The 115,343-nt window shown below is 43.4% G+C and carries 100 protein-coding genes, 2 tRNA genes and 1 pseudogene (2 of these 103 running past the window's edge); 50 read left to right on the forward strand and 53 right to left on the reverse strand.

The window, feature by feature from the left end:
* Positions 1 to 480 carry the 5' portion of a hypothetical protein gene (locus tag FTU90_RS00885; RefSeq protein ID WP_100355626.1) on the reverse strand. 249 nt of this gene lie to the left of the window's left edge, so only the first 480 of its 729 coding nucleotides appear in the window; its start codon is at positions 478 to 480; its stop codon lies beyond the left edge, outside the window.
* 174 nt (positions 481 to 654) lie between these two features.
* Between FTU90_RS00885 and FTU90_RS00890 the strand changes: the two genes are divergently transcribed.
* Positions 655 to 1,161, forward strand: a complete 507-nt coding sequence (locus FTU90_RS00890) for a hypothetical protein (RefSeq protein ID WP_005097708.1) — start codon at positions 655 to 657, stop codon at positions 1,159 to 1,161.
* A 52-nt stretch (positions 1,162 to 1,213) separates the two neighbouring features.
* On the opposite strand, the gene FTU90_RS00895 is transcribed toward FTU90_RS00890, so the two are convergent.
* The 3 genes from FTU90_RS00895 to FTU90_RS00905 form a co-directional block, all read right to left on the reverse strand.
* Complete coding sequence (locus FTU90_RS00895) at positions 1,214 to 1,495, reverse strand: hypothetical protein (protein WP_005097706.1); 282 nt, start codon at positions 1,493 to 1,495, stop codon at positions 1,214 to 1,216.
* 46 nt (positions 1,496 to 1,541) lie between these two features.
* A complete protein-coding gene (locus FTU90_RS00900) occupies positions 1,542 to 2,864 on the reverse strand; it encodes a hemolysin family protein (protein ID WP_005097704.1) in 1,323 nt (440 codons plus the stop codon).
* Positions 2,865 to 2,991: 127 nt separating this feature from the next.
* Entirely contained in the window at positions 2,992 to 3,981 is a 990-nt protein-coding gene (locus FTU90_RS00905) for a LysR family transcriptional regulator (RefSeq protein WP_005097703.1), read from the reverse strand.
* A 662-nt stretch (positions 3,982 to 4,643) separates the two neighbouring features.
* On the opposite strand from FTU90_RS00905, the gene FTU90_RS00910 reads away from it, so the two are divergent.
* The 4 genes from FTU90_RS00910 to FTU90_RS00925 all read left to right on the forward strand — a co-directional run bounded on the left by FTU90_RS00910 (position 4,644) and on the right by FTU90_RS00925 (position 11,735).
* Positions 4,644 to 6,245: an isocitrate lyase gene (locus FTU90_RS00910; RefSeq protein WP_005169883.1), complete on the forward strand. Its 1,602-nt coding sequence runs from the start codon at positions 4,644 to 4,646 to the stop codon at positions 6,243 to 6,245.
* Positions 6,246 to 6,503: 258 nt separating this feature from the next.
* The gene (locus FTU90_RS00915; protein WP_180071807.1) at positions 6,504 to 9,605 is read left to right on the forward strand and encodes a multidrug efflux RND transporter permease subunit; all 3,102 of its coding nucleotides are present in this window, start codon (positions 6,504 to 6,506) and stop codon (positions 9,603 to 9,605) included.
* Between the two features lie 133 nt (positions 9,606 to 9,738).
* Positions 9,739 to 11,079: a magnesium transporter gene (gene mgtE, locus FTU90_RS00920; RefSeq protein ID WP_100357860.1), complete on the forward strand. Its 1,341-nt coding sequence runs from the start codon at positions 9,739 to 9,741 to the stop codon at positions 11,077 to 11,079.
* A 74-nt stretch (positions 11,080 to 11,153) separates the two neighbouring features.
* Entirely contained in the window at positions 11,154 to 11,735 is a 582-nt protein-coding gene (locus tag FTU90_RS00925; protein WP_005169896.1) for a DUF4112 domain-containing protein, read from the forward strand.
* Between the two features lie 82 nt (positions 11,736 to 11,817).
* Here FTU90_RS00925 and htpX read toward each other — a convergent pair whose 3' ends face one another.
* Both htpX and FTU90_RS00935 read right to left on the reverse strand, forming a co-directional pair.
* Positions 11,818 to 12,723, reverse strand: a complete 906-nt coding sequence (gene htpX / locus FTU90_RS00930; RefSeq protein ID WP_005097694.1) for a protease HtpX — start codon at positions 12,721 to 12,723, stop codon at positions 11,818 to 11,820.
* Between the two features lie 175 nt (positions 12,724 to 12,898).
* Entirely contained in the window at positions 12,899 to 13,771 is an 873-nt protein-coding gene (locus FTU90_RS00935; RefSeq protein ID WP_005097692.1) for a lytic transglycosylase domain-containing protein, read from the reverse strand.
* 500 nt (positions 13,772 to 14,271) lie between these two features.
* Between FTU90_RS00935 and ttcA the strand changes: the two genes are divergently transcribed.
* Both ttcA and FTU90_RS00945 read left to right on the forward strand, forming a co-directional pair.
* Positions 14,272 to 15,198 (forward strand): tRNA 2-thiocytidine(32) synthetase TtcA, encoded by a 927-nt coding sequence (gene ttcA / locus FTU90_RS00940; protein WP_005097691.1) that lies wholly within the window; start codon positions 14,272 to 14,274, stop codon positions 15,196 to 15,198.
* 203 nt (positions 15,199 to 15,401) lie between these two features.
* Positions 15,402 to 15,788, forward strand: coding sequence for an SCP2 sterol-binding domain-containing protein (locus FTU90_RS00945; RefSeq protein WP_004280536.1), 387 nt, complete (start codon positions 15,402 to 15,404; stop codon positions 15,786 to 15,788).
* A 96-nt stretch (positions 15,789 to 15,884) separates the two neighbouring features.
* Here FTU90_RS00945 and FTU90_RS00950 read toward each other — a convergent pair whose 3' ends face one another.
* Positions 15,885 to 17,000: a transglycosylase SLT domain-containing protein gene (locus FTU90_RS00950; protein ID WP_005097690.1), complete on the reverse strand. Its 1,116-nt coding sequence runs from the start codon at positions 16,998 to 17,000 to the stop codon at positions 15,885 to 15,887.
* A gap of 361 nt (positions 17,001 to 17,361) precedes the next feature.
* On the opposite strand from FTU90_RS00950, the gene greB reads away from it, so the two are divergent.
* From greB to epmA, 5 genes are all read left to right on the forward strand, one after another.
* Positions 17,362 to 17,856 (forward strand): transcription elongation factor GreB, encoded by a 495-nt coding sequence (greB, locus tag FTU90_RS00955; RefSeq protein ID WP_005097688.1) that lies wholly within the window; start codon positions 17,362 to 17,364, stop codon positions 17,854 to 17,856.
* A gap of 88 nt (positions 17,857 to 17,944) precedes the next feature.
* A tRNA-Ser gene (locus FTU90_RS00960) sits at positions 17,945 to 18,034 on the forward strand.
* Positions 18,035 to 18,292: 258 nt separating this feature from the next.
* Positions 18,293 to 18,382, forward strand: a tRNA-Ser gene (locus FTU90_RS00965).
* A gap of 179 nt (positions 18,383 to 18,561) precedes the next feature.
* A complete protein-coding gene (locus FTU90_RS00970; protein WP_180071808.1) occupies positions 18,562 to 19,629 on the forward strand; it encodes a 4-phosphoerythronate dehydrogenase in 1,068 nt (355 codons plus the stop codon).
* Entirely contained in the window at positions 19,626 to 20,600 is a 975-nt protein-coding gene (gene epmA, locus FTU90_RS00975; protein ID WP_180071809.1) for an EF-P lysine aminoacylase EpmA, read from the forward strand. The genes FTU90_RS00970 and epmA overlap by 4 nt, the downstream gene beginning before the upstream one ends.
* A 92-nt stretch (positions 20,601 to 20,692) precedes the next feature.
* On the opposite strand, the gene FTU90_RS00980 is transcribed toward epmA, so the two are convergent.
* The 13 genes from FTU90_RS00980 to radA form a co-directional block, all read right to left on the reverse strand.
* Positions 20,693 to 21,928: a multifunctional CCA addition/repair protein gene (locus FTU90_RS00980; RefSeq protein WP_180071810.1), complete on the reverse strand. Its 1,236-nt coding sequence runs from the start codon at positions 21,926 to 21,928 to the stop codon at positions 20,693 to 20,695.
* Positions 21,929 to 22,022: 94 nt separating this feature from the next.
* A complete protein-coding gene (locus tag FTU90_RS00985) occupies positions 22,023 to 24,302 on the reverse strand; it encodes an NADP-dependent malic enzyme (protein WP_180071811.1) in 2,280 nt (759 codons plus the stop codon).
* Positions 24,303 to 24,441: 139 nt separating this feature from the next.
* Positions 24,442 to 27,318 (reverse strand): bifunctional diguanylate cyclase/phosphodiesterase, encoded by a 2,877-nt coding sequence (locus tag FTU90_RS00990; RefSeq protein ID WP_180071812.1) that lies wholly within the window; start codon positions 27,316 to 27,318, stop codon positions 24,442 to 24,444.
* A 176-nt stretch (positions 27,319 to 27,494) separates the two neighbouring features.
* Positions 27,495 to 28,205 carry a 16S rRNA (uracil(1498)-N(3))-methyltransferase gene (locus FTU90_RS00995; protein ID WP_180071813.1) on the reverse strand — a complete coding sequence of 237 codons (711 nt, stop codon included), beginning with the start codon at positions 28,203 to 28,205 and terminating at the stop codon, positions 27,495 to 27,497.
* Positions 28,206 to 28,313: 108 nt separating this feature from the next.
* On the reverse strand, positions 28,314 to 29,150 hold the full coding sequence (gene metF, locus FTU90_RS01000) for a methylenetetrahydrofolate reductase [NAD(P)H] (protein ID WP_005097677.1): 837 nt from the start codon (positions 29,148 to 29,150) through the stop codon (positions 28,314 to 28,316).
* A gap of 182 nt (positions 29,151 to 29,332) precedes the next feature.
* Positions 29,333 to 30,715 (reverse strand): adenosylhomocysteinase, encoded by a 1,383-nt coding sequence (gene ahcY / locus FTU90_RS01005; protein ID WP_100534859.1) that lies wholly within the window; start codon positions 30,713 to 30,715, stop codon positions 29,333 to 29,335.
* A gap of 191 nt (positions 30,716 to 30,906) precedes the next feature.
* Complete coding sequence (locus tag FTU90_RS01010) at positions 30,907 to 31,764, reverse strand: DUF4062 domain-containing protein (protein ID WP_159138231.1); 858 nt, start codon at positions 31,762 to 31,764, stop codon at positions 30,907 to 30,909.
* A 109-nt stretch (positions 31,765 to 31,873) separates the two neighbouring features.
* On the reverse strand, positions 31,874 to 32,392 hold the full coding sequence (locus FTU90_RS01015) for a tetratricopeptide repeat protein (RefSeq protein ID WP_005097675.1): 519 nt from the start codon (positions 32,390 to 32,392) through the stop codon (positions 31,874 to 31,876).
* Between the two features lie 99 nt (positions 32,393 to 32,491).
* The gene (locus FTU90_RS01020) at positions 32,492 to 32,830 is read right to left on the reverse strand and encodes a DUF3325 domain-containing protein (RefSeq protein ID WP_100329080.1); all 339 of its coding nucleotides are present in this window, start codon (positions 32,828 to 32,830) and stop codon (positions 32,492 to 32,494) included.
* The gene (locus FTU90_RS01025) at positions 32,827 to 34,548 is read right to left on the reverse strand and encodes a PepSY domain-containing protein (protein WP_180071814.1); all 1,722 of its coding nucleotides are present in this window, start codon (positions 34,546 to 34,548) and stop codon (positions 32,827 to 32,829) included. The genes FTU90_RS01020 and FTU90_RS01025 overlap by 4 nt, the downstream gene beginning before the upstream one ends.
* Position 34,549: 1 nt before the next feature.
* A complete protein-coding gene (locus FTU90_RS01030) occupies positions 34,550 to 34,906 on the reverse strand; it encodes a hypothetical protein (RefSeq protein ID WP_034608454.1) in 357 nt (118 codons plus the stop codon).
* A 206-nt stretch (positions 34,907 to 35,112) separates the two neighbouring features.
* Positions 35,113 to 36,117, reverse strand: coding sequence for a Tim44 domain-containing protein (locus FTU90_RS01035; protein WP_180071815.1), 1,005 nt, complete (start codon positions 36,115 to 36,117; stop codon positions 35,113 to 35,115).
* 118 nt (positions 36,118 to 36,235) lie between these two features.
* Complete coding sequence (gene radA / locus FTU90_RS01040) at positions 36,236 to 37,627, reverse strand: DNA repair protein RadA (protein ID WP_159138228.1); 1,392 nt, start codon at positions 37,625 to 37,627, stop codon at positions 36,236 to 36,238.
* A 174-nt stretch (positions 37,628 to 37,801) separates the two neighbouring features.
* Here radA and FTU90_RS01045 point away from each other — a divergent pair, with 174 nt between their 5' ends.
* On the forward strand, positions 37,802 to 38,206 hold the full coding sequence (locus FTU90_RS01045; protein WP_005169959.1) for a hypothetical protein: 405 nt from the start codon (positions 37,802 to 37,804) through the stop codon (positions 38,204 to 38,206).
* A 100-nt stretch (positions 38,207 to 38,306) separates the two neighbouring features.
* Here the strand turns inward: FTU90_RS01045 and FTU90_RS01050 are convergent, their stop codons facing one another.
* Positions 38,307 to 39,653 (reverse strand): sodium:alanine symporter family protein, encoded by a 1,347-nt coding sequence (locus tag FTU90_RS01050; protein ID WP_005169960.1) that lies wholly within the window; start codon positions 39,651 to 39,653, stop codon positions 38,307 to 38,309.
* A 320-nt stretch (positions 39,654 to 39,973) separates the two neighbouring features.
* Here FTU90_RS01050 and FTU90_RS01055 point away from each other — a divergent pair, with 320 nt between their 5' ends.
* The 7 genes from FTU90_RS01055 to FTU90_RS01085 all read left to right on the forward strand — a co-directional run bounded on the left by FTU90_RS01055 (position 39,974) and on the right by FTU90_RS01085 (position 46,122).
* Entirely contained in the window at positions 39,974 to 41,377 is a 1,404-nt protein-coding gene (locus tag FTU90_RS01055) for an amino acid permease (protein WP_005097664.1), read from the forward strand.
* Between the two features lie 133 nt (positions 41,378 to 41,510).
* Positions 41,511 to 41,744, forward strand: a complete 234-nt coding sequence (locus FTU90_RS01060) for a lipoprotein (protein ID WP_005169961.1) — start codon at positions 41,511 to 41,513, stop codon at positions 41,742 to 41,744.
* 24 nt (positions 41,745 to 41,768) lie between these two features.
* Positions 41,769 to 43,013, forward strand: a complete 1,245-nt coding sequence (gene lysA / locus FTU90_RS01065; RefSeq protein ID WP_159138227.1) for a diaminopimelate decarboxylase — start codon at positions 41,769 to 41,771, stop codon at positions 43,011 to 43,013.
* A 13-nt stretch (positions 43,014 to 43,026) separates the two neighbouring features.
* Positions 43,027 to 43,872 carry a diaminopimelate epimerase gene (gene dapF, locus FTU90_RS01070; protein WP_100534855.1) on the forward strand — a complete coding sequence of 282 codons (846 nt, stop codon included), beginning with the start codon at positions 43,027 to 43,029 and terminating at the stop codon, positions 43,870 to 43,872.
* Between the two features lie 93 nt (positions 43,873 to 43,965).
* Positions 43,966 to 44,571 carry an alpha/beta fold hydrolase gene (locus FTU90_RS01075; protein ID WP_227523632.1) on the forward strand — a complete coding sequence of 202 codons (606 nt, stop codon included), beginning with the start codon at positions 43,966 to 43,968 and terminating at the stop codon, positions 44,569 to 44,571.
* On the forward strand, positions 44,572 to 45,507 hold the full coding sequence (gene xerA, locus FTU90_RS01080) for a site-specific tyrosine recombinase/integron integrase (RefSeq protein ID WP_159138226.1): 936 nt from the start codon (positions 44,572 to 44,574) through the stop codon (positions 45,505 to 45,507).
* Between the two features lie 231 nt (positions 45,508 to 45,738).
* On the forward strand, positions 45,739 to 46,122 hold the full coding sequence (locus FTU90_RS01085; RefSeq protein WP_034608955.1) for a hypothetical protein: 384 nt from the start codon (positions 45,739 to 45,741) through the stop codon (positions 46,120 to 46,122).
* A 186-nt stretch (positions 46,123 to 46,308) separates the two neighbouring features.
* Here FTU90_RS01085 and FTU90_RS01090 read toward each other — a convergent pair whose 3' ends face one another.
* Positions 46,309 to 46,803, reverse strand: a complete 495-nt coding sequence (locus FTU90_RS01090; protein WP_005265834.1) for an Lrp/AsnC family transcriptional regulator — start codon at positions 46,801 to 46,803, stop codon at positions 46,309 to 46,311.
* Between the two features lie 112 nt (positions 46,804 to 46,915).
* Here FTU90_RS01090 and FTU90_RS01095 point away from each other — a divergent pair, with 112 nt between their 5' ends.
* The 6 genes from FTU90_RS01095 (at position 46,916) to FTU90_RS01120 (ending at position 54,359) form a co-directional block, all read left to right on the forward strand.
* On the forward strand, positions 46,916 to 47,521 hold the full coding sequence (locus FTU90_RS01095; RefSeq protein WP_100329074.1) for a LysE family translocator: 606 nt from the start codon (positions 46,916 to 46,918) through the stop codon (positions 47,519 to 47,521).
* 520 nt (positions 47,522 to 48,041) lie between these two features.
* On the forward strand, positions 48,042 to 48,794 hold the full coding sequence (locus FTU90_RS01100) for an electron transfer flavoprotein subunit beta/FixA family protein (RefSeq protein ID WP_005097655.1): 753 nt from the start codon (positions 48,042 to 48,044) through the stop codon (positions 48,792 to 48,794).
* Positions 48,795 to 48,812: 18 nt separating this feature from the next.
* Positions 48,813 to 49,745 carry an FAD-binding protein gene (locus FTU90_RS01105; RefSeq protein WP_159138225.1) on the forward strand — a complete coding sequence of 311 codons (933 nt, stop codon included), beginning with the start codon at positions 48,813 to 48,815 and terminating at the stop codon, positions 49,743 to 49,745.
* Between the two features lie 153 nt (positions 49,746 to 49,898).
* Positions 49,899 to 50,558 carry a hypothetical protein gene (locus FTU90_RS01110; protein ID WP_100355612.1) on the forward strand — a complete coding sequence of 220 codons (660 nt, stop codon included), beginning with the start codon at positions 49,899 to 49,901 and terminating at the stop codon, positions 50,556 to 50,558.
* Between the two features lie 319 nt (positions 50,559 to 50,877).
* Entirely contained in the window at positions 50,878 to 53,871 is a 2,994-nt protein-coding gene (gyrA, locus tag FTU90_RS01115) for a DNA gyrase subunit A (protein ID WP_180071816.1), read from the forward strand.
* A gap of 68 nt (positions 53,872 to 53,939) precedes the next feature.
* Entirely contained in the window at positions 53,940 to 54,359 is a 420-nt protein-coding gene (locus FTU90_RS01120) for a hypothetical protein (protein WP_005169984.1), read from the forward strand.
* A 33-nt stretch (positions 54,360 to 54,392) separates the two neighbouring features.
* Here the strand turns inward: FTU90_RS01120 and FTU90_RS01125 are convergent, their stop codons facing one another.
* From FTU90_RS01125 to FTU90_RS01145, 5 genes are all read right to left on the reverse strand, one after another.
* A complete protein-coding gene (locus FTU90_RS01125) occupies positions 54,393 to 55,493 on the reverse strand; it encodes an ABC transporter permease (protein ID WP_159138222.1) in 1,101 nt (366 codons plus the stop codon).
* Positions 55,493 to 56,620: an ABC transporter permease gene (locus tag FTU90_RS01130; protein WP_159138221.1), complete on the reverse strand. Its 1,128-nt coding sequence runs from the start codon at positions 56,618 to 56,620 to the stop codon at positions 55,493 to 55,495. Before FTU90_RS01130 ends, FTU90_RS01125 begins: the two co-directional genes overlap by 1 nt.
* Positions 56,620 to 57,747: an HlyD family secretion protein gene (locus FTU90_RS01135; RefSeq protein ID WP_005170000.1), complete on the reverse strand. Its 1,128-nt coding sequence runs from the start codon at positions 57,745 to 57,747 to the stop codon at positions 56,620 to 56,622. The genes FTU90_RS01130 and FTU90_RS01135 overlap by 1 nt, the downstream gene beginning before the upstream one ends.
* 11 nt (positions 57,748 to 57,758) lie before the next feature.
* Positions 57,759 to 59,225: a TolC family protein gene (locus FTU90_RS01140; protein ID WP_159138220.1), complete on the reverse strand. Its 1,467-nt coding sequence runs from the start codon at positions 59,223 to 59,225 to the stop codon at positions 57,759 to 57,761.
* 137 nt (positions 59,226 to 59,362) lie between these two features.
* Positions 59,363 to 60,544, reverse strand: a complete 1,182-nt coding sequence (locus FTU90_RS01145) for a type I restriction endonuclease (RefSeq protein ID WP_005170006.1) — start codon at positions 60,542 to 60,544, stop codon at positions 59,363 to 59,365.
* Between the two features lie 262 nt (positions 60,545 to 60,806).
* On the opposite strand from FTU90_RS01145, the gene serC reads away from it, so the two are divergent.
* Entirely contained in the window at positions 60,807 to 61,886 is a 1,080-nt protein-coding gene (serC, locus tag FTU90_RS01150) for a 3-phosphoserine/phosphohydroxythreonine transaminase (protein ID WP_159138219.1), read from the forward strand.
* Positions 61,887 to 62,479: 593 nt separating this feature from the next.
* On the opposite strand, the gene FTU90_RS01155 is transcribed toward serC, so the two are convergent.
* On the reverse strand, positions 62,480 to 63,412 hold the full coding sequence (locus FTU90_RS01155; protein WP_159138218.1) for a hypothetical protein: 933 nt from the start codon (positions 63,410 to 63,412) through the stop codon (positions 62,480 to 62,482).
* A 239-nt stretch (positions 63,413 to 63,651) separates the two neighbouring features.
* Between FTU90_RS01155 and FTU90_RS01160 the strand changes: the two genes are divergently transcribed.
* Positions 63,652 to 64,137: a YaiI/YqxD family protein gene (locus FTU90_RS01160; protein ID WP_005097638.1), complete on the forward strand. Its 486-nt coding sequence runs from the start codon at positions 63,652 to 63,654 to the stop codon at positions 64,135 to 64,137.
* Positions 64,138 to 64,149: 12 nt separating this feature from the next.
* Positions 64,150 to 65,064 (forward strand): DMT family transporter, encoded by a 915-nt coding sequence (locus FTU90_RS01165; RefSeq protein WP_074383367.1) that lies wholly within the window; start codon positions 64,150 to 64,152, stop codon positions 65,062 to 65,064.
* Between the two features lie 9 nt (positions 65,065 to 65,073).
* On the opposite strand, the gene FTU90_RS01170 is transcribed toward FTU90_RS01165, so the two are convergent.
* Entirely contained in the window at positions 65,074 to 65,637 is a 564-nt protein-coding gene (locus FTU90_RS01170) for a PilZ domain-containing protein (RefSeq protein WP_005097634.1), read from the reverse strand.
* 26 nt (positions 65,638 to 65,663) lie between these two features.
* Between FTU90_RS01170 and FTU90_RS01175 the strand changes: the two genes are divergently transcribed.
* From FTU90_RS01175 to FTU90_RS01185, 3 genes are all read left to right on the forward strand, one after another.
* On the forward strand, positions 65,664 to 66,899 hold the full coding sequence (locus FTU90_RS01175; RefSeq protein ID WP_005097633.1) for a lipoprotein-releasing ABC transporter permease subunit: 1,236 nt from the start codon (positions 65,664 to 65,666) through the stop codon (positions 66,897 to 66,899).
* Entirely contained in the window at positions 66,892 to 67,575 is a 684-nt protein-coding gene (gene lolD / locus FTU90_RS01180) for a lipoprotein-releasing ABC transporter ATP-binding protein LolD (RefSeq protein ID WP_005097632.1), read from the forward strand. The genes FTU90_RS01175 and lolD overlap by 8 nt, the downstream gene beginning before the upstream one ends.
* An 86-nt stretch (positions 67,576 to 67,661) precedes the next feature.
* Positions 67,662 to 70,127, forward strand: coding sequence for a DNA internalization-related competence protein ComEC/Rec2 (locus FTU90_RS01185; protein ID WP_180071817.1), 2,466 nt, complete (start codon positions 67,662 to 67,664; stop codon positions 70,125 to 70,127).
* Here the strand turns inward: FTU90_RS01185 and FTU90_RS01190 are convergent.
* Positions 70,116 to 71,090, reverse strand: coding sequence for a lysophospholipid acyltransferase family protein (locus tag FTU90_RS01190; RefSeq protein ID WP_074383365.1), 975 nt, complete (start codon positions 71,088 to 71,090; stop codon positions 70,116 to 70,118). The genes FTU90_RS01185 and FTU90_RS01190 overlap by 12 nt on opposite strands.
* Positions 71,091 to 71,216: 126 nt before the next feature.
* On the opposite strand from FTU90_RS01190, the gene sppA reads away from it, so the two are divergent.
* Both sppA and FTU90_RS01200 read left to right on the forward strand, forming a co-directional pair.
* The gene (gene sppA / locus FTU90_RS01195) at positions 71,217 to 72,239 is read left to right on the forward strand and encodes a signal peptide peptidase SppA (RefSeq protein WP_005170028.1); all 1,023 of its coding nucleotides are present in this window, start codon (positions 71,217 to 71,219) and stop codon (positions 72,237 to 72,239) included.
* Entirely contained in the window at positions 72,236 to 73,039 is an 804-nt protein-coding gene (locus FTU90_RS01200) for an alpha/beta fold hydrolase (RefSeq protein ID WP_159138216.1), read from the forward strand. Before sppA ends, FTU90_RS01200 begins: the two co-directional genes overlap by 4 nt.
* A 61-nt stretch (positions 73,040 to 73,100) precedes the next feature.
* Here FTU90_RS01200 and purN read toward each other — a convergent pair whose 3' ends face one another.
* Both purN and purM read right to left on the reverse strand, forming a co-directional pair.
* Positions 73,101 to 73,730 (reverse strand): phosphoribosylglycinamide formyltransferase, encoded by a 630-nt coding sequence (gene purN, locus FTU90_RS01205; protein ID WP_005170032.1) that lies wholly within the window; start codon positions 73,728 to 73,730, stop codon positions 73,101 to 73,103.
* 6 nt (positions 73,731 to 73,736) lie between these two features.
* The gene (purM, locus tag FTU90_RS01210; RefSeq protein WP_100357838.1) at positions 73,737 to 74,807 is read right to left on the reverse strand and encodes a phosphoribosylformylglycinamidine cyclo-ligase; all 1,071 of its coding nucleotides are present in this window, start codon (positions 74,805 to 74,807) and stop codon (positions 73,737 to 73,739) included.
* A 135-nt stretch (positions 74,808 to 74,942) separates the two neighbouring features.
* Here purM and cxpE point away from each other — a divergent pair, with 135 nt between their 5' ends.
* The 4 genes from cxpE (at position 74,943) to FTU90_RS01230 (ending at position 81,223) form a co-directional block, all read left to right on the forward strand.
* The gene (gene cxpE, locus FTU90_RS01215; protein ID WP_005097625.1) at positions 74,943 to 76,163 is read left to right on the forward strand and encodes a chloramphenicol efflux transporter CxpE; all 1,221 of its coding nucleotides are present in this window, start codon (positions 74,943 to 74,945) and stop codon (positions 76,161 to 76,163) included.
* A 14-nt stretch (positions 76,164 to 76,177) separates the two neighbouring features.
* Positions 76,178 to 76,882 (forward strand): DnaA regulatory inactivator Hda, encoded by a 705-nt coding sequence (hda, locus tag FTU90_RS01220; RefSeq protein WP_005097624.1) that lies wholly within the window; start codon positions 76,178 to 76,180, stop codon positions 76,880 to 76,882.
* Between the two features lie 120 nt (positions 76,883 to 77,002).
* A complete protein-coding gene (rbtA, locus tag FTU90_RS01225) occupies positions 77,003 to 78,802 on the forward strand; it encodes a rhombotarget A (RefSeq protein ID WP_180071818.1) in 1,800 nt (599 codons plus the stop codon).
* A 9-nt stretch (positions 78,803 to 78,811) separates the two neighbouring features.
* A complete protein-coding gene (locus tag FTU90_RS01230; protein ID WP_074383361.1) occupies positions 78,812 to 81,223 on the forward strand; it encodes a CSLREA domain-containing protein in 2,412 nt (803 codons plus the stop codon).
* Between the two features lie 333 nt (positions 81,224 to 81,556).
* Here the strand turns inward: FTU90_RS01230 and FTU90_RS01235 are convergent, their stop codons facing one another.
* The 5 genes from FTU90_RS01235 to FTU90_RS01255 all read right to left on the reverse strand — a co-directional run bounded on the left by FTU90_RS01235 (position 81,557) and on the right by FTU90_RS01255 (position 84,859).
* Positions 81,557 to 81,970, reverse strand: coding sequence for a DUF3106 domain-containing protein (locus tag FTU90_RS01235; RefSeq protein WP_005097618.1), 414 nt, complete (start codon positions 81,968 to 81,970; stop codon positions 81,557 to 81,559).
* Positions 81,960 to 82,277 (reverse strand): hypothetical protein, encoded by a 318-nt coding sequence (locus FTU90_RS01240; RefSeq protein ID WP_005097616.1) that lies wholly within the window; start codon positions 82,275 to 82,277, stop codon positions 81,960 to 81,962. Before FTU90_RS01240 ends, FTU90_RS01235 begins: the two co-directional genes overlap by 11 nt.
* Positions 82,274 to 82,888 (reverse strand): RNA polymerase sigma factor, encoded by a 615-nt coding sequence (locus tag FTU90_RS01245; protein ID WP_100329059.1) that lies wholly within the window; start codon positions 82,886 to 82,888, stop codon positions 82,274 to 82,276. The genes FTU90_RS01240 and FTU90_RS01245 overlap by 4 nt, the downstream gene beginning before the upstream one ends.
* A 167-nt stretch (positions 82,889 to 83,055) precedes the next feature.
* Entirely contained in the window at positions 83,056 to 83,832 is a 777-nt protein-coding gene (locus FTU90_RS01250; protein WP_005097613.1) for an RNA methyltransferase, read from the reverse strand.
* A gap of 52 nt (positions 83,833 to 83,884) precedes the next feature.
* On the reverse strand, positions 83,885 to 84,859 hold the full coding sequence (locus FTU90_RS01255) for a class 1 fructose-bisphosphatase (protein ID WP_005097611.1): 975 nt from the start codon (positions 84,857 to 84,859) through the stop codon (positions 83,885 to 83,887).
* A gap of 181 nt (positions 84,860 to 85,040) precedes the next feature.
* Between FTU90_RS01255 and FTU90_RS01260 the strand changes: the two genes are divergently transcribed.
* Positions 85,041 to 85,226 carry an NF038105 family protein gene (locus FTU90_RS01260; protein ID WP_005097610.1) on the forward strand — a complete coding sequence of 62 codons (186 nt, stop codon included), beginning with the start codon at positions 85,041 to 85,043 and terminating at the stop codon, positions 85,224 to 85,226.
* A 75-nt stretch (positions 85,227 to 85,301) separates the two neighbouring features.
* Here the strand turns inward: FTU90_RS01260 and pal are convergent, their stop codons facing one another.
* From pal to FTU90_RS01295, 7 genes are all read right to left on the reverse strand, one after another.
* Positions 85,302 to 85,874, reverse strand: coding sequence for a peptidoglycan-associated lipoprotein Pal (pal, locus tag FTU90_RS01265; RefSeq protein WP_005097609.1), 573 nt, complete (start codon positions 85,872 to 85,874; stop codon positions 85,302 to 85,304).
* A 54-nt stretch (positions 85,875 to 85,928) separates the two neighbouring features.
* Positions 85,929 to 87,212: a Tol-Pal system beta propeller repeat protein TolB gene (tolB, locus tag FTU90_RS01270; RefSeq protein ID WP_171255748.1), complete on the reverse strand. Its 1,284-nt coding sequence runs from the start codon at positions 87,210 to 87,212 to the stop codon at positions 85,929 to 85,931.
* A gap of 204 nt (positions 87,213 to 87,416) precedes the next feature.
* Positions 87,417 to 88,730, reverse strand: a complete 1,314-nt coding sequence (gene tolA / locus FTU90_RS01275; protein WP_180071819.1) for a cell envelope integrity protein TolA — start codon at positions 88,728 to 88,730, stop codon at positions 87,417 to 87,419.
* Positions 88,731 to 88,733: 3 nt separating this feature from the next.
* A complete protein-coding gene (gene tolR, locus FTU90_RS01280; RefSeq protein WP_180071820.1) occupies positions 88,734 to 89,183 on the reverse strand; it encodes a protein TolR in 450 nt (149 codons plus the stop codon).
* A complete protein-coding gene (gene tolQ / locus FTU90_RS01285) occupies positions 89,183 to 89,881 on the reverse strand; it encodes a protein TolQ (protein WP_100357458.1) in 699 nt (232 codons plus the stop codon). Before tolQ ends, tolR begins: the two co-directional genes overlap by 1 nt.
* Positions 89,882 to 89,907: 26 nt before the next feature.
* A complete protein-coding gene (gene ybgC, locus FTU90_RS01290; RefSeq protein ID WP_004731733.1) occupies positions 89,908 to 90,315 on the reverse strand; it encodes a tol-pal system-associated acyl-CoA thioesterase in 408 nt (135 codons plus the stop codon).
* 266 nt (positions 90,316 to 90,581) lie between these two features.
* On the reverse strand, positions 90,582 to 91,925 hold the full coding sequence (locus FTU90_RS01295; RefSeq protein WP_167381270.1) for an amidohydrolase: 1,344 nt from the start codon (positions 91,923 to 91,925) through the stop codon (positions 90,582 to 90,584).
* A gap of 249 nt (positions 91,926 to 92,174) precedes the next feature.
* Here FTU90_RS01295 and FTU90_RS01300 point away from each other — a divergent pair.
* Both FTU90_RS01300 and FTU90_RS01305 read left to right on the forward strand, forming a co-directional pair.
* Positions 92,175 to 92,444, forward strand: a pseudogene (locus tag FTU90_RS01300) (acetamidase); the annotation flags it as partial.
* Positions 92,445 to 92,639: 195 nt separating this feature from the next.
* Positions 92,640 to 93,377, forward strand: coding sequence for a hypothetical protein (locus FTU90_RS01305; protein ID WP_227523631.1), 738 nt, complete (start codon positions 92,640 to 92,642; stop codon positions 93,375 to 93,377).
* Between the two features lie 13 nt (positions 93,378 to 93,390).
* Here the strand turns inward: FTU90_RS01305 and ruvB are convergent, their stop codons facing one another.
* From ruvB to FTU90_RS01325, 5 genes are all read right to left on the reverse strand, one after another.
* A complete protein-coding gene (ruvB, locus tag FTU90_RS01310; RefSeq protein ID WP_005097600.1) occupies positions 93,391 to 94,398 on the reverse strand; it encodes a Holliday junction branch migration DNA helicase RuvB in 1,008 nt (335 codons plus the stop codon).
* Positions 94,399 to 94,620: 222 nt separating this feature from the next.
* Positions 94,621 to 95,223, reverse strand: a complete 603-nt coding sequence (ruvA, locus tag FTU90_RS01315; RefSeq protein WP_005097599.1) for a Holliday junction branch migration protein RuvA — start codon at positions 95,221 to 95,223, stop codon at positions 94,621 to 94,623.
* 120 nt (positions 95,224 to 95,343) lie between these two features.
* Positions 95,344 to 96,684: a deoxyguanosinetriphosphate triphosphohydrolase gene (locus tag FTU90_RS01320; protein ID WP_005097598.1), complete on the reverse strand. Its 1,341-nt coding sequence runs from the start codon at positions 96,682 to 96,684 to the stop codon at positions 95,344 to 95,346.
* A 173-nt stretch (positions 96,685 to 96,857) separates the two neighbouring features.
* Entirely contained in the window at positions 96,858 to 96,989 is a 132-nt protein-coding gene (locus FTU90_RS15965; RefSeq protein ID WP_005097597.1) for a putative transporter small subunit, read from the reverse strand.
* A gap of 11 nt (positions 96,990 to 97,000) precedes the next feature.
* Complete coding sequence (locus tag FTU90_RS01325; protein ID WP_005170049.1) at positions 97,001 to 98,638, reverse strand: hypothetical protein; 1,638 nt, start codon at positions 98,636 to 98,638, stop codon at positions 97,001 to 97,003.
* 1,354 nt (positions 98,639 to 99,992) lie between these two features.
* On the opposite strand from FTU90_RS01325, the gene purL reads away from it, so the two are divergent.
* The 3 genes from purL to FTU90_RS16020 all read left to right on the forward strand — a co-directional run bounded on the left by purL (position 99,993) and on the right by FTU90_RS16020 (position 105,279).
* Positions 99,993 to 103,826, forward strand: coding sequence for a phosphoribosylformylglycinamidine synthase (purL, locus tag FTU90_RS01330; protein WP_180071821.1), 3,834 nt, complete (start codon positions 99,993 to 99,995; stop codon positions 103,824 to 103,826).
* Positions 103,827 to 104,354: 528 nt separating this feature from the next.
* Positions 104,355 to 104,801 (forward strand): hypothetical protein, encoded by a 447-nt coding sequence (locus FTU90_RS01335; protein ID WP_180071822.1) that lies wholly within the window; start codon positions 104,355 to 104,357, stop codon positions 104,799 to 104,801.
* A 352-nt stretch (positions 104,802 to 105,153) separates the two neighbouring features.
* A complete protein-coding gene (locus tag FTU90_RS16020; protein ID WP_005170067.1) occupies positions 105,154 to 105,279 on the forward strand; it encodes a KGW motif small protein in 126 nt (41 codons plus the stop codon).
* A gap of 189 nt (positions 105,280 to 105,468) precedes the next feature.
* On the opposite strand, the gene FTU90_RS01340 is transcribed toward FTU90_RS16020, so the two are convergent.
* Positions 105,469 to 107,211, reverse strand: a complete 1,743-nt coding sequence (locus tag FTU90_RS01340; RefSeq protein WP_159516072.1) for an FAD-dependent monooxygenase — start codon at positions 107,209 to 107,211, stop codon at positions 105,469 to 105,471.
* Positions 107,212 to 107,382: 171 nt separating this feature from the next.
* On the opposite strand from FTU90_RS01340, the gene FTU90_RS01345 reads away from it, so the two are divergent.
* The 3 genes from FTU90_RS01345 (at position 107,383) to FTU90_RS01355 (ending at position 110,216) form a co-directional block, all read left to right on the forward strand.
* Positions 107,383 to 108,258 (forward strand): LysR substrate-binding domain-containing protein, encoded by an 876-nt coding sequence (locus FTU90_RS01345; protein WP_005097592.1) that lies wholly within the window; start codon positions 107,383 to 107,385, stop codon positions 108,256 to 108,258.
* 30 nt (positions 108,259 to 108,288) lie between these two features.
* Positions 108,289 to 108,606 carry a hypothetical protein gene (locus FTU90_RS01350; protein ID WP_005097590.1) on the forward strand — a complete coding sequence of 106 codons (318 nt, stop codon included), beginning with the start codon at positions 108,289 to 108,291 and terminating at the stop codon, positions 108,604 to 108,606.
* Between the two features lie 140 nt (positions 108,607 to 108,746).
* Positions 108,747 to 110,216 carry a carotenoid oxygenase family protein gene (locus tag FTU90_RS01355; RefSeq protein WP_180071823.1) on the forward strand — a complete coding sequence of 490 codons (1,470 nt, stop codon included), beginning with the start codon at positions 108,747 to 108,749 and terminating at the stop codon, positions 110,214 to 110,216.
* Positions 110,217 to 110,442: 226 nt separating this feature from the next.
* Here the strand turns inward: FTU90_RS01355 and FTU90_RS01360 are convergent, their stop codons facing one another.
* Positions 110,443 to 111,246, reverse strand: coding sequence for a nitroreductase family protein (locus FTU90_RS01360; protein ID WP_180071824.1), 804 nt, complete (start codon positions 111,244 to 111,246; stop codon positions 110,443 to 110,445).
* A 73-nt stretch (positions 111,247 to 111,319) separates the two neighbouring features.
* Positions 111,320 to 112,120, reverse strand: a complete 801-nt coding sequence (locus FTU90_RS01365) for an enoyl-CoA hydratase (RefSeq protein ID WP_180071825.1) — start codon at positions 112,118 to 112,120, stop codon at positions 111,320 to 111,322.
* A 101-nt stretch (positions 112,121 to 112,221) separates the two neighbouring features.
* Here FTU90_RS01365 and FTU90_RS01370 point away from each other — a divergent pair, with 101 nt between their 5' ends.
* Complete coding sequence (locus FTU90_RS01370; RefSeq protein ID WP_005097586.1) at positions 112,222 to 112,791, forward strand: nicotinate-nicotinamide nucleotide adenylyltransferase; 570 nt, start codon at positions 112,222 to 112,224, stop codon at positions 112,789 to 112,791.
* Between the two features lie 5 nt (positions 112,792 to 112,796).
* Here FTU90_RS01370 and FTU90_RS01375 read toward each other — a convergent pair whose 3' ends face one another.
* On the reverse strand, positions 112,797 to 113,702 hold the full coding sequence (locus tag FTU90_RS01375) for a LysR family transcriptional regulator ArgP (RefSeq protein ID WP_180071826.1): 906 nt from the start codon (positions 113,700 to 113,702) through the stop codon (positions 112,797 to 112,799).
* A gap of 103 nt (positions 113,703 to 113,805) precedes the next feature.
* Here FTU90_RS01375 and FTU90_RS01380 point away from each other — a divergent pair, with 103 nt between their 5' ends.
* Entirely contained in the window at positions 113,806 to 114,411 is a 606-nt protein-coding gene (locus FTU90_RS01380; protein WP_159138204.1) for a LysE/ArgO family amino acid transporter, read from the forward strand.
* Between the two features lie 454 nt (positions 114,412 to 114,865).
* Positions 114,866 to 115,343, forward strand: the 5' portion of a protein-coding gene (locus FTU90_RS01385; protein ID WP_051064995.1) for a YceI family protein. It continues 86 nt past the right edge of the window; only the first 478 of its 564 coding nucleotides appear in the window; it begins with the start codon at positions 114,866 to 114,868; the stop codon falls past the right edge of the window.

Raw genomic sequence — 115,343 nt, forward strand, 5'->3', positions numbered from 1 at the left:
TTCCCGGAACAAGTTTTCCCGATAAAAACGGATAAAGCCAAAGCTCACTCCAAAAAAGAATAAACTCCACATCAGCAGGCTACTTTGTACAAAAAACAGATTTAAGGCTTGTAGTAGAATCACCACAGCCATCTTGATTGGGGTATGGCGTAATAACTGATATAGCGAATAAGAAGAATGCTGAACCTGTTGCAGAATTAAGGTGAGACTCAACATCAGGAACAACAGTATCGCCAAAATGGCATAACTTTGCGCCTGAAATTCACTCACTTGCACAAAAGATTGCTTTATGACGTCACCGAACATCAAACTGACGGGAATAAAAATCATGGCTGCCAAGACCCAGGGAATCAAAAGCTTGGCTTTATCCCAGATCCCACGGATTTTGATCTGGCTATAGAACAGGTAATTGCCTTTAAATGCAGTTGGATACTGTTGTTGAAGTTGCTGCAGCAACAAAGTTACTTGGGTAGTGGGCATCATCCAGAGATTGATTCAGAAATAGACACAGGCACTATAGTCGATTTGACGCAGAATCACAGGACAAATCCATTTTCAGCGCTTATCATTACTTTAATCACGAAGATTTTAGTTTTTTAGCCACGAATTATGCGAAAATAGCCGATTCAAGATTTATTTTTTTAAGGACAGTTTATGACTGATCAATCTCCTGAGGCGTTAAGCGACATCGAAATTTTAGACATCCTGCAAAGCATGAAAAAGGATGAACTAAATACTGAGGCGAAAGAAGTGATTCGTCAGGGTGGTAAAGCTGGTCGTCAGGAAGCGCATAAAGAAGCGTTAGTGGCATTGAATCAGTCATTTGAAGACAAATTTGTCGAAGCGGTATCTTTGGCTTTGGGCCTGAATACGGCACAAATCAAAAAAATCCGTTATAAAAAAGACCGCGTCCGTATTTTAAAAGCGCGCGGAATCGACTATATGGCGATTGATGGCGCTGAAACGGCACAAGTGCTGTCCCAGATTGCACAAGCGATTCTGCGTGAAGATGCGATTGTTACCCATGACCTGCATAATATTTTTCCATTCTGGAAAGAAGGCTGGCCTATGGTGCAGTTCGACAATGCTTACAAGATTCTAGAAGATGATATCCAGATTCACTATCAAGCTGTTTTAGATGCATTGTTAACAAAGATCTAAGCACCTCAATAGATGTAAAAAAGCACCGTTAGGTGCTTTTTTATGATTGAATTTACTGGTTTGAATAAAACAAACTTAAAATAAAACTGATAGGAACGATAAATAGTCGTCCCCATAAAATCAAAGGTATGGCCAAATACTGTCCCCAACTCATGGTTCGGTCATAATGGCCACGGTGACGCTGGTAACCATAAGGGGTAATGATGCAAGCAAAAATCAATAAAATGATCGCTAAAAACAAGAACAGCGGATTTTGTTGTTGAGCAAAAAAGAAATAGATTAAATACAGTCCTGAATAAAAACTAAAACAAGCCAACAGCGCAGAAATGGACATCACTCTATCCTTATGATTTTTATTTTAAAATAGAGGAAGAATCAGATTATTCTGATTCTTCCTGAATTAATGGATTGATTTCAATGATCCGAGTCACCAGCAACTGGTCAATCTTGAAATGATCGACATCGACGACTTCAAATTTATAACCGGCATGAATGACGGTATCGGCAGGACGCGGAATTTTACGCAGCTTGAACATCATAAAACCAGCCAGTGTTTCGTAATTTTCCTCATCTGGCATTGAGTCGATTTCAAGCGCATGTTTCATGTCTTCAATTGGCGTGCTGCCTTCAATCAACCAGGAATTATTGTCACGCTTAATAATTTGCTGATCGGCTTCAATTGGTGTCACCCAGTCGCCCATTACAGTAATCATAATGTCGGAGAGGGTAATCACCCCAACCACCAGCGCATATTCATTAATGACGACGGCAAATTTTTCCTTGGTCGAGCGAAAACGGTCCAGAACTTCCGATAAAGTTAAAGTATCCGGAATGGTCAGGACATTACGGATGGTATTTTCATTTAACTGTAGCAGCGACTGGTTATTCAGAATCCGCACCAGAATATCTTTGGCATCGACATAGCCAATCACACTGTCGATGTCATTGCTACACACCAGAAACTTGGAATAGGGATATTCCGCCAGCTTTTGCCGAATACTTTCTTCTGGTTCATTTAAGGTAAAGAACACCACATTCTCACGGGTAGTCATACTCGAAGGTACATTACGCTCTTCCAGCTCGAATACATTTTCAATGAAATGATGTTCCTGTTTTTGCAGTACGCCAGCTTGTGCACCTGCATCCATCACTGCGGAAATATCATCAAAGGTAATATTATCATCACGAATGGTATTCACTTTAAACAGACGGAACAGCATGTTGGCAATAACATTAATGAGCCAGGCCAAAGGCTTACAGACTTTAATGAAAATCTGAATGGGTTCAATGACCGAGACTGCGATCTTTTCTGGCGCAATCATGGCCAGACGTTTCGGCATCAAGTCTGCAAATAGAATAAATAAAGAAGTGACGACAGTAAAGGAAAGTGCAAAGCTAATATTTTCAGCCCAAGGACCCTGGTAAAAGCGGGAAACAAAATTAAAAATATAAGGACGGAAGGCTCCTTCACCTAAAATACCGCCAAGAATGGCGACTGCATTTAAACCGATTTGAGAGGCTGCAAAGAAGTCAGCAGAATTTTCTTGTAGATCTAAAACTTTTTGAGCGCGATGTTCACCCGATTCAGCCAGAATTTTCAGTTTGACTTTACGGGCACCTGCGAGGGCGATTTCTGTTAAAGATAAAAAACCGGCCCCCGCGATGAGTATTAAGATAATCACGATATTTTGTAAGAGGCTCACAAATCCACCTGTGGATGAATAGTATCTTGGGATATTTTTAACACAAAAAAAGGCTTGAGGTGTAAAAACTACCTCTCAAGCCTTCAAAGTATAATCTTAAAAAATAAGAATTTAGAAGAATTTGAGTTTAATAGTGTGAAAATTGAGAATTATTGCTCAGGAATTCACGATTTTCTTCCTCAATCATTTGACGCGCAACATACAAAATCAGCTGACGTAACCAGCGATGTGCAGGGTGATGATGCAATAGAGGGCACCATGCCATTTTGAGTTCAAATTCGGGAATATAAAATGGTGGATCTTTCAGAATTAAATTATGATTCTTGGCTTGCAGGCGTGCGATCCGTGAAGGCAGGGTTGCCACCAGATCGACATTGGAGGCCAATAAACCTGGCATTTGATAATGACGGGTAAAGACCGAGATTTTACGTTTCTGGCCAATACGTTCCAAAGCCTGATCGATCCAGCCTAAACCGGCCTGTTTCTCCGGGTTGACCCCGAAGCCCACACCCATACCGGTTTTAGAGACCCAGATATGCTGTGCATCCAGATAGCTTTTTAAGTTCAGGTTGGTTGCAGCGGGGTGTTTATTGTTTAATAAACAGGAAAAACTGTCACGCCAGACCAGAACCTGATGAAAACTTTGCGGTATTTCATTAAAACGGTTAATCGCCAGATCAACTTTGCCTTGTTCCATGTCACGATAAGACACATCACTCGGGGTTAGAAAGTCCAAGACCACGTTCGGTGCTTCTGAACGTAAGGCTTTGACCAGCCGAGGAACCAGCGTCGCTTCGGCATAATCCGAGGTCATAATCCGGAAGACACGATTTGACGTATAAGGACGGAACTCGGTACGCGGTTCCAGAATCATGGACAAGTCAGCCAGCGCATCCCGGATACGTGGCTGTAACTCAAGTGCACGTTCTGTGGGTGTCATGCCTTCAGAAGAACGGATCAGGAGAGGATCATTAAATAAATTGCGTAATCGGCGTAAAATATTACTCATGGCAGGCTGGGTAACGCCCAATTGTTCGGCTGCACGGGTGACATTTTTTTCGCGAAGAAGTACATCAAGATAAATTAATAGATTGAGATCGACCCGCTCCAGATTCATAAAAGAAATACCGAGAATAAATACAAGAAATTATGCTGATTATGCCATAACTGCCGGGCTTTGTGTAAAGCGCCGATGAAAAAAAAGCCATGATAAAGCAGATAAAATCTAGGGAATTTATGCAGGTTTAAGCTGAATAATTAACGATTTTATTCGACTGAGTAGAAGCACGGGCTAAGCAAAGATTCAGTATTTTCATGTATGCAGATCAACAGCTCCATAACCAAGCTTTAAACTTTAAAAATACAGGTGTGAGTGCGTGAATAATTGCGTGAAAAGTATGCTATCTTGATAAATGCTTCAGCCTAAGAAATAATTCAAAATCATGATTATTTTTTAATAAAAGTGGATTTGAGCCAAGCCCAGACTTAAGTCTAATGAAGTATTTTTAAGCAGTCCGAAGGAAAAACGATCAATTTTATTTTAGTAAAATATAAAATAAAACAATATCTTATTTTAACATCACAGGATTATACTAAGACTTTCATCTACTCATTTTTTAAATAAATACTGAAGATTCTTGCAGACTATTGGATTAATTTTCATAAGCCCACTAATCTTTAGCTATCCCAACGGACCGGCGAAAATCTAAACAAGTTACTGAGGGTGTGATTTGAACGGTTCGTTGCAGAAAAATCCTAATATTATTACAGGAAAATATCATGACTACATACCAAACAGCGATTGATGCAATCCGCGAATTGAAAGCGAAATTCGGTAACACTTGGGCAGACATCAGTCCTGAAGATGCTGCGCGTATGCAAATCCAAAACCGTTTCAAAACTGGTTTAGACATTGCGAAATATACCGCGGCAATTATGCGTCGTGATATGGCTGCTTATGATGCAGACTCTAGCAAATACACTCAATCATTAGGTTGCTGGCATGGTTTCATCGCACAACAAAAAATGATTGCCAACAAAAAATACTTCGGTACGACTGAACGTCGCTACATTTACCTTTCTGGTTGGATGGTTGCAGCACTTCGTTCAGAATTTGGTCCACTTCCTGACCAATCAATGCACGAAAAAACTTCTGTTCCTGCATTGATCGAAGAAATCTACACATTCTTACGTCAAGCTGACGCGAAAGAATTGAACGACTTGTTCCGTGCACTTAAAAAAGCACAAGAAGCAGGCGATACTGCTAAAGCAGCTGAATTGACTTCACAAATCGACAACTTCCAGACTCACGTTGTGCCAATTATTGCGGACATCGATGCGGGTTTCGGTAACGAAGAAGCGACTTATCTTTTAGCTAAGAAAATGATCGAAGCGGGTGCATGTGCACTACAAATCGAAAACCAAGTGTCTGACGCGAAACAATGTGGTCACCAAGCTGGTAAAGTAACTGTGCCACACGAAGACTTCATCGCGAAAATCCACGCACTTCGCTATGCATTCCTTGAAATGGGTCTTGACGACGGTATCATTGTTGCACGTACTGACTCTGAAGGCGCTGACTTGACTCAAAAAATCCCAGTGGTTAAAGAGCCAGGCGACATCGCTTCTCAATATATCAGCTACTTGGAAACATCTGAAATTGATATCGCTGATGCACAAGAAGATGAAATCCTGATCAAACGTGATGGCAAACTTCACCGTCCTAAACGTCTTGCTTCTGGCTTGTACCAGTTCCGTGAAGGCACGCAAATTGACCGCGTTGTACTTGACTGTGTAACCAGCTTGCAAAATGGTGCGGATCTTCTTTGGATCGAAACTGCGACACCAAACGTTGCTGAAATCGCTCACATGGTAAACCGTGTGAAAGAAACAGTTCCAAATGCGAAACTTGTATACAACAACTCACCTTCATTCAACTGGACGCTTAACTTCCGTCAACAAGCGTATGATCGTTGGGTTGCTGAAGGTAAAGACGTTTCTGCTTACGACCGTGCTAAGTTAATGAGCGCTGAGTACGATGCAACTGAACTGGCTGCTGAAGCTGACGAAAAAGTTCGTACCTTCCAAGCAGATGCTGCGCGTGAAGCGGGTGTGTTCCATCACTTGATCACACTTCCGACTTACCACACAGCTGCACTTTCTACGCATGAACTTGCTCAAGGTTACTTCGGTTCTGAAGGCATGTTGGCTTATGTTGCTGGCGTACAACGTAAAGAAATCCGCGGCGGTATCGCATGTGTTAAACACCAGGCAATGGCTGGTTCTGACATCGGTGATGACCACAAAGAAATCTTCGCTGGTGACAATGCATTGAAAGCTGGTGATGATGCTAAAAACACAATGAACCAGTTCAGTGCTTAATCTGCTGAATTGATTCACCAAAAAACCCTGCATCTGCAGGGTTTTTTATTTGGAAAAATGCTATTAATAAATAGGAAATGGCAACCTCAAGAAAGTATTCAAGTGAGATCATCCATAATTTCTCCATGATTGGTTTTTATCACAGTTATTATGTGTTTAATTCTTGCATTCTACTGCTATGTCACTGAATATTTAGATATAGCTTGCTCGTATTTGGTCTAAATTCATCCCTCTTTAATTAAAAAGTGACTCGGACTTATGCTGTCTAAATTTTTTATCCACCGCCCGATCTTTGCTGGGGTATTGGCGATTGTCGTGATGGCGATTGGCCTGTTCGCAGTGATGAACCTGCCAGTGGAACGTTATCCGGACATTGCCCCGCCACGGATAACGGTGGCAGCAACCTATAGTGGCGCTTCTGCGGAAACTGTGGAAGAAAGCGTGACCCAGGTGCTGGAGCAGCAGATTAAAGGGATTGACCATTTACTGTATTTTAGTTCGAGTAGTGATTCTTCAGGGCGCAGCCGGGTCAGCATCAGCTTTGAAAATGGTACCGACCCCGATACAGCACAGGTTCAGGTACAAAATGCGATTAATGGGGTATTGAACCGTTTACCGGAAGATGTCCAACGCCAGGGCGTTAACGTGTTTAAATCTCTCGGCGATACCCATATGGTGATCAGCCTGTATGATGAGTCCGGTCGCAGTAACAATATTGAACTTTCTGATTACTTGATGACACATCTGGAGCAGGACATTTCCCGGATTGAAGGCATTGGTGAAGTTGATGTTTTTGGTTCTCAATATGCGATGCGGATCTGGCTGGATCCAGGAAAACTCAAACAGTATAAGCTGATGCCAAGCGATGTTCGTGCCGCCATTGAAGCTCAGAATACTCAGGTGGCTGCGGGCGCGATTGGGGATTTGCCGGCAGTGGATGAACAATACCTGAATGCTAAAGTCACCTCGGGTTCCCGTCTAAAAACCGTTGAAGAATTCCAGAATATTATTGTCAAATCGGATCGTGCCGGTAGTTTTATTTATTTAAAAGATATTGCACGGGTCGAACTTGGTGCTGAAAGTTATCAGTCTTATAGCACCAATAATGGTTATCCTTCGGCAGGTCTTGGGATTTCTCTGGCCTCAGGTGCCAATGCCATTGCCACCTCAAACTTGATTAAAGCTGAAGTTGCCCGTATTTCCCAGCAATTGCCCGAAGGCTATAAAATTGCCTATCCACGAGACAATACGCCCTTTGTACAAGAGTCGATTAAAGAGGTGGTCAAAACCCTGATCGAAGCGATCATTCTGGTTATCATGGTGATGTTCATTTTCTTGCAGAACTGGCGTGCTACTTTGATTCCTACCGTAACGGTGCCGGTGGTGATTTTGGGAACCATGGCGGTGCTTTATGCACTGGGCATGAGTATCAATACCTTAACTTTATTCGCTTTGGTTCTGGCCATTGGTCTATTGGTTGATGATGCGATTGTGGTGGTAGAAAACGTGGAACGGCTGATGCATGAACAGCATTTGTCTGCCAAAGAGGCGGCGTTAGAGTCCATGCAGGAAATTAGTGGGGCATTGGTCGGAATTACCTTAGTTCTAACTGCTGTATTTATTCCGATGGCGTTCTTTGGCGGTTCTACCGGGGTGATCTACCGACAGTTCTCCATCACTTTGGTCGCGGCCATGTCCTTATCCTTATTGGTGGCCTTGATTCTAACCCCAGCACTGTGTGCACTCATTCTGAAACCGAATCCAAAACCGGCAAAATGGGCGGCATGGTTTAACCAGAAGCTGGATCATTTAAAGCATCGTTATCTTCATCTTTCCAAAGTCACGATTCAGCATCAGGTCATTTGTTTACTGCTTTTTGCCGGCTTGATCTGTGTCTTTGCACTGTTTTACCGTGCTTTGCCAACCAGTTTTTTGCCGAGTGAAGATCAGGGGATTTTAAGCCTGCAAATCAAAGTGCAGGAAGGTGCTCCGATGAAAAATACCATTCAGGTCGGAGAAGAGGTTCGTAAATATTTTCTGGATCAGGAACAGGCCAATGTCAGTCTGGTGATGATTCGTTATGGCCGCAATTTCTCGGGAACTGGCCAGAATCTGGCCACCGGTTTTGTGGCATTAAAACACTGGAATGAACGTTCCGGTCAGGACAATACCGCACCCGCGATTCGTGAACGGGCTTTGAAGCATTTTCAAAGTAACCCTAATGCACAAATCAACGTATCCATGCCCGCGTCAGTCAATGGTCTGGGACAAACCGATGGTCTGGATTTCTGGATTCGGGATATCAATGGTAATGGCCGGCAGTATCTGGAACAGCAATTTCAGGCACTGGAAGCTCAGGCTGGCAATTATGCAAGCTTTGAAAATCTGGGTAAACGTTCTAATCCTGAAAAAGCCGAACTACGCGTCAATATTGACCAGAAACAGGCCATGGCCAATGGTCTGACCCAAACGGCAATTAATAGCACCTTATCTAGCGCTTGGGGTGGCAGTTATATCAATGACTTTATTGATCGCGGCCGGATTAAACGAGTGATCATGCAGGGCGATGCCGAATTTCGTTCCAAGCCGGAAGATCTGGCACAATGGCATGTCCGTAATGACCAGAATCAAATGGTGCCTTTTAGTAACTTCTCGCAAGTGGACTGGAGTGGTGGTCCGGAAGTGGTCAACCGTTTCATGGGCTATACCGCACTACAGATGGAAGCAGATCGGGCTCAAGGCAGCAGCTCCGGTCAGGCCATGCAGGATGTAGAGGCGCTGATTGCTGAACAGGACGGCGTAGATGTGGTCTGGAGCGGTTTATCCTTTGAAGAAAAACAGTCCAATAATCAGGCCATCTGGCTGTATCTGATTTCGATAGGTTTTATTTTCCTGTGTCTGGCCGCATTGTATGAAAGCTGGAGTATTCCTACTGTAGTGATGTCAGCAATTCCTCTTGGTATTGGCGGCAATATTATTTTCAGTTATTTGGCTGGCTTCCCGAATGATATCTATTTTCAGATTGCCTTGCTGACCACCATTGGCTTGTCCTGTAAGAATGCCATTCTGATTGTGGAATTTGCTTCGCTGGCACAGCAACAGGGCAAATCGGTGGTGGAGGCAGCATTAGAAGGTGCTTCCTTGCGTCTGCGTCCGATCCTGATGACTTCCTTGGCTTTTGGCGCCGGAATTTTACCTTTGGTCTTTGCCACGGGAGCAGGCGCGGTAAGCCGTCAGGAAATTGGTGTCAGTGTATTCGGCGGCGTAATTTTCGGAACCGTGCTGGTGCTAATTTTTATTCCCTTTATGTATGTGATGATTCGAAGTTTAATGGCTAAAAAAGAACCGGTTGATTCATGATCGTGCGCTCAGAAAAACAATCCATAGCCTGACTCAATCCGGCTGTGATGATTTAGATGCACTGAGAGCAGGGGTAATGTTCGGAGGATGATGCTAAAATCCACGCCTTTGCGCTTATAACCATGGACTGCCTATGCCGAAAATTTCAGAAAAAATACAGCATATTCAACAACAGATCCGTTCTGAACACCATGCTATGGCGATTGGCTTATTAAATGAGCTGAATGTCGCCGATCAGGCCAGTATTTTAAAAGGTTTGAAGTTAGAAGAACAGATCCGGATTTTTCAGGAACTCAAAGAACCGAGCCGGGTATTCGAGTTTATGCCACTCAGCCAACAAGTCAGTCTGGCTGAGCAATTACCGGTCGCACAGATTATTGCGATTTTAAATGCGCTCGATTCGGACAACTTTGTCGATGTTTATAAACGATGTTCTCCACAGCTGCAGCAGCAGCTCATGGCAAAATTGTCCGAAGCGAGTCGGCAAACCCTAAAAGATCTGGCGATTTATCCTGAAGGGACTGCTGGTGCGCTGATGAGCTCCAGTTTTGTTTCTTTGCATCAGGATCTGTCGATTCATGACGCTATCCAAATGTTGCGTGTGGTGGCCGCAGATCAGGAAACCCTGTATCTGATTTATATTGTTGATGAGCAGGACCAGCTGATCGGGGTAGTCTCTTTAAGGCAGATGATTCAGGCTAGTCCTGAAACCAGCATTGCCGAGATCATGCAAAGAGATGTGATTTACGCCAAGATTGGGGATGATCAAGAAGACGTCGCAAAAACTTTAACCTATTATGATTTTATGGCTTTGCCCATTGTCGATGAGCATAAAAAAATTCTTGGAATTGTCACTTATGATGATGCCATGGACATCATGGAAGCCGAAACCACCGAGGATATTTTAAAGTCAGGGGCGGTTGAGCCTTTAACTGAGTTAAGTTTAAAAACTGCGCCTATTTTTACACTGTACCAGAAGCGCGTATCTTGGCTGGTGATTCTGGTCTTTGGCAGTCTATTGTCCGGCATTGGCATTGCACATTATGAAGAGACCATTGCCGCGCATATTGTTCTGGTTTTTTTCCTGCCATTGCTGGTGGGCAGTGGCGGTAATGCCGGCTCGCAGTCGGCGACCTTGATGGTGCGTGCTTTGGCCACCGGTGATGTAGAATTTAGAGACTGGTTTAGCCTGCTCAGCCGGGAAACCTTGGTGGCGTTGTGTCTGGGTGGCACCATGGCACTGGCTGTCTCGGTGTTGGGTTATGTCCGAGGGGATATCATGGTGGCTGTGGTTCTAGCGATCAGTATGCTCGGCATTGTGCTGATGGGCTGCCTGATTGGCATGAGTCTGCCTTTTATTCTGAACAAGTTTAAGATGGATCCGGCCAGTGCCTCTGCACCTTTGGTGACCTCTATTTGTGATGCCACCGGTGTGATTATTTATCTATTTGTTGCTTCCAAATTATTGTTTTAATTCACAGATTGCTACAACTTTGGTCTCAAAATAATTTATGCTGATGAAAGTCAGTCCTATTTTTGGAATCACATATGCCTGAGCCTGGACAAAAAACAAAACTGAGTCAACAAGAGGTCATTCGTCTGGAACGTGATCTGGCCAAGTTTGCCAACATGATGGATTCAGTGGTACGTATTCCATTTACCAAGCAAGGGGTAGGGGCAGATGCCGCGCTGAGTACGATTCCGGTCGCTGGAGATATCGCCGGTTTTGTATTGACCTGTTATGCCATTCATAAGGCCAAACAGATTGGGGTGCCGAGTGCCAAGCTGAATCCGGTCATGAAACTGGCGGTGATGGATGCAGTGGTTGGATTTATTCCAGTGGCAGGCACCATTTTTGATATTTTTATTCGTCCCAGTCGCAAGGCGCTTGATGTGGTGCATGTTCATATTCGTGAAGAATATCAGATTCACAGTGATCGACATGTGGTACACCCTTTTTTGCATGAAAGCCTGGAACGCAAACAGCAGCAATCTGTATTTTGGCGCAATCCTGTAGTGGCCTGGATCTGGATTCATATCCCGGATATTTTAGGCGCCTTGTTCCTGATTCTATTTGTTTTTGCGATTGGGTGGGGTGCGATGGCGTTGTATCAGTGGATTAGCGCATAAAGGCCTATATAAATAATGAATAATTGAATCCAATAAAAAAGCCTGCAAGTGCAGGCTTTTTTCAATCAATGAATAGTATTACTTAAGCACAATCAAGCTGTTGTAGTGCAGCAACACGTTGTTCGATGCTTGGATGCGTCTGGAACAAGGCAGCAAGGCTAAAGCCTTCTTCTTTACCCGCAGAAATCGCAAATGCTTTCATTTCTTTCGGCATGGCATCTGGCATTTCAGACTCTGCCTGTAAGCGCAATAATGCTGAAATCATAGCCTGTTTACCTGCCAAGCGCGCACCTGCTTCATCGGCACGATACTCACGCTGACGGGAGAACCACATCACAATCGACGACGCCAGAATACCGAATACGATATCCAGTACGATGGTAATTACAAAATAGGCAATACCCGGTGCTTCACCTTCTTCACGACCAAAAACGTTACGGTCAATAAAATCACCCGCGACACGTGCGAAGAACATGACGAAGGCGTTCACAACACCCTGAATCAGTGCCAGAGTGACCATATCACCATTGGCGACGTGACCAATCTCATGCGCCAATACTGCACGAAGCTCGTCTTTGTTCATACGCTCAAGCAGACCAGTCGATACGGCTACTAAAGCATCGTTTTTATTCCAGCCAGTGGCAAAGGCATTGGATTGATAAGATGGGAAAATACCCACTTCCGGCATTTTAATGCCTGCACGCTGAGAAAGTTGTGCAACTTCATGGAGCAACCAGGCTTCAGCTTGGTTACGAGGTGCATTCGGGTCAATCAGTTCAGTACCCGTGGTCTTTTTCGCCATCCATTTAGACATGAACAGGGAAATCATTGAGCCAACCATACCGAACACGAAACAGATGACCAACAGGTTGCCTAGATTCAAGCCACCTGCGCCATGGTAACTACCGACACCGAAGAGTGACAAGATAATGCCAGCTACAACCAGTACCGCGAGGTTGGTTAGCAAGAACAAACCAATCCGCATCATTGAGAAATCCTCTTATTACAGAAAAATAATCTGATTATTGAATGTAAATCATTGAAATCAATATGAGGTGAAATCGATAAGATTTCAAGAAAAAAATAGCAATTCGCTACAAAAAGACAGTATGTTTTTTGTCCATATTGAAAGATAGGTCTTTAAAAACAAAGCTGTTTCAAAATTACTCACTTAAATATATTTTTGCAGATGCTGTCGCATTGGCAGTGGCATAAGAACCCATCGGTGCATCAGTGAAGCTACCATCTGCTCGTGCAATGATCTGACGCTGATATTTTGCTGCCTGAACATTGGACGCCGTCGTGGTTTCAGTTGAATAATTGGCAGAGCTGGCAATGACACGACCAGTATCAGAAGAAGCGGTATATGTACCACTGGTGCTGCCCAGTCCCTGTGCGTACAAGTTCTGATAACGGCTGCTGACACGGCGGACATAGTCCTGAGTTTCACGAAAAGGTGGCACACCCTTATATTTGGCCACATTGCCTTCGCCGGCATTATAACCTGCCAGTGCCAAGGTGGTATTGCCATTAAAGCGTTTCAATAACCAGGCCAGATATTTGGCCCCAGCCATAATATTCTGCTGCGGGTCATAGGCATTGCTGACATTAAAACGACGTGCTGTCGCCGGCATGAGTTGCATCAGGCCTTGTGCACCGACTGGAGAACGAGCCTGTACATTAAAACCGGACTCGGTATGCATCACGGCTTTGATCAGGCCTTCAGAGACACCATAGGTTTGCGCTGCCTGGCGAATAATCGAATCATAAGCATTTTTATTTCTACTATAGCTCGGCAAGACCGAAGCTTCACTGGAACCCCAATTGCTATAACTATGAATATTACTGTCTGGATAATAGGTCTTCTTTTCAACCTGAAGATGGTTATAGCGACTTTTCTTATTGGTTAATAAGGTGCTGCCATTGCTATCGCGCAACTGATAAATGGTTTGACCGGCATAGACCAACTGGCAACAACTCGCCAATAGCACAGCACTGATCCCATGACACCCCAAAACACGCAAATTTATTTTCATTGTTTATATTAGGTAAACACAATCGAGAAAAATTTAATGATGAGTTTAACAAAAAATTACGGAATGAAAAGACTTGTACGCTGCATTTATAAACGAGTTTGTAAGTGCAAGCCATTTTTTACATTTTAGAGTTAGAAAAAAAAATATGATTTAATTTAAAACCTTAGGGTTGACAGGTTTAACTAGTTGATTTTTATTAATAATTAAATTGGTTAAAAAGTGATCAATTTAAAGAAAAGCCTTATCTTTTGAGACGAAGAACTTGTCAAGTGCGTTTCAATCCACAAAGTTATCCACAACTTTTGTGGACAACTGTGGAAAAGTCCAAAAACTAGGCATCTTGCTGATTAATTGAACTGAAACGTTCAATATATCAATCTAAATAAAACATGAAAATGAAACTAATATGACATTTGCATGAAAATAAATTCTTTTGATGCGATGCGGGCCTGAATCGGCTAAAATTGCGCGGTATTTTTATTTATGGGTGAATCTCGTCTATGTACTCGCCAGTTGAGTCCGAACAAGGATTTAATTTCAAACCTGAACTGCCAACAAGCTCAGCCTACTATCGTTTGTTGAAGAAGCTGCGTCGCCAGGTCGGACATGCCATTCGTGACTTCAAAATGATTGAAGAAGGCGATAAGGTCATGGTGTGTATTTCAGGTGGTAAAGACAGTTACACCCTGTTAGATATCATGTTGCAGTTCAAGCGTATCGCACCGATCAACTTTGATGTCGTGGCGGTGAATCTGGATCAGAAACAGCCAGGCTTCCCGGAAGATGTATTACCACGTTATTTAGAAGAAAATAACATTCCGTATTACATTCTGGAAAAAGACACCTACAGCATCACCAAAAAGTTGACCCCGGAAGGTAAGACTTATTGCGCCGTCTGTTCGCGTCTACGCCGTGGCTCTTTGTATGGCTTTGCCCAGGAAATTGGTGCGACCAAGGTTGCGCTGGGGCATCACCGTGATGATATTCTGGCGACCTTCTTCCTGAACCTGTTCCATGGCGGCAGCTTGAAGGCCATGCCACCGAAACTGTTGTCTTCTGACAAAAAGAACATTCTGATTCGTCCACTGGCTTATGTGGAAGAAAAAGACATCATCAAATATGCAGAAATGCGTCAATTTCCAATTATTCCATGTAATTTATGTGGCTCTCAGGCGAACCTGCAGCGCGCAATTATCAATGACATGTTACGTGATTGGGATAAGGCACATCCAAAACGTCTGCACAGTATTTTTGGTGCATTGCAAAATGTCTCGCCATCACAGCTGGTCGATCGTGAATTGTTTGACTTTGAAGTGCTGGACAGCCAGCGCGAATTTGACTTCAAAGACAGCTGTTCGACTGAAGAAGCGCTGGAAGGCGAGAAACGCCGGATTAATATGGTCAATCTGGGCTTTGCCGCAGAATAATTTCAGTACGCAGATATCAGCCTTCGGGTTGATGTCTGTATGAAAAACAAATAAAAATAGAACTACAAAAATTGAACGACGCGTACAAAATTCGTTAGCCTTTGCGCTAATGATCATGATATAACAAAGCACGAGCATAATAGCTTCAACATGATGTCGTCTGGATAGTCGACACAAATGAACAAATAATTTGAGGAAAGATCATGCCTGCTTTTTTAACTGATGATTGGTTTTCAACTGTAGAAACACTTACTGCGCAAGCTGGTGATTTAAACTTGCCACCAGCTTTGGCGAACCTGGCGATTAATTTGGTTGTAGCGGACACTACAGGTAATACTGAACTATCTTTAGATGGTGGAGCAATTAAAAAAGGTTTGTCTTCAAATGCCAAAACGACTTTGAATATGGACGGCGAAACGTTACGTAAAGTTTTTCTGGAGTTTGATATGGCCGCAGCCATGCAGGCATTTATGACCGGTAAAATCAAAGTACAGGGTGATATGTCTCAATTGATGGCACTTCAAACTGCCAAACCGAGTCAGGAACAAAAAGATCTATTCAAGAAAGTACTTGAAAATACGACAGCTTAATTTTGCTGAACATCAGCTGAAATGAGCACAAAAAAAGCTTACCTTTGAGGTAAGCTTTTTTATCGCCGGATAGAATAAAATCCAGCTCATCAGACCTTAGATATTCACCAATTGTGGTGTGGTCTTGATGTGTTCCAGATAAGCACGAATACGGGTTACATATTGTACTGCCTGACGATAGCGGCCGTTATTGGCTTTATTCTGATCCAGATACGCATAGAGGTTGACCCAGTTATTTGGATTCTTGCCTTGTGACTGAATGCGTTTTTGTAACTGATTCACTGCACCTGGGCCCATATTATAAGCGACCAGTGCAAACCAGTTGCGATCTGGATAAGGAATATGCTCATAGCGGCTCAGCATTTGATCATAATACTTGGCACCACCCTGAATGCTTTGGGCTGGATCGGTACGATTGCTCACACCCATTGCTTTAGCAGTGCTATTGGTCAGCATCATCAAACCGCGAACACCTGTCGGAGAGACTGAGTTCGGTTTCAGATAAGATTCCTGATAACCAATGGCAGCTAATAAATGCCAATCCAGATCATATTGCTGCGCTGTCTGTTTAAAGCTTGCTTTATAGATCGGTAACCGGTTGCTCAAATCACGTTGAATGGCTGTCCAAGATTCCTCTTTCACCACATTCTGATTATAAAATGAAGCAAGCTGCTTGATGGCACCACTTTGTTTGCCTTTACAGATAAAAGCACTGGCAGTCTGGCTCAAGGGATCTGTGGCAGATTTAAATACCAGATTTAAATTGGTATTCAAGCCATTACTCACCAAAATAGACTGATCACCACAGGTGGCGGAGAATGAAGTCAGGCGCTTATTTTCAATTTCACCTAAATCGGTGGTGGTCATGGCCAGATTGGCTTTGCCCTGAGCAACCCATTGCAGTGCAGTGGCATTATTCGGGACAATTTTAAAATCCAGTTTCACATTCAGACTGTTGGCATAGTTGCGCACCAGGTCATAACCGAAGCCATGCAGATGTTGCCCATCCTGAAATACGGTGGTCGGATTTTCGACTGCGACCACGGTCAGCTTATTGCTATTGACCACATGATCAAACTGAAGTGTGGTCTTACTTGCATTGATACTGTGAAAGGGAATAAATGCAGTGCTCAGTACAAGTGCTTTCAAAGGGAGAGAAGAAATTACAGATCGTAGGCAAAGCCTCGACCCAGTGGATGAACTACTGTGCATGTTGTCTCCGCTACAAGTAATTTATGCCCTAAAAATCACAGCCAACATAGCCAGAAATTTTAACAGTTTGATAAATTCAATAAGGGTTGGGCAGTCATGACGTCATTCAAAATGACAAGAGATTTACGCATCATTATGTAGAAAAACTACATAGATTAAAAAGTAAGCATTTCCGGAAGTAGGTGGCATATTAATGATCTAAAAAACGATTGTCAAATTTTGTACACAAATTATTATTAAAAATAATTTTAAGATACTGAAATATAATGTGATTTTTTTTGAATTTTTTAATTGTTTTGAAATGGTAAATAAAATAAGCTGTTTGTAAGCTAATACACTGAAAATTTGATCAGCACGACGTATGAAATCCAACTTAATCACCCGTGGTGGACACGATAAATTGGTGGCAGAACTTAAGAATCTCTGGCATGAAGAGCGTCCGGAAATCACCAGAAAAGTGAACTGGGCAGCGAGTCTCGGCGACCGTTCGGAAAATGCCGATTACCAATATAACAAGCAAATTTTGCGTAAGATTGACCGCCGGGTCAGATACCTAGGCAAGCGTCTTGAAGAGCTAAAAATCATCGATTTTTCTCCAGAGCAGGAAGGCAAGGTCTATTTTGGAGCTTGGGTCGAGATTGAAAATGAAGAAGGCGAGCAGAAAAATTTACGTATTGTTGGAGTCGATGAAATTTATGATCATCATCCGCAGCATATCTCGATCAGTTCGCCCATGGCACGTGCGTTGTTGGGCAAGCAGGTAGATGATGAGGCTGAAGTGCTGACACCTTCTGGAAAGAAACGCTGGTTCATCAATTCAATTCGTTATGAAAAACCAGAAAATTCAGCAAATTAATGGAATTGATTTTATTTTGTGCAATTGATGCAGTGAAAGCATGAAAATATTTGCCAAGCGTGATTTTTGTTTATATCATGTCGGCCATGGAAGCGTGGCAGAGCGGTTTAATGCACCGGTCTTGAAAACCGACGAGGGTGTGAGTCCTCCGTGAGTTCGAATCTCACCGCTTCCGCCAAATTCGAAAAACCCAGTCAATTGACTGGGTTTTTTTATGCCTTTATTTTTATATTCATTATCAAGCTAATTCTGATTCATGTCGTTGCTTTATCTTGAATTAAATAGCTCTTGGCATCGTTTAAGTATTAACTTCTTTAAATAAAAATACATTTCAGCTTTTGTTTCGACTGATTTTTAACTGAATGAACAGCTTTTGCTAAAAGTTTTGCTAAATTTTATTGCCAAAAATCCGATTTATTTATATGATGGCGGCCAAGGAAGCGTGGCAGAGCGGTTTAATGCACCGGTCTTGAAAACCGACGAGGGTGTGAGTCCTCCGTGAGTTCGAATCTCACCGCTTCCGCCAAATTCTAAAAACCCCAGTCGAAAGATTGGGGTTTTTCTTTTTAGGCAGCAATGATTCAATACTTTATTCATCAATAACCAGCCCATAGCCCAAAACTTGAAAAATGGACGCATGTGCCAAATATAGAGTCAGAGACATCAACGCGCTATCATATGCCCAAGCATCATATGGATCTCATTATGAAAATTGTCGCAGATGAAAATCTGGCATTTACCGATTATTTCTTTTCTGAATTTGCAGACATTCGTCATTGTCCAGGCCGTAACTTAATGGCACAGGATGTTCAGGATGCAGATGCATTATTGGTACGCTCAGTGACTCAGGTCAATGAAGCACTGCTACAGAATAGTTCGATCAAGTTTGTAGGCAGTGCCACTATTGGTACAGATCATCTGGATATTGCTGCATTGGAACAGCATGGGATTCAGTGGAGCAATGCAGCCGGCTGTAATGCACAAGCTGTGGCTGAATATGTCATTACCGCATTACTGCATGTACGTCCTGAGTTAGTAGATGCCAATGCAACATTTAGCCTGGGTATAGTCGGTTTGGGTAATGTTGGAACCCGTCTGGCTTATATGGCAAAACTTTTGGGCTGGCGCGTGATTGGCTATGATCCTTTGGTTCAAAGAACGCAGGTTGATCAAGTTGAATTTAATGAATTGTTGCAGCAAGCAGATGCGATTTCGATTCATGTCCCTTTAACTCAAACGGGTCTTTATCCAACTTACCATTTATTCAATACGGCTACATTGGCGCAAATGCAGCCTGATGCAATTCTGATTAATTCTGCACGTGGGCCAGTGATTGAAGAGGCCGCCCTGATCCAGGATCTTAAAGCGACACAACGAACCGTGATTTTAGATGTTTTTGAACACGAACCGGTTATTTCAGCAGAGCTTCTGGATCTGCTGACGCTGGTGACGCCGCATATTGCCGGTTATAGCCTGGAAGGCAAGGCGCGTGGTACTCAAATGATCTATGACGCTTTCTGTCAAACTTTTGCTTTTGCAGCACATAAACAGTTCGAAACCCAGCTTCCGGTCTGCGAGCAGTTTTTCCAAAATCAGGATTTAAAAATGGTGCTAAAGCAATATTTAACGCAAATTTATGATATTGCCCGTGATGATCAAAATCTGCGTGCTTGTGTCAAGGATGGCAAAGTGGATCAGCAGGCTTTTGATCATTTAAGAAAAACCTATCCGCTGCGTCGTGAATGGGCTGCACATGGTGGGCCAAAAGCATGAATAGCACTTATCAGCCGACGTGTGAGCTGAATGCCATGCGTGCACGTGCCACCTTATATGCACAAATCCGTCATTTTTTTGCTGAGCGGGATGTATTAGAAGTCGAAACACCAATTTTATCTCAAGCCGGTGTGACCGATGTGCATTTGGCTTCAGTACAGGCGCAGCGCCATGTACTGGCTAAAGCATATACGCATTATTTACAGACCTCACCTGAATTTGCCATGAAGCGTTTATTGGCCAGTGGCAGCGGGCCTATTTACCAGATTTGTAAAGTCTTCCGTGATGATGAACATGGGCGTAAGCACAATAGCGAGTTTACCATGCTGGAATGGTATCGCCCGGGCTTTAGCTTAAAAGATTTGATGTTCGAAGTAGCCGATCTGCTTAATGTGACGCTTAAAGCACGTTTTGCTGAAATCCGTCCAACCATTTTGAGCTATAAACATGCCTTTATGGATCGTCTGGATATTAATCCATTGCAAGCGACCTTGCAGGAACTGAAAGACTGCTGTCGCCGTGTCGGTCTAAATCTGGATTTGGGTGAGGATCGGCTCGGCTATATCGACCTGTTATTTTCACATATGGTGGAGCCGAGTCTCGGTTTTGATACCGCAGTATTCCTGACCGATTTTCCGCCTGAAATGGCCTCTTTGGCGAAAACCCGAATCGATGAAGATGGGGAACTGGTCGCTGCACGTTTTGAGTTGTATATCGAAGGTTTAGAATTGGCCAATGCCTATGATGAGCTGATTGATGCTGAAGTTTTGCGCTCACGCTTTGAGACGGATAATGCAGAGCGGGCCAGACTTGGGCTGCATATCATGCCTATTGATGAGTATTTACTGGCGGCTTTACCGAATATGCCGGAATGTTCAGGGATTGCCTTGGGAATTGACCGCTTGCTCATGATCGCGACCAATCAGATGAAACTGGAGCAAGTGATTAGTTTCCCGGCGGATATTTCCTGATCGGGATTTGATTTTCCTTAAGCTCTTTAGAGGGCTGGGTCTCTGCACTAAATGATTGAAGCAATAAAAAAGCACCCTCGGGTGCTTTGTCTTTATTCAATAGATACCGTTTGTTGAGCTTTAAGTTCACCCAGTGCCTGAATACGCCGTTCAATCAGCATTTCGCCAATATCCGGGCCTTGAATATCGGCAGGCAGGTCTTGTGCTTTAATGGCACGTACTATCTGCATGGCATCAAGTACATATTGCGCTTGTGGATAGGCACGATCTTCCAGTCCTAAACGGCCACGTGAATCACATTCACAAGCCTGTACAAAAGCTTCGACACGCTCGGGACGACGTAAAACGTCCAGACGCTGCAATAATCGCCATAAAGTACCGGGTTTGAGATTAAATGCCTGATGACATTTCAGATGCTCTTTACATACTGCCAACGCCAGTTGCTTGGTATAGGTCGGTACTTTTAAGCGATCACACAGATCATTGACCGGCTTGATGCCACGTTCTTCATGCATGATATGCCGCGGTAATTCTTCAACCGGGGTTAATGCTTTGCCCAAATCATGCACTAAAACGGCGAAACGTACATCCAGGCTATAGTTTTGACGACACGCCTGCTGCAAGGACATCATGGTGTGAATGCCGCAGTCAATTTCCGGATGATATTCAGGGCGTTGCGGAATACCATATAAGGCATCTATCTCAGGAAATAAGACTTTTAAAGCGCCACATTGACGCAATACTTCAAAATACACATCAGCATGACGTTCTGATAAGGCACGTGAAGTTTCTTTCCAGACCCGCTCCGGTGTTAATGCATTCAATTCACCGGATTCCGTCAAGCGCTGCATGAGTGCTAAAGTTTCATCCGCAATCACAAAACCTGCACTGGTATAGCGGGCCGCAAAACGGGCAATTCGTAGCACCCGTAATGGATCTTCGACAAAAGCATCGGAAACATGACGCAGCACCCGGTTATTCAAATCCTGCTGACCGCCATAAGGATCATAAATCTGACCGGCATCATCCATCGCCATGGCATTAATGGTCAGGTCACGACGGATCAAATCCTGTTCCAGGGTCACACTGATATCGGTATGAAAGTCAAAACCATGATAACCGGTGCCGGATTTACGTTCGGTACGGGCCAGTGCATATTCTTCTTTTGTTTTGGGGTGTAGGAAAACAGGAAAATCTTTGCCTACGGGCTGATAGCCTAAGTCAAGCATTTGCGCCGGAGTTGCACCAACGACCACATAATCTTTTTCGTGATAGGGGTGTCCGAGCAAATGATCCCGAACTGCACCGCCTACTAAATAAACTTGCATGAAAAAACCTCTATTCTTACAAGCATCATGCTACAGAATAGAGGTTTTCTCAAGTTAAGAAACGAGGCGGATGCGTCGTTATCTTGTCATTGGATTAAAGTGCGTCTTGTTCCGCTTGCTGGATTTCTGCAACGGTAAGTGCAGTCATGTTCACCACGCGACGCGTAGTCGCAGTCGGAGTCAAGATATGTACCGGCTTCGCAGCACCCAACAGAATTGGGCCAATCGTCACGTTGTTGCCTGAAGTTGCTTTCAACAAGTTAAACGAAATGTTGGCAGCATCCAGATTCGGCATGATCAGTAAGTTTGCAGAACCTTTAAAACGTGAGTTCGGGAAGGCAAACTGGCGAATATTTTCATCCAGTGCAGCATCACCGTGCATTTCACCTTCCACTTCTAGCTCAGGCGCTATTTCAGACAGGATGTCATATACCTTACGCATTTTTTGCGCGCTGGCATCATGCTGGTCTGAACCGAAACTTGAGTGAGAAAGCAGGGCAATACGTGGGGTCATACCAAAACGGCGCACTTCTTCAGCAGCCAGAATGGTCATTTCCGCCAGCTGTTCAGCCGTTGGATTGGTGTTGACATAGGTGTCGGCAATGAACAGGTTACGATCTTCAAGCATCAAGGCATTTAGGGTAAAGAAAGTGTTATGACCTTCTTTTTTGCCAATGATGTTGCTGACGAAGTCCAGATGAATGTCGTAGCTTGAATAAGTACCACAGAGCATGCCATCTGCCATGCCATGTTTGACCAGCATCGATGCAATTAAGGTAGAGCGACGACGCGCTTCACGCTGTGCATATTCAGGCGTTACGCCTTTACGCTGCATGATCTGGTAATAATCGTCTGCAAACAACTCATAATCCGGATTCTTTTCCTGATCAACAATCGTGATATTCACGCCATCTTCAAGACGTAGACCCAATTTTTTGATATTGGCTTCAATCACGGCTGGACGACCGACCAGAATAGGGATCGCCAAACCATCATCGACTGCAATTTGAACGGCGCGAAGTACACGCAGATCTTCACCTTCCGCATAGGCAATACGCTTAGGATTCGATTTTGCCTGTTCAAAGATCGGTTTCATCACGAATGCCGAGTTATAGACAAACTCAGACAAACGTTGACGATAATGCGAGAAATCTTTAATTGGACGTGTTGCTACACCCGAATCCATGGCTGCTTGTGCCACTGCAGGTGCGATTTCAAGAATCAGGCGCTGATCCAGTGGACCCGGAATCAGGTATTCACGGCCAAATGATGCCGATTTCTCACCATAAGTTGCAGCATCCGCTTCGACGTGTGCCATACGCGCAATTGCATGTACACAGGCAATTTTCATTTCTTCGTTAATCGTGGTTGCACCAACGTCTAATGCCCCACGGAAGATGTATGGGAAGCAAAGTGCGTTATTGACCTGGTTTGGATAGTCAGAACGGCCAGTGGCCATGATCACATCATTACGAACTTCGTGTGCATGTTCAGGCAGAATTTCTGGATCCGGATTCGCCAGTGCGAAAATGATCGGATCTTTGGCCATCACCTTAACCATTTCTTTGGTCAGGATGCCGGCAGCAGAAAGACCAAGGAACATGTCTGCACCCGCGATCACATCACCAAGCTGAGTGGCTTCAATGTCCTGTACATACGCTTTTTTAGATTCATCCAGACCTTCACGGTGCGTCGTCAGCAGACCACGTGAATCGGCAACGATGATGTTCTCTTTTTTCGCGCCAAGGGCACAAAGCAGATTTAAACAAGATAGGGCTGCAGCACCCGCGCCTGAAGCGACAATCTTGATGTCTTCAATTTTTTTGCCGTTGATTTGCAGCGCGTTAAGTAAAGCAGAACCCACAATAATCGAAGTACCGTGCTGATCATCATGGAACACTGGAATGTTCATGCGTTCACGCAGTTTTTGCTCAATATAGAAACATTCTGGCGCCTTGATATCTTCAAGGTTGATCCCGCCGAAAGTCGGTTCTAATGATGCGATAATATCAACAATTTTGTCCGGGTCGTTTTCAGCAATTTCAATATCAAACACATCTACGCCAGCGAATTTTTTGAATAATACGCCTTTACCTTCCATGACGGGTTTAGAAGCCAGAGGACCAATATTACCCAGGCCCAATACCGCAGTACCGTTGGTCACTACAGCGACCAGGTTGCCACGTGCAGTATACAGTGCAGCAGTTGAAGGATCGCGTTCAATCTCAAGACATGGTGCAGCTACGCCAGGCGAGTAAGCAAGGGCTAAGTCACGTTGGTTGACCAATTGTTTGCTTGGTGTAACGCTGATTTTTCCCGGGGTAGGAAATTCGTGATAGTAAAGGGCCTGTTGCTTTAAAGATTGTTCGTCCATCAGTCTCTCGATCGTTGTAAAGATTACCCGGTCAGCGGGTAAAAAATTTATTTATGTCCCTGAATATACCATTTGTTAGCCTGTTCGCACAGCCAATGGCGGCCGTTTTTCCAACAATCTTGCTGAAGCATGTATAAACTTAGACTTGATAGATATAAGAGTCCTTAACCATGTTTTGCTTCAAATAAGTGGTCGCTTCCTGTTCGGGCAGCGGTTTGGAGAAAAGGTATCCTTGAGCGATATCACAGTCTAAATCACGCAGATATTCTAACTGTTCAATGGTTTCGATCCCTTCTGCCACCACGGTCATCCCCATGGCTTTACCCATCGCCACCATGGCACTGACTATGGCTTCCTGCTTGTTCTCTCCAATCTTGGAAACGAAACTACGGTCGATTTTTAAGGTATCAATCGGGAAATCAGCAAGATAGGACAGAGATGAGTAGCCTGTCCCAAAATCATCTAGGGCAATATGAATCTGTCGCTGTTTGATTTCGTTCAGCAGGTTTTTGACGGTTTCTGAATTTTCAATTAAAGACGATTCGGTAATTTCCAGTTCCAGACTGGTACCTGAAATCTGGTTATCGTCAATGGCCTGATCCAGATCGTCAAGTAATTGGCCGCGCCGCAATTGCTGCGCCACGATGTTGACTGATACACAAATATGATTAAAACCGAGATCATTCCATTGACGAATCTGTTTGGCAGTTTGCTGTATCACCAGACGGCCAATGTCTGAAATCAGGCTGGTCTGTTCGGCTAAAGGAATAAACAGGCCGGGTGGAATAATGCCTTTTTCTGGATGATTCCAGCGAATCAATGCTTCAAAGCCATAAATGCTCTGATCGCTGAAATTGATTTTTGGCTGATAATAGACAATCAGTTCATTGTTCTGAATGGCTTTACGCAGATCCCGTTCCAGGAAAATTCCCTGTTCCTGTAAACCCTCATTCTGACTGGAATAAAAATGAATGGTATTGCCGCCCAGATTTTTGGCTTCATTCAGCGCCTGTTCGGCGCAGTTATTTAAATAATCGAGTTGTCGGCCATGATCCGGATAAAATGCCACTCCCATAGAAAGAGTAATTACATAATCCTGACCATAAATATTAAATGGTGCGCTAAAAGCCTGGGCAATGCGTTCACAGTGATGCTGCACGGAAGGGCGAATGTGCGAAATCTCGTAGATAATTGCAAAATCATCCCCATTCAGATGTGCTACAAACAGGGCTTCTGCATTGGTCATACGCAGGCGCTGCGCCACCTGACGTAAAAGTTCATCACCGCCATTATTGGACAGATATTCATTTAACGGGCGGAAGCGATCGATGTTCAGCCGGATCACTGCCATCTGCTGGATAGAGTCTTTTTGCGAGACCAGATACTGATGCAGCTGATAGTTATAATAAAAGCGGTTCGGCAAATCGGTCAGGGTGTCATAATTTTCCAGATATGACAGGCGCTGTTCCTGTAATTTACGTTCGGTCAGATCTGAGACAATTCCGACATAATGGGTAATCCGGCCCTCATCATCAGTGACGGCATTGATATGCAGCCATAAAGTGGACTGTTTGCCGGACAGAAACTTTGCCTGCACTTCTCCATCGTAGGAGCCAATCTTTTGCAGCTGTTTGATAATACTGGCATGGTTGCTGCGCTGTTCAGCTTTATTTTGTGCAACAAGATCGAATAAAGACTTACCGATGATCTGCTCACGCTCAAAGCCACTCAGGTATTCATAGTGAGGATTGACATCAATATAATACAGTTCAGGATTGAGAATAAAAATCCCTTCCGCGGCCTGTTCCAGTACACTGGCAACCAGTTTTAAACGTTCTTGAGAAATACGTTCCTGCTGAATATCACGACGAATACCTACCATTCGCAAAGGTTTGTTATTTTTAGGATCACGGCTAATCACGCGGCCAATATCATGCACCCAGTTCCAGCTGCCATCACTGAGCAGAATCCGGTAAGTGGCATCATAACGCTCAATCTGACCACGCAAATGCTGTTTCATGTTGCGCTTAAAATAGTCCAGATCATCAGGGTGAATCAGATGCTCTAATTGCAGATGATGATCTTTGGAATCACGCAGAATTTTTTCATCTTTATGATTGGTTAATGTAATGAGACGGTCTTTGATATTCCAGTCCCATGGGCGAATGCCGGCAATCTCATGGGCAAGATCCAGGTTCTGTTGCTGATTTTTCAAATGATGATTAATCTGTTCAATATCATAGGTACGTTCCCGTACTTTTTGTTCCAGTAATTGATTGTTGAGCTGTAATTGTAATTCAATATCTTTGGATTTATTGACTTCAGTTTGCAGTTGCTGGCACAGCTCATCAGTCCAGGCCACTTGCTGTTCGGCATTTTTAACCAGCAGACTGTTTTCTGCATACAAGCGCGATGTCCGGCGATGAATACGATAACTACTATTGGCACACAGCAGAATGACAATCACCGCAAAATTTAAGGCCAGACCGAAGAAGGGATTGGAAAGGCTGACATGATAAATTTGCGACAATAAAAAAGGGAATAAAGAGGGTAAAAATACCAGGCAGAAATAACTGAGTTTTTGGGTCAGATAAGTCAAGCCAAATGCCTGAGTCACAATCAGGAGCAGAGCAGACAAGGTCAGTGCTTCAATATCTTCGAATGCAGGATTGGCCTGCGGCAAATAGTAATAAATTGTATAAATACCGACAGCAATACAGCTCCCGACGGCAAGACTCTGAATCTGTAACCAGCGATGTGCGCCTTTCAAATCATATTGTTCAGGCTTAAAATAAAGTGTGCTCACCAACCAACACATACTGACCAGTAGCTCGGTCAGAATAAACCAGGTATTAAAATAGGTATTGGAAGGACGATATTGAAGGTGATAAATACAAAAAATATAAAGGCAAATCACCATTATACTGATTAAAAAATAGCGACTATGGCGAAGTGTGTTCGCAATCTGAGCATGATGCAAATGCTGCTGGATATAGTCGTCTTGCTTATCAACCATGTGATTCAATGCCTGTATTCATCCTAAACGTTTTTCCCTATGTATTGTTCTTATAAAAAAACTCCAGGAAATGTGTAAAATTAACTCATCAATAGTTATTATTCTTTCGTCGAGATTAGAGGTCTTAGGAATAAAAATCAACAAAATTAAAGACAAATTTTTACTGGCCTGATGAACTAGAGATTATAGTTCAAAATTGAAAGGGCCACGACAGGGGCTGTTTCGGTACGTAGTACGCGTTCACCAATACACCAGTTTAGAAAACCTTTTGCATTTGCTACTGTAATTTCTGCCTCACTGAGACCGCCTTCAGGGCCAATCAGCAGTGCAATATCCAGGGTCGCATCTGCCAGTACATCTGTTTCATCTTTATTGGGCGCCAAAACCAGTTTGGTCTTGGGTAGCTCGGTTTCCAACCATTTTTCAAGTGATATTGGTGCTAAAATTTTAGGCACAATATTCAGTCCACACTGTTCACATGCTGCAATCGCGATCCCTTGCCAGTGATCCAGTTTTTTCTGGTCACGATCATACTTCAAGCGCATTTCACAACGATCTGAAGTCAGCAATTGAATTTCGGAAATACCCAATTCCACAGCTTTTTGAATCGCATAATCCATGCGGTCGCCTTTGCTCATCACCTGACCGAGCAAGGCCTGAAACTTGGGCGTGCGATTGGCCGGATTAAATGCATTGACCAATACTGTGGCTGATTTCTTAGCAACTTCAGTTAAGGTCACTTCATATTCGCCACCCTGTCCATTGAACAGGGTCGCGGTTTCGCCCGCTTGAGCACGTAATACCTTTACCCAATGATGAAAAACGGTTTCCGTTAACTCAACCGTAGTATCAACATTTAAGTCTGCTTCAATAAAAAAACGTGGCATGGAGGGATTACTCTCAGATGGAACAAAACAAGACTGCATTGCTATTTACACCCTCTTTGTGTTTTTCCCAAGGGGAGAAAATGGGTGAGATCAATGCAGCCTAAAAACTTATGCTAGACCTAAGTCTTTTACAAGTTGGCGTGTAGGATCAGTGGTGTTCATGGTGTAGAAGTGCAAGCTTGGTGCGCCACCTGCAAGCAGACGCTCACAGAATTTAACCACAACTTCGTGGCCAAAGGCTTTGATGCTGGCAGTATCATCACCATAGGTTGCCAGTTGCTTGCGAATCCAGCGTGGAATCTCGGCACCGGTACCGTCCGCAAAGCGGATCAGGTTGCTGGCATTGGTGATTGGCATAATGCCCGGCGCCACAGGAATATCAATTCCGGCTTTCTGGATGCGCTCTACAAAGTAGAAATAAGCATCTGGATTGAAAAAGAACTGGGTTAATGCTGCATTGGCACCAGCTTGTACTTTTTCAACAAAGTGCTGGATGTCTTGATCAAAGCTTTCTGCCTGAGGATGCATTTCCGGATAAGCTGCGACTTCAATCTTGAAATGATCGCCTGAATATTCACGGATAAAGCGAACCAGATCAGCGGCATAGGGTAATTCACCCAAACCAACCTGACCTGATGGCAAGTCACCGCGGAGGGCAACAATACGGTCAATGCCTTGTGATTTGTACAGATCAAGCAGTTCTGCAATACGCGCTTTGTCATCGCCGATACATGACAGGTGAGGGGCAACCGGTGCACCTTTGCCATTAAAATCGTTGATGGTAGACAGGGTGCGTTCACGAGTTGAACCACCTGCACCATAAGTTACAGAGAAAAATTCTGGATTGAGCAATTGTAGTTCTTGATGAACCACTTTGAGTTTTTCCGCACCCACATCAGTTTTGGTCGGGAAGAATTCAAATGAAATTGGAATCTGTTTAGACATGTTCAAATCCTTTTTATAAATACTTTTTAATTAGTTTTACCTCTCCTAAATCCTCTCTTGCGCTGAGCTTCAAAGCAGTGCTTTAAGCACGCTCAGGAGAGGATTTACCCTCGATGACATACATTTGGTAATGAATGTTCCCTCTCCCTATGGGAGAGGGTTAGGGAGAGGGTGGAGTTTAATTAGTATTTATAAGCATCAGACTTGAATGGACCTTCAACTTGAACGCCTAAGTAATCCGCTTGCTCTTGAGTTAATTGAGTCAGAACACCACCAAAACCTGCAACCATTGCAGCAGCGACTTCTTCGTCTAATTTCTTAGGAAGAAGCTCTACACGAATTTGCGCAGCTTTTTCAGATTCTGGAAGATCAGCAAATTTCTCAGCGAATAAATGCATTTGACCCAATACCTGGTTGGCAAATGAACCATCCATAATACGTGATGGGTGACCAGTCGCATTACCAAGATTCACCAAACGACCTTCAGATAAAAGGATGAGGTAATCGTTTTCATTTTCTGAACGATATACTTGGTGTACTTGTGGCTTCACTTCAACCCACTTGTAACCACGTAAGTAGTTGGTGTCGATTTCAGTATCAAAGTGACCGATGTTACATACCACAGCACCCGCTTTTAGTGAATCAAGCATCGCTGCATCACAAACATGGTAGTTACCAGTTGTTGTTACGATCAGGTCAGTGTTTTGAAGAAGGTCAGTATTTACGTCTTCTTTCTTGCCTGTTTGCACGCCATTTTTGTATGGAGATACAACTTCGTAACCATCCATGCATGCTTGCATCGCACAGATTGGATCAACTTCAGTAACACGTACAATCATGCCTTCTTGACGAAGTGATTGAGCAGAACCTTTACCCACGTCACCGTAACCGATCACAAGCGCACGACGGCCAGATAACAGCATATCTGTACCACGTTTAATTGCGTCGTTAAGTGAGTGACGGCAACCGTATTTGTTGTCGTTTTTAGATTTAGTAACAGAATCGTTTACGTTGATTGCAGGAACTTTCAACGTGCCATCACGAAGCATTTCGTACAGACGTTGAACACCTGTCGTGGTTTCTTCAGTCACACCGTGAATTTTAGCAATCACTTCTGGGTATTTTTCATGAACAAGTAGCGTTAAGTCACCGCCATCGTCAAGAATCATGTTGGCATCCCAAGGCGTGCCATTGACATTGATTTGTTGTTCAAGACACCACATGTATTCTTCTTCAGTTTCGCCTTTCCAAGCAAAAACAGGAATACCCGCAGCAGCAATTGCAGCAGCAGCATGGTCTTGAGTAGAGAAGATGTTACATGAAGTCCAGCGAACTTCGGCGCCCAATTCAACCAGTGTTTCAATAAGAACAGCAGTTTGAATGGTCATGTGGATACAGCCGAGAATTTTCGCGCCTGCAAGTGGTTTAGCAGCAGCATAGCGTTTACGCAGACCCATAAGGGCTGGCATTTCAGCTTCTGCAAGTTTAATTTCTTTACGGCCGTAATCAGCAAGTGAAATATCAGCAACTTTGTAATCTGTAAATGAAGCAGTAACCGCGTTCATCAGGATCTCCTAGGAAAAAATAGATTGGATCGTTCTGTTCGCGGATGCCGTTGTTGATCAGAACGAATGTCTGACCGATGGTCGAGCCTAGCGATTTTACATTTAGTACCTGTAAAACGTCGCAGCATCCCTCGACTAGCGCAGTATTGTACTTGGATTCTATGAATGAGCCAAGTTGAAAAAAGATAATATTAATTGTTTTCTAAGCTTTGAGCTTTTAGTTGATCAAAAGTATTCCAGCCTAAACCAGTTAATTCATACAGCCTACCATTGTTGCCAAGATCATTAATAAATCCTGATTTCTTTAGATCAGTGATAGCCGTTTTCCATTGAGAAATTTCTCTTTGGCTATTTAAATTCAAATGTAAATCGCCAGCATGCAGTTGGGTAGAATCAATATTTTGTAAAAATTGAATTTCACTTTCGCGTTCACCAGCACTTAGTAAAAGTTGCATCATTCTCTCGCTTAATTCATTTTTTTGTTTTAAGAGTTTAGGGTTTTTGAAATCAATGATTTTTAGATTATTTAAGATATTTTGAATGTATGTATTTTGCTGGATATGAAGAGATAAATGATCTTTAATTTTTTGCTTAAAAATAGATAAATCATTGTAAAATTCTAGTACGCCACTTGGCTTCCACTCCCTGATTTGAATTTGTAGTTTTTGATATTGTTCAGTAATTTGACTTGGGGGAATAGGTTTATCACAGATATAAATTGAAGTCAGTTTTTGAGAGTCGATATGTCTGGAAATTTCCTCTACAGTGCCGCTGGCGTATTCCCCAGTGTCTGTACCTAATCGAGTCCAAAATATTCCAATCAGAATGTCGGCATCATTGAGAATACTTTTATTGATAATTTCTTGAGGCCTATTACCCATTTCAGGTGCTACATGAGTTTCCCATCTGATAGGATTTAACATTACATTAAATTGCTTAGAATGAATTGCATTCCATTCATAGATTGCATCACGAACAAGTCGTCTTTCTTCTGCGACATCGCTTGGTGAAGCGATCATTACGTTTAATACTGTTGCTTGGTAAGCCATATTGTTATCAGAATTTTATTAATATTAATGACTAATATATAGGTGCTTTTTCAATTGAGCCAGACTATTTTTATAATAAAAAGCCCATCATCTGACGGGCTTTTCTTACTTATTTAGTTTCAGCAGCATCTGCTTTTTGAGTCCAGAACTCAGCCTGTTCTTCATCGCCATCTACGCCTAAACCATTGGCATAAATAAATGCAAGATCGCGCATTGCTTGAACTTCGCCAAGTTCCGCAGCCTGTTTGACCAAAGCAATCGATTTTTCCACGTCTTTTTCAATTACATCACCGCGACGGTAGAAACCGGCCAACTCTAAAGTCGCAGCAGGATGCTTCTCGATATTGGCCTTACTTAGCCAGTAATAGGCTAACTCAAAGTGAGCTTTAGATTCTTCTGGATCTTCTTCAGCCAGTTCTTTGGCATAAACGGTATAACCTTCACCTAACCAGTACATCGCATCAACCAGTCCGCCGTTGGCAGCTTTCAATGCCCATTCTTCAGCCAGAATAATGTCATCATCATGCTCGCTTTGCATATACAGTTCAGCCAATTCAAATTGCGCTTCAGCATTGCCTGCTAAGGCAAGATTGGTCAGGGCAGCAGAGGGAGAAACACGCTGGGTCATATCAACATCTCAAAAATATTATGCGTAGACTAAAGGTTTAAATTAAAAAAGCCAATCCGAAGATCAGCTTTTCAAGTATGAGGGGGGTAAATTAGAATTTTAGACCAAGCAAATGATTGCTGAAATCACGGCGATTACCACACAGATTGAGGCGATTACTTTAATTTTACTTTCCAGATAGCTCAGGCTTAAACCAACGACCAATGCTGCAAAAGTTAAACTGCCCAGCCAATAACTGATCATGTTACTGATTGTACCTGCGAACAGGCACAGGATGAGCGCAATCGTTAATATCACCCAGCCAAGAATGCTGGCCATTCTGGTTTTGGAAGCATCTAGCTCTTTAGCAAAGATCTGTTTCTGATGTTTGGACATCGACGCGGCAAGTGCAAATAAACCGAGAGAAGTCAAAGCCCAAATCAATAAGAAGAACATCATGCCTGATTCTCCTTGAGCATCACTTTGGATTTTTTAGGCGGCAAGCCTTTATGGTTTTTTACTTTCTTGAATGCAAACCAGAACAGGATTGCAAGCGCCCACATCGCCAGATCAAAAGAAGCAATCATCCACTGACCATGCATGATGCTGTTCCAGATTGCCTGACCGCCGGTCAGGAGGTTTACAATTGGGAGTAGGGCAAATGCTGCTGTTGCAAGCAGGAGCAGCTCTAGCCAGGCCTGACGATTGCTACGAATCATGGCATAAACTAAGGTCAGCAACCACGCGATAAAGAAGCTGCGAATTTCCCAGTTCAAACGCATGTCCATGTCTGCAGGAATAAAACGGTTGGCATAAAAGTAGGCAGCACAGGCAATCGGTAAACCGATAATTGCCGCGATATTAGTCACTTCCACAAGACGATAACCAAAAGATTTATAGCCTTGCTTTTGTTGTTGTGGTGCGCGTTTGACACACCACAGAATCAAACCAGTCGCAATCATGAATGTGCCGACCACACCAGACATGAACAATAACCAGCGTAGAGCCAAGTCCACGCCACGTGCTTCATGCAATGTGGTAAATACGTTATAAATACCGTTTGCAACTGAAGGTGTTTTCAGTGTGGTTTGATCCGGCTTTAATTCACCCGTCACGCCATTGAAAGCCAGACTCGGATAAACATTACGATAGGCTACGCTGACCCCATTTAAGGCACGAAGTTCAATTTCAGCTTTGGCGGTATTTGGCTGGATGATGTTAATTGTAGCAACCGGATTGTTTTTCCATTGCTTTTCTGCTGCTGCAAGAATGGGCGCTAAGTCTGCCAATGGCGCAGGGCGTGCAGGTGGTGCATCACCACGCGAACGGCGAGCTTCACTCCGTGCAGACATATCACCACGTTCACTACGACTCTCTCCCTCGCCACGCAGTCGACGCTGGTCACTATCACCGGATTCAGCCTGAACGCTATTGTCCTGAATCAAGCTCTTACGTTGATCTTGCAGAAATGCGCCTCGATTTTCATAAATCTGGCTGACACCCCAAGGCATCAGGGTAAACAGCAGCAGTAACAAACCGCTAAAGGTAATCATGATATGAAACGGCAGGGCAAATACCGCCGTTGCATTATGGGCATCCAGCCAGGAGCGCTGACCTTTGCCAGGACGGAAAGTAAAGAAATCCTTAAAAATTTTCTTATGGGTAATCACACCGCTGATAATCGCCACCAGCATGAGCAAGGTTGCAATGCCGACAATCCAGCGCGCCCAGATTCGGGGCAGTCCGTACAGTTCAAAATGAAAACGGTATAAGAATGAACCACCGCGTGTTTCACGGGCTTGCAGCACTTCACCGGTTGCACTGTCAATGGTTAGGCGGGTACCGCCACGACGGGCACGCGGATCTTCACCGGCACCGCGAATATTCAGTATGGTGGTATTCTGGCGTGAGTTAGGCAGCTGAATCGCCCAGCTGCCGGCATCCGGATGATGCTGTTGCAGATAAGCCAATGCGACACGGGTCTGTTCGATTTGGGACTTTTGTGGGACTGACTGATGAAATTCCGGTTTCATCCAGATGCTGATTTCATTCTGGAAAAAACTTAAAGTTCCAGTTAAAAAAATCGCATATAAAAGCCAGCCTAAAATCAGACTGGCCCAGGTATGCAACCATGACATCGACTGGCGTGGCCCTTCCTGTTTTGCATCTACTCTCATCTTAATTTCCTAGGAATTTATAGCTGATATAGAGCAAAACACTGGGAATTACGATTCCGAGCGTTGCCTTGATAGTTTTGTTGACCATAAATACCCAAATAAAGGCTGCGGTATTCAGGCTAAAACCAATCAGGGTGGCTGACATGGCAGCACTGCTTCCTGCATCCATAAACATCTGGGCAATCACGATGGCAGCCAGCGAGGCAAGCATATAACCGCCGACACCAGCCAAAAGAAAGCGATATAAAATCATCCCACGATAAACCAGCAGATTTGCTTTAACTTTATTTTTGCTCGATGGACTCGGTGCAGTAACTGTTTCAGTCGCTATTGCATGCATATTCGGACTACTCATCATCGAAAATTCTATCTATTAAACTTGTTAAGCTATTTCGATGCGAATGATAACAATTATTGTTTATATTTTAAATACGAAACATCAAACTATTTATATGAAAAATAAAAAGAACTATTGGACAGGCTAAAAGGGGGGTATTAAAAAATATAAGCTTTAAAAAAAAACAGCGGCTCGAAAGCCGCTGTCTAAATATTATCTGTTCAGAATTAGTCTTGCTGAATACCTGCAACCACCCAGTCCTGATTTGAACCTGCTGGTTTAGTGAAATGCCAGATTTCTGCAAACGGTTGTGGCAAGCTGTTCAAGTCTTCGCTTACCGTACCGGTAAAGCGTACGCTGACAATATACTGACCATTGTCAGTCGATGAATCTACCACCATGGCATTCAGATTTGAAAACTCGGCAACATCCTGATCCTGATTGCTCATGATGTCATTACGCATTGACTGATAAAGATCAGGAGTTAGGTAACGCTGAATTTCCGAAATATTGCTTGCCGTATTCATAGACTGAATGTGGTTAAAACGCTGACGTGCGACACGCAAGAACGCGGCAGGTTCAGTACCATCCGGTAACTGGCTACCACTTTGGGTATAAGCCGTGCCGAAAGGCGCCGTATTTACCGGCGCAGAACCAAACGGTGCATTAGTACTTGGCGTTTGACCACCAACATTCTGACCAAAGATATTGCTATTGTCACCACCGCGAGGTGCAGTCGGTGCTTGACCAAAAGGTGCTGTATTACCAGCACCGCTATTTGGTGCAAATGGATTAGAAGCTACTTTTTTTTTTGCGCCCATCTTACGGAAAATGAAGAAGGCAACAGCAGCAGCAAGCAGGATCCAGATCCAGCCTGGAATACCACCTTTTTCCTCTTCTGCTGGAGCCGCCTGAGCTTCAGACGCTGCCACACTTTGATCATCGGCCAATGCATTGGCAGCTATGGCACCAATCGCAGCACCCGCTACACCGGCAGCAACCATACCACCCACACCTGGGCCAGATTTTTGCTGGGTTGCAGCACCGGCAGCTGGCGCTTGTTGAGCAGGCGCAGCTTGACGAGGTTGTTGATAAGATTGGGTAGGCTGTGCAGAACGTTGCATACCGTGACTTTTACCGCCACCGGCACGTTTTGCTTCAGCAGCAAAAGGCGCAACCAATAATACTGCTGTCAAGATACCTGTAATCAAACCGCGCTGTCGAACTTGCATTCATTTTTCCTATGAGAATAAAACCTATTTGTACAGTCTATTTATATAGGCTTTGTGTGGAATTTCAATCAAAAATCTGTATTTTTTTGCGCTTTACTGCAAATTCACTGCCTGATGCTTAATTTAGCTCATCACTTAAAGACATGGCTTCACTCAGGGCTTCATGCAAACGGGCAACAGCAATAATTTGCACGCCTGCAATGGTTTTTTGCGGTGCATTGCCACGCGGCACAATAATGTATTTAAAACCATGCTTGATCGCTTCTTTCAGACGTTCCTGTCCATTTGGTACGGGACGAATTTCACCAGACAGCCCGACTTCCCCAAAAACAGCCAGTTGTTGTGGTAAGGCCTTGCCACGAATACTGGAAGCGCAGGCCAGAAGTACCGCCAGATCGGAGCCGGTTTCTGTAATTTTAAGACCACCAACAATATTGACATACACATCCTGACCTGAGGTTTGTACACCACCGTGTCGGTGCATTACGGCCAAGAGCATATTTAGGCGGTTCTGGTCCAGACCCAGCGCGACCCGTCGTGGCTGACCATGCGCATCATCGACCAAAGCCTGTACTTCGACCAGGAGTGGACGCGTGCCTTCACGACTGATCATGACAATCGAGCCCGGAATCGCTTCATCATAACGGCTTAAAAATATTGCAGATGGATTGGACACTTCGCGCAGCCCTTTGTCGGTCATGCCAAACACCCCGAGTTCATTCACCGCGCCAAAACGGTTTTTGACGGCACGGATCATCCGGTAACGTGAATCGGACTGACCTTCAAAATACAGTACACAATCGACCATATGCTCAAGTACGCGTGGGCCTGCCAAGGCGCCTTCTTTGGTGACATGACCGACCAGAAATAAAGAGGTACCGCTGTTTTTGGCAAAACGGGTCAGCAGGGCAGCGGATTCACGAATCTGCGAGACTCCACCTGGAGCCGATTGTAAGGTCTCGGTATACAGGGTTTGAATTGAGTCCAGAATTGCGACGGCAGGACGTTGCTGGGCCAGTACTTCACAAATGCGTTCGACACAGGTTTCTGCCATGACCTTGAGCTGATCGGTTGGCAGATCCAGACGCTGGGCACGTAATGCGACCTGAGACAGGGATTCTTCGCCGGTGACATATAAGGCCGGATTTTTGGCAGAGGCCATATGCGTGGCTGTTTGCAGCAAAATGGTTGATTTACCAATGCCGGGATCACCGCCGATCAGAACCACTGAACCCGTTACCAGTCCGCCGCCCAGAACCCGGTCAAACTCACTGATACCGGTCGGTAAGCGTGTTTCATGCGAGACTGAGACCTGATTTAAGGTGGTGATTGTGGATGCCTGACCTGCATATCCACCCGCGATTTTTGGCTGAGCCCGATGTGTAACCGCAGGTGCAATGCTGACCTCAGTCAGGCTGTTCCATTCCCCACATTCCGAACATTGTCCCGACCATTTCGGATGATCTGCACCACATTGTTCACAACGATAGACACTTTTTGCTTTAGCCATATTTTAAGATGAAGCGATTGAAATTGACTGACAGCATAGCGGTGAATGTGATCTAAAACCAAGCCTTTCACCTGAGAAATCATGGTTTTTACGACAAGGCTTGTCGTTTTTATTTGTGCTTATTCGGATGTTGTGTATCAACGCCGTCTATAATGCCCGTCTTGTTATGCTGAAATGGAACAGATCTTGTCACAATTGCTGAAACATATTGATGCGATCGCACGTGAAAAAAACCGTGATGTGCTGTTTGTGCATTTTGAACAGTATGTATACCCAGATCAGGACGCTCACTCGGTTCGGCAAATGTTTATCGGCTGGTTAGAGCAACAGGGTATCCGTTATATACCGTGTTTGGGCATTGAGCCCACAGTCCGCAGTGACGTGTATTCGGGCAGTCTATATCTGGATGTACCTTTTGACCTGCAGCATAAAACTTATCAAAAACTGAGCGAGTATTTGGAAGATGATCAGGGCAATATGAAAATTGAAGGCATTCAGTTTTTTGTTTTATCTTTAGGACTGGCACTTGAACTCGAATCTGACGGCAAATTACCAGAATGGGGCGGTTTACGCTCATAGAACATGAATATTGGATTTGAATTTCGAATAATTAATAATAAAAAGCCACAATTGATGTGGCTTTTTATTCTCTTGGTTCGGGATTTAAGCAATAAGGCGGTTAATAAAGTTCACCAGATTTACGTCTTGCGATGAAGTCTTTCGATTCCTTGGCAATCACGCCAGACAATAACAGCAATGCAATCAGGTTGGGAACCGCCATCAGACCATTAAAGGTATCGGCAAATAACCAGACCAGATCCAGTGTCGCGATACAGCCGACAAAAACCGATGCAATATAAATAATACGATAGGGTAGAACGAACTTTTCGCCGAGCAAGTAAGTGGCACATTTTTCGCCGTAGTAGCTCCAGCCTAAAATCGTGGAATAAGCAAAGAAAATAATTCCGAAGGTGACCACCCAGCCACCGACACCGGGCAGGAGTTTGTCGAACACGCCAATCGTCAGTACTGCACCGGTCTGATCACCAAATGAATTACCGGCCATGATGTAGCCCATGACCAGAACAATACCAGTAATTGAACAGACAATAATGGTGTCAATAAAAGTACCGGTCATAGAGACCAGACCCTGACGGGCAGGATGGTCGGTTTTTGCTGCTGCGGCTGCAATCGGCGCAGAGCCCATGCCGGCTTCATTCGAGAATACCCCACGTGCTACACCATAACGAATCGCCGCACCAATCGCACCGCCTACTGCAGCTTCACCGGTAAAAGCATAGGTGAAGATCATTTTTAGTGCAGGTGCTACCAGTTCTAAATTGTTGAGAATAATGATCAGACCGCCAGCCACATAGCCTACCGCCATGATTGGAACAATCACCGAAGATGCCTTGGAAATCGATTTAATCCCGCCCAGAATCACCAGTGCTGAAAAGGCAGTAATGATAATACCGGTCATCCAGGTTTCGATCCCCAAACTGTTTTCAACTGCCAGTGCAACAGTATTGGACTGCACTGAACTGCCGATCCCAAAAGAGGCCAGTGTCCCGAACAAGGCAAAAATCAGCGCCAGCCATTTCCATTTCAGGCCACGTTCGATGTAGTACATCGGACCACCCGACATTTCACCTTTTTCATTTTTAATTCGGTATTTGACTGCAAGGACACCTTCGCCGTATTTAGTCGCCATACCAAACAGCGCAGTCATCCACATCCAGAAGACCGCACCCGGACCACCCAGCACACAGGCGGTGGCTACGCCGGCAATATTACCGGTACCAATCGTGGCAGACAGTGCAGTCATCAGTGAAGCGAACTGGGAAATATCACCTGAGTGCTCGGGATGCTTGCCAAAAACCTGTTTGAAGGCCAGTGGCAGCATACGGAATTGCCAGAACAATAAGCGGAAAGTGAGGAATATCCCGGTGCCGACAATCAGTACCAGCATATAAGGGCCCCAGACCCAGCCGCTTAAAGTCTCCATTAAACTTTGTAAGTTTTGCATAAAATTCTTCTTATTGATCCATGTCTATGTAATTCGAGATATTGATTAAAAAGCAATTATTGTGCCATCGGTATTCATCCTGAATACTTAAAATGGCGGAATTGTGTTCTAGTTTTTACATGGTTTTGCTGCTTTGACAAGAAGTTTCTTGAATCTCGGGCGTCGAAAAAATAAGCGTTAAGCTGGCGCGAGTGAGATATAAGAAAAATAAATGAACTTTACAGTTTAGGCAGAAAATACAAATGATGTGATTTTTCTTTTTGTATTCAGGCTTTTTTACGTTAATTTGTCGCGAGTAAAACTCGAAGTTGAAATCAATAATGTCAGAAAAATATAACAGTTCATCGGCAGAGCACGGTGAGTTACAGCGAAGTTTATCCAATCGGCATCTACAGCTTATTGCCATTGGTGGCGCCATCGGAACCGGCCTGTTTATGGGTTCGGGCAAGACCATCAGTCTCGCAGGTCCTTCTATTCTGGTGATCTATATGATCATCGGTTTTATGGTATTTCTGGTAATGCGTGCACTCGGTGAGTTGTTGCTCTCGAATTTGCAATATAAATCATTCATTGATTTTGCCACGGATCTGATCGGGCCTTGGGCCGGATACTTTGTTGGCTGGACCTACTGGCTGTGCTGGATCACTATCGGGATCGCAGATCTATCCGCGATTATTTATTACCTGCAATTCTTCAATAATGGCTTGCCCTTTAGTCCTGAAGAAGGAGTGATGATCAGCGTTGCCGCGATTGTGTTTATCATGGGTTTGAACTTGGTCACGGTCAAACTGTTTGGTGAAATGGAATTCTGGTTTGCTCTGGTCAAGATTATCGCGATTGTGGTGCTGATTGCCGTTGGCCTGTGGATGGTCTTTACCGGGTTTACCTCGGATGCCGGCACAGTTGCGTCATTTAGTCATATCTGGTCACATGGCGGTATCTTCCCTACAGGCGCGATGGGCTTCCTGGCCGGTTTCCAGATTGCGATTTTTGCCTTCGTCGGGGTAGAGCTGGTGGGTACCACTGCAGCTGAAACCAAAGATCCGGAAAAGAACCTGCCGAAAGCAGTGAACTCGATTCCGATTCGTATCATTATTTTCTATGTACTGGCACTCCTGATTGTGATGTCCGTGACACCATGGAATCAGATCGATCCAAATATCTCGCCCTTTGTGAACCTGTTTAGTCAGGCTGGTATTGCCGCAGCTGCGATCATCATGAACCTGGTGGTGTTGTCCTCGGTGATGTCATCGATGAACAGTGGGGTATTCTCGACCAGCCGTATGCTGTTCGGTCTGTCGCGTGAAGAGCAGGCACCACTTGCCTTTGGTCGCTTAAACCGTCGTGCAGTTCCGGCAAATGCCTTGTATTTCTCTGCGGTGTGTTTGTTGCTGGGTGCAGCACTACAGTATTTCGTTCCAGATACCGTCCGCGCTTTCACTTTAGCAACGACTTTATCCACGATTCTGTTTATCTGTGTCTGGATCATCATTATCTGGAGCTATATCGTGTACTACAAAACACGTCCAGAATTGCATGCCAAATCGACCTTTAAGTTGCCGGGCGGTCTGGTGACCTGCTGGATTGTGATTGTATTCTTCCTGAGCATGATCGTGGTGTTGGCGCTGGAAGACGATACCCGTCAGGCACTGATGGTCAGCCCGATCTGGTTTATCCTTCTGGTTATTGGCTATTTCGGTTTCTATAAACAGAAACATAAATAAACCTTATCAATAAAAACGTCAGCGATCTGCTGGCGTTTTTTTATCGCTAAAGATAATCTCTAGGCTTTAGCGCTTTGGTCATGGTGATCATCGCGTTATACTTCATCGAAACACTATTCAATTAGGTGGTCAGATGCATCAAGTCATTTGCTACATCAGTATCTTGGCGACAAGTCTTGTTCTTGCAGCTTGTGGGCAGTCAGGTGCGTTGCACTTGCCGAATGATCCAGATTACGACAAGCGTGCCAAGTATTTGTTATATAAAAATACCGAAGCTGAATCCAAAGCCTCCGATGAAAAACGAGATGCCCCTGTGCAACAACAGTTTGCTGCGCCTGAAGCATCAGATTCAACGACTACACCTTAACGCTTTCAAAGAAAGGATACCTTCATGAGTTTCACCCGCATTAATGGGGTATTGCACGCTGAGCAATGTTCATTACAACAGCTCGCAGAGCAATTTGGCACACCTCTCTATGTTTATTCCAAAGCCACCTTGGAAAAGCATTTTTTAGATATGGATCGTGCTTTTAACTTTATCGATCATCAAATCTGTTTCGCGGTAAAGTCCAACTCCAATCTTGCGGTATTGAATGTATTGGCCAAACAGGGGGCCGGTTTTGATATTGTGACCGGCGGTGAATTGGCACGTGTGCTAAAAGCCGGTGGTGATGCCGCAAAAATTGTATTTTCGGGTCTGGGTAAAACTGAAGCAGATATTAAAAAAGCCTTAGAAGTGGGCATTGCCTGCTTTAATGTGGAATCTCATGCCGAGCTGGATCGTATTCAAAAGGTTGCGGCTGAATTAAATGTTAAAGCGCCGATTTCATTGCGCGTGAATCCGGACGTCGATGCCAAAACCCATCCTTATATTTCAACCGGTCTAAAAGAAAATAAATTCGGTATTCCATCTGATAGCGTATTTGCAACCTATCAATATGCGGCGTCACTGGCCAATCTGGATGTGGTCGGGATTGACTGTCATATCGGTTCACAGCTCACCGAAACCCAGCCATTTGTCGATGCACTGGATCGTGTCATTGTCATGATTGACCAGCTCAAAGAAATGGGTATCCACCTCAAACACATCGATATTGGTGGTGGTTTGGGTGTGACTTATAAAGATGAAACCCCGCCATCGGTTGAAGAATATGCCAATGCGCTGCGTCCAGCTTTAGAAAAATTGGGCCTGAAAGTGTATATGGAGCCGGGGCGTAGTATTTCTGCCAATGCGGGTGTATTGCTGACCAAAGTCGATCTGCTCAAACCGACCAATCACCGTAATTTCGCGATTATTGATGCCGCGATGAACGACCTGATTCGCCCGGCTTTATATGAAGCATGGATGGACATTCAGCCAGTGACGCCGCGTACTGATGCTGAAACTAAAGAATGGGATGTGGTGGGTGCGATCTGTGAAACCGGTGATTTCCTCGGTAAAGAGCGTGAATTGGCAATCAAAGAAAATGATGTACTGGCAGTCTTGGGCGCAGGTGCCTACGGGTTTGTGATGAGCTCAAACTACAACAGTCGCGGCCGTGCGGCTGAAGTGATGGTTGATGCAGATCAGGCACATCTGATTCGTGAACGTGAGACGATTGAATCACTCTGGGAACGTGAGCGTTTATTGCCTTAAGGACTAAATCGAGATGTTATTAGAATTTACCAAGATGCATGGTCTGGGCAATGACTTTATGGTGGTTGATCTGATCAGCCAGCGCGCTTATTTGGATCCGGTCACCATTCAGCGCTTGGCCAATCGTAACTTTGGTATTGGTTTTGATCAGCTGCTGGTGGTTGAACCACCAGACGTACCGAGTGCAGATTTTAAATATCGGATTTTTAATGCCGATGGTTCGGAAGTAGAACAATGTGGCAATGGCGTGCGCTGTTTTGCCAAGTTTGTACATGACCGTCAGTTGACCAGCAAAACCAAAATCAAGGTACAGACGAAGTCTGGTATTGTTGAACCGGAATTGGGTGCCAATGGCTGGGTGCGGGTCAATATGGGCTATCCGAAATTCCTGCCACAGGACATTCCATTTTTGGCCGATGCACCGGAAAGCCTGTATGACATTGAGCTTGCTAGCGGTGAAAAGCTGAGCATTGATGTGGTGAATATGGGTAATCCACATGCGGTGACGATTGTACCGGATGTGATTGCTGCCGATGTGGCACGTATTGGCCCACAAGTTGAAGCGCATGCGCGTTTCCCGGCACGGGTCAATGCTGGCTTTATGCAGATCATTGATGAAAAACATGCGCGTTTGCGTGTGTATGAACGTGGGGTCGGCGAGACTTTGGCCTGTGGTACAGGTGCCTGTGCCGCAGCCATTTCCGGTATGCGCCGTGGTCTGCTGTCGAGCAAGGTTGAAATCGAGCTGGCAGGTGGCAAGTTGCAGATCGAGTGGAAAGAAGGCGATGTGGTCTGGATGACCGGACCAACGGCGACCGTGTATGAAGGGCGTCTGGATTTGCGTTATTTTCAGGGTTAATCGGCATTAAGTTTTAAAAAAGCACCGTGCTCAGAACGGTGCTTTTTTTATGTTAGGATGAAACTGAAATTTAATATGCATGATTATGCCTTCATGAATCAGCTTGTATTTTTACCGGGTGCATCTGGCAGCCAAGGTTTTTGGCAGCCGTTAAGGGCAGCATTAACCGAATATCCAGATCAGCAGGTCATTGCCTATCCAGGATTTGATGGGGTGACGCCAAATGTAGCCATTCAAAACCTGTATGATTTGCAAGAACTAGTAAATAGGCAGATTCAGGATGACTCCATTCTGATTGCCCAGTCGATGGGCGGTGTACTGGCAGTTGGGTTAGCGCTTAAGCATCCGCAAAAAGTCAAAGGGCTGGTATTGTTGGCGACATCAGGCGGTTTAAATTTGAAGAGATTTCACTGTGCCGACTGGCGAACAGATTATCGTGAACAGTTTAAAGCAGTACCGAACTGGTTTGTACAAGATCACACTGAATTTAATCCTGATCAGCTCGCCGGTCTTGAAATTCCCATTTTGCTAATTTGGGCAGATCATGATCCTCTAAGCACCATTCAAGTAGGACAATACTTAGAAAAAATATTTAAACATGCAAAACTGCATATCATCCAAGGCGGAAATCATTTCTTTGCCAACACTCATGCAGATCAGGTGGCAGCACTGATTCAAGATTATCTGGAGCAATTTTAAATGGAGCATGCAGTGACTGTGCCCCCTCAACTTTTGCTCAATATGTGGCTGAAAGAACGTGAAATCCAGAACCAGTCTAAACATACCTTGCAGGCCTATGCTCGTGATGTCTCGGATTTTTTAGAGTTTTGCCAGCGTGAGCAGCTCAATTTAAATGATGTAGAAGCCACAGACCTGCGCCAGTTTCTGGCTGAAAAAGTCGAACAGCATCAGCTGAGTCCCAGCAGTCTTCAGCGCATGCTGTCGTCCATTCGCCAGTTTATGAAATGGGCAGAGCAGGCCCAGCATCTCGCTTTTAACCCGGCGGATGATTTTCAGTTAAAGCGCCAATCGCGTCCTTTGCCGGGCATGGTGGATATTGAAACCGTGAATCAGATTATCGATCAGCCTGCGCCTGAAAATGAAATCCAGCAGCAAATGTGGCTCCGGGACAAAGCGATTCTGGAGTTGCTGTATTCCAGTGGGTTGCGTCTGGCCGAATTACAAAACCTCAGAATCAAAGATATCGACTTCAACCGGCAGTTGCTACGTATTACCGGTAAGGGCAATAAAACCCGGATCGTGCCTTTTGGCTCCAAGGCCAAAGAGAGTGTTATGGCCTGGTTACAGCTTTATCCACGCTGGAATGGCGATTTTGTGCCAGAGGCGAATGTATTTATTACCCAGAAGGGCAATCCACTGGGTGCACGCCAAATTGAAAATCGGGTCAAGTTTCAGGCGCAGCGCGCAGGCGTCAATGTGGATTTACATCCGCATTTGTTACGTCACTGCTTTGCCAGTCATATGCTGTCGAATAGCCGCGACTTACGTGCGGTTCAGGAAATGCTGGGCCACAGTAATTTAAGCACCACCCAGATTTATACCCATGTCGATTTTGATCATCTGGCACAAATTTATGATCAGGCGCATCCGCGTGCACAGCATAAAAAGGATTGATCATGCGCCAAGTGGTAGAAAGTAAAAATCATGAATATATATTTTTGGCATAAAACTTTCATATTTAAACCTTAAAATGGAATTGAACTGAAAACTGGCGTTCTGTTGGGGCATTTCACTATTGTCTTATTCGTTAAATGCGTCATTTCAGGTATAACAAGAACGAGTAATTAATATTTAAAATGAAGTATGACTGAGCAAAGTCTCAGCATTTGGCGGATGGGAATTGATATGGACACAATAGTGATTGCAGATATAGAACAAAAATATGCACAGTTAAGCGCAGCTCAAAAAGAAATGTTTGCCGGTTATGGTTTGCGACAAATCAAGCATTTTGTGGACATTAGCTTACCGAGTCTTGCAGCGACTTTACCTGAAGGTGCCATCATTCAAGGGATTAATGCCGATGGTAAAGTTCAGGCATTTAATGCAATGACAGGACAATACTATTTATGGATTTCTGATTTACAGTGGCAAGTGTCGAATCGTGCCACCCAAGCGGTCGATTTAAAAGAAGATGCGATTGCGATTTGGACAGTTTTTGAATTATCAGACTATGAATTGGTGGATTTAAGCCATATTCATCGTGATTTTTTAGCACAGGTAACTGCCTAAACTTAAACTCCCTAGTATCTCGGCTTTACTCAAGAAAAAGGTTGTCTTTAAACAAGGCAACCTGATATTTTTCTTATCGTCAAACTTGCGATCTATCTATCTGCAACATAGCGGGTGATTTAAGCTGGCTATGATTATTTAGCGCTGGAATTAAAAATACGCCATCGTCACTCTTAATCCATTCGTTTATAAATCCTCTAAAGGCAATTGGAAACTCTGTTTAATAATCTGACTCGGTAAATCGGTTTTAACACTGGTAATACCATTTTTTTTAGTCAGATGTGTCGACTGGAATTTACGGTAACTTTCTAGATCAGGCACCACGACTTTCAGCAAGGCATCACTTTCCCCCAAAATGATATAGCACTCCATCACTTGAGGCAGTTCTTTCATGGCCTCAATAAAGGTGTCAATGGTTTCAGCATCTTGACCGACCAGCCAAATCCGTGAAAACAAAATCAGCTGAAAGCCAATTTTCTGTTGATCGACAATGGTGGTGTAATTCTGAATCACACCCGCATCTTCCAGTAATTTGACCCGCCGCAAACAGGAGGAAGGTGAAAGTCCAATTTCCCGCGCCAGATCATTATTTTGAATACGGCCATTGGCTTGTAAATGTCGAATGATATTTTTATCAATTCGATCAAGTTTTACCCGCACAGACTTGGTGGATATTTTCATAAATTAGAATAATATTCGAAAAATAAGACTTATTATAAAATAAATTGAAAGCCAATTTTGTAAAAAATCGCAGATACTTGTTTCACTTTCTGGAGTTTGAAAGGAAAAGGAAATGTCTGTATTTGTACTCTTTGCACTGACCGTGCTTCCCCTGATTTTTACGCCTGGACCCGATATGTTATTTATCCTGTCTCAAGTAATGGGTAAAGATGCAAAAGCAGGCATGATGGCGACTGTCGGTGTGTGTTGTGGTTATCTGGTACATTCGATTCTGGTCGCACTCGGAATTGCCGCGATTATTGTGTCCTTTCCGGTGCTGTTTGAAACGATTCGCTGGCTCGGAATTGCTTATCTGCTGTATCTGGCCTTTGGCCTGTTCAAGTCAGTATTCAGTAAAAGTGTGCTGAACATTGAGAAAAAGACATCAGCTAATCCGATTCAAAAAGGTTTTTTTACTGCGTTATTAAACCCGAAAGGCATGCTGATTTATTTTGCGATTTTGCCGCAGTTTATTGATAAATCGGCCAATACTGTCAGTCAAGGTTTGATTCTGTCCTTTATTTTTATTGGTCTGATTTTTGTGGTGTATTGTGGCTTAAGTATTTTGTTCAGCAAAATCAGCCAGAAAACCCAGATTGATGAACGTAAACAAAAATGGGTAGATGGAACTTCTGGTGGTTTATTGGCGCTTGCAGCAAGCTGGCTCATCATCAATTAAGCCCGATTCAAAAAAGCATACTTTTCACAGTATGCTTTTTTATGGTTAAAAGCATTTGAAAAAGAGATGACTTTCCTGGCGTATCTATAAGTGAGCGGGTTGCTTATTCAGTCAATTGGTCTTTTTAGTGGGCCAAATCCGTTTCAAAGAAGATTTCTGTCTAAAATGACAAATATGATTGTGGGTTCATCCTGCCAGTTTTGCTGCCAACTACTTTCATTTTATTTTGCGTACAGCTTTTCAATCAGAACTATTGATGTGACTAATCAAATAAAAAAATAATATAAATCAATGCTTAAATTTTAAGTAAATGTTTATACATTTCATTGTAATAAATGGATAACAATTAATTGTGAACGCATCGTTCAGGTAAATTTACGCATTTTTACAGCTCTTTGTTGAATTGTGACTTGACCGAAATGCCGTACACATTGCAAGATAGGGCACCTAAAAAAATTTAAGTGAAGAGTTACACTAACTTTTCTCAACATTTACATTTGCTAAAACAGCCGAGGATTACATGAAGGCTCTTGTTGCTGTAAAACGTGTGGTTGATGCCAACGTTAAAGTTCGTGTTAAACCGGACAACAGTGGTGTTGACTTAACCAACGTTAAAATGTCAATTAACCCATTCTGTGAAATCGCAGTGGAAGAAGCGGTTCGTTTAAAAGAAAAAGGAACTGTTTCAGAAATCATTGTTGTTTCTATTGGTCCTAAAGAAGCGCAAGAACAGATCCGTTCTGCAATGGCGCTTGGTGCTGACCGCGGTATTCTGGTTGAAGCTGATGACAGCCAGCTCGGTGCGCTAGAAATTGCTAAAATCCTGAAAGGTGTTGTTGAAGCTGAACAACCACAATTAATCCTTCTAGGTAAGCAAGCCATTGATGACGACTCTAATCAGGTTGGTCAGATGCTTGGCGCTCTAATGGGTGCGGGCCAAGGTACATTTGCTTCTGAAGTGAAAGTAGATGGCGACAAAGTACAAGTAACACGTGAAGTAGACGGTGGTTTACAAACTGTTGAACTTGCACTTCCAGCCATTATTACCACTGACTTGCGTTTGAACGAGCCACGTTATGCAGCGCTTCCAAACATCATGAAAGCGCGTAAAAAACCGCTTGATAACAAGTCGCCTGCAGATTTTGGTGTAACGACCACAACTAAACTGAAAACAGTAAAAGTTGAATCACCTGCAGAGCGTAAAGCTGGCGTACAAGTGAAGTCTGTAGACGAGCTTGTAGAAAAATTGAAAAACGAAGCGAAAGTGATCTAATACAGAAGGATAAAAATCATGAGTATTTTAGTTATCGCTGAGCACGACAACAAAGCATTAAACGCTGCTACTTTAAACGTTGTTGCTGCGGCGCAAAAAATCGGTGGTGATATCACTGTATTGGTTGCTGGTTCTGGCGCTCAAGCAGTTGCTGATCAAGCAGCGAAAGTTACGGGTGTAAGCAAAGTATTACTTGCTGATGACGCTGCTTATGCAAACCAATTGGCTGAAAACGTAGCGAAACTGGTTGCAGAATTAGGTAAAGGCTATACACATATCCTTGCTGCTTCTACAACAACTGGTAAAAACATTTTGCCACGTGCAGCTGCGCTTCTTGACGTAAGCATGATCACTGACATCATCGCGGTAGATGGTCCTAAGACTTTCAAACGTCCGATCTATGCAGGCAACGCGATTGCAACTGTAGAGTCAGGCGAAAATGTCGTACTGGCAACTGTTCGTGGTACAGCATTTGATGCTGTTGCTGCTGAAGGCGGTTCTGCCTCTGTAGAAGCTGCGACTGTTGCTGGCGATGCAGGCATTTCCAAGTTTATCAACGAAGAAATCGTGAAGTCTGAGCGTCCTGAATTAACAGCTGCTCGCATTGTGGTGTCTGGTGGTCGTGGTGTGGGTTCAGGTGAGAACTATCACGCGATCCTTGATCCATTGGCGGACAAGCTTGGTGCTGCACAAGGTGCATCACGTGCTGCAGTAGATGCTGGCTTCGTTCCTAACGATATGCAGGTTGGTCAAACCGGTAAAATCGTTGCACCTGACCTGTACATCGCTGTCGGTATTTCTGGTGCTATTCAGCATTTGGCTGGTATGAAAGAATCTAAAGTGATCGTTGCAATCAACAAAGATGAAGAAGCGCCAATCAATGCAGTGGCTGACTACTGGTTAGTTGGTGACTTGAACACTGTTATTCCTGAATTGGTTTCTAAAATCTAATTCCTGAATACAGTTTAAAACGCCTCTTAGTCTCGGTACCAAGAGGCGTTTTTTATTGGAAAATTTTTAAAGATACTCGGCAGTCGAAACTAGAGTATGTGATTTGGATGAAAAGTGATAAAATCCTGCTTTGCTTTTTCTCCTGTTTTGATCATGTCCTTTTCCAGAACCGCTCATATCCTGTTTATTAGTTTCCTGCTGATTGCGCTCTATGTGAGTATTTGTGTGCATACTGCGTTGAATGCACCGCTGTCAGTAACCCAGTATTTATTCAGTGAGTCGGGCGCTTTTGAAGTGCTTAGTCCTTGGCTATGGTACTTGCTGGCCATGCTGTGTCTGCTAAATACTGAAATTAAACTGAATACCCGGATATTTACCGCTGCTGCTGCGATATTGTTGGGCTTCAGGGAAATGGACTTTCATAAGCGACTGTTTGACGACAGCTTTATTAAAACCAATTTCTATCGCAGTGCTGAAATTCCGCTCATGGACAAGCTGCTGGGCTTTATTTTATTGCTCGGGATTATTTTTGTCTTTATGGTACTGGCAAAAAAATTGGTAAACACCATACGCAGCATGAAAGATTCTTTGAATATTGCGCATTTTTTTATCTTCCTGACCATTGCCTGTGGCGGACTGAGCAAGGTTCTGGATCGCACGACGTCAACCCTCAGGGAGGAATTCAATATTCAGCTCATACCACATACCCAGGTCATGATCATGACCATTGAGGAAGGGGTGGAGATGCTATTGCCGATTCTATTGATTGTGGCGGTGCTGACTTATCGCAAGGTACTGAATCAAGCGCATTAAAAGACAGATTAAATCTAAGGAAGATGCCTATTTGTGTGTGCATCTTTTTTTTGCACTGCTGTTTTTATGTATATTTCGGGTGCGAAAAAATATGGATGTGGTGCACTTGTTTTTGACGCTGAAATAACAGGAAAATGACCACTAAAATGAAGATAATTAACAAGGTTAAGCTGAATATTTCGACACAAAAATACAAGTGTTTATGCTATAATTTAGGGCTGTATTTTAGTTTTTAACTCAGTCGTTTGAGTTAATGATTTTGCTAGTTTTACGACATATAAATACAAGCCAAAACTGGCTTGTAGAATAAGGAGTATGCATGAGCGTATCGGAAATTAGACCGATTGCCATTGAGGATGAACTTAAAAGCTCATATCTCGATTATGCGATGAGCGTGATTGTGTCACGTGCATTGCCCGATGTACGAGATGGTTTAAAACCTGTTCATCGTCGTGTGCTTTTCGCAATGCACGAATTAGGCAATGACTATAACAAAGCTTATAAAAAGTCTGCACGTGTCGTCGGTGACGTGATCGGTAAATATCACCCGCATGGTGACTATGCTGTATACGAAACCATTGTACGTATGGCACAAGATTTCAGTTTGCGTTACCAGTTGGTCGATGGTCAGGGTAACTTTGGTTCGGTCGATGGCGACAGCGCAGCAGCGATGCGTTATACCGAAGTGCGTATGCGTAAACTGACCCACGAACTCTTGGCGGATCTTGAAAAAGATACCGTCGAGTGGGAAGACAACTACGATGGCTCTGAGCGTATTCCTCAGGTGATGCCCACCCGTGTACCGAACTTATTGGTTAATGGTGTAACCGGTATTGCGGTGGGTATGGCGACCAATATGGCGCCGCATAACATGACTGAAGTTGTGAATGCGTGTCTGGCCTATGCCAATGATCCCCAGATCAGCATCGAAGGGTTGATGGAACACATTTCTGGTCCGGACTTCCCGACAGGCGGTATTATTTACGGTAAATCGGGCATCGTGGATGCCTACCGTACCGGTAAAGGCCGTTTACACATCCGTGGCAAGTATCACTTCGAAGAAGATCCGAAGAATGGCCGTACCACGATCGTGTTTACGGAAATTCCATATCAGGTCAATAAAGCAAAAACCATTGAACGTATTGCTGAACTGGTTAAAGAGAAAAAACTGGAAGGTATTTCCGAGCTGCGTGACGAGTCGGACAAAGACGGTATGCGTATCGCGATTGACTTGAAACGTGGCGAAAACGCCGAAGTAATCGTGAACAACCTGTTCCAGAACACGCAACTTGAAAACTCTTTCAGCATCAACATGGTCTGCCTGGATAATGGCCAGCCTAAACTGATGAACCTGAAAGATATTATTGCAGCGTTTATCCGTCACCGTCAGGAAGTGGTAACGCGCCGTACCATGTTCGAATTACGCAAAGCGCGTGAACGTGGTCATATCTTGGAAGGTTTAACCGTTGCTCTGGCGAATATTGATGCCATCATCGAAACTATCAAGAGTTCTGCAAACCCGGCTGAAGCACGTGAGCGTTTGCAGGCAGGTGAGTGGACAGGTGGCGGTGTATTGGCATTGCTAGAAAAAGCTGGCTCAGTTTCTGTACGTCCGGATGAGATTGAAGGTGAAGACCCAAGTCGTCCGTTTGGTCTGGATGGCGATATTTATCGTCTGTCACCCACCCAAGTCAATGCGATTATGGAACTGCGTCTGCATCGTTTAACCGGTCTTGAACAAGACAAGTTACATGCTGAATATAGTGAAATTCTGGCGCAAATTGCTGAACTGACTGCAATTTTAAATGACTTTAATCTGTTGATGAACGTAATTCGTGAAGAATTGGCTTTGATTCTTCAGCAATATGGTGATGCACGTAAAACCTCGATTGTTGAATCACGTATCGATTTCTCTCGTGAAGATCTGATTCCTGAAGAGCAAATGGTGCTGACGGTTTCAAAAACAGGTTATGCGAAAACTCAACCATTGTCTGACTACGCCGCACAGCGTCGTGGTGGTCGTGGCAAGTCTGCAACCAGCATGAAAGAAGACGATTACATTCAACATCTGATTGTGACGTCAAGTCATGCGACGGTACTTTGCTTTACCAACGTTGGTAAAGTCTATCGTCTGAAAGTGTATGAAGTGCCACAAGCATCACGTGGTGCCAAAGGTCGCCCAATGGTGAACTTGTTGCCATTAGACGAAAACGAGACCATTACCGCAATTTTACCGGTGATTGATGCACCGAAGAAATTCAAAGAACGTCTGGCGGACTTCAAAGCCTTCGTAAAAGCCAATGCTGCACAACTGCAAAGCAATGAAGTGATTAATGGTCACTTTACGGCACTTGAAGCGGCACTTGCTGAATCTGAAGAGGGTGCGGATGATATTTCTGATGCACTTCGTGTTCAATTGAAAGAGCTAGGTTTAGAACTTTCAACGACCGATCTTGATGATGACATCATCAATGATTTTGCACAGCAGGCTGAAGCGGTTCGTAAAAACTTCTATGTGTTTATGGCGACTGAATACGGTACGATTAAACGTGTAGAACTTGAACAGTTCTCGAATGTGCGTTCAAACGGTTTACGTGCGATTGAACTGAATGGCGATGACACTTTAATTGGTGTTGCGATTACTGACGGCGAACAGCAAATCATGTTGTTCTCGAACGAAGGTAAAGCGATTCGCTTTGCAGAAACTGATGTACGTTCAATGGGTCGTTCAGCCAAAGGTGTGCGCGGTATGCGCGTGACCATCGGTGCAGCAGCCTTGCTGGAAGAAAGCGAAGAAACTGAGATCGAGTCTGATGATGAAGATGCTGCAGATTCAGCATTGATCAGCCGGATTGTATCTTTAGTTGTTGTCCCTGAAACTGGCGAAGTATTGTGTGCTTCTGAAAATGGTTATGGTAAACGTACCCCGGTGGATGACTTCCCGACCAAGAAACGTGGCGGTAAGGGTGTGATTGCACTCAAGACCTCAGAACGTAACGGTCAGTTGGTCGGTGCAGTAGCGATTGATGCATCTAAAGAGCTGATGTTAATTTCCGATGGCGGTACTTTGGTTCGTACCCGTGCCTCTGAAGTGGCTCAAACCGGTCGTAATGCACAAGGTGTTCGTCTGATCCGTCTCGGTAATGAAGAGTTACTGGTCGGTGTGGTTTCAGTTGAAGCTGTTGAAGAAGATGAGTTTGTTGAAGTGATTGAAGGTGAAGAATCTTTAGTGGCAGAAACAGATGTAGCGACTGAAACAGATGCAGTAGCTGAACATGTTGAAAAAGATGGTGAAAACTCAGTAGAAGAATAAGTGTTCTATTGATAAAAAGGGCGCTTCGGCGTCCTTTTTTATAAATCTTGACTGAATGAAGGTAAGCGATGAAAACCCAATCAATGTTGTTAGCGGCAGCAGTTGCATTAAGTGGCTGTAACTCAATGGACAATATCCCAAACCCAAGTCCTGAGCAGGAACAGGCAGCACAGCTGGCCTATGAGGATTTGCGTGATGGGAAGTATGACGAGTTTCTGGATCAGCTAGAGCCGCAATTGCAAACACAGTTTAAGGACAACGAAAAGCTGATGAAACGCTTTTCACGTTCAATTCCGAAAGGTGAATATAAGTCTAAAACTTTAATGACCAAGCAGATTGAAGAAGCAACCAACCAGCCTGGCCAATATAAGATCAGCTATGAAATTGCCTATCCAAATAATCTGGTGCAGTATGATGTCAGTTTCGACCAGCCGAATGGTAGCAACAAGATTCGTAATTTTAATATTCAGGTCTTTGGCGAATCTTAATCCATAAGTTGATGGCAGCATAAATCCAATGCTTTATCTGCTTTGACTCACTTGAATAAAACGTCGATAAGCCAAGAAAAAACATAAACTGCCTATCAGCCCCAGATATATCAGTTTAGGCAAAATCAGTGCGGTCGGTACACCCATCTGATTCAGTTGAATAAACATCTGCACCATTTGGGTAGAAGGCAGTATCTCAGCGATCACTTGCATCCAGATGGGCATAGCTGCATGTGGCCAGGCAGCACCGGATAAAAAAAATAGAGGGATAGAAGTAAAAACAATCACATGTCCAGCGCGTTCCGGCATATCCAGAAAACTGGCAAATAGGCAGGTGATTCCAATCACAGTGTAAACGAAAACCGGCACAGCCAGCAGCATGCCGAATAGGTTACCCCCTCGCGGATAATCAAATAACCAAAAGGTAAATCCAAATAAATAAAAACAACCCAGACAGCCAATGCTCAATATCGCTAAACATAGCCCAATCAATGCATTTGAGTTTAACTGCACTTTTCTTTCGCGGTACACCAGAATCAGCATATTCAAACCTAAAAAAATGGTCTGATGAATGATGAGAGGGGCGACCGCAGGAAAGACATAACTGCCATAGCCGGAGAGCGGATTAAACAATGGAATCTGATGCACTGATAGGGCAGGAGAAAAATCTGAAACCTGGCCAAAACGTTCAGCATAGTCTGCCAAGGTCTGCTCAAGAGAGGTCGCTAAACCGATCCCCATCTGTTTGGTGACTAAAAAATTGGCAGCACTTAAGTACAGTCCTATTCCACCCGTTTCACCATGCCTTAACGTTTGCGATAAATTGTCCGGTAGCAGCAAAATCCCATCCGCTTGTTGCGATTCAACCCATGTTTTGGCTTCGGCGAAATTGCTGGTAATCGCCTTGATTTCAACATTCGGGCTTTGACGGACTTGGCCAATAATCCGCGCGCTCAAGTGACTTTGTTCTGCATCAACAATAATAATCGGTAAGGCTTCGGCTTGCTGTGCCTGATAAGCAAAGGGATAAAAGAAGCTATAAAACAAGACCGATAAAATCAGTGTGGTAAAGATAGCGCCGTGGCTGACAATATCTTTAAAGCTGCGCAGATAATAAAACCAAAGGGATTTCATCAGGCCGCTCCTTTGGCTATTTTCTTGAGAAAAATATAGGCTAGCAGTGCGTACACCACCACATAGGCCAACAAGATCCATATAGCTTGCAGTGAAATCTGCACTGGACTGCCAATCATCCATTGTTCAGTTTGTAATTTGGCATAAGGAGTAAAGGGGATAATATTGGCCCAAAACTGGGTGAATAGGGGCGCATTATTTAAGGGTAAAGTCACCCCGGCAAAGCTTAACGATGACCCACCATATACAGCAATCAAGCCGAAAGATTTACTTAAATCTTGGGTGGCCAGCACCACCGCAGCGCTTAAAAATGCATAGGCGCTATACAGCAGCAATTGTGCCAATAAAATCAGACCAAGCGAACCGGCAACAAACCAGCCGCGAATTTCAATCATCCAAAACATCCACGCCCAAGTCCATAGACTAAAAATAGCCACATAGACCAGATTTTTAGACACTAAAGCCATCCAAATGGATGGATGACTGATCCACTCTGATACAGTCTGCCGCTTCAGTTCCTGACCGACGGAAAATGCCACACAACAACACAGCAGTAAATGCAGAACTGCGAGAATGACATAAGGTTCTAGATATAACTCATAATTCAATTGCGGATTATACAAAGGTGAGATTTTGATCTGTGGTGTCGGTGCTTGGATATAGGGCAGTCGATTCACCAGATAGTACTGTTCGGTAAACCCAGCCAGGGCTTGTAAGGTACTCACCAGCATGGCTGAAGAAATTGTATTGCCGATACTGAAATAACTCTGGTTAAAGGCAATGCTAATTTCTGCATCCTGAGCACGAACAAAACGTTGTTCGGCACCATTTGGAATATGGATATAACCCCAAATTTTATTTTCATTCAGTAGGTGTTCAACTTCAGCGACTTGCTGGGATACCGTTTCAATTTTAAGGGTATGATTGAGCGAGACATGTCGATAGATGCTTCGGCTGAGCGCACTTCGGTCTTGATCAATAATGGCAATGGGTAAATGAGTAGGCTTGCCCTGCGCAAACATGCTGCTGAATAAAATAATTACCAGAGCAGGTGCCAGTGTAACCAGGCACAGATCCCATTTTTCTCGGAGCAAATAGCGTAGTTCGCGCCATATACCCAGCCACATTAGGGTGTCTCTTTAAGTTTAAATAATACGCTCATACCGACTTTCAGTTCAGGCATGGTTTGTGTCGGTAGCAAATGCAGTTTAAAACTTCTCACATCATAGCCGCCGGTTTGGCGGGTGGTTTTAATGGTGGCAAACTCACCTTCAGCGCTAATACTTTTGATCTGAAAACTGGCTGTTTGATCCAAGGCTGGAATATAACCTTGAATGCTTTCTAATTTTTGAAATGGAGCATACTGGTCTTCGCGAATATTCAGGCTTACCCACATCTTCTCTTCAATCAGGCTGACCACGGGCACTGCGGTTGCGACCAGCTCAGATATTTTGCCATAAGTTTTAGACACCGTTCCATTGACGGGGGCCAGCAATTCGGTTTCTGCTTCTAGCGCATTGGCTTCGTTTAGAGCAGCCTGGGCAATGTCTACTTGTGCATCGGCTGAACTCTTTTGCTGCGGGGTGCTGCCACGCTTGGCACGTGCATATTGCTGATAGGCGGCCTCAGTCATTTCTAGCGCAGATTGACTGGCTGCATACAGTTCATCACGGCGCTGACGTGAAATCACACCTTCCTTAAATAGATTTTCCCCACGCTGATAAGATACTGTGGCGAGATTTTGCTGTGCTTTTAGCGATTGCCAGTTGGCATACAGACTCGCGACATTTTCTTCCTGCGAGCCACGTTCAGCTGTGGACTGTAAGGCCAAAGCCGATTGTAAGGCTGCTGTAGCTTGCTGTTTTTTGGCTGCAATTTCCGGGCTATTTAAGCGAACCAGAACATCGCCTTTTTTAACTCGCTGACCTTCTTCCACATAGATTTCTTCAATCCGGCTTGGCACTTTGGTGGCCACCTGAATCGTTTCAGCCTCGACACGACCTTGCAATTCAATCGGCGTCGGTTGATAGCTTTTCCATAATCCAAAAATAATCACGGCCAGCAGAATAGGCAGCAACGCCAGCAGTAGATATTTTTTCTTTTTGGAGATTTCAGGAGGCTGCTCATCGGTCGAGGTCGTCGCGTGATTTTCCTCTAGCGTTGCTGATTGGGTCTGTGGAGCGGGAGAGCTTTCTGTTTCGGTAGATGAAACCGCTTCATTCACAGGATCATTGGGTTTTTGATCGTCGTTCATGTTCGGCTCCATTAGCGAATATAGTGAGTATTGGTGTGTTGAATATAATTGGGAAATTCGGTAATCGAGCCATGGCTTTGTAACAGGGTGGCCAGTGACATCACATATTTATAGGCATTCAAGGCAGTTTCGGCTCGTAGCCCGCTAAGCATGTTTTGGGCATCAATGACCTGTGTTGCTGTTCCGATATCCTCTTTAAAGGACAACTCTTGAATGCGTAAATTTTCCTGCGCAGCTTTTAGATTTTGTTCCAACAAAGCATGACTTTGCTGTGCACTCAAGGCTTCGCTATAAGATTTATAAATCAGGTTTTCAATCTCTTGCTGGGTGCGTGAGGTGAGCAGTTCTGTGGCATAGCGTTTGAGCTCGGCCGCCTGAATATTTTTGTTTTTATCAATCCCTGAAAACAGGTTATAGCGTGCGGCAACACCGACAATCCAGTTTTGATTCTGATCCAAACTATATTCACCAAAAGCAAAGACATTGGGTTTTTTTGCTGCTTGCTGAGCTTTGACATTGGCTTGTGCTAATTGGGTATCTAGCTGCATTTTTTGAATCAGCGCAGAGTTTTGACTAAAGGTTTTCAGTAGTTGATTTAAAGCCTGTGGCTCGGTCTGATTGACAAATAAAGGTGTCGACAGTTCAGTGATACTGCTTTGTTGCAGCAGATTATTCAGTTGAAATAGACTGGCATTTAAATTGGTTTGCATATTTTGCTGACTGCGCTCGGCATTATTACGCGCCACTTCAAACTGCATGCGCTGGCCTTTGCTAATAAAACCTTGCTGTTCCATTTTTAAGGCATTGCGATAATGCTGTTGCATGGCATTCAGATTAAATACTGCTGCTGCATGGAGTTGCTTTTGCAGTTGCACATTAAAATAACTTTGAATCAGTTCGAAACGCTGCGTGTCTTGTTGCTGTTGATTACTGAGCTGACTGCGACCGACCTGAAGATTGGCAATCTCCTTGGCGCTATGAGTCAAACCACCGGTATAAAGCGGCATCATCATGGACACGGTAGGACGAATCACTTGATCTTCGAGTACGACCTTGGAGGTATCGGGAATTAAGCCTACACCGTCATGAATCGGTTGTTGTAAACCTTCTTTTAAAGGATTGGCAATATTCTCAGCTAAATTAAACTCATCAATTTTATTATTTAAGCCATTGGTGAGAGATTGCTCCAGGTTGTTTTTAAGAGCACCCAAAGGAATATCTAATTCATTATGAAAGGCATAAGCACGCACATTCAGATCGACACGTGGTAATCCCAAACCTTTTACCGCTTCAGCTTCAAGTTTTGAGGCTTGTTCCAAGCTTTGATAGGCCTGACTGCTATAAGAAGACTGCAATAACTGTTTTTCGGCGTCTTGAAAACTCAAAGTCTGGGCGTATAGACCCTGGCTATTCAACCATAGACCTGACAATAATCCACACCCCAAAAATAATTTACTTTTATAGTTCGTCATATTCATGCAAGCAGATGGCCAAAGTGAAGAATAAGTTGATTTGTGTACATTATAAATCAGTGGTTTGCAGCTCAGTAAGGGGCATGGTTGTAGTATTGTTTATTTTACATCTGTCTAGCATTAAGGACGCTTGCGCGTCCTGACTAACTTAGGGCGGTTCTTTTGAAATTTTCATCATTCATGCAAAAATCTAAACAATCTTTTAAAACCCCTACGGCTCTATAAATATGCTCCGGTTTATCCAGATAAATTTGTCCATTATTTAACACTTCTAGACCCGCTCTATTTAATTCAAGTTTATGTCTCTCATCAATGGGAACAATAAATTGAACAGTAGGACGTTTTCGGTTCACATCATAGCGGAATAACCATCTATTATTTTTACTTTGATACAGAATGGAATAATAGCTCTCCGTATCTTTTCCGGTGAGTTCATGGTCTGGAAAAAGTTCATGGATAATATTTTGTAAGCTTTGTTCATCTACCGTGGTAACAATTCTTTGATTCTGAGGATTTATAATGTCTTGTTGAAGATTTGAGGGAGTCGGTTCTTCTGAAACTTCATCAGTCCTTAATTCAGTTTGTTGCTCAATGGGTTGTGCTGTAATGATGGTGGGTGCAGATAAGCCTTTTAAAACCGTATCGCTAATTGCACGTTCGACTGCTTGTTTAACGAAGGGTTGAATTGATTCAAGGAATTTTGTATTGAGCTGTCTTGGAATATTGGCTTGCTGAGCAACATAACGTACAAAATCAATATCGACTTCATTAATTGATTTTTTGATTACCGCTTTAAACTGTTGGATATACTGATTCTCTTCGGCAAAAAATCGTAATTTTTCTACATGGAAATTATCATGTTTGAATTCTGCTAATTGAGTCAGTTCTTCGGCTTGATGTTTAGTGAAATCAACAACCAGAAAAGGTTTTTCATCCATAATATTTGGATTAATGAGGTCAGTGAAAAAACGCCATTCACGTCCATTGGTAATGACGCCAATGGTCACTCCCAGAGTAGAGTTAAAATATCGGGAGAGTTGTGGTGCGTGATTTGTTAAATTACTTGCATAAGATTTGGCTTCAATAAACATAACTGGTTGACCATTACAATATAGGGCGTAGTCAACGCGCTCTGTTGATTTGACACCAGGAAAATCAGCGGCAAACTCTGCCAGTACTTTAGTTGGATCATAAGGACTGAAGCCTAAAATATCCAGAAGTGGTAATATAAGTGCTTGTTTGGTGGTTTCTTCAGTTGAGCAATGCGCACCGACACGTTTAACATGCTCAATATGTAATTTGAGGCGATTAATAAAGTTATCCATTTTTTCCCTACTTCTAATTTTTCAGATTATTTTTTAATCATTGTGAGTTCATCATAATAGTTTTATTTTTAAACTCAAACATTTAATAAAAATAGGCATAATAAGTTTAATTAATCCTATAAATGGTCAACTTATCTTGTGAATCTACATTGATTTTTTGACTGTAATTACAGTTCGAGATTGAAATAATTTTGTGCAAGACCTTGCCAGATATGGTTAAATGCCATCATTTTATTGTGTCTCACATAGATAAGGAAAACTCATGCGCGCGTACAACTTCTGTGCTGGTCCTGCTGCATTACCGACTACCGTACTTGAAAAAGCTCAAGCTGAAATGCTTGACTGGCATGGCAAAGGTCTTTCGATCATGGAAATGAGCCACCGTAGTTCCGACTATGTGGCCGTGGCTGAAAAAGCGGAAGCAGACCTACGCAAACTCATGAATATTCCCGAGAACTACAAAGTATTGTTCTTGCAGGGTGGCGCATCCTTACAATTTTCGGCAATTCCATTGAACTTGCTGGGTAAAAATAACAAAGCGGACTATATCCATACCGGAATCTGGTCTGAAAAGGCCTTGAAAGAAGCGCAACGCTATGGCGATATCAATGTGGTAGAAGCAGGTATCAAAATTGATGCTAAACATGCCATCAGCGCGCAAAGCGAATGGAAGCTGTCTGCCGATGCCGCCTATGTGCACTATGCAGACAACGAAACCATTGGTGGTCTGCAGTTTGCTTCTATTCCTGAAACAGATAAGCCCCTTGTTTGTGACTATTCATCAAGCATTTTATCTGCGCCACTTGATGTATCAAAATTTGGTGTGATCTATGCAGGCGCGCAAAAGAATATCGGCCCAGCGGGTTTAACCCTGGTGATTATTCGTGAAGATTTACTGGATCAAGCCAAAGCTGAAATTCCAAGTATCTTAAAATACTCAGATCAAGCCAAAAATGGTTCTATGGTAAATACGCCGTCGACTTATGCATGGTACTTGTCTGGTCTGGTATTTGAATGGTTGCTGGAAAATGGTGGTGTAGAGGCCATGCATAAAGTGAACCTGGAAAAAGCCAATCTGCTTTATGGTTATATCGATCAAAGCGATTTTTATGCCAATCCAATCTTCAAAGAAAATCGTTCAATCATGAATGTGCCATTTACTTTGGTCAATGCAGATCTTGAAAAACAATTCCTGAAAGAAGCAGAAGCCCAGCATTTATTGAATCTTGCGGGTCACCGTTCTGTCGGTGGTATGCGTGCCAGTATTTATAATGCAGTGCCATTAGAGGGCGTACAAGCCTTGGTGAATTTTATGGATGACTTTGCAAAACGCAATGGTTAATCCCTGAAATGTAAAAACCCAGCATAGGCTGGGTTTTTTTATGCATTCGGTTATGTCAGGGAATTTAAAAAATAAAAGTATGCAGGGTAAAGCCGCAGATCAGCATTCCCAACATGAAAAAAAGGCATGACATCATATCAATATTATAGCGAGAGCTAAGATGATGCTCGACCTGGTCTAATGTTTCTTCTTGCACGATTTTCATAGATATTTATTGTCCGATCTATTTATCGTTAATACTATTTGTTGTGAGTATTTTTATCATAAAAAATTGATTAAATAAAGTACATTCTTGATTAAAGTTCATAAATTTTCATTTTATTTAAATATCAGCTTTGGATTTGTCTGAACTTATTCGTATGCGAAATCAAAGTCTTATTTTTACAAGATTTTTAGGATTCGATTGCATGTATAAAATGAATTCATGTGAATTTAACAATGTGGATAACTCGATTTTTTAAATGATTTAAATAGGTTATTAAGCTAGAAAAAATGGGTAAAAAATAATCAAAAAAATAAAATTAAAAACAGAAAATACGGATTAAAAAAAGAAGATCCCCATCAAAAAGAAGATCTTCTTTGTTTATTTTAACTTAAGCTGATTTTCTATAAATATTGGCCTGAATCCACAGATTTCCACGAATATATTGACCAATCTGGAAATTTTTATGCTGCTCATTCCGCGTTGCAATCCGGATCAAGGTGGCTGGTTGACCTTCATCATGAATCAGTGTGACATCATACAGGGTATAGTCCTGATCCATAAACTGCATGGCAGTTTTACCGACAATATTGCCCTGAAACCAGGCTTCATCTTCCTGGCCCATGGTTTCACCATAAAGATAAGCCACCATTTTAGAGAAATCTACAGTAACAGGTGCTTTATCTTCTTCTGACTGTGGCTGCCAGGCATCAATCTGTTCCTGCAAATTATCGGGTGCCACGCCTTGGTTGGCTGTCAGAATATCATTCAAGGCACGGTGATGCTTGATCGAAGCCGGATCATCCACCACCAGATGTTCATGGTCAGCCACTGCTTCAAGCTCATAGGCCCAAGCATTCAGATTCACCACATAGGACTGGTCTTTTTCATAATGCGGATGATTGACGCTATACAGACTATCGAAAGCATAAATAATATTGTTGGCACCCAGATTCAGACGTAATACCGCCTGAGTATTGGATTTGCAGGAAATAATTCGATCGATGGTCGCTTTGACCTGATAAGGACTGTCAAAGCAGGGGAATGCAGTTTTTACGGCCTGTGGCTTATTATTTTCTATGGCGATCACTTGGCTCAATTGCACCGCAGCTTTACTCGGCCCCTGAATCAGCCAGGTATTTTCATCCATATCACATTCTTGTGTGCAAATGCCCATCGGCATAATAGGCGCATCAAGAGCTTTGCCTAACCACTGTGGCACATCTGTACCTGGATTCTCGGTGAGTAATGTCCAGTGTTCGACGTGACTACCGAAATTCTGATCATCAATGGTGATGATCTCTGGGCTATTCTGATTTTTCATATGCACAATTGATCTTGGATGACTTATTTATAGTTAATCGAGGGTCATTGCGATTTTTCAAGTCAATCGAATGAATTTTCAAATTAAATGCAGCCAATTTTTTTCTAGACTAAATCACAGTCGTTGCTCAAATCAAATAGATTCAAAAAAACATGAGCGACAGCAGCGATGAAAATGCAACGATTTAATCATCAACCTGATCCTCTCAATTTGCTAGAATACCCAGGATTTATACCTTAATGGGAAACCCTGTGTTGCCATTCAAACTTTGGGTCGATGCTGATGCATTACCCCGTATTTTAAGAGATGTGATTATCCGTGCGTCGGATCGCTATCAGTTGGAAGTGACTTTTGTGGCTAATCAGTCGGTGGGCATTACGCCTTCAGTCCGGATTAATTCAATTCAGGTGATGAGTGGCGCTGATGCTGCAGATAAAGAGATTATTCTGCGCATGAAAGAGCATGATATTGTCATGACCCAAGATATTCCCCTGGCGGCAGAAGTGATTGAAAAGGGCGGGATTGCCATTCATCCACGCGGTGAAGTGTATACCACGGCCAATGTCAAAGCACGTTTACATCTAAGAGACTTTATGGATAGTTTGCGTGGTGCCGGTGTACAAACGGGTGGGCCACCTCCGATTTCAGAGCGGGATAAGCGTGAATTTTCAAGCGCACTGGATCAAACCATTCAAAAACAAAAACGTAAAACATCTGCACTTTAAGAGCAATCGCGCATGCCAACACACACCAATATGGTTGTGACCTATCTTTTATTGGTTTTTATCTGGGCCACTACACCGCTAGCCATTGTCTGGAGTGTAAGCGATCTGCATCCGCTCTGGGCACTGGCACTGCGATTTTTTCTGGCATTGCCTTTTGCATTTATCTTGTTGTGGCTGTTTAAAACCCGTTTTCCTGTCGATTCTCTCTCGATGCACAGTTATCTGGCTGGAGCTTGCAGTTTTATTGGCTCGCAGATTTTTACCTATCTGGCCACGGATTATCTCAGCTCAGGCATTATTGCGCTGATGTTTGGTCTGGCACCTATTATTACCGGATTGATTGGCCGTTTCGTGTTTCAGCTCAAGCTCTATCCTTCACAGTGGTGCGGGATGGCGATTGCCCTGACTGGTTTGGCGGTGATTTGCCTCGGTGGCAAAGACCAGCACATTCAGCCAATCGGTATTGGTCTGATGCTACTGAGTGTGTTTATCTATTGTGTTTCGATGTTTTGGGTCAAAAAAGTCAATGCACCCTTACAACCGATGGCGCAAGCGGCCGGTTCCATTGCAGTTTCAGCAGTCATGGCCTGTGCCATGTTGCCATTTATCTGGCAATTTGCGCCAACCCAAATGCCTCAGGCAAAATCACTGATCGGGCTAGGATATGCCGTGGTGATGGCTTCGCTGATTGCCATGTTCTGTTATTTTAAACTGGTACAGAAAATCAGGGCGACCACCTTGTCTTTGACGACGGTATTGACTCCAATGCTTGCTTTATTCGTAGGTGTGCTTTTGAATGATGAGAGCTTGTCGGGTGAGGCCTTAATCGGTGTCGGTATTTTGTTGACGGGTTTATTGTTGTATTTTTCCAGAGAAATTAAAGCGAGCTATGCAGCTCGCCTTCCATCCAGTATTCACAATGACTAAATCAGTGATTTAAGCAAAGTTGGCTTTGACACATTCACCCAGTTTGACACGGTCTTGTGGGTGCATGGTAATGAAATAAGCACCGGTCCGGAATTTGCTATTTTCTTCTTCACGACTGTAGGCCACCTGGGCGGTTGCCGCAATATGGAAGAAATTTTCCGGGTGGCTTAAAGTCACGTGCAGATAGGTGCCTTCAGTGATGGGGCGGTCACTAAAGAAACTAAAACCGGTTTCCGAAAAGTTCACCTGCTCTGGTACAGGTAACATGCTTTGTACAATTGCGTCATACAAAGAACCGGTAATAAGGTTTAATTTTTGGTTGAATAAGGATAAGATTCGAGCAATTTGTTGATCTTTTTCAGATAATTGTTCTAATTCGTAGTTAACCGCATGATCAAATTGATCTAGCTCTGCAAGTAGTAGAAAATAGCGGGGCAAGACGAAGTTAGAGTCATAAGGATCATTTAAGGCAACATCATCGGAAATAATCTGATAATTAATTCGTAAGGCAGCATCGATGCGAGACATAACGCGTCTTTCCGTGTATCCATTTGGATGCTGTACATTTTCCATAATTTATTACCTCGGACTAGATGGTTATGTTTAAACCAATCTCGCTGTATATAGGGTTGAAATATACTCGCGCACGGCGTAGTAACCACTTCATTTCTTTTATTGCATTGGTCTCAATGATCGGTCTCACGCTCGGTGTAGCAGTCCTCATTACAGTTTTGTCTGTGATGAATGGGTTTGACCGAGAGTTGAAAAATCGTGTCTTGGGAATGATACCTCAAGCTACTGTTTCTTCAACGCAAATTTTAACAAATTGGCCCGAACTTGCAAAGCAGATTGAGCAGCATGAGCATGTCCAGGGGGTCGCACCATTTACCCAATTACAGGGCATGCTGACGGCACAGGGACAGGTTGCCGGGATTATGGTCAGCGGGATTGAACCCGAGTATGAGAAAAAAGTATCCATTATACAAAACCATATGGTCGAGGGCAGTATTGATAGCCTGAAAAAAGGTGAATTTGGTATTGTTCTGGGCAAGCAGATGACCGATGCCATGGGGGTCGGTTTAAACGATAATATTACCTTGGTATTGCCAGAGGCGACCCCTTCACCAGCAGGTGTGGTGCCTCGTTTCAAGCGCTTTAAAGTGGTGGGAATTTTCAGTATTGGTGCTGAAGTCGACTCGATGATGGGATATATCGCTTTAAATGATGCTTCAACTTTGTTGCGCCTACCAGATGGTGCACAAGGCGTGCGTTTAAAACTGGATGATATTTTTGTCGCACCGCAAGTGTCTCAGGAAATCGTGCGAGATTTACCAGCCAACTTCTACGCATCTGACTGGACCTATACCCATGGTAATCTGTTCAGCGCGATCCAGATGGAAAAAGCCATGGTCAGCTTGTTATTATTCCTGATTGTGCTGGTAGCGGCATTTAATATCGTTTCATCACTGGTGATGGTGGTGACGGATAAAAAATCGGACATTGCGATTTTACGGACTTTGGGTGCTTCGCCTGCCACTATTACCAAAATCTTTATGGTGCAAGGTACGGTGATTGGGGTGATTGGGACATGTGCCGGCGCAATCCTCGGGATTATTGCAGCGACCAGTATCAGTAGCTTTATCGGCTGGTTAAACAATACTTTGGGTCTGAATATGTTTGATGCCTATTTTATCAATTATCTACCTTCTTATTTGCGCTGGCAGGATGTCTTGGTCATTGTCGGCTTATCATTGGCCTTAAGTTTTGTCGCGACGATTTACCCCGCTTTACGTGCAGCAAAAATTCAACCGGCAGAGGCTTTGCGTTATGAGTAATCTGATTTTAGATGCCCAGAATATTCACAAATCCTTTACCGATGGCAAAGCCACCGTCGATGTGATTCGAGGCTTGTCGCTGCAGGTCAAAGCGGGTGAGTTTGTCTCGATTGTCGGTTCGAGTGGTTCTGGTAAAAGTACCTTATTGCATGTTTTGGGTGGACTGGATCGGCCAACATCAGGGCAAGTGATGGTCAATGGTCGCCGTTTCGATACCCTGTCTGAAGCAGAACGCGGCTATGTGCGCAATGAGCATTTGGGTTTTGTGTATCAGTTTCATCATCTGTTGCCAGAATTTACGGCACTGGAAAATGTAGCCATGCCCCTGATGCTCCGCGATAATGTGAAGTTTAAAGAAGCCAAACAGCAGGCTGAATACTTGCTGGAGCGGGTTGGTCTTTCGCATCGTCTGACACATAAGCCAGGTGAATTATCTGGAGGTGAGCGCCAGCGTGTGGCCTTAGCGCGTGCAGTGGTGGGCAAACCTAAACTGATGATGGCAGATGAACCGACCGGAAATCTGGATCGTAAGACTGCAGCAAAGATTTTTGAACTGCTCACCGAATTGCAACGTGAATTCAATATGGCGATGCTGATTGTGACGCATGATGAACAACTGGCACATGCTGCAGACCGAATTTTACATATGCAGGATGGTCTTTGGGTCACACCCTAAATCAAGAGAATATTCGCATTTGATTGAAGCTCACTCCGGTGGGCTTTATTATTAGGTAAAATAATAACCATAAAGAATAAGATCCAATGTTGCAGTGGCTGTGTATCGGCTGGATTTTAGGCCTGGCCTGTATGGGGAAAAGTTTTCTGTCTGTTCAACTGAGCAGCACGGTCGTTCTAATCGCGGTATTACTGTGGTATCTGGGTTGCCGTAAATTAAAGCACATTTTCAACACACCATTACGTAATTTGGTCATGACTGGTTCAAGCCTGCTGTTAGGATTATTTCTAGGCCATGGCTATGCCAATCTGCAACTGTCTGAACGCTTGTCGACGCGTGAATATGAAGTCTCCGAAAAACAGATCGTGATGTATATCAAAAGCCTGAATAAACTTGGTAAGCAGAATATCCAGCAAGCTCTGCATGTGCTCAGTCCTGATGGCAGTACAGTTAAATGGATGGGCTTTTTGCCTGTCCAAGAACCCGTGACTCAATCCAGTTTGATAAATACGCAGATAAAGCAGCACTCCCTTGAACTTGGACGATATTACTTAATTCAAGGCCAAATCCGACCTCATCATAGTTATGCCACCCCCGGATCTTTTGACGCTGAAAAGTGGGCATTACAGCAAAATATCATGGCCGGTTTCCGAATCAAGAGCATTCAGGAGTTACAACCGCAACAACTTTATGCGCTTGGTCATGGCAAATATTTACGCCAGCAGCAAAATTTAAGTCCGCGAATTTTACTTTGGGTAGAGCGGCAGCGACTGGCATTAAGAGAATTTGTAGCCAGGCAACCCGTACAGCATAAAGGTTTGTTATTGGCCTTATTAAGCGGTGATGAAAGCCTGTTAGATCCAGCGACAGAGCGACAATTCCAGCGTTTTGGTATGAGCCATTTATTAGCCATTTCCGGGCCGCACGTTCTGATCTTTGCCTTGATGGTCTGTGGTACTTTGCAATATCTGATTTCAAGATTTATGCCGCATATTTATCTGAAATGGCCAAGGCAGTATTTTTTGAGCCTGCCTTTTTTACTATGTGTCTTGCTGTACTGCGCCTTTGTGGGCTTTGAAATTCCAGCGCTACGCACTTTATTGATCTGCGTGATTGTGACCTTTACCTTGTTGCTCAGGCAAAATGTGCAAGCTTTAAAATTACTGATTCTGAGTGCTGCCTTATTATTGCTCTTTGATCCTTTCAGTATTTTGTCGGCTGCATTCTGGCTGTCTTATGGGGCCTGTTTTGTTTTGCTGCGAATCTATCAGACCATTCAGCAGCAACCGCGTCAGATAGAACAAACCTTATTACAACGGCTATATTTTGCGTTGAAAGTGCTGCTGGAATCACAATGGAAAATCTTTCTGGCGCTATTTCCCTTGATGATGCTGTTTTTTAAGCAAATCGCCTGGATTACCCCATTCAGTAACCTGGTCGCGATTCCATGGATTGGGCTGCTGATTGTGCCTATAGATATTCTGGCGGCTTTGTTGTTTTTTATTTCAGAGCCACTTTCCAGTGTGGTATTTCAATTGAATGATGTTTTCATTCACATGCTGCTGGCATTTCTGGATCTGCTTGATCGGCTGTTTGCTCCACAACTGATTCCGGTGGCGATGAATGTCTGGATGATTGCGCTGTGTATTCTGGCCTTAATGATTGTATTTTTACCGCGTGGCCTATTGCCCAAAAGCTGGACGGCGCTTGCCTGTGTGCCGCTGTGTATTCCTCAGCTCAATCAGCATGCATTTCAGCTCTCTATTCTGGATGTGGGGCAGGGACAAGCAATTTTTCTTCGGGATGGAGCACGCAGTATGATGATCGATATGGGTGGCTATTATGATGAAGAAAAATTCAGTATCGGTCGACAGGTGATTCTGCCATTTCTGTCTGTGCAAGGTGTGGGTAAGCTGGATCAACTGATTTTAACCCATCTGGATCAAGATCATAGTGGCGCTTATCACAGTATTAAACATCAATTGAAAATTAAAGAGGTATCGTCCAATCAGATTCCTGAAATAGCGCACTCCTCCCGTTTTCAGTTCTGTCATCAAGGTCAGCAGTGGCAATGGTCTGAAGATATTCAGTTTAAAATTCTGGCACCTCGGCAGCATCAGTTAAATACAGCTCATTTCAATAAAAATGACCGGTCTTGTGTGGTATATCTGCAAGTTAAAAATGCCGGGCCTTATCAAAATTTTTTACTCATGGGCGATGCGGGTTGGGAGACTGAGTATCAGCTGCTCCAAGATTATCCTGAGCTTAAAGTTGATGTGCTGGTGCTTGGACATCATGGCAGTCAGCACAGCTCAGCCTATCAGTTTTTAGAAGCTTTACGGCCCAAACTGGCAATTGCTTCGGCAGGAAAATTTAACCGTTATGGTCATCCGAGCCAACTGACGCAGCAACGGCTCAAAGCACTCAATATTCCATTACTGACTACAGCCGAACAGGGCAGTTTGCACTTTCAGCAACAAGGTTCCAAACTGATACTTTCTGCCGAACGGCATCAATGGCAATGGTTATATCGTCAGTCTTTAAATTACTGATTCTAGAGCAGGCTGATCTTTAGGCAGAGCTTGCATTCTCAAGGCGTTCACTTTGGCCAAAGCCTGTTCATGCTCCAGTGTATAAAGATTACCCAAATCTTGATGCGCATTGAAGCGTTTATAGCTCCAGTGATAATGTTCAGGATGGCGGCGGATTAAATCTTCAATACTGTTGATAATAACTTGCGTACCCTGATTGGCATTGCCACTATAAATTTTCTCATCAACTGCCTCGATGAAGATATCAAAACCATCTTCGGTATTCCGCAGGGCATATAGAAACAGGGCGCGGGCTTTGGTCTTTTGAATCAGCTTGGCACTTAAATTACTGGTGGCCAAAGGCACCCCAAAATACGGTATATATTCACCACCGACATTTGGGGTATGGTCTGGCAAGATCACGGTGGTGCCACCTTGTTTTAAGGCCTTAAAAATCTGACGGACGCCAGATTCATCGGTCGGCACCAGATGTGCCTGTTCGCGGCTACGCGCAGCCCGTACAAACTGATCCGCTGCCTGATTTTTTACAGGTTTATACATAATGGTCATGGAAGTAAACTGGGCGACATAGGCATTCATGATTTCCCAGGTACCAAAATGTGGCACGATTAACACCAGGCCTTTATTTTGTGCCAGTGCATCATGCAGTAGATCTTCGCCAATGACGCGATGCACCCGTTTGATATTTTTCTGATTAGTTGAGCCCCAAATGGTAAAAAACTCGAAATATGACATTAATTCATTGCGAACCGCAGCACGGTTAATACGCTCACGTTCGTCATTGGACAGTTCAGAAAGGCTGATCTCGAGATTGAGGCGAATGATTTCCGAAGTTTTGGTGACTTTGAAACTGTTCACAATAAAGGCCAGAAGACGGGCCATCCATCGAGAAACCGGAAGCGGTTGGCGGCTAATGTATTTGAGTAAACCGTAAGCTGAATTCCGTGAGTCCTGTTTGGTCATTGATTTCGTCTAAGTACAATAAAAAGAGAACAAAATTTATTATAGGCGAAAACGTTTTGTTTAGACAGAATTACCCGATTCAGTGTATATAATGGGTTCAATATAAATCAATTTATTGGATTATTTATGTCCGATTGGCCACCAAAACCTGAAAATCAAATACAAAATACGCAACAGCCAGTTCAACCGACTGGTCCGGAATGGAAATTGCTGGAAAAAGCGGTTTTAGCTTCGGTTGAAGAGCAGCGCCGTGCGCGCCGTTGGGGAATTTTCTTTAAATTCCTGACTTTTGCTTATCTGCTTGTGGTGATTTTGGCACTCGGCAAGAGCTGTAGTTCAGTTTCCTCAGATGCCAGCGCTGGCGCAGGTGCTCATATTGCCGTCGTCGATATTATTGGTACGATTGCTGCCGACAAGCAGAGTGTCAACAGTAGCAATACGATTAAATCGCTGAAAAAAGCTTTTGAAAATAAACAAAGTAAAGCCGTAGTGCTGAATGTCAACTCGCCGGGTGGTTCACCGGTACAGTCCGATGAAATCTGGCAAGAAATTCAGTATTTGAAAAAGCAGTATCCCGAGAAAAAACTCTATGCAGTGATCGGTGATACCGGTGCTTCGGGTGCTTATTATATCGCTTCTGCTGCGGATGAGATTATTGTCAATCCATCGAGTTTAGTCGGTTCGATTGGTGTGATCATGCCAAATTATGGCGTGAGTAATTTGCTGCAAAAGCTTGGTGTTGAAGATCGCACCATGACTTCAGGTGACAATAAAGCCTTGCTGTCGATGACTCAACCAGTCGATCCTGCACAAAAAGCCCATGTACAAGGTGTCTTGGATAATGTGCATAGTCACTTTATTAATGCGGTAAAACAGGGGCGTGGTAATAAACTGAAATCAACCGATCCTACGATTTTCTCTGGTTTGTTCTGGACCGGTGATCAGGCGGTGAAATTAGGAATCGCAGATCGGATCGGAAGTTTAAACACCTTGAAGCGCGAACTTAAAACTGAAAGAGCCTTGAATTATACGATTGAATATAGTCCATTTGAGTCCGTATTGGGTCGCATGGGCTCATCGATTGGTGACGGAATTGCCACTTCAGTTGCGCAGAAACTTCAGTCAGAAAACAGTACGACATTGCAATGAAACCATTGATTCATTTCGCGCACGCCAATGGCGTGCCATCGAAAGTCTATCAAAAGCTGTTTGATGGACTGCAAGATGATTACGATATTATCTATGTGCCGCTCTTAGGGCCTGATAAACGTTATCCAGTGGATAATCATTGGAAAAGCCTGACTCAGCAAGTGATTGACAGTATTGTGCGTCAGTCAAAAGGTCGACCGGTGATTGGTTTGGGACATTCTCTGGGATCAGTATTAACTTTCCAGGCTACCTTGCAGCGTCCCGAACTGTTTTTGCAGATGATCATGCTGGACCCGCCGATGATTATGGGTAAAGAGGCCTTTGCCTTGCATCTTGCGAAAACTTTGCGCTTAAAAGCTTTGGACAGAATGTCTCCGGCAGGTCTGTCCAAGCGCCGTCGTGATCATTGGGATTCACGTGAACAGGCAGCTGAATTACTGCGTCCTAAAGGTTTTTATCAAGACTTTGATGCCGATTGCTTCCAGGCCTATATTGAGCATGCCTTGCAAGATGATCCGATTCGGGGCGGAGTAGAACTCACCATCCCTAAAAAGGATGAAGTGGCCGTGTTTAGAACCAATCCCTCACTGTGGTGGTTGCCTCAGGCGAAACCGAAAGTTCCGGTACATTTGGTCGTGGCTGAGCAAGGTCCATTTCTGGCCCGCAAGTTCCCGCAGCAGGTCGAAAAGAAATTTGGTATTCCTTTTACCGTGGTAGAGGGAGGACATATGTTTCCCTTGGAACAACCCGATCAGGTAGCGGACTTGGTAAAGCAATTGATTCAGCAACAATCTGTTTGAATCATTAAAAAGAGAATATAAAAAACGCATCCGAGGATGCGTTTTTTATATTTAAATGATGTTAAAACTTGCAGAATTGAACAGGTTCTTGCATTTTCTCGTTTCGATATAGCACACCGTCTTCAGTGTGTTGAATGGTACCGCTACAAATCCATTCTACGACTTGAGGATAGATTACATGTTCAAGGCTATGCACACGCATTGCCAAACTGTCTACCGTATCGTGGTGAGAAACCTTGAGCACACCTTGAGCAAGCGCTTGGCCTGCGTCAAGTTCAGCCGTGACATAATGCACCGTACAGCCGTGCAGAACATCACCGGTATTGAGTACACGCTGATGGGTATGCATGCCTTTGTAATAAGGCAATAGAGAAGGGTGAATGTTCAACATTTTCCCCTCCCAGGCTTTTACAAATTTTTCACTTAAAATTCGCATAAAGCCGGCAAGTACCACCAGATCCGCATCCCAGTCCAGCAGTTGCTGATGCATCACATCATCAAACGCTTCTCGGTTTGGATATTGCCTGTGTTCAATAACTGCAGTTTGAATTCCTGCTTGTTGCGCACGCGTTAAAGCAAAGGCTTCAGGTTTATTGGAAATCACGCCGACAATTTGCCCTGAAAGATTGGCATCAATCAAGGCTTGTAGATTTGATCCGCTACCTGAAACAAGTACAGCAATTTTAATCATGCGAAATTATGCGAAGATCACACGAATTTTTTCGTCTGCACCTGCAACCGATTCAGCATTGTCTTGAATCTGACCCATTGTCCATGCTTTCTCACCAAGACCGTTGAGTAATTCAACAGTTTTGTCAGCTTCATTTGCATCAACCACAAGCACCATGCCGACGCCACAGTTAAAGGTACGATACATTTCAAACTGCTCTACACCGCCTTCACGTTGTAGAAGTTTGAATAGCTCAGGCCATTCCCAAGAAGATTCATTCACAAGCGCTTGAGCACCATTTGGAAGGACGCGAGGTAAGTTACCTGGCAAACCGCCACCGGTGATGTGCGCCATTGCGTGTACATCGACATGTTTAAGCAATTCAAGAATCGATTTGACATAAATACGGGTTGGTTCCATTGCAACATCTGCAAGTGGGCGACCATCAACGATTTGAGTTAAATCAACATTTTTCACGTCTAGAATTTTACGAAGCAGTGAGTAACCGTTTGAGTGTGCACCTGAAGAAGCAACACCAATTAAAACGTCACCGGCTTTGACTTTAGAGCCATCAATAATTTTGCTTTGCTCAACGACACCGACACAGAAACCTGCAAGATCGTAATCTTCGCCTTCATACATGCCTGGCATTTCAGCAGTTTCACCGCCGACCAGTGCACAGCCAGCAAGCTCACAACCAGTACCGATACCAGTGACAACATTTGCAGCAACATCCACATTCAAATGACCAGTTGCATAATAGTCGAGGAAGAACAGTGGTTCAGCACCACACACGAGAAGGTCGTTAACACACATTGCCACCAGGTCTTGACCAATTGTGTCATGACGGTTCAAATTCAATGCTAAACGTAATTTTGTACCCACACCATCTGTGCCAGATACGAGAACAGGTTCTTCATAACCTTTAGGAATTTTACAAAGTGCACCAAAGCCACCTAGACCGCCCATAACTTCGGGACGTGAGGTACGCTTAGCGACAGATTTGATACGATCGACTAACGCGTCGCCCGCTTCAATGTCGACACCTGCATCTTTGTAGCTTAAACCAGTATTTGGGGTAGAAGTTGAGTTGCTCATAATGAAGTCTCCGCATTCGCGGTGGCGATTATAACCTGAATATATAAAACTCTTATGGTATTTCTGATCTAAAATGCTATCTTTATTGAAATATTTTAATTTTTAGAATGATTAATAGAGAAAAGGCGAAACTTTATGGTAGATCGCACATTGCGTCGCGTGTTTATCCTAGCTGGGATAGCTTTATTGTTATGGACTTTATACTTATTAAAACCCGTTGTAATTCCATTTGTTGCAGCACTTTTAGTGGCTTATCTATTTAGCCCGCTGGTGGATAAATTGCATGATGTGGGTCTGCCGCGTTGGCTTTCTATTAGTATCGTTTTTATCGGAATCGGAATTGTACTGACCTTGGCCATCTGGTATTTAGTGCCACTGATCTGGCAACAGTTGATGTATGCACGTGACAATATACCCGCGATCATTGGATGGATTAATTCGACCTTTTTACCATGGTTGTCCAATACCTTTAATGTCGTTGAAATGGAAATTGATACCAATCAGATTTCTGATGTGGTCATGAATTATGTACAAACCAATTATAGCGCAGACAGTATTCAGGCATTCTTGTTACGCCTTGCTCAATCCGGAATTAATTTTCTCCAGATTGGCGGTACGATTGTCTTAATTCCCATCATTGCCTTCTATTTCCTGCTGGATTGGGATCGTATGCTGGGGAGTTTGCGCCGCCTGATTCCACGTCCTTATGAAAAAAGTACACTAAAAATTGTGGGCGAATGTCATAGCGTGCTGGGTGCTTTTGTTAAAGGGCAGTTTCTGGTCATGATCTTGCTGGGAATTGTCTATGCGGTGGGCTTGCAACTGATTGGTCTTGAAGTTGGATTGATTATTGGTATGGTGGCAGGTCTGGCCAGTATTATTCCTTATCTGGGCTTTGCAGTCGGTATTATCGCAGCGGTGATTGCGACCTTACTCCAATTTGGGATTGACTGGTGGCAACTGGTATTGGTCGGCATTGTGTTTATGGTCGGACAGGCAGTTGAAGGTTATATTCTGCAACCATTCTTGCTGGGCGATAAAATTGGTCTTTCTCCTGTTGCCGTAGTATTTGCCGTATTGGCAGGTGCACAGCTGGCAGGCTTCCTGGGAATGCTGATTGCATTACCGGTGGCAGCCGTCATTGTGGTACTACTGCGGCATGTACGCGAGTACTATGAACACACAACATTTTATGGCGATCGGGCCATTGTGATGCAAGATGCCTCTACTGGTTCAATCAATATCGAAACAGCAGACTTAGATGTTGATATTGAAATGAAAAAGCCAGAGAAAAAACCGCTGCAAGCAGAGGAGAACTCAAGTAAAATTCATGATCCCCATGGTAGAGACTCATAAGGCCAAAAAATCATATGCGTCAATTGCAGTTAGATATAGAACCTCAGCTCGATGCCCGAATCAGTGATTTTTCAGGGCCGGGTTGGGGGCATGTGATTGATGCAGTGCGTCAATTACATGCAGGCTTAATCAGCCGTTTTTATGTCTATGGTGGGGCGGGTACAGGGAAAAGTCATTTATTGTCTGCTATCTGTGACTCTTATCTTGAAGTAGGGAAATCTGCGATTCAGGTATCTTTACTTGAGCTTCTAGATGCCCCGACCGAGGCGATTACCTCGCTGGATCGTTTTGATCTGGTCGCACTCGATGATATTGAAGCGATTAGTGGTGTGCCGCATTGGCAGCGCGCAGTCTTTCATCTGATTAATTATAATAATGAAGGCGGCGGACAGCTGGTATTTTCTTCACGCTTTGCGCCGATTGAACTTAAGCTTGAGCTGCCAGATCTACAGTCACGCTTAACACAAGCGGTGAGTACCCGTGTGCCGAGTGGTAGCCTTTATGCTGATCGTTATGCGCTGGTTTCATCCGTACTGGATCGTCGGGGGATTCATTTAGATCCTCAAATTTTTGACTATTTACTGAGTCATGGGCCACATCAAACTTCGGTACTTCTTCAGAGATTAGAGCAAATTATTCAACTGCTTAAGGGAGAAAAATTGAAGGTCAGCAATGCCAATCTGCGACAGATTTATGCCTTGATTGACGAATATCGGTAAATCATAAAAATTCTTGAGTAATTGCTCAGTCTATGCCACAGTAAGGCAAAATAATTCACAGTTGCAAGGATTCTGCAACTTTAGAAGAAAAAGAAAGAAATAAAAATTAAGGAGAAGGTTATGCTCAAGAAGAGCATAGGCATGGCTTTGCTGTGTATGGCAGGGCAGGCGTATAGTGCAGATATTATTGTAACCACGACAGAAGATATTGAAAAAGATGACAAGGAATGTTCACTTCGAGAAGCCGTTGGATATATTAACCGGGGCTTAGCCAAAGAAGGTTTTATGGGATGTGGTGGAGAAAATTCATCCAGTACCATTATTTTAAAAGAAAAAAATACTTATGTGCTCAATAAGCATATAGCAATCAAAAAATCTCTAAGCATTCGGTCTGTAGCTGATAGCGATGAAGAATTCAGTACAACTGAAAAAACACTGGGTCTGCATAATGCCCATATTCAAATGCAAGGAACTGACAATCTATTTCGCCTTAACAGCACAGATACACTGGTTCAGCTTAACTTAAAAGAACTAGACCTCGAAGGCTGTGGCAAAGTCAGTTGTGCTGAACAAGGTGGTCTGATTCATAATAAAGGCCAAGTGGTGGTTGAATATAGCCGTTTATTTAATGGTGCAGCCAATTTGGGTGGGGCAATTTATAATACGGGTCAATTTGGTCAGAACTTTCTCAGTCGTGTTGAAATTAAAAATAGCCTGATTGAAAATAACAAAGCACAACGAGGTGGCATTTTATATAGCCAGTTGCCCGCTTTCCTTATCAGGCAAAGTGTCCTTAAAAATAACCAGACCTTAAATAACTCGGCGGCCAATATTTATAGCGCCGGGCAGTTTGCTGACACAGAGAATCTTCAAAATATTAGTGCCGAAGTATTAAGTAGTACCCTATTAAAAAATAAGGGGACACTCATTAATGTCATGGACGGGATGGGATTAAATAACCTAACGATCGTTGATAATGCTGATACTGCTTTACGTATGAATGCCCCGGCTGGCAGGGCTTATGTGGCAAATAGTATTATTTTAAGAAATGGTGCACAGGACTGCCAAATTGAAACCGGCGATAAAACCCTGATTCAAAACAATCTGCTGACTGTGTCCTGCGGTACAGGGGATGCTGTTGCTCCAAATGAGCTCTGGAATGGTACACAAATCTTAGCCGAAGCTTCAAATAAGAGTGAAGGTGTTTGTCAAACCTTGAGTGAAAATAGCACAGCCATACTTTGTCCATACAGCGTTGCTAAAGGGCAATTTCTTGGTTATATGCGTCCACGTATTTTATTAAGTCATAATCAGGTCAGCGACTCATCTATTGTAAATAGAGGTACAGCGCTTAATCTTGCAGCCCCGACAGTGGCATGTGAAGCTGCTGACCAGCGTGGTATCAACCGTTTAATGGATAATCTGTTCTGTGACCGTGGTGCGATTGAAATCACTGTGCCAACCTCAGGGAGTCTGGTTGGACAAGACCTGTTAAAAGGTGAAATTGCCAAATTTTCAATTGAATCCTTTTTGGGTGATAGTGATTTAATTCCAAAAGAACAATGCAATGTCATAGTTGGTCAACAGCCGACAGGTGAGCCTTGGCAAGATGGATGTTTGAAAGTTGTGCAAACTAAAACAGAGTCCAAAGGTAAAACACGCATCGATATTCATGGCAATGTGGTGTATACCCCAGATTCGACTTGGCATGGGGCAGATATCTTCGAGCTGCAAGTGGTAACCACATCCACGCGATTTAATAAAAGTAAACCTTATCTGACCATTACCACTCAAATCGTGCAGGAGCCAAAAAATGAAATGGAAGACAAATCAGTCAAAACTTCAGGTGGCGCATGGGGCTTTGGTGGGCTACTGATTTTAATTGGGTTAATGGGTTTGCGCCGTGAATTAAAAGATTAAGGAAAAATCATGAAAAATTATAAAAAAGGACTGCTTGCGGCCATGATTTTATCTGCCATGAGTTTGATGGCAGCCGAAGATAAAACTATCTATGTCACCACTTTGGTGGATGAAGACGGAGAGAACAGTAATGCCTGCTCTTTGCGAGAAGCGATTAAAACTGCAAAACTAGATAAATCCTATGGTGGATGTAACGTCGGCCGTACGCTTCGGCTGGATGGTTCAGCCCCAGACGTGATTCAGCTTGAAGCGGGTGAATACAAATTAGACAGCGAACTTGTCATTGAGTCCGCGCTCAAAATTTATGGAAAAACGCCCTTTAGTTATACCAGTCGTAGTCCGATTACGAATTTATACCCAACCCGTGATGCTTTAAAAACCACGATTTCAGGTCAGGGAAAAACCCGTCTCTTTAACAGTATGGCCAGTCAATCCAGTCTGGAAGTCTATCATCTCATCTTAAAAGATGGTTATGCGGCAAAAAATACACAGGATAAGGGCAATGGCGGTACCTTTTATGTGGCGGGCCCCTTAAGCATTAATAGCAGTGAAATCGTAAATTCCCGGGCAGATGCAGAAGGGGGGGCTATTTATACGGTGGCGATGAATACCGAAAGGAGTGTGATCATCCAGGATTCGCTGCTTCACCAAAATAAGGCAAGTTCATATGGTAGTGTGCTGGCTATGGATTGCCAGGGGAATTTAGGGACGACTCAAACCAATGTAAAAGTTATTTCTAGTAGTATTGTTAAAAATGGGTCAGAAAATACGGCCAGCATTCTTGATTTTTGTGGTTATGCAACCGTAGAGTTGAATAATTCTACCATTGCCAAAAATACTGCGAGTCAGACAGGACATATTTTGCGTATGACCAATCAAGCTAATCGCCCTCTCAGTGCCTTTTCCAGTTTAACTGCCTTAAGTAATACTATTGTTGAGAATGCAGCTCAATCTACTTTATTTTATGACAAAACAGGTTCTAAATATTTCTATTTTAATGTTTTAGCATTTAATCAGGGCTTATCTTGTGAATATGCCTTAAATCAGGGGAATCCGACTAAGGAGCAAAGCGTCGTATTTACTACTGTTAAAAATGCCATACAAACCACTGGACTATCACGTTGTGTATTGCCAGAGTTAGATGCGGATGAAACTTCAAACAATCTTGACGTTTCTGACAGCACGATAAACAACTTATTAACAGCCTATATTGAGCCTGCAATTGATAACCGTTTTCTAGGCATGTATTACCCACGTGATAATGGAACAGCTACAGATTTGGTAGATGTGGGGGTAAGTGGCTGTGCTGAACAGGATCAACGTGGCATTGATCGGGTGGTGGGATCTACTCTTACCTTAAATCCAGATGCAAAAAATAGCTGTGAAATCGGTTCAATCGAAATCCGACGTCTGACCGCAGCAGATATCACAGATCTGAAAAATAGCAGCTTGGTCGATTTGAATAATTTTTATCAGGACAATATAACTGACATCAAAAGTATTATTACAAATAAGAATACGCCAGCAGAGGAAATACCTGGTTTAAAGGAAGAGTTAAAAGAATACGAAGATTTACTTAAATATACCAAGCAATATCAGCAATACCGTGCAATTTATGTCAATCCCTTTGTGCTGGCCATGCCTCAGGAAACCTTGATGGGCAATACGGTTCAAACCAAAGTCTTGAATGCACAAAATTATGATATTAGTGTTAAGTCTTTAGGAGTAGGTGAGTTAATTGGTACCGGTAGTTCGACCAGTGTGAAGGGTGATCCGAATGACCCCAATCTTAAGTGTGAATGGAAGCCTGATCTCAACCGGATCATGATGTATCGTACCGATGGGAAAATGACCAAGGCAACAGATATGGAATTCTGTAGCTATACTCTCAAAGATAAGGCCACGGGGATCAGCAGTGCTGGAATTTTAAAAGCAGCTTTTAACAATATTGCACCGATTGCCAAGAGTGATGAATACTGGATTAGCCCAGAGAATAATCTGACAGTGACTGTGAATCCACTTGAAAATGATAGTGATGATGGTGATGGGCCTCTACCTTCAGGAAAGTCGGCTTTTTATCAGGATAAAGAGGGAAAAGAGATTCCAATTCGTATTGTGAAGATTCCTGCCGGAGTTTCTCTTAATGCAGAGCGACAAGGCCCTTGTCCTGATACTTATCAGCGCGAGACCTGCTATGGTGGAAAACTGACATTTAGTGTGAGAAATAACTTAAGCCAGGCAGATTACAGCATGCAGTATACGATTTTTGATGCAGATGAAAAAATGTCTGAAACAGCAACGATCCTGCTACGAAATACGGTAAAAAATGCCAATACGTCATCAAGTGGTGGTGGTTCATTCGGAATTTGGGGACTATTCGGATTATTTGGGCTGGTCGTTTATCGCCGTCTAAGAAAATAAAACCTAATTGGAAAATTCAAAAGCCTCCATTTGGAAGAATGCTGATCAGTTAAGGAGTTTAGAAATAGACGCTTTAACTTTTTAGTGGTTCACGATGGAGTCTTAAGGTTTTAAATCAAATATTTGTCCTATCATTTGTGACTTTGGTTTTGCCCAAATGAGAAGCGGAGTTTCACAAGGAAGGCATCTTGCGGAGCAATACACCTCATGCATCCAACAGTTGCGGATGACTTTTCTACCTGGCAAATATGATCATGAATTTAAAAAAGAAAATGCCAGTCAATTGCTTAACTGACTGGCATTATCCATTTAGAGGCTTTTTATATGGGTCGCTTAATGCGAGCTAGAGGGTGGTTGAGTCGTTTGCTGGTATTTGAGAATGTACTCTTCCCGAATGGCAAGTCGTTCTTCAGGTTTGGCATTTTGCATGCGTAAGCCAAGTTCTCGACGTTCCTGACTGCTCATCATTTGCCAAGTCTCACGCATTCTTTGTTTTTCAACCTCAGGAAGCTGGGTAAACCAGTCCATACGCTGCTGTAAGCTGACGCTCTGCTGTTCTGGAATTTCCTTAAGAGACTGATAGCGTTTAATAAGTGCCAACTGTTCGGAATCAGAAAGACTATCCCAGGTATCGGAAACCTGAGTATTCGCATCTTTAGAAAAGATCCAAAAACGTTCAAATCCTGCAAAACTGGTTTGCAGAAAACTGAATGCACAAAAAGCAATTGCCAATCTTTTAGCTGCCATGTGGAACTTTGTCCTCACCTAGAACCATTAGCATTTCTAAATCTTCAAGCATTTGTGGGGACAGTTTCGGTACTGACACCATTTGGGTTTGCGGCTCATTGTGGCTAGAAATATTGGGTAATACCACAACACCTGCAATTGCTGCTGCCAAGGCAAAACCTGACATTTTTAAAAATGCAAAACGTGAATGTTTAGAATCCTGAATTTCTTCAAGAACATGGTGCATGACAACAGGTTTGTGTTTATGTTGTTGTGCCAGTCCATCGAGTTTGGAAGTTACTTGTTTTAAGAAATCATCTTGATTCATTCGGATGACCCTCCCAGATATGGATTTAAATGTGCCAAAGAGGCACGTAAGCCTTGAATAGCACGGTGATAATGAGTTTTTACACTGCCTTCTGAGCAGTCCATAATTTGTGCGGTGGTATGCGTATCAAATCCTTCCCAAGCTCTCAGCATAAATGCCTGCTGCTGACGTACAGGTAGTTTGGCAATGGCTTCCTGGATTTCTTCAGCTGTCACTGCCTGATCCAGAAAGTCCAAAGGCGTCGGTGTAGCTTCGTCCACGATATCCTCAAGTTCAATTTCGTCATCATCCAGACTGACTTTCTTGAAAAATGAAAACATCTGACCACGCCGTGCTTCTTTACGACGCCAATCCTGTAATTTGTTGTTCAGAATTGTATAAAATAGGGGATACCATTCTTCAGTACTTTTTTCCGCATAGGATTTATGTAAGGAAATGAAAGCTTCCTGAACCAGATCCATGGCAATACCATGATGACCTTGAGTTGCACTTTCCATCATCACCAAGGCGCGTCCAGTCACATCTTGCATAAAATTCTTCAGACGTGCTTCAGCCGTACTCTTCAGAATACTTACATCGTGTGATTGCAACTGTTTTGGTGCTAAATCCATAGAGATGGAAAATCCTGTCATTGGACACCCACCATGATTCCCAAGTTCATAATCATATAACGTTGGGAATTATGGTTTGGTTGACAATTAAGTTTATTATTTTTGTAGTGTAATCTATTTTATAAACGGGCAGGGCCGAATTAAAACACTGTAACCTAAATCCCTAATTAGATACGTTGACGTACCATTTCAAAGAAACAGATCGATCCTGCAATCGCAACATTTAAGGATTCCTGACCACCCGGCTGCGGAATACTGACAGCTTCTGCGTGTTGCATTGCATAATCAGAAACGCCTTGACCTTCATTGCCCAAGATCCATACGCAAGGTTTACCTAAATCTTTTGAGTACAGACTTTCGGCACGATGTGAGCTGGTGACGTATACAGGAATTTGAAATTGCTCAAGAATTTGTTCAAGTGCAATATTTTCAAAAGTTTGCAGCGTGAAGTGTGCGCCCATACCGGCACGTAATACTCGTGGTGACCAAAGTGATGCAGAACCTTTGGTGCAGACAATCTGTTCAATACCGGCTGCTGCTGCAGAGCGAAGCAGGGTACCAACATTACCCGGATCCTGTACATTTTCCAGAATTAAAGTGTCGGCTTTAAAATCCAGTGCATAATTTGCTGTCGGTAAAGTGACCACAGCTAAACAGGCTAAAGACGTTCCTAAGGTGCTTAAATCTTTGTATAAAGATTCGCTTAAAACAAAGACCATCCCTGTGTATTTTGCGAGAATTTTCTCGAAATCAGGATGCGAAAGTGCATGTTCAGTGGTAAAAATCGAATCAATTTTACGGTTTTCATGCAGCCAGGCGAGAGACAGATGCGTGCCTTCCAGCACAGTTTGCCCCTGTTTTTTACGATAGGTGTTTTGTTCAATCAAACCACGTAAGTGTTTAATTTTTGGATTGTCTTTTGAATCAAGAAAAAAAGTTGGCATGGGAGATATAATCCACGGTAGCCGATTCAATATCGGCTACCGCTATAAAAAATTAGTTATGATAGCTGGTCACAAGATCAACTTCGTTTTTAGAACCAATAATCACTGGCACACGTTGATGTAGATCAGTTGGTTCGATCTCCAGAATACGGACACGGCCTGTGGTGGATGCGCCGCCAGCCTGCTCCATGAGCATACTCATTGGGTTGGCTTCATACATTAAACGCAGACGGCCAGCTTTAGCCGGATCTTTAAAGTCGTATGGATACATGAAGATACCGCTACGACAAAGAATACGGTGAATATCGCCCACCATACAGGCAACCCAGCGCATATTGAAATCTTTTTCACGAGGACCGGTTTTGCCTGCCAATAATTCATCGATATAACGTTGTACTGGTGCTTCCCAGTGGCGTTGATTCGAGGCATTGATCGCATATTCTTTGGTATCTGCAGCGACTTGAATCGCTTCAGAAGTTAGCAGGAATTCTTGAGTTTCCGGGTCAAAGGTAAAGAACACTACGCCTGCACCGACAGTCAATGCCATCATGGTCGATGGACCATACAGTACATAACCTGCAGCCACTTGATTGACACCGGCTTGCATAAAGTCTTCGGCCTGAGTCACGGCATTTTTCGCAGGAAGAATCGAGAAAATCGTACCCACACACATATTGATATCGATATTACTTGAACCATCGAGTGGGTCGAACAAGACCAGAAATTGACCATTTTCTTGTGCAGGGGTGAATTCATCCAGTTCTTCTGAGGCCAAACCACCGACATTCGGGTGTTGCTGTAAAGCATCAATCAGATAATCATTGGAAATGACATCCAGTTTCTTTTGCTCTTCGCCTTGAACATTTTCATGCTGTGCACTTCCCAATACACCCGCTAAAGCACCTTTTTGCAGCAACAGATCGATGTCCTTGCAAGTGTTTGCAATCGTTTCAATAACTTGTGCAAGTTCAGGTGTGAGATTCCCGCTTTGTTGCTGTAAAAACTGGGATAGGGTGCGGTATGACATAAGGGAAAACTCCAAGACTTAAATCGGGAAAAAATGATCAAAACGATATGCGGCTATATTTTAGATGAGAACGTACTAAAAGAAAAATTAAACTGGATTATTTGTATCGATTTTGCCCTTGCAACTCCTGTGGAAAGTGCTATGTTGAAGGCAAGGGAAAATTGAGAATAGGAGCACAGATATGACAACATTAAAGTTTGATGCGACTCCAACGCCAAGTGAAGGCATTACTTTAGATGATATCTCTGAAGACAAGATGAAAGAAGCCTGGCGGGATTATGAAGCAAAACCAGAGTACAAACAATTCAATAAACACGACCTGATTGAATCGATGCAAGCAGTTGAACCAGGCCAGACCGTAGAATAAACAGATTTGTTCATTCAACCCAATAAAAAGCACTCAATCATGAGTGCTTTTTATTTGATACGCCAGCATTGAAAGTTATTTCAACAATGGTGGTACCGCTTCATAATTAATTTCAACACGGCGGTTTTCTTTCCAGGCATTTTCATCATGACCTGGATTGATTGGCATTTCCTTACCATAGCTGACGGCTTCTAATTGAGCAGCATTTACACCTGTGGTCACCAGGAAGCTTTCTACGGCTTTGGCACGACGCTCACCAAGCGCCATGTTGTATTCACGGGTACCACGTTCATCGGTATGACCGGTAAGTGCGACACGTGAGTTGGCATTGGCCATCAGGAACTGTGCATGTGCTTGTAGTGTACGAAGATCTTCATTGCTGAGTTCAGTACTGTCATAGTCAAAATGTACGACACGTTTTGCCAAGAAAGCCTTGTTTTCCGCAGTGACACCCTTTGCCGATGCACCCGCCATGTTTTGTGCATTTAATGCAGCATCTTCACTCAGACCTTGCGTATCCACTGTGGTTGAGCTGGTTGTATCTAAACCGCCGGTTTGAACTTCAGCGGCAGGCTTACGACTCGCACAACCTGTCATGACGACAGCTGCTGCTAAAAGTGGTAAGGCAAATAATTTTACTTTGTTCATCTTCATCTCCATGAAGTTTGATTATGGGGTAAAAGGTTTATACAGATACCAATGTTATTTTGGTGCCCAAGCCGGTTCACGGACTTCGCCCGTTTCACTTGGCAAGTTCATACGGAAACGACCATCTAGTGACATGATCGACAGAAGTCCGCGCGCGCCTTCACGTGTGGCATACACCACCATCTGGCCATTTGGCGAGAAACTTGGTGATTCGTCTAGAGTTGTTGGTGTCAGAATATTATTTACACCAGAGTTCATGTCTTGAACGGCAACCCGATAGTTACTGCCGCTTGGACGATGAACCAATGCAAGTTTCTTGCCATCTGCGCTCAGCGTACCACGTGCATTAAATGCACCACGGAAGGTCAGACGTTTATTGCTACTTGAAGCGAGATCATGGCGATAAATCTGTGGAGATCCACCACGATCAGAAGTAAAGATAAAGGATTTTCCATCTGGAGCATAACGTGCTTCGGTATCGATCGCACTGTCATTGGTCATACGTTGTAATTGACGTGTTTCCAGATTCATCTGGTAGATTTCCGGATTGCCATGCATGGATGCAGTAAACAGCATGCTCTTGCCATCTGGAGAGAAACTTGGCGCGCCATTTAAGCCACGGAAACTGGCCAGTTTTTCGCGTTGTCCTGTAGCCAGATCCTGTACATAAATTGCCGGACGTTTGGTTTCAAACGAGACATAAGCAATTTTTTTAGCATCCGGTGTCCAGGCTGGAGAAAGAATCGGATCACGCGAAGTCAAAATGGTTTTTGGCTGTTCGCCATCGGTATCGGCAATTTGCAAGGTATAACGTTGTTCTGGTGTTGCTGGATTACGCAGTACATAAGCAATACGTCCAGTAAAATCACCTGGAATGCCAGTTAATGCCTGATAGATGGCATCACTGATCATATGCGCTGCCTGACGGGTACGTGAGGCTGGAACAGTTAGTAATTCATTTAATAGATATTGTTTTTTTTCGATATCGTATAACTGATACTGGATTTCAAAAGAACCATCCGCTGTGGTTTTTGATGAACCGGTCACGACATAGGGAACGCCAGCGGATGCCCAAGCTTCTGCATTCGGGTTATTTAATGTGGCAGTCGCAGGCAGGTTTTTTGAAGCACTGGTAAATCTGCCTGAACGATTCAAGTCATTTTCAACAATAGGATAGATGCTCTGATCCTGACTGAATGGCACAATGGCGATTTTAGGTGCTGCCTCAGGTGCCTTGGTAATTTCCAGATGCAACTGGGCATAGGACTGAGTTGCCAATACAGGACTTAAAGCGCCAATGATTGCGAGGCAGAGTAGGTGTTTGCGAGTCTTTTCCATCATTCGTTATTTACTCAAATCAACGGATTTATTGTATAGGTAGCTTGGGCTACATCATCGCATGGATTTAATAGAATAAAACCAGAATTTTATGACCAAACTGTTATGACACTGTGAAAAATGAATATTATTTAATCATATTAAAGTGAAGTTTAGCTGAAAAAATCAAAGCCATCACCTCAATAATGTGTGATGGCTTGGTTTTTATTGTGCGGTAAAGGTTGATGTAAAACTTCGTGCTTCTCGGCGTGCATCTGGATCTGAAGGCATCGGATACGGCGCAGCAGCCCGCACCGCAGCTTCGACACTGGCTTTCATGTCTGCATCACTTGAGTTCACGATGACAGAAACCACACCCCCATTATCATTCAAGGTTACTCGTGCATTTGCAGTTTTACCGGATGAACCTACTGGGGTATCCCAAGCGCGTTTAATTTTATTGGTAAAATCGCGTTTTGCAGTAGACGCAATCCGTTTTGATTCCGCTTTTTTCTGAGCAGCTTCTTCAGCGGCCTGTTTGGCTGCTGAAGCCTTGGCATCTGCCTCAGCTTTGGCTTTTGCATCGGCATCTGCCTTACGTTTTGCATCCGCGTCTGCTTTTGCCTTTGCAGCAGCATCGTTTTTGGCTTTTGCATCGGCATCCGCCTTACGTTTTGCATCCGCCTCAGCTTTTGCTTTAGCTGTCGCCTCAGCTTTGGCCTTTGCAGCAGCATCGTTTTTGGCTTTTGCATCGGCATCCGCCTTACGTTTTGCATCCGCCTCAGCTTTTGCTTTAGCTGTCGCCTCAGCTTTGGCTTTTGCATCCGCATCAGCTTTACGTTTCGCCTCCGCATCTGCCTTACGTTTTGCATCCGCGTCAGTTTTTGCTTTAGCTGCCGCCTCAGCTTTCGCCTTTGCAGCAGCATCTGCCTTGGCTTTCGCAGCGGCATCGGCTTTTTGTTTGGCGGCCAAATCCGCTTTTTTCTGAGCATCTAATTTGGCTTTCTGTGCAGCGTCCGCTTTACGCTGTGCATCGATTTCAGCCTTACGAGCAGCTTCGGCATCTGCCTTGGATTTTTGTGCTGCCTCCGCTTTTGCTCTGGCTGCTGCCTGTTTCGCCTGTTCGGCAGCTTCGGCACGTTTCGCTGCTTCAGCAGCTTGTTGTACAGCCTTGGCTTGCGCTACCTCTTTGAGTTCCTGCTGGGCTTTTTGTGTATCCACTTTCGGTGCAGGCGGAGCAGCAGGTGTGGCAGGCGCCGCTGTCGGAATGACTGGCGCAGGCTCAGGACTAGGTTCAGCTGTTTGTGTAATTTCTTCTGCAACAGTGTCATGTGCAGTTTCCTCAAACAGAGTTTCTTCACGGGTAACTGGTTTAAGGTCTTCCGGCTTGATCAGCACAGTTTTGATCTGTTTGGGCGGCTCAGGTGGTTTACTCATGCCAAGATAAAGTAAGCCCACCAAAGCCACAGCATGGATGCCTAAAGTGAATCCAATCGCGATGGCTTTTTTCTGGAATGGCGGCTTTTTATAATCTTTCATACATTATTCTAATGGCTTGGTCAGTAAACCGACTTGGGATAAACCGGCATCCTGCAGGCTGGACATTAAGGCCATCACATCACCATAAGGACGGGTATTGTGGCCACTGATCACGACATTCAGCACCTTGTTGTCATTCTGTGCCTGTGTTTGTGCGGCAACGAGGGCACGCGTCAATTCTTCCAGTGTAATCGGGCCAGTCTCCTGATTGCGATGTTCCAGATAATAGGAACCATCTTCTTTCAGGGTGACAATGGTCGGCGCATCTTTAGATTCAATCGGTAAGCCATTGGCCTGAGGAAGATCAACCTTGATTCCGCTGGTGATCATGGGTGCAGTGACCATAAAAATCACCAGCAGCACCAGCATGACATCAATATAAGGCACGACATTCATGTCACTTTTCAGTGGTTTTTTTATACGCTGAAAGCGTCCTGAACCTTGAATCGCCATTAGCCTTTGTCCTGAGTTACGCCCACAGACTGACGTTGCAACAATGCCACCATTTCTTCTGCAAACAGGGCACGGTCAGAATAAACCGTTTCGCCTTTAGCAGTGAAATGGTTGAATGCCAGTACGGCTGGGATTGCTGCAAACAGACCGATTGCTGTTGCAATCAGGGCTTCTGCAATACCGGGTGCCACTGTTGCCAAAGTCACCTGATCGACATCTGCCAGACCAATAAAGGCATTCATGATGCCCCAGACCGTACCAAACAGACCTACATAGGGTGCAACCGAACCAATACTGGCCAAAGCACCGAGTCCTTGCTCCAGATGACCTTGATCACGGCTCAAGCCGACACGCAGAATACGCTCTGTTCCTTCAATGGACTGGGCAGTCGGTGCATGGCGTTTTTTCAGTTTCAGGAACTCACCCAGACCCTGATAGAAAATATCTTCAAGGCCAGTGCGTTTAGAGTTGAGCTGGGCATTGTTATACAGGGTATTCAGTTCAGCGCCAGACCAGAATATTTTCTGGAAATGTTCATCATCGGCCTGGGCTTTTTTATAACTCATATAGAGTCTGGCAATCAGATACCAGCTATATATTGAGGCTAACAGAAGAGAAAGCATCACCAGTTGTACGACAGGGCTTGCTTGTAAAATAAGATCTGAAACTTGAAGAGATGATTCTAACTGAGTCGCCATAGTTGTTACGTGTGCCAATAAATTTTTTAGTCTTGTTCCAATTCTTTTTGAATTAGTTCGCGTATTTCATCCGGGAGTCGACGTGGTCGCATCTCTGCACTGATACATGCCAACTCAACCTCACCCGATGCAAGCATGATTTCACCACGATAAATATTTTGTTGCAATACAAATGATGAAGCTTTACATGAAATCACACGTGCAGTAACAGTAATTAAATCATCCATCAAGATGGGGCGCATATATTTGACATTAATTTTGTGTACCACAAAATTATATTCTGCCTGTTGCCAGTAATGACTGACTCCGGCAGCACGCAACCATTCGGTACGGGTACGTTCCATATAGCGAATGTGGTTAGCATGGTAGACAATACCACCTAGATCAGTATCTTCAATATATACGCGGATATTGAATTCAAAATGATTCGCCATAGTTTTGTTCCATGCAGATGTTCGAAATTTTTGCTTGTTTTTTGGAGAGAGGAAAATCCTTGAATTTGCCGGATTCCTGTCCAAAGTCAAGCAATTTAGCGGGACAAAGTTTAGCATTTTGAGTTTTGAGACCAATGGCACAAGATGTCAAATCTGGCTAGAAATAGTCAAGAGGAAGCGCAGAGCACCTGATAGCTCATTTATAAAACAGCAGAAGATGATGAAATGCGCGAGCTCATCAACTCGCGCATTTTTATAGCAGGCAATTAACCTTTATTGTTCTGTTTCCAGTTGGCCTGAACCTGTTCAGCCACTTTTGGATAATCCAGAATAAAGCGCACATGACTTTCGACACCGGTTTTTAAGGTCGCATCATCGACAATAAAGTTCGGATTATGGTTTGGCGCGGCTTTAGCCGGATCTTGATCGGCCGGCGTGGCACCGACAAAGACAAACAGGGATGGCATGAGCTGGCCATAGTAAGCAAAGTCTTCACTCGCACTGGCATTATTATCCAAGACATGCAATTTATCTTCACCATGGACTTTGGCCAGGGTCGGTTGCATCAGCTTGGTCAAAGTTTTGTCATTGGTGGTGACCGGGGCATAAGGCGCAATTTCGACTTTCACCTTGACATCGTTGGCTGCTGCATTGTGTTCTAGCATCTTCGGTAAGTCTTTTAAAATGCCTTGACGAACGTCTTCACTATTGGAGCGAATAGTCCCGACCATATTGACCTGATCTGGAATCACGTTACCGGTGGTACCACCCTGAATGCTACCAATACTGACCACGCCCATTCCTTTGGTCAGATCCGCTTTACGGCTGATCAAACTTTGCAGATTGGTGACCATCTGGGCAGAGGCATAAATTGGATCTTTTCCTGCCCAAGGCATCGAACCATGAACCTGACTTCCATTGACCTGGATGCGTAAATGATCGGCACTGTTTAAAATGGCACCATCTTTGTAGAAGATATTGCCACTTGGCATACCGGCCATGACATGCATACCGAAAATGACTTCAGGTTTTGGATTTTTCAGGGCGCCGTCCGCAATCATTTTACGCGAACCAATCTGATCGCCTTGGGTAAAGTTATCAATATCTGCACCACCTTCTTCGGCTGGCTGGAACACAAATACCACCGTTCCTGCAATTTTATCTTTGTTGGCGGCCAGAACTTTGGCTGCACCCAGTAACATGGCGGTATGCGCATCATGACCACAGGCATGCATCACATAAGATTCTTTGCCCTGATAAATGGCTTTTTGTTTGCTGGCGAATGATACCGGTGCAGTTTCCTTAATTGGTAATGCATCCATATCTGCACGCAATGCCATGACCGGGCCGGGTTTACCACCTTTTAGTACACCGATCACACCCGTTTTGGCATAACCTTTTCGTACTTCAATCCCATAGGATTTTAATTCTTTTTGAACCAGTTCCGAGGTTTTAAATTCCATATTCCCCAGCTCAGGATATTGATGAATATGCTGGCGTAATTTTATGGTGTGCGCTTCAGCCGTTTGTACAGAATCATCAATCCAGTCGGCCAGACTGAGTTGGCTACAGAAAAGAAGAGGAAGACAAAGGGAAATCTGCTTATACATATTCATACTTGGGGAGAACCTTAAGAATTTTAAATGGTTAAAGTGATTCTCTAGGATTGCATATTGATTTAAATTTGACCAAAACTCTCTAAGTATTATGATAATACCTTTAAGGTATATTGCTTGTTAGACCTTGTTCTAAAAGAGCTTTATGAATACTTTTACATTGTAAAATTATGTACCCTTATTTATTTTCTATATGCTAAAGGTATCAAAATTATCAATAAGACAAAATAAAAACAAATATCAAAAATAGATCAGGACAAGATTCCGCGACAATCATTAACACAACCTTTGGGCGAAAATGATGAGTTGTGGATTACTCTAGGTTTAGATGAAGACTTAGACGAAGCCATGCGTAAATCGACACGCGAAGCAATCCGTTTTTTGGTCAATGAATACGGAATTTCAGAAGAAATTGCTTATACATACTTAAGTGCTGCAACGGATTTTAAAGTATCGCAAGTGGTAGATAAAACCAAAGGTATTCACGCGATGATTCGTAAAGCGGACTTTTAGGAGTTTAAGAAAAAAGAGAAGTAATTTTTTTATTTAGTTTTTTGTTTTGTGCTTTTGCCAACTGATTTAGACATGTCAGTTGGCTTTTTCTTTTGTAATGGTTTGAAAATTTTTAGAATATCAATAATAAAAATTTATTGAAATGAAATGGGGAAATTGTGGCAGAGCAGAATAATAATGCAGTGATGATTTCAATTGCCATGGACAGTGCCACAGCAGCCTTTTGATCAAACGGCAAGTGTTGTAGAGAATCCAAATAGAAAGATGGAGCTTGATCTCAATCATTCGACAGATACGACAGCAATTTCATCATTTACTTTATCTGTCATTATTGCGCTTATTTTAGGTAGTTTCGCAACTTGGCTTGCTTATTGGTATGGACGTAAGAGTTTTCAACTCACAGAACTATCTTTTAAAGTAGTAAGTGAAGATATTAAAGAAGCAGCAGAATCTCATAGAAATATGACTAAACAACTTATAGAAAGTCAAGAAAATTTAAAAAGAGTTGAATTACAAGAAGAATTTTATAGAGGTTGGAAACTTAAGTTAATAGACGATCTTGCTGTATTGAAACCATTAGTGCATAAATACATTACATTGTTAGGCTCTGTAGCTTTAGTACTAAATGATGTGAAAGACTGGTTCAAAAATAATGAATACGAAGATATGCGTTCAGAATTAAAGAGTTTAGAAGATGATATATTCCCTTTAATAGCTCGTATTAGTACTCATTTAAAAATGTTAGTAGAGGAAGATCATGAATTAGTATCTGAATGGGACGAATTTGAGCGTTATCTCACTCAGCTACAAATCATGTGTATTACCGCGGTAATTGATAAAGAAGGTATTGCTGATAGTTTCAAAGCTCTAAACATTGTAGTAGATTCTCTTATTCAAAATTTGAAATCTATATTCAATAAAAAAGCAGCCTAAGCTGCTTTTTGAATCACTTTTCTTTTGGCTCAGGTGGTGTCAATCCAAACTGTAAATAGGCCATATTGGTGGCAATACGGCCACGTGCAGTACGCATCACATAACCTTGCTGAATCAAATATGGTTCAATCACATCTTCCAGCGTACCAGAATCTTCTGCCATGGCAGCAGCCAACGCTTCAACACCAGCAGGGCCACCATCAAAACGTTCTAATAACATCGATAGATAACGGCGGTCTAAAGTATCTAAACCATCTTTATCGACTTTGAGCATGTCCAAAGCACGTTGCGCCATATCCTGATTAATTTCACCAGTGCCTTTGACCTGAGCATAGTCACGTACACGACGCAATAAGCGGTTGGCAATACGCGGTGTACCCCGTGAGCGACGGGCAATTTCTTTTGCGCCATCACCGGTCATGGGTACATCCATCAGGTTGGCTGAACGTTTGACAATGTGGGTCAAATCTTCAACTGAATAAAATTCTAAACGCTGTACGATGCCGAAACGGTCACGCAAAGGAGAGGTAAGCAGACCTGCACGTGTGGTTGCTGCAACCAGGGTAAAGGGTGGCAAATCCAGTTTGATTGATCGTGCAGCAGGCCCTTCGCCAATCATGATGTCGAGCTGGTAGTCTTCCATCGCTGGATAGAGAATTTCCTCAATCACCGGTGAAAGACGGTGGATCTCATCAATGAACAGGACATCACCTTCTTCCAGATTGGTCAGCATGGCGGCCAAATCACCGGCACGTTCTAGCACCGGACCTGAAGTCGACTTAAGATTACCGCCCATTTCGCGGGCAATAATATTCGCCAGCGTGGTTTTACCCAGGCCGGGCGGGCCAAAAATCAATGTATGATCCAGCGCTTCTTCACGGCCACGGGCGGCACCAATAAAGATTTCCATTTGCTCTCGAACCACAGGCTGACCAATATAGTCATCGAGTGAGGTTGGACGGATGGCACGATCAAAATGATCTTCTGGTTTTTCAGAACCACTGATGAGACGGTCTTGCATATCTTTTGAGTTAATCTCTATGGTTTATTTGAGGTGAATAAAGTCATAGCCTCAAAATGCTTTAACAATTCGTATGCCATTGTGCAGGCATGCTCTTACTTTTGACAGGGCAAAAGTAACAAAACCCTTTGCAAAAATAATGGCACATCCTATGCCATATTTCTGCGGCAGCATCCATGCTGCCTTCTCATCTTCATTTTGCAGCGAATATTTAAATCAGTATTAACGATTCATCGACTTTAATGCAGCGCGGATAATGTCGCTGGCTTCAGTGTAATCTGCTTTAACCGCATTAATCAGTTTTTGTGCTTCAGCAGGTTTATAACCCAAAGACTGTAATGCAGCTTCTGCTTCAGCCACGGCTGAATTGCCCATAAACTGAATCTGTGGTGCAGTTGAATTGCTTGGCGCAGCACCTGAAGCCATGGCTTTAAAACGGTCACGTAATTCAATCATTAAACGTTCAGCGGTTTTTTTGCCGACACCGGGAACTTTGACCAAGGTATTCACATCTTCATTTTCAACAGTATGAATCAGCATTTCCACACTTAAAGTTGAAAGAATACCCAAGGCCATTTTGGGGCCAACGCCGTTGACTTTGAGTAAGGTGCGGAAAATGGTTTTTTCCTGCGCATTGATAAAGCCATACAGCAACTGTGCATCTTCACGCACGGCCAGATGGGTCCAGAGTGTGACTTGTTGTCCTTTTTGCAGCTGGCAGAAAGTCGTCAGCGGCGTATCAATTTCATAACCGACGCCATTTACATTTAACAGTACGGTCGGTGCTTCTAAAGCCAGTACTTCACCAATCAGACATCCAATCATCTTTTATCATCACTAAATTCAGTTTTGCTGCATAGTAGTCAGCATTTTCCGGAAAGGCAAAATCTGCCGCTGTAAAATAGATGATTTTATTACAATCATCCTCCCATACAGCAGAATATTTTATAACAATCCGGCTTTATTGCCTTGTAATTCCTGCGACAGGTTATAAGCCTGATGATCAGAAAATTTCGAAACAATATCCAGCACCTGCATGATATTGTCATAATGGCTGGCGCTAAAATTCGCCCCTGAACGTTGCAGAATCGACATCAAGCGCTGTTCTTTAAAACTCAGGTTTTTATGCGGCGTTGTTAAGGGAATAAAGGCATCCAGAATATTTTGCAAACATTGATGCGCGATAATTTCCAGTCCTGCTTTTTGCGGATGCTCAAAAATTTTATCCCGTGCCAGTTCTTTGGCGCGATTAATCCCGATTTCAATGTCCGCAGTACAATATTGCAATAAAGTACCTTGTAACTGACCCGATAAAATCTGGTCATGATGACGAGCAAAAGCCGTTGTCACTTCATCGACCAGACGTTTCATGACCCGACCACGCAAGGCGGCAATTTTTTGCTGCCAGGTGGTATTGCTCATGGCGATTTCAGAAGGAATACCATAATCACCGAGCAGATTTAAAAAGACCGGCTCAACTTCGTCATAACTGAGCATATTCAGGCTAATACCATCTTCAAGGTCAATCAGGGCATAACAGATATCATCAGCCGCTTCGAGCAGATAGGTCAGTGGATGACGGCAGTAATGATATTCAGCTAACTGAATCAGTCCGAGTTGTTCTGCAATCTGCTTTAAAATCTCTTTCTCGGCCTGATAGCAGCCAAACTTGGCCCGATTGCTGGCAGGTAAATCGACTTGAGATGCCATGGTTTTTGACAGCCACGGATATTTTAAATAAGCCCCTAACGTGGCATAAGTCAAACGCATGCCGCCATCATTGGGATGGTAATCGATTTTGGTCAACAGGCGTAGACCTTGGGCATTGCCTTCAAACTGACGTACATCGGCTTCTTGTTCAGGACTGAGATCTTTTAAAAAATCGGTATGCGATGCATCGTCGAACCATTCTCGAATGGCATATTCACCGGCATGGCCAAAAGGGGGATTACCAATATCATGTGCCAGACAGGCAGCCTGAATAATGGCACCGACATCGGCCGGGGAAATCCAGGGTGGTAACTGATCTTTTATTTTCTCTGCGGCCAGCATCCCGAGTGAACGCCCAATACAGGACACTTCAAGTGAATGTGTGAGTCGTGTATGAATACCATCGTGCTGGGTTAAAGGGTGAACCTGAGTTTTACGGTTCAGCTGGCGGAAACTTTGTGAAAAAATAATACGGTCATAATCTTTGTGGAACGGGCTACGTGCCAGTTCAGTACTTTGCTTTTTACTACCAATCCGAACTGTCGAAAGCAGCTCTAACCAACGCATTTGAGTCATTTATCATTATTCAATTCTTTGCTAAGTGCATCATGCCAAAAAAGTAGCAACAGCACTAGAGTGCTGCGACATGAATTGTCGGAACAAACAAAACTCTGTGGAAATTTCAGCTGAACAATCGCTATAAAAAAACAGGTCATATTGACCTGTTTTTATCTCATGATAGAAGTGGACTAAAGCAAATCTTCACCACTGATCTTGGCTTCCTGGATGTCTTTATAGACCCCCATGCAAATGACGAACAAAATCATCGTCGCCACCAATGGCCAAAAAAGTACATATAGGGTCATAAATTGACTACTCATCTGAAATCTCCTTATTTACTTTTCTCAGATACCTGGTGAAATTCAATCACCATCTTATTGATTTGTTTAAAATCAAATCGTTCTTTGCTATTCATTAAAGTCAGTACTGTACAGACAATGGCGCTGCTGCCGTAGGCGGTCAGGGAACTTAATAGCGTGCCATAATCACGCAGGAAGCCGATGGTCCATGGAAGGAAGCCGATACTGGCCAGAATACCGACCACCAGGCCGACTTTCTTGCCAAAGAAGCCAAAGCTCATCAGACCCAGTACCACACCAATACCGATGGTGGCCATAAGCTCAAAACTGAGTGCGATCAGACCCTGAATTGGCAGCCATTCAAATCGAACCACCAGAAAGCTTAAAAATGCGATACCGACAGACCAGTTAAAGGCACGGGCATTGACCTTGTCCCAGTACAGGCTGGCAATCACCGGGAATACGATGGCACCCCAGAGTGCACCGACGAAAATCAGCATCGCTAGAATGTCGAATTTAAGCGTGGCAATTAAAATACCGAGCATGGTGGCTACAATCATGGTCATCCGGCCAATAAACAGCATTTTCTTCGGATCAGGACGATTTTTAGCAATCTGTTTGCCATAAATATCGGTCATTACGATGGCAGACAGGGCAGATAAATCCGAATCCGCCGTTGACGAAAGCGCGCCAATCACCATGACAAAGAGTAAGGCCACCATAAATGGAGACAGATACGTTGCTGCCATTTGTGGAATCAGGTTGTTCAGGTTGCCATCAATCGGCTGAATCCCGGCAAATAGCGCCAATAATCCGAGCATTCCCAAACCGACGACAATCGCGGCATAACCGATGGTTGCAGTAATGAAGCTGGGTTTGATCAAGTCTTTACGCACTGCAAACAGGCGTTGGGCGATGGTCTGGTTACCAATCGCATAAGCCAGTACCGCCACAAAAAATGGTGCACCCTGTTCTAAAAATGCGGTTTTCGAAAAGAAATCCAGTTGTTCCGGTTGCAGATTATGCATGCCGGTCTGGAACAGTGAAGGGCCGCCCAGGGTGAAAAATAGCGTCGGAATAATGATCACTGCCGCCACAATCATGGCGACCAGTTGCCCAAAGTCGGTAAATACCGAGGAGCGGAAACCGGACCATAAAGTATAGGACAGGACGCCAATTCCGGTAATCAAGACCCCATGGATAAAGCTGAGGGGAGACAGAATTTCAACCAGCGCACCTGCTGCGGTAAAGTTTACCATCAGACTGATCACGCTCCCGACAATGTTGGAGCCTGCCAGAATCATCTGGCTCTGGTTACCATGCCGTGCATGCATGATTTCTGCCAAAGTGTGTGCATTGGGTGCCAGGTCGCGGAAACGTTTGCCGAATGGGTAGATAAATAAAATCATCAGTGCACCCCACAAACCATAGTGTAAGGCACCGGAAACACCGTATTTATATCCGGACGAAGCTGCTGCATAAAATGAAGCGGCCCAGATCCAGGTGGCGGTCATACTGGCCGCAGACATTCCAAATCCGATGGAGCCATTCGAGACCATATATCCATCGACATTTTCATTTTTTTGCTTAATGCGTAACGACAATAGAAAGGTGATGCCATAGAAAAGCACCATCAATAGTACAGTTGCTGTACTAGTGAATTGAAACATACATACTCCTTAAGCGGGTCACCTTTTGTTTTTGAAAATTAAATCATTGGCAACAGATTAAGGCTCTAGATTAGACAGAGCAGTGAAGCTACAGAAAATAAAAAAACCAGCGTCTGAATATCAATTGGATATTCATATCTGCAGCAGAAAAGAGGATGATTCATGCGTCCTGAATGTGGACATTTCCTCAGCAATTGGCGTAGAGGTTAACATAAAATCATCAAATTTACTGATGAAGTCATTAATTATGTAGATTCTTTGCTGATATAAGGCTATTTTTGATTTCAACATCTTATCAAATATAGATTTGTTGTTTCTATATTTTTATAGGAATTACAGGTATTTATTGCATGGTTTTTTATTAGAATAAAGATGGATGTCAGTCAGAAAATGAAAAAGTAACAAAATTTTAATATTGCTTATTTTCTTCATTATGAGTAGTGATTTTTTTAATAATAGCCTAAAAAACTTTCATTAATTCATGTCTGATGATGCTTATATATTCTGAATTTTTGCATAAGAATAGAGACCGAGAATCAGTTTGAATTTAAGCTGTATATTTTCAATTGATTAGCTTGAAAATAACCTATTTCATAGAGGTAAAATAAGAAATTTTTAAATAAATTTGCTAAGTCAATATATTAATAACAAGAGGCTTAATATCCTGGAAATTTATTTGCTAAAATAGATCTATTAATTTTAAGTTTAGCTCTTTATTAGAAACTATGATTGAGGCTTATATGTGAGATTCAGGTATCTTTAAATAGAGTTCATATATTAAGATGAGTGATCGGAATAATCTGGGCTACCGGATATTACTGGAAGTCGATTGAAGCAGGCGATATAGTTTGCTCATACAGACAGGCTCGAAAAGGGAGAACAGCGGGGCAGAGTCTTAAATCCTGCAATGGAGCCCGGAATGGGGATAGCTGGATACAAAATTATTTCAGTAGTGCAACTCGCCGACAGAGAGATGAGCTAAAAAATGAACTCGACTGTTTCAGTCTATCCCGAGAAGCTTTAGTCTATCCTTAATAAGTTTTTTATAACGGCTCAAGAATAAGTTCTGTACGCATTTTAAGTGGTCTTGCTGTTGAAAAATAATACAATTTTCTTAAGTGAAATTATTGTTAATCGGTTTTGATTTTTCTTTAACAAATTGTGTTAATCTACGCGACTACATTCAATTTTCCTGCCTGAAAATAAACACAATATTTTAAAAATACAGAATATTTCAGCCGTAGTTTTCGTATTTGCCATCTAGCCGATTTCCTTATTTCACAGTAGAATATGCGCTCTCTCAAGTCACATTGTGGCATGGTTGTTCAGACCATCCCGTGGAGCCAAAATCAGCATGTTTATCGTTGCCGGTGCACCCGCACATTCTTCTTTTAAGAAAACTCAACTATTATCGCGTTTGACGTCAATTAGTTCTGTTCAATCAATTGAAAGTCAATGGGTCTACCTCTTTGACCAAGCGCTCAGCGAGCAACAACAGCAATCAGCTTTACAGCTTCTCAACGATGGGCAATCTTTTGAATTGCACCAGGCTGCAAGTGATGAAATCCAAATTTTAGTGACACCGCGTGTCGGCACCATCTCGCCTTGGTCTTCTAAAGCGACGGACATTTTCAAAAACTGTAATACGCCGGTTCATCGTCTTGAGCGCGGCGTTTTATTTACGTTGAAGGGTCTAAAACACGTATCAAATGAAGTTCAACAGATTTTGCATGACCGTATGACTGAAAGCGTATTTAATGCGATTGAAGATGCTGCGGTATTATTTGTTGAAACAGCACCAAAACCACTGAACTCGATTGATATTCTGGGTGAAGGTAAAGAAGCACTGGTTAAGGCCAACAACGAATTTGGTTTTGCATTGTCGATGGAAGAAATTGATTACCTGACTGAAGCGTTTATCAAGCTGGGTCGTAATCCAAATGACATCGAACTGATGATGTTTGCACAGGCAAACTCTGAGCATTGCCGTCATAAAATCTTCGGTTCTGAATGGACCATTGATGGTGAAGTTCAGCCATTGTCATTGTTCCAGATGATCAAGAATACTTATAAAGAATCACCTACAGATGTATTGTCGGCTTATAAAGACAATGCTTCGGTGATTGTCGGTTCGGATACCCAGCGTTTTTATCCAACCAAAGAAGACAATGGCCAGCAGGTTTATAAATATAAGAGTCAAGCCGCGCATATCTTGATGAAAGTGGAAACTCACAACCATCCGACAGCGATTGCACCATTTGCCGGTGCTGCGACAGGTTCGGGCGGTGAAATCCGTGATGAAGGTGCGACCGGTCGTGGTGGTAAGCCTAAAGCAGGTTTAACCGGCTTTACAGTATCTAACCTGAACATTCCGGGCTTTGAACAGCCTTGGGAAGAAAACTATGGCAAGCCATCGCGTATGGCATCGCCGCTACAAATCATGATTGAAGGCCCATTGGGTGGCGCTGCGTTTAACAACGAATTTGGTCGTCCTGCCTTAAATGGTTACTTCCGTACCTTTGAACAAAACATCAATGGCGATGTTAAAGGTTTCCATAAGCCAATCATGATTGCCGGTGGTTATGGCAACATCCGTCCAGATCACGTTGAAAAAGATCCAATCTTGCCGGGCGATTTATTGATCGTGCTCGGTGGCCCTGCCATGCTGATCGGTCTCGGCGGTGGTGCAGCATCTTCTGTAGACAGCGGTAAACTCGGCGAAAACCTGGATTTCGCTTCGGTACAACGTGAAAACCCGGAAATGGAACGCCGTTGTCAGGAAGTGATTGATACTTGCTGGCGCATGGAAGACCAGAACCCGATCGTGTCTGTACATGATGTGGGTGCAGGTGGTGTATCGAATGCCATGCCTGAACTGGTGAATGACCATGAACTCGGTGCGGTGCTGGATCTGCGTAAGATTCCATCGCTTGAGCCGGGCATGTCGCCTATGGAGATCTGGTCAAATGAAGCGCAAGAGCGTTATGTACTGGCGATTCGTCCATCTTCTTTAGAATTATTTGAATCGATCTGTGCGCGTGAACGTTGTCCGTTTGCGGTACTCGGTGAAGCAACTGAAGCGCGTCACTTAACCGTTGAAGATCCGTTATTTGGCAACAAGCCAGTGGATATGCCAATGCAGGTAATGCTTGGTGGTACACCGCGTATGAGCCGTTCATATGAAACCATTGAACGCAAAGGCGATGATTTCGACGCGGCTAAAGTCACAGATCTGAAAGATGCGATTTATCGTGTTTTGAAAAACCCGACAGTGGCTTCTAAATCATTCCTGATCAGTATTGGTGACCGTTCGATTACTGGTATGGTGGCACGTGATCAAATGGTCGGTCGCTGGCAGGTTCCGGTGGCGGATGCTGCGGTAACAACGACAAGCCTAGTAGGCTACACCGGTGAAGCGATGGCGATGGGTGAACGTCCACCAGTCGCATTGCTCAATCCTGCTGCATCGGCACGTTTATCAGTGGCTGAATCAATCTCGAACATCATGTCTGCGAAGATTGAAAAAATCAGCGACATTAAATTGTCTGCAAACTGGATGGCTGCTGCCGGTCAACCGGGCGAAGATCAAGCGCTATTCGAAGGTGTAAAAGCCATCGGTATGGAAATGTGTCCAGCACTGGGTATCGCAATTCCAGTCGGTAAAGACTCATTGTCAATGCGTACCACCTGGAATGATGAAGGCGAAGACAAATCAGTGACTTCTCCAATGTCAGGCGTGATTACTGCATTTGCACCTGTGACCGATGTTCGTAAAACGTTAACACCTGAGCTTAAAAACCTTGAGTCTGTACTGGTTCGTATTGACTTGTCGAAAGGTCAGTTCCGTCTAGGTGGTTCGATTCTGGCGCAGGTGTATAAAGCAATCGGTTCTGTGACGCCTGATGTCGACAGCTTCGATGACTTCAAAGCATTTTTCGCATTGGTTCAAGACTGGAACAATCGTGGTCTGATCAAGGCATATCATGACATCGGTGATGGTGGCTTAGTCGCAACTGTTGCAGAAATGATGTTCGCATCACGTCTGGGTGTGGCTTTAGAAGATCAGTCAACTGCAAGCCTGTTTGCAGAAGAAATTGGTGCAGTGCTTCAAATCAGCAAAGCGGATTGGGCAGCATTAGAAGCTGAAGTTACAGCATCTACCCTGAAAGATGCCATTCAGGTGGTGGGTACGGTAAATAACACGGATCAGTTATCTGTAAACGGTCTAGTACTTGAACGTGCTGATCTGCAAGTGGCTTGGACGGAAGTATCCCACCAAATCCAGCGCCTACGTGACAACGTACAAACTGCGGATCAGGAATTTGCTCTTATCACTGACAAATCTCATGCAGGTATCATTGCGAAACCGACATTTGATTTGAATGAAGCGATTGAAGCGCCGTACATTAATTCACGTCGTCCGAACATGGCGATTCTGCGTGAGCAGGGTGTCAATGGTCATATCGAAATGGCAGCAGCATTTGATAAAGTCGGCTTCAATACCGTTGACGTACATATGAGTGACTTGCTGGCAGGTCGTATCAGCCTGGATGATTTTGAAGGCTTAGTGACTTGTGGTGGCTTCTCTTACGGTGACGTGATGGGCGCTGGTGGCGGCTGGGCAAAATCAGTATTGTTCAATACTAAATTGCGTGACCAGTTTGAGAAATTCTTTAACCGTCAGGAAACCTTCTCGCTGGGTATCTGTAACGGCTGTCAAATGTTGTCTCAGTTGGCTCCGCTGATTCCGGGTGCTGATGCTTGGCCACGTTTCCACCGCAATACTTCTGAAGTGTTTGAAGCACGTGCGGTGAATGTTCGTGTGGAAAAATCAAACTCTGTATTGCTTCAGGGCATGGAAGGTTCGATTCTGCCGATCGCTGTAGCACATGGTGAAGGTCGTGCGGTTGCAACTGCGGAAAACTTTGCTGCGCTCAACGCATCGAATCAGGTGGTTCTGCGTTATGTAGATAGCTTGGGGAATGCAACACAACATTATCCATTGAACCCGAACGGCTCACCGGAAGGTATTACCGGTGTAACCTCTCAAGACGGTCGTGCAACAATTATGATGCCGCACCCTGAACGTAACTTCCGTGCGATTCAGCATTCTTGGAAACCAGAAGACTGGGATCAAGATGGTGCTTGGTTACGTATGTTCCGTAATGCACGTAAGTTTATTGGTTAATCGATTTTAGATGATGAAAAGGGGTCGCAGTAGCGGCCCTTTTTTTATGTATATTTCGGAGTTAACATCGTTTAAATAATTCAAATAAGTAACCAGTTTAGATCATGAAAATATTTACATATTTTATCTTTGCATTATTGTGTTTTAGTGCAGATTATAACTTTGCAGATGGTGCATATTTAAAAATAGAAATAACGGCAATAACCATTTTAGGACTCGTTTCCTATAGTCTGGTTTATTTGACTCTCTTCGAAAAAATGTCGGATGAGCTGTATAGTCCACATTTAAAAATCATCTTGTGTTTAGCCTTGCATTTGATCGCTGTTGCGATCTTTTATATGAAATATCGTAAACACTACAGATCTACTAAATCATGAAAATATATTGAGATTCAGGATAGATGTTGAGCTTTTTGACAATGATGATGCATATAAAATAAAGAGGTACCTCATGCCAAGAATATTTATCAGATTCTCAAGGTGCATTTTACTTATTTCACTATTCACATTGGCGGGGTGTGATACATACATGTGGCGAGCTAATATCAAGCATTTAGATAAAATAAAACAAAGTGGTTATTTGCCGAAACTCAATCGTGATCGCGATATCGAAGGCCCTGATGTGAATCAAAACGGAATTCGTGATGATATTGATCTCTATATTGAAAAGAATTTTATAAATATGGAACAAAGACAGGCGGTAAAACAATTGGCTATGGTTCTGCAAGAGAGCTTATTACTCGATACTTCTCAGCAATACCCGCTACGAAAAATTGCATTTGAAAAATCGCGCGCGATAGGCTGCATTTACGAGCGTTTTTCTCAAGATACTTTGTACAAACCATCCAATGTCGTTCAGCATGTCATTGCAGTCACCACAAACACAAAACAGCGCTTTAAGGCGTATTTAGCTTTTAGTAAAGCGATGGATGGTAAAAGTATCACACTTCCAAATGAGAACTTATGTAATGAATAATTCATGCTTACAGCAAAGTCACTTCTCATGTGGAAATATCAGAAAATTACTAATCATTAATTTTCTTAATTTTTAATAAATAACATTTAAAAATATTAACTTAATTATACTTTATGGAAAAATAATTTAAAAATATCTATAATTACTTAATTCGTATCCACCTTGGGGTGGATTTTTGCTTTTTAAGCATTCTGATTTTTTAATTTAACTTCTCCCACTGAACTTGGTTTAGATTTTGCTTTCATATTGTATATAAAGTGCTATGGTATGTTTTATGCACAACTTTATTGCACTATAAAAGAAAGATGGAATAGATCAGTTCAGTATCAATTCTCAAGTATGAGGTGATGACATGGCTAAAACACTTAGAATAATGGATAAGGCGGCAATGCGTCAGAAAGGCTGGATGTTGTTTGCTATTGTCGTAGGACTACAAATATTGTTTGTTGTGGGCAGTTATTTGATGCAGGGTTCTTGATATTTGGCTTTAAAAAAGCCACCGAGAGGTGGTTTTTTAGTTTTGTTTCTATATTTGCTTTTGTTCGGGCATGAGGAACATTGCTCCGAAAGACAAAACCCCTTCGTCAGACTGATAGAATGACTATATCCCACAGGCTGACAGGTGACATCCATGTCGATGGTCAATTAAATATGATTGATGGAATAGTTAGATTATGAGTTGAACTTGCTTCAATACCGCCTTTAACGTATTTTCATAATCAAAAGATGCATTGGTACTGTCCTGATAACGCCAAGCCACATAACCATCTGGACGAACCAGCACCGCACCTGATTCATGAACTTCAGACTTGGCATTCCAAGTACCATAGACATCACGATACTCACGTGAACCAATCTGAATTACATCTAAATAAGGTAAATCTAGAGCCTCGGCAGCCAATCTCCAGCCTTTGCCTGATAAACCTGTCAGTAAGGTAAAACGGCCTTTACCGCTAATATCCAAAGTGGATTGCTTTTGGCCTTTGCTATTGATTAGCCAGGTATGTGGAACTTTGGCACCCGGACGAGTCGTGGCTTGCAGATAAAGCTGTTCATCTTTGTCAAAGATCTCGGGCTCAGCTTCATTCATTACCGCATTTGAGCTATAGCGCTGATTCAGTTCAACACCTTGGGCATTAAATTCAAAATGCTTAATTTCAAGTGCTTCAAATAACTTTTTACGAATTTTGGCACCTTGCTCATCTTCAGCAAAAATACGTTCCAGCATTTGTTTTTGCGTAGTGATGCCTTGGTCAAAACCAAAGACTTCTTTTAAATGCTTATAGTCAAAACGGGACTGGTTGGCACGTGCGACAATCTGCTTGCCTACAGGCGCACGTTCAGACGTATATGAATCGAGGAGGGAAGGTGCGGCCCAACCTTTGATTGCATAGGTGAGTTTCCAGCCAAGGTTAAACGCATCCTGCATACAGGTATTTGAACCTAAACCGCTTGAAGGCGGGTGACGGTGTACAGCATCACCACCACAGAACACGCGGCCTTTAGAGTATTCAGTTGCCCAAGTCTGGTTTACATACCAGTAGGACAGTTTTTGGATTTCAACATCTTCCACTTCAGCGCCAACAAATGTATTCAGACGCGATCGAACCTGTTCTTCAGTCACTTGTGGCTCGCCTTTGGAAATGTCAAAGCCCCAGCCCATAATCCATTCATTCCAAGGCGTAATGGCACGTAGCAAGCCCATACCGAGATCACCAAAGCTGGCTTCAGGATTGACGATCCATTGCAGAATCGCAGGGCGGTGCTGAACATATTTGCTTAGATCGGCTTTAAAAGTCACATAGACTGTACCCGCACGCGCCATCACACCTTCGAGTGGTAGCTCAAGTTGCTCAACCACTTTTGAGCGTGCGCCATCCATACCAATCAGATATTTGGCTCTTAAACTAAATTCTGTGTTGGTAATCCGGTTCAGGAAAGTAGCGGTGACACCATTTTCATCCTGAACATGCGATAAATATTCAGTATTGAAGTTATAGATTGCACCGCGCTCACCGGCATTCTTGACCAGTAAGGCTTCCATTTTCGGCTGAATCAAATCCACCAATGGACATGGACTGCCTTTGATATAGTCGCCATGACGTTCATCACCTGTGCCCCAAGCGCTTAAACGGGCAATTTCTTCACCGACCAGACTGGTGGTAATCAGGCTTTCGCCCATGTGTTCCCACGGTGTCGCAATTTCTTTGACTTGTTCTTCAATGCCTAAATCACGTAATACTTCCATAGCACGCTGATTGGTAATATGTGCACGTGGACTATTGGCCAGCCAGTTAAACTGTGTGAAGAGTTGAACTTTAATTCCATAGTTTGCCAGTGCTAAACCTAAGGTCGATCCTGCAGGTCCTGTGCCAATTACCAATACGTCAGTATCGTAATGCTGTGTCATACATGACTCCATGTGTCTGTCTGAAGAACAAGATTTGAATATATTTACAATCCAGTGTAGTGAAATTCAGGCAATACAATAGGAGTATTCATATAAACTATAGGTCTATTGAGATTCTTACTACTTTCTCGTTTGGCAGCTTAAAATGCCTGAGAATATGCGGCTGAGTTTATGGAACTTCGACATTTACGTGCTTTTTTAACAGTAGCCCAAGAACAGAGTTTTACCAAAGCAGCAGATAAGCTGTTCACGGCGCAGCCTTCTTTAAGTCAGCAGATTAAGGATCTGGAGCAGGAAGTCGGTGTAATGCTGTTTGACCGCTCATCCCGGCAAATCAAACTGACCGATGAAGGGCAAGCTTTTCTGATTCATGCTGAACAGGCGCTTGAAAGTGCCAAACTGGCAGTTGCCGCGGCGCGTCAGGTGGCGCAGCAGAAAAATAACCAGATCCATATTGGCTTTTTAAATGTTGCAGAACTGAAAGTGATGCCAAATATTCTGGCCAAACTGAAGCAGAATATTCCTGATTTAAAAATTCATCTGCATAGTCTGACCTGTATGGAGCAGATTCAACGCCTGAAAAATGCCGAGCTGGATTTGAGCTTTACCCGCTATTGTCTGCAACATCCCGATTTTGACAATATTCATTTAATGAATGAACAGATTTATCTGGTGGCAGCCGAGCATTTACATCCCACAGATCGGCCATTGAAGTTACAAGAACTGAAAAATCATCAGTTGATTATGTGTGAGCAAAATGCTTCGCCGGTCTTTTATGCGCAGTTGAATCACCTGATGTCTTTTGAACAATTGCAGCATGACCAAATGCTGTGGGTTACCAATGTGTTGCAACATATTAACCTGATCAATATGGGCATGGGTTTTAGCTTCGTCCCGGAATATCTGCTGCGTTTTTTAAATGAGCATGTGAAAATCGTGCAAACAGATCAAGTCCTGCCACAATTAGGACTTTATGCAACATTTAACAAGAATTCTCATAATTCCGCATTGAATATTATTACCCAGGCACTGGACAATAGATCTTAAATAAGCCATTGAAAAAGGTTGAAGGGAAACATGCTAAAACTCATTTATTATGTACCAGATGAACATCTTGAAGTGACTAAGGAAGCCTTATTTAAAGCGGGTGCAGGCGGCATCGGAGATTATACCCACTGTGCCTGGCAGGTACTGGGAACAGGACAGTTTAAAGCGCAGCAAGGTGCAGATCCTTATATTGGTGAAGTCGGGGAATTAGAGCAGGTTGAAGAGTGGCGAGTAGAAATGCTGGTTGCTGATGAAAAGGCGGTCGAGGTCGCCAAAGCTCTGAAAGCAAGCCATCCTTATGAAGAGCCTGCTTTTGAGTTTATTCAGCTCCTGGATATTAAAGTCTAAACGTGCAACCTTATTGCTGCTAGAAGTAATGGTGCGCATCGTGTTTTAGCGTACCATCAGCTTATCTGTTTAAAATGATTAACCTCCTTTTATGAGTATAAAATCAGTCATCATCATAAAAATAAAACAGGAAAATAATAATGCAGTGGTCAAAACAGCTCGGCAATATCCTCAAGAATACGCTCAGTAAAACTATCAAACATGGTGCGGGAATCCTGCATAGCCACATTCCCTATTCTCATGACAATCCCTATCTGGATGGCATATTTGCGCCACAACGACAGGAGCATTTTGCTACTCAATTGATGGTAGATGGGCAAATTCCTGTAGAACTAGAAGGTGCGCTGATGCGGATTGGCCCGAATCCGATCACGGTAAAGAACCCACGAAATTATCACTGGTTCACCGGTGACGGCATGATTCACGCGCTGAAACTCAAAGCTGGTGAAGCACATTGCTATAAAAGTGCTTATGTCGGATCGGCCAGTGTGCAGAAAAAATTGCATAGACCCCAGATTTTAGGGAAAACGCGTGGAGTCGCGGATGCGGTCAATACCAATATCATCCACTTTGCCGGGAAAATCTGGGCACTGGTCGAAGCGGGGGCTTATCCGATCGAAGTAAATCGTGAACTGGAATCAAAACGGCATCAACTTTTTGAAAATGATCAGGATTTACCGTTTACGGCTCATCCGCATATCGACCCGGAAACAGGAGATATTCATGCGGTTTGTTATGATGCCTTGAATCATCATCAGGTTTTTTATTTACATATTGATGCTCAAGGCAAACTGCAACATCATGTCGAAATTCCAGTCAAACATGGCCCGATGGTGCATGACTGTGCCATTACTCAATCTCAGGTGCTGATTCTGGATTTGAATGTCAACTTTTCTATGCGTAGTGCCTTAAAAGGCTCACTATTACCCTATCAATGGAATCCTAAACATCAGGCTCGTATAGGTATGCTGCCTTTTGGTGGCAGTGCGGCAGACATCCGCTGGTATGAGATTGATCCCTGTTTTATTTTTCATACGGTCAATGCTTATGACCTGAACACAGGTGATGTAGTGATGGATGCAGTGGTACATTCCAAGGCACTGGTCAGTTCCATTCAGGGACCAATAGAAGATCAGGAGATTCGGCTGGAAAGATTGATCTTCGAGCAGCAAACAGGAAAAGTCACTCGAACTGTATTATCCAATATCAAGCAGGAATTTCCGCGGATCAATGAAGCCTATACAGGGCGACCTTATCGCTATGCCTATAGTGTTTCCTTTGCCGGCTTTGATGATCCTTATCATGTTAGCAGTAATACACTCTTGTACCATGATCTGGAAACCGGCAGTACAGCAAGCTATTCCTTTGGAGCAAACTGGGTTACAGGTGAGGCAGTTTTTGTCGCCCGAGAAGGTGCTCAAACAGAAAATGATGGCTGGCTGATGTCTTATCTACACGCCTTAGATGGCAGTCCATCGAAAGTGGTGATTTTAGATGCGCAATATATTCAGAAGGGGCCTATTGCCACGATTCATTTACCGGTTCGTGTACCCGTCGGATTTCATTGTAACTGGATGGATGACCGGAAATTGAGAACTTACTATTCTTAGATTTTGATGATGCATAAGCACTTTGGGTGCTGGCACAGTCTCATATCGCGTGAAGATTTAAATCTTTATTTAATAGGTTGATGTTACTTTGAAGGATAAGAAGGGTATGTCTAAATTAACCGAGATCCCAGGTTAGGCAGAAAATTCATTTCTGAATCTCTGCCTAAGAGTGGTATTCATATCGCCAAGAATATCAAATCAAAGATTTATTCTTCTATTGCTACTGTTAAACTTTCTGGATAAATAACTCACGATCAAAACGGTATTGCGGGAAGAACACGCCGTCTTTGGCGCGTTCACCTGCACCAATCACCATGACTGGATATTGCTGATCATTTAAGCCCAAGAGATCGCGTACCATCGGTTCATCAAAACCTTCCATCATGCAGCTGTCAAAACCATAAGCACGTAAGGCCAAGACCAGATTTTCGCAAGCCAGTGCCGTTGTTTTGGTTGCCCAAAGTTTGGCATCACTTGGACTAAAGGCAGAAACAGGCATCTGTTTATCTAAAGTGCGGGCAACTTTGAAAGCCACTTTTTTAAAGTTGCCAAAGACATTTAAATAACCGGTTTTATAGTTATATGGAATGTATTTATAGTATTTTTTGATGGCAGCTGGTGCTTCCGGATATGGAAATTCATTGACATTCCGTTTGGCCATTTCATCAATACGGTCGGTACGTGCCACACAGATAATCAGCTCAGAAGCCGTTTTTGCTGCCAGTTGGCTCATGCAGGCTTTGACCAGTCGCTTTTTCTTCGCCGGGTTTTGTACCACATAAAATGTCCAGGGCTGCAAGTTTGACGAATTGGGAGCCAGCAACGCCAGATCCAGACAAGCATCAAGTACATCTTCTGGAATTGGTTTTTTGGTAAATTTACGCACTGAACGACGACTTTCGATCACTTTACGGAAATTATCGACATCAATATCCTGCGGAGCAGGTTCATAATAACGTTTTTTATCCGGATTGGCGCTATCAATGGTTTCAGTAGACTGGGCAATAATGGATGAGTTTTCAGTAGACATATTCTTTATTCTTACAGGTAAAGGAATCAATGAGGCAGTCTAAACCAGCTCATTGAGATCCTAAGTTTGAAAATTAGTTGAATTGTGTGAAATCAGGTTTACGTTTTTGCATAAAAGCTTGTACGGCTTCCAGCATTTCCGGAGAGCCAACGCGCTGCATGAAAATTTCTGCTTCATGGTCGATGCAGGCCACAATTTCATCCAGATTATGTTTCATCAAGGCTTTGGTTTGCTTCAAAGACGCCAAAGGTAATGCTGCTAAAGTCTGCGCCTGTTTTTGTGCAGCCGCATAGGTATCTTCTTCGATACTATTCACCAGACCGGCACCGAGTGCTTTTTCGCTATTGAATTTTTGTGCAGTCAGCAATAATTCAGCCGCTTTATGATAGCCCGCCTGCTGAATCAGCAATTTGCTTGAAGCGCCTTCAGGCGATAGGCCCAGACTGACAAATGGAATCTGGAACAGGGCAGTATTGTCACTATAGACCAAGTCACAATGCAATAAGATGGTTACCCCAATCCCGATTGCAACGCCACGTACCGCTGCAATTAAAGGCTTGGAAAACTTGGCAGCCGCTTTGAGTAAAATAAAGGGCGGGCCTTCAGCCGCAGGGGCCTGACCTTTCTTGGCAGCAGATTTCATGAAATCCTGCATATCATTGCCCGCGCTAAAGTCCGTGTCCTGACCGCGTAACACCACCACACGCACCTGATTGTCTTGATCTGCTTCATCGAGCGCTTGAGCAATCCATAAATACAGCTCGCTGTATAAGGCATTTTTCGCTTCCGGGCGATTGATGGCTAAAGTGAGTACGCCATGTTCTAAATTCGCATGCAAATGCTCATGAGGTTGTTGAATACAGCTCAGTGTCATCGTACTATCCTTGCTTTAAAACTTAATTTGATTTTATGAGATTGATTATGTCGCATATTTATTGGGGCGGCACAACTCATGAGTCATAAAAATGATCTGTTATGAACTATACATTTGATTATCTGGTTTTCATTGGCCGTTTTCAGCCTTTTCATCTGGCGCATATGCAAACCATTCAGATTGCTTTAGAACACAGTCAAAATGTGATTTTGGCCCTCGGTTCTGCGCAGAATGAACGCAATATCAAAAATCCATTTTTGGCTTCGGAACGTGAAGCCATGATCCTTGCAAATTTTAGTCCGGAAGATCAGGCGCGGATTCAATTTGTAGAAGTCATTGATGTTTATAATGATGAAAAATGGCAAAAACTGGTGAAATCGCTGATAAATCAGGCTATAGAACCGAATGCCAAAGTCGGACTGATTGGACATTTTAAAGATGATTCTTCATATTATTTAAAATTTTTCCCGGAATGGGAAATGGTCGAACTGGAAAGCCTAGAAGGTGCTTTATCCGCTACGCCGATGCGTGAAGCTTATTATCGCGGTGAAATTCAACGGGATAAATTTCCACAAGGCACGATTGAGTTTCTAGAGCAATTCCAGCATACCGAAACCTATCAGCAACTCAGTCAAAAATTTGTCCAGAAGGATAAAAGCAATCTGGCCTGACTCGATCAGATGGCTAGAGGCTGATTCATGGTGGTCTGAGCATGCTGTTTTAAACATTTACCCAGAATCGCCAGAGCAGGAGACTGCTGTTTCCAGTGATGCCAATACAAGGGGACTTCAATTCGCATTTCACCGGAAAGTTCAATCAATTGTCCTGATTCCAGCAAATGCCGGGTTTGATAATCCGGCAACCAGCCATAACCCAAGCCCATGACAATGGCATCAAAAAATGCATGCGTCGATGGAATAAAAAAGTGAGGATATTGTGCCGGACTCAGGCCAAATTCTTGCTGGATATACTGGGTATGCAACTGGTCTTTTTCATTAAACAGAATCGCCGGTGCGTGGCGTAAGGCATCACGATGTATTCCTTGTTGAAACCAGTTCCGGGCAAATTCAGGCGTGGCAACCAGACGGTAGTGCATTGGTCCAATCCGCTCGGCCAGACAGCCTTTCATGGCTTTGGCTTCAGTGCTTAAACAGGCATTGACCAGTCCGGCTTCCAGTAAATGATGGGTTTGTGATTGGTCATCCAGTTGAAAATGCAGCACAATTTTATGCTGGATCAGTTGGGCTTGTAAGGTCGGCAATAACCAGGTCGCAAGTGAATCGGCATTGGTGGCAACATTCAGGCAGTAAAAACCTTCCTGTTGTACCTGACCACCCAAATCCTGCATCAAGTTCTGTTCTAGCAAACGCTGATGCTGTAAATAATGCAATAAAGTTTGTCCAGATTGAGTCACGCGACAAGGCCGGTCTCTCACCAGCAGCAAGTGTCCCAATTGTTTTTCCAGACTCTGAACACGAAGGGTCACTGCTGAGGCAGTAATATTGAGTTGTTCTGCCGCCAGATCAAAACTTCCAGTTTTTGCAACCGCGTAAAAAGCATCACATTGTTTCGCATTCAGCATCGCTACAATCTAAGAAAAATTTAGTTAAATTGATATTAACTTAGTTTTAATGAATAGCTTCCTTTTTGTTGAATAATTCATGTATTCAAAAAAGGGGAATGTGATGTTCAGTTATATGGTCAGTGGCTTTGCTGTAGGTATGAGCCTGATTGTCAGTATCGGGGCGCAGAATGCCTTTGTACTAAAACAGGGTTTAAAGCAGCAGCATATCTTCTTGGTCTGTTTGACGTGTGCCTTGTCTGATACTATTTTGATATTATTAGGTGTTTTTGGTTTTGCTCACATCATTGAACATTATCCAAATGCGGTTATGTTTTCTAAATATATCGGCGCAGGATTCCTGTTTTATTATGGTCTGCAACATGCAATCAGTGCATTTAAATCAACAGAAGTTTTGGCTCCAAGTGATCAAGTTACAGCACATTTTTTACAAGTGTTGATGATCTGTCTGGCATTTACCTGGTTAAACCCGCATGTTTATTTAGAAACCGTCATCCTGATTGGTTCAATTTCAACGCAATATAGCCTAGGAAAATGGTGGTTTGCGCTTGGTGCTGTCTGTGCATCTTGGTTTTTCTTTTTTAGCTTGGGCTATGGGGCAAAGATATTGACACCCTGGTTTCAGCATCGCCATGCCTGGAAGGTTCTGGATGCTCTCATTGCTTGTACCATGTGGATCGTCGCAGGGTCATTAATTCTCAGTATTTAATTCAACTGGTAATATAAAAATCCTCAATTGAGGATTTTTATATTTTGAGCAAGAGAATGCGAGTAAGGTCTGTAATTGATATTTGTCTAGACATTCTGTTTTAAACATTTTTCAAAGAGAATCACAATAGAAAATAGAGTTTGCAGTGCTCGCTGTGTAAGCAAATTTTACTTCAGATTTTGTTGAAATATATGATCATATTTAGGAGATGAATTTTAAAATCAAAGTATTAACAGTCTCCATTCGATGAGCATACTTCGATTAAGCTACTTCTTAAAAATAAATACTAATTATTATTTTTTCCATTAGTCACTAAGGGTTTTACAAAAACTTCAGTTAACTGGTATAAAAATAACGAAAACAAAAATTCTAAAACTGAAAAGAAAATTTAATTTTAGCTTGAAGCGCGTACCTAAATCCGATCAATAAGAAATTAAACAAGGTAGATTTAAAATTGAAAACAACAATAAAAACTGGACTGATTGGCCTGGCAATCTGTTTATTTTTCAGTAGTCAGACTTTTGCAAAATCATGGACGCTCACTCCTAAAAGTGATGTCGGCTTTGAGATCAAGTCAATGGGACTGACTGTGGTCAAAGCCAAGTTTAATCAGGTGCAATCCAGCATGCAGTTTGATGCCAAAGCACCGCAAAATGCTTCAACGCATCTGGTCATGGATGTGGAGAGTTTGAGTTTTAATAAACCGTTATTGAAACATATGATTTTGGGTGAAGACCTTTTTTATGTTGAAAAATACAAAACGGTAAGTTTTAAAAGTATCCAGTTTAAAGACCTGGGCAATGGTAAATACAATGTTTTAGGCAATTTGACTTTGCGTGGTGTGACCAAACCGGTGATTTTTGAAACAACCTTTAAGTCGAGTCTGTCTAATGACAACTTGCTCGAAGTCCAGGCATTTGCAGTGATTAACC

Origin of the sequence: Acinetobacter sp. YH12200 (genome assembly GCF_013418175.1) — a bacterium.
In the GTDB taxonomy this organism is placed as follows: domain Bacteria; phylum Pseudomonadota; class Gammaproteobacteria; order Pseudomonadales; family Moraxellaceae; genus Acinetobacter; species Acinetobacter pseudolwoffii.

Excerpts from the sequence above, each read along its gene's own strand:
- FTU90_RS01045 (WP_005169959.1), top strand. The coding sequence starts at position 37,802 with ATGGAACAGATCTTGTCACAATTGCTGAAACATATTGATGCGATCGCA.
- FTU90_RS01010 (WP_159138231.1), bottom strand. The coding sequence starts at position 31,764 with ATGGCTTACCAAGCAACAGTATTAAACGTAATGATCGCTTCACCAAGC.
- FTU90_RS01060 (WP_005169961.1), top strand. The coding sequence starts at position 41,511 with ATGCATCAAGTCATTTGCTACATCAGTATCTTGGCGACAAGTCTTGTT.
- FTU90_RS01015 (WP_005097675.1), bottom strand. The coding sequence starts at position 32,392 with ATGACCCAGCGTGTTTCTCCCTCTGCTGCCCTGACCAATCTTGCCTTA.
- FTU90_RS01295 (WP_167381270.1), bottom strand. The coding sequence starts at position 91,925 with ATGTATAAGCAGATTTCCCTTTGTCTTCCTCTTCTTTTCTGTAGCCAA.
- FTU90_RS00985 (WP_180071811.1), bottom strand. The coding sequence starts at position 24,302 with ATGGACGAACAATCTTTAAAGCAACAGGCCCTTTACTATCACGAATTT.
- purL (WP_180071821.1), top strand. The coding sequence starts at position 99,993 with ATGTTTATCGTTGCCGGTGCACCCGCACATTCTTCTTTTAAGAAAACT.
- FTU90_RS16020 (WP_005170067.1), top strand. The coding sequence starts at position 105,154 with ATGGCTAAAACACTTAGAATAATGGATAAGGCGGCAATGCGTCAGAAA.
- FTU90_RS01325 (WP_005170049.1), bottom strand. The coding sequence starts at position 98,638 with ATGTTTCAATTCACTAGTACAGCAACTGTACTATTGATGGTGCTTTTC.
- FTU90_RS01160 (WP_005097638.1), top strand. The coding sequence starts at position 63,652 with ATGGGAAACCCTGTGTTGCCATTCAAACTTTGGGTCGATGCTGATGCA.
- htpX (WP_005097694.1), bottom strand. The coding sequence starts at position 12,723 with ATGATGCGGATTGGTTTGTTCTTGCTAACCAACCTCGCGGTACTGGTT.
- sppA (WP_005170028.1), top strand. The coding sequence starts at position 71,217 with ATGTCCGATTGGCCACCAAAACCTGAAAATCAAATACAAAATACGCAA.
- rbtA (WP_180071818.1), top strand. The coding sequence starts at position 77,003 with ATGCTCAAGAAGAGCATAGGCATGGCTTTGCTGTGTATGGCAGGGCAG.
- FTU90_RS00935 (WP_005097692.1), bottom strand. The coding sequence starts at position 13,771 with ATGAAAATAAATTTGCGTGTTTTGGGGTGTCATGGGATCAGTGCTGTG.
- FTU90_RS01130 (WP_159138221.1), bottom strand. The coding sequence starts at position 56,620 with ATGTGGCTGGGTATATGGCGCGAACTACGCTATTTGCTCCGAGAAAAA.
- greB (WP_005097688.1), top strand. The coding sequence starts at position 17,362 with ATGAAATCCAACTTAATCACCCGTGGTGGACACGATAAATTGGTGGCA.
- FTU90_RS15965 (WP_005097597.1), bottom strand. The coding sequence starts at position 96,989 with ATGAGTAGTCAATTTATGACCCTATATGTACTTTTTTGGCCATTGGTG.
- FTU90_RS01120 (WP_005169984.1), top strand. The coding sequence starts at position 53,940 with ATGAAAACCCAATCAATGTTGTTAGCGGCAGCAGTTGCATTAAGTGGC.
- tolB (WP_171255748.1), bottom strand. The coding sequence starts at position 87,212 with ATGGAAAAGACTCGCAAACACCTACTCTGCCTCGCAATCATTGGCGCT.
- FTU90_RS00990 (WP_180071812.1), bottom strand. The coding sequence starts at position 27,318 with ATGGTTGATAAGCAAGACGACTATATCCAGCAGCATTTGCATCATGCT.
- mgtE (WP_100357860.1), top strand. The coding sequence starts at position 9,739 with ATGCCGAAAATTTCAGAAAAAATACAGCATATTCAACAACAGATCCGT.
- FTU90_RS01075 (WP_227523632.1), top strand. The coding sequence starts at position 43,966 with ATGAATCAGCTTGTATTTTTACCGGGTGCATCTGGCAGCCAAGGTTTT.
- FTU90_RS00945 (WP_004280536.1), top strand. The coding sequence starts at position 15,402 with ATGCCTGCTTTTTTAACTGATGATTGGTTTTCAACTGTAGAAACACTT.
- ruvB (WP_005097600.1), bottom strand. The coding sequence starts at position 94,398 with ATGCAAGACCGTCTCATCAGTGGTTCTGAAAAACCAGAAGATCATTTT.
- FTU90_RS01050 (WP_005169960.1), bottom strand. The coding sequence starts at position 39,653 with ATGCAAAACTTACAAAGTTTAATGGAGACTTTAAGCGGCTGGGTCTGG.
- FTU90_RS01135 (WP_005170000.1), bottom strand. The coding sequence starts at position 57,747 with ATGAACGACGATCAAAAACCCAATGATCCTGTGAATGAAGCGGTTTCA.
- FTU90_RS01125 (WP_159138222.1), bottom strand. The coding sequence starts at position 55,493 with ATGAAATCCCTTTGGTTTTATTATCTGCGCAGCTTTAAAGATATTGTC.
- FTU90_RS01375 (WP_180071826.1), bottom strand. The coding sequence starts at position 113,702 with ATGCTGAATGCGAAACAATGTGATGCTTTTTACGCGGTTGCAAAAACT.
- pal (WP_005097609.1), bottom strand. The coding sequence starts at position 85,874 with ATGAACAAAGTAAAATTATTTGCCTTACCACTTTTAGCAGCAGCTGTC.
- FTU90_RS01230 (WP_074383361.1), top strand. The coding sequence starts at position 78,812 with ATGAAAAATTATAAAAAAGGACTGCTTGCGGCCATGATTTTATCTGCC.
- FTU90_RS01170 (WP_005097634.1), bottom strand. The coding sequence starts at position 65,637 with ATGGAAAATGTACAGCATCCAAATGGATACACGGAAAGACGCGTTATG.
- FTU90_RS00925 (WP_005169896.1), top strand. The coding sequence starts at position 11,154 with ATGCCTGAGCCTGGACAAAAAACAAAACTGAGTCAACAAGAGGTCATT.
- FTU90_RS01085 (WP_034608955.1), top strand. The coding sequence starts at position 45,739 with ATGGACACAATAGTGATTGCAGATATAGAACAAAAATATGCACAGTTA.
- FTU90_RS01245 (WP_100329059.1), bottom strand. The coding sequence starts at position 82,888 with ATGGATTTAGCACCAAAACAGTTGCAATCACACGATGTAAGTATTCTG.
- FTU90_RS01105 (WP_159138225.1), top strand. The coding sequence starts at position 48,813 with ATGAGTATTTTAGTTATCGCTGAGCACGACAACAAAGCATTAAACGCT.
- FTU90_RS01360 (WP_180071824.1), bottom strand. The coding sequence starts at position 111,246 with ATGTCTACTGAAAACTCATCCATTATTGCCCAGTCTACTGAAACCATT.
- FTU90_RS01165 (WP_074383367.1), top strand. The coding sequence starts at position 64,150 with ATGCCAACACACACCAATATGGTTGTGACCTATCTTTTATTGGTTTTT.
- tolA (WP_180071819.1), bottom strand. The coding sequence starts at position 88,730 with ATGAAAGATTATAAAAAGCCGCCATTCCAGAAAAAAGCCATCGCGATT.
- FTU90_RS01175 (WP_005097633.1), top strand. The coding sequence starts at position 65,664 with ATGTTTAAACCAATCTCGCTGTATATAGGGTTGAAATATACTCGCGCA.
- FTU90_RS00905 (WP_005097703.1), bottom strand. The coding sequence starts at position 3,981 with ATGAATCTGGAGCGGGTCGATCTCAATCTATTAATTTATCTTGATGTA.
- FTU90_RS01140 (WP_159138220.1), bottom strand. The coding sequence starts at position 59,225 with ATGAATATGACGAACTATAAAAGTAAATTATTTTTGGGGTGTGGATTA.
- FTU90_RS01235 (WP_005097618.1), bottom strand. The coding sequence starts at position 81,970 with ATGGCAGCTAAAAGATTGGCAATTGCTTTTTGTGCATTCAGTTTTCTG.
- FTU90_RS00980 (WP_180071810.1), bottom strand. The coding sequence starts at position 21,928 with ATGCAAGTTTATTTAGTAGGCGGTGCAGTTCGGGATCATTTGCTCGGA.
- FTU90_RS01190 (WP_074383365.1), bottom strand. The coding sequence starts at position 71,090 with ATGACCAAACAGGACTCACGGAATTCAGCTTACGGTTTACTCAAATAC.
- purM (WP_100357838.1), bottom strand. The coding sequence starts at position 74,807 with ATGAGCAACTCAACTTCTACCCCAAATACTGGTTTAAGCTACAAAGAT.
- lolD (WP_005097632.1), top strand. The coding sequence starts at position 66,892 with ATGAGTAATCTGATTTTAGATGCCCAGAATATTCACAAATCCTTTACC.
- hda (WP_005097624.1), top strand. The coding sequence starts at position 76,178 with ATGCGTCAATTGCAGTTAGATATAGAACCTCAGCTCGATGCCCGAATC.
- radA (WP_159138228.1), bottom strand. The coding sequence starts at position 37,627 with ATGGCTAAAGCAAAAAGTGTCTATCGTTGTGAACAATGTGGTGCAGAT.
- FTU90_RS01145 (WP_005170006.1), bottom strand. The coding sequence starts at position 60,544 with ATGGATAACTTTATTAATCGCCTCAAATTACATATTGAGCATGTTAAA.
- metF (WP_005097677.1), bottom strand. The coding sequence starts at position 29,150 with ATGTCTAAACAGATTCCAATTTCATTTGAATTCTTCCCGACCAAAACT.
- xerA (WP_159138226.1), top strand. The coding sequence starts at position 44,572 with ATGGAGCATGCAGTGACTGTGCCCCCTCAACTTTTGCTCAATATGTGG.
- FTU90_RS00915 (WP_180071807.1), top strand. The coding sequence starts at position 6,504 with ATGCTGTCTAAATTTTTTATCCACCGCCCGATCTTTGCTGGGGTATTG.
- FTU90_RS00995 (WP_180071813.1), bottom strand. The coding sequence starts at position 28,205 with ATGCCACGTTTTTTTATTGAAGCAGACTTAAATGTTGATACTACGGTT.
- tolR (WP_180071820.1), bottom strand. The coding sequence starts at position 89,183 with ATGGCGATTCAAGGTTCAGGACGCTTTCAGCGTATAAAAAAACCACTG.
- FTU90_RS01365 (WP_180071825.1), bottom strand. The coding sequence starts at position 112,120 with ATGACACTGAGCTGTATTCAACAACCTCATGAGCATTTGCATGCGAAT.
- FTU90_RS01345 (WP_005097592.1), top strand. The coding sequence starts at position 107,383 with ATGGAACTTCGACATTTACGTGCTTTTTTAACAGTAGCCCAAGAACAG.
- dapF (WP_100534855.1), top strand. The coding sequence starts at position 43,027 with ATGTTATTAGAATTTACCAAGATGCATGGTCTGGGCAATGACTTTATG.
- tolQ (WP_100357458.1), bottom strand. The coding sequence starts at position 89,881 with ATGGCGACTCAGTTAGAATCATCTCTTCAAGTTTCAGATCTTATTTTA.
- FTU90_RS01255 (WP_005097611.1), bottom strand. The coding sequence starts at position 84,859 with ATGTCATACCGCACCCTATCCCAGTTTTTACAGCAACAAAGCGGGAAT.
- FTU90_RS01380 (WP_159138204.1), top strand. The coding sequence starts at position 113,806 with ATGTTCAGTTATATGGTCAGTGGCTTTGCTGTAGGTATGAGCCTGATT.
- FTU90_RS01260 (WP_005097610.1), top strand. The coding sequence starts at position 85,041 with ATGACAACATTAAAGTTTGATGCGACTCCAACGCCAAGTGAAGGCATT.
- FTU90_RS00890 (WP_005097708.1), top strand. The coding sequence starts at position 655 with ATGACTGATCAATCTCCTGAGGCGTTAAGCGACATCGAAATTTTAGAC.
- FTU90_RS01025 (WP_180071814.1), bottom strand. The coding sequence starts at position 34,548 with ATGAGAGTAGATGCAAAACAGGAAGGGCCACGCCAGTCGATGTCATGG.
- FTU90_RS01030 (WP_034608454.1), bottom strand. The coding sequence starts at position 34,906 with ATGATGAGTAGTCCGAATATGCATGCAATAGCGACTGAAACAGTTACT.
- FTU90_RS01035 (WP_180071815.1), bottom strand. The coding sequence starts at position 36,117 with ATGCAAGTTCGACAGCGCGGTTTGATTACAGGTATCTTGACAGCAGTA.
- FTU90_RS01250 (WP_005097613.1), bottom strand. The coding sequence starts at position 83,832 with ATGCCAACTTTTTTTCTTGATTCAAAAGACAATCCAAAAATTAAACAC.
- FTU90_RS01200 (WP_159138216.1), top strand. The coding sequence starts at position 72,236 with ATGAAACCATTGATTCATTTCGCGCACGCCAATGGCGTGCCATCGAAA.
- lysA (WP_159138227.1), top strand. The coding sequence starts at position 41,769 with ATGAGTTTCACCCGCATTAATGGGGTATTGCACGCTGAGCAATGTTCA.
- gyrA (WP_180071816.1), top strand. The coding sequence starts at position 50,878 with ATGAGCGTATCGGAAATTAGACCGATTGCCATTGAGGATGAACTTAAA.
- cxpE (WP_005097625.1), top strand. The coding sequence starts at position 74,943 with ATGGTAGATCGCACATTGCGTCGCGTGTTTATCCTAGCTGGGATAGCT.
- serC (WP_159138219.1), top strand. The coding sequence starts at position 60,807 with ATGCGCGCGTACAACTTCTGTGCTGGTCCTGCTGCATTACCGACTACC.
- FTU90_RS01095 (WP_100329074.1), top strand. The coding sequence starts at position 46,916 with ATGTCTGTATTTGTACTCTTTGCACTGACCGTGCTTCCCCTGATTTTT.
- ruvA (WP_005097599.1), bottom strand. The coding sequence starts at position 95,223 with ATGATTGGATGTCTGATTGGTGAAGTACTGGCTTTAGAAGCACCGACC.
- FTU90_RS00970 (WP_180071808.1), top strand. The coding sequence starts at position 18,562 with ATGAAAATTGTCGCAGATGAAAATCTGGCATTTACCGATTATTTCTTT.
- FTU90_RS01240 (WP_005097616.1), bottom strand. The coding sequence starts at position 82,277 with ATGAATCAAGATGATTTCTTAAAACAAGTAACTTCCAAACTCGATGGA.
- FTU90_RS01155 (WP_159138218.1), bottom strand. The coding sequence starts at position 63,412 with ATGAAAAATCAGAATAGCCCAGAGATCATCACCATTGATGATCAGAAT.
- FTU90_RS01350 (WP_005097590.1), top strand. The coding sequence starts at position 108,289 with ATGCTAAAACTCATTTATTATGTACCAGATGAACATCTTGAAGTGACT.
- FTU90_RS01090 (WP_005265834.1), bottom strand. The coding sequence starts at position 46,803 with ATGAAAATATCCACCAAGTCTGTGCGGGTAAAACTTGATCGAATTGAT.
- FTU90_RS01185 (WP_180071817.1), top strand. The coding sequence starts at position 67,662 with ATGTTGCAGTGGCTGTGTATCGGCTGGATTTTAGGCCTGGCCTGTATG.
- FTU90_RS00950 (WP_005097690.1), bottom strand. The coding sequence starts at position 17,000 with ATGCACAGTAGTTCATCCACTGGGTCGAGGCTTTGCCTACGATCTGTA.
- FTU90_RS01370 (WP_005097586.1), top strand. The coding sequence starts at position 112,222 with ATGAACTATACATTTGATTATCTGGTTTTCATTGGCCGTTTTCAGCCT.
- FTU90_RS01100 (WP_005097655.1), top strand. The coding sequence starts at position 48,042 with ATGAAGGCTCTTGTTGCTGTAAAACGTGTGGTTGATGCCAACGTTAAA.
- ahcY (WP_100534859.1), bottom strand. The coding sequence starts at position 30,715 with ATGAACGCGGTTACTGCTTCATTTACAGATTACAAAGTTGCTGATATT.
- FTU90_RS01020 (WP_100329080.1), bottom strand. The coding sequence starts at position 32,830 with ATGATGTTCTTCTTATTGATTTGGGCTTTGACTTCTCTCGGTTTATTT.
- ttcA (WP_005097691.1), top strand. The coding sequence starts at position 14,272 with ATGTACTCGCCAGTTGAGTCCGAACAAGGATTTAATTTCAAACCTGAA.
- FTU90_RS01340 (WP_159516072.1), bottom strand. The coding sequence starts at position 107,211 with ATGACACAGCATTACGATACTGACGTATTGGTAATTGGCACAGGACCT.
- epmA (WP_180071809.1), top strand. The coding sequence starts at position 19,626 with ATGAATAGCACTTATCAGCCGACGTGTGAGCTGAATGCCATGCGTGCA.
- FTU90_RS01110 (WP_100355612.1), top strand. The coding sequence starts at position 49,899 with ATGTCCTTTTCCAGAACCGCTCATATCCTGTTTATTAGTTTCCTGCTG.
- FTU90_RS01355 (WP_180071823.1), top strand. The coding sequence starts at position 108,747 with ATGCAGTGGTCAAAACAGCTCGGCAATATCCTCAAGAATACGCTCAGT.
- ybgC (WP_004731733.1), bottom strand. The coding sequence starts at position 90,315 with ATGGCGAATCATTTTGAATTCAATATCCGCGTATATATTGAAGATACT.
- FTU90_RS00910 (WP_005169883.1), top strand. The coding sequence starts at position 4,644 with ATGACTACATACCAAACAGCGATTGATGCAATCCGCGAATTGAAAGCG.
- purN (WP_005170032.1), bottom strand. The coding sequence starts at position 73,730 with ATGATTAAAATTGCTGTACTTGTTTCAGGTAGCGGATCAAATCTACAA.
- FTU90_RS00895 (WP_005097706.1), bottom strand. The coding sequence starts at position 1,495 with ATGTCCATTTCTGCGCTGTTGGCTTGTTTTAGTTTTTATTCAGGACTG.
- FTU90_RS01320 (WP_005097598.1), bottom strand. The coding sequence starts at position 96,684 with ATGACTCAAATGCGTTGGTTAGAGCTGCTTTCGACAGTTCGGATTGGT.
- FTU90_RS01055 (WP_005097664.1), top strand. The coding sequence starts at position 39,974 with ATGTCAGAAAAATATAACAGTTCATCGGCAGAGCACGGTGAGTTACAG.
- FTU90_RS01335 (WP_180071822.1), top strand. The coding sequence starts at position 104,355 with ATGTGGCGAGCTAATATCAAGCATTTAGATAAAATAAAACAAAGTGGT.